72 protein-coding genes (2 of these 72 running past the window's edge) are annotated in these 115,343 nt (G+C 65.8%); 21 read left to right on the top strand and 51 right to left on the bottom strand.

The window, feature by feature from the left end:
- Both eccD and mycP read left to right on the top strand, forming a co-directional pair.
- Window positions 1–884, top strand: the 3' portion of a protein-coding gene (gene eccD / locus JGU72_RS30810) for a type VII secretion integral membrane protein EccD (protein WP_233532838.1). It extends 586 nt beyond the left edge of the window; 884 of the gene's 1,470 nt are visible here — the last part of the coding sequence; its start codon lies beyond the left edge, outside the window; it ends in the stop codon at window positions 882–884.
- A gap of 5 nt (window positions 885–889) precedes the next feature.
- Window positions 890–2,311: a type VII secretion-associated serine protease mycosin gene (mycP, locus tag JGU72_RS30815; RefSeq protein WP_233532892.1), complete on the top strand. Its 1,422-nt coding sequence runs from the start codon at window positions 890–892 to the stop codon at window positions 2,309–2,311.
- Here mycP and eccB read toward each other — a convergent pair.
- Window positions 2,248–3,729: a type VII secretion protein EccB gene (eccB, locus tag JGU72_RS22575; protein ID WP_199686327.1), complete on the bottom strand. Its 1,482-nt coding sequence runs from the start codon at window positions 3,727–3,729 to the stop codon at window positions 2,248–2,250. The two genes, mycP and eccB, sit on opposite strands and share 64 nt — an antisense overlap.
- Window positions 3,730–3,806: 77 nt before the next feature.
- On the opposite strand from eccB, the gene eccE reads away from it, so the two are divergent.
- Window positions 3,807–5,537: a type VII secretion protein EccE gene (eccE, locus tag JGU72_RS22580; RefSeq protein WP_307828564.1), complete on the top strand. Its 1,731-nt coding sequence runs from the start codon at window positions 3,807–3,809 to the stop codon at window positions 5,535–5,537.
- A gap of 4 nt (window positions 5,538–5,541) precedes the next feature.
- On the opposite strand, the gene JGU72_RS22585 is transcribed toward eccE, so the two are convergent.
- Window positions 5,542–6,105 (bottom strand): NADPH-dependent FMN reductase, encoded by a 564-nt coding sequence (locus JGU72_RS22585; RefSeq protein WP_199686328.1) that lies wholly within the window; start codon window positions 6,103–6,105, stop codon window positions 5,542–5,544.
- Window positions 6,106–6,160: 55 nt separating this feature from the next.
- Complete coding sequence (locus JGU72_RS22590) at window positions 6,161–6,766, bottom strand: class I SAM-dependent methyltransferase (RefSeq protein WP_199686329.1); 606 nt, start codon at window positions 6,764–6,766, stop codon at window positions 6,161–6,163.
- A gap of 137 nt (window positions 6,767–6,903) precedes the next feature.
- On the opposite strand from JGU72_RS22590, the gene JGU72_RS22595 reads away from it, so the two are divergent.
- The 4 genes from JGU72_RS22595 (at window position 6,904) to JGU72_RS22610 (ending at window position 11,948) form a co-directional block, all read left to right on the top strand.
- Window positions 6,904–7,629: a response regulator transcription factor gene (locus tag JGU72_RS22595; RefSeq protein WP_199686330.1), complete on the top strand. Its 726-nt coding sequence runs from the start codon at window positions 6,904–6,906 to the stop codon at window positions 7,627–7,629.
- Complete coding sequence (locus JGU72_RS22600; RefSeq protein WP_199686331.1) at window positions 7,619–8,647, top strand: sensor histidine kinase; 1,029 nt, start codon at window positions 7,619–7,621, stop codon at window positions 8,645–8,647. Before JGU72_RS22595 ends, JGU72_RS22600 begins: the two co-directional genes overlap by 11 nt.
- A 170-nt stretch (window positions 8,648–8,817) precedes the next feature.
- A complete protein-coding gene (locus JGU72_RS22605; protein ID WP_199686332.1) occupies window positions 8,818–10,629 on the top strand; it encodes a peroxidase family protein in 1,812 nt (603 codons plus the stop codon).
- A 2-nt stretch (window positions 10,630–10,631) separates the two neighbouring features.
- The gene (locus tag JGU72_RS22610; RefSeq protein ID WP_199686333.1) at window positions 10,632–11,948 is read left to right on the top strand and encodes a cytochrome P450; all 1,317 of its coding nucleotides are present in this window, start codon (window positions 10,632–10,634) and stop codon (window positions 11,946–11,948) included.
- 32 nt (window positions 11,949–11,980) lie between these two features.
- On the opposite strand, the gene JGU72_RS22615 is transcribed toward JGU72_RS22610, so the two are convergent.
- A complete protein-coding gene (locus JGU72_RS22615; RefSeq protein ID WP_199686334.1) occupies window positions 11,981–12,772 on the bottom strand; it encodes an S-methyl-5'-thioadenosine phosphorylase in 792 nt (263 codons plus the stop codon).
- A gap of 21 nt (window positions 12,773–12,793) precedes the next feature.
- Window positions 12,794–13,348 (bottom strand): CGNR zinc finger domain-containing protein, encoded by a 555-nt coding sequence (locus tag JGU72_RS22620; protein ID WP_199686335.1) that lies wholly within the window; start codon window positions 13,346–13,348, stop codon window positions 12,794–12,796.
- A gap of 68 nt (window positions 13,349–13,416) precedes the next feature.
- Between JGU72_RS22620 and JGU72_RS22625 the strand changes: the two genes are divergently transcribed.
- Window positions 13,417–14,430, top strand: coding sequence for an EamA family transporter (locus JGU72_RS22625; RefSeq protein ID WP_199686336.1), 1,014 nt, complete (start codon window positions 13,417–13,419; stop codon window positions 14,428–14,430).
- On the opposite strand, the gene JGU72_RS22630 is transcribed toward JGU72_RS22625, so the two are convergent.
- Complete coding sequence (locus tag JGU72_RS22630; RefSeq protein WP_199686337.1) at window positions 14,339–16,081, bottom strand: SDR family oxidoreductase; 1,743 nt, start codon at window positions 16,079–16,081, stop codon at window positions 14,339–14,341. The genes JGU72_RS22625 and JGU72_RS22630 overlap by 92 nt on opposite strands.
- Window positions 16,082–16,279: 198 nt before the next feature.
- Between JGU72_RS22630 and JGU72_RS22635 the strand changes: the two genes are divergently transcribed.
- The 3 genes from JGU72_RS22635 to JGU72_RS22645 are packed head-to-tail and all read left to right on the top strand — an operon-like array spanning window position 16,280 to window position 18,821.
- Window positions 16,280–16,855 carry a TetR/AcrR family transcriptional regulator gene (locus JGU72_RS22635; protein ID WP_199686338.1) on the top strand — a complete coding sequence of 192 codons (576 nt, stop codon included), beginning with the start codon at window positions 16,280–16,282 and terminating at the stop codon, window positions 16,853–16,855.
- Window positions 16,852–18,015: an NADH:flavin oxidoreductase gene (locus tag JGU72_RS22640; RefSeq protein ID WP_199686339.1), complete on the top strand. Its 1,164-nt coding sequence runs from the start codon at window positions 16,852–16,854 to the stop codon at window positions 18,013–18,015. The genes JGU72_RS22635 and JGU72_RS22640 overlap by 4 nt, the downstream gene beginning before the upstream one ends.
- Window positions 17,994–18,821 carry an SDR family oxidoreductase gene (locus JGU72_RS22645; RefSeq protein ID WP_199686340.1) on the top strand — a complete coding sequence of 276 codons (828 nt, stop codon included), beginning with the start codon at window positions 17,994–17,996 and terminating at the stop codon, window positions 18,819–18,821. Before JGU72_RS22640 ends, JGU72_RS22645 begins: the two co-directional genes overlap by 22 nt.
- Here JGU72_RS22645 and truA read toward each other — a convergent pair.
- From truA to infA, 8 genes are all read right to left on the bottom strand, one after another.
- Window positions 18,818–19,678, bottom strand: coding sequence for a tRNA pseudouridine(38-40) synthase TruA (truA, locus tag JGU72_RS22650; RefSeq protein ID WP_199686414.1), 861 nt, complete (start codon window positions 19,676–19,678; stop codon window positions 18,818–18,820). The two genes, JGU72_RS22645 and truA, sit on opposite strands and share 4 nt — an antisense overlap.
- Window positions 19,679–19,682: 4 nt before the next feature.
- A complete protein-coding gene (rplQ, locus tag JGU72_RS22655) occupies window positions 19,683–20,438 on the bottom strand; it encodes a 50S ribosomal protein L17, sunset domain variant (protein WP_199686341.1) in 756 nt (251 codons plus the stop codon).
- Between the two features lie 30 nt (window positions 20,439–20,468).
- The gene (locus JGU72_RS22660) at window positions 20,469–21,533 is read right to left on the bottom strand and encodes a DNA-directed RNA polymerase subunit alpha (RefSeq protein WP_199686342.1); all 1,065 of its coding nucleotides are present in this window, start codon (window positions 21,531–21,533) and stop codon (window positions 20,469–20,471) included.
- 123 nt (window positions 21,534–21,656) lie between these two features.
- Window positions 21,657–22,262 (bottom strand): 30S ribosomal protein S4, encoded by a 606-nt coding sequence (gene rpsD, locus JGU72_RS22665; protein WP_199686343.1) that lies wholly within the window; start codon window positions 22,260–22,262, stop codon window positions 21,657–21,659.
- An 18-nt stretch (window positions 22,263–22,280) separates the two neighbouring features.
- A complete protein-coding gene (gene rpsK, locus JGU72_RS22670) occupies window positions 22,281–22,694 on the bottom strand; it encodes a 30S ribosomal protein S11 (RefSeq protein WP_199686344.1) in 414 nt (137 codons plus the stop codon).
- Entirely contained in the window at window positions 22,694–23,068 is a 375-nt protein-coding gene (rpsM, locus tag JGU72_RS22675) for a 30S ribosomal protein S13 (RefSeq protein ID WP_199686345.1), read from the bottom strand. The genes rpsK and rpsM overlap by 1 nt, the downstream gene beginning before the upstream one ends.
- 169 nt (window positions 23,069–23,237) lie before the next feature.
- Window positions 23,238–23,351, bottom strand: coding sequence for a 50S ribosomal protein L36 (rpmJ, locus tag JGU72_RS22680; RefSeq protein WP_018163500.1), 114 nt, complete (start codon window positions 23,349–23,351; stop codon window positions 23,238–23,240).
- 77 nt (window positions 23,352–23,428) lie between these two features.
- A complete protein-coding gene (infA, locus tag JGU72_RS22685) occupies window positions 23,429–23,650 on the bottom strand; it encodes a translation initiation factor IF-1 (protein ID WP_003418601.1) in 222 nt (73 codons plus the stop codon).
- Window positions 23,651–24,016: 366 nt separating this feature from the next.
- Between infA and dtd the strand changes: the two genes are divergently transcribed.
- The gene (dtd, locus tag JGU72_RS22690; protein ID WP_199686415.1) at window positions 24,017–24,454 is read left to right on the top strand and encodes a D-aminoacyl-tRNA deacylase; all 438 of its coding nucleotides are present in this window, start codon (window positions 24,017–24,019) and stop codon (window positions 24,452–24,454) included.
- Here the strand turns inward: dtd and map are convergent, their stop codons facing one another.
- From map to rplN, 13 genes are all read right to left on the bottom strand, one after another.
- Complete coding sequence (map, locus tag JGU72_RS22695) at window positions 24,455–25,255, bottom strand: type I methionyl aminopeptidase (protein ID WP_199686346.1); 801 nt, start codon at window positions 25,253–25,255, stop codon at window positions 24,455–24,457.
- A gap of 18 nt (window positions 25,256–25,273) precedes the next feature.
- Complete coding sequence (locus JGU72_RS22700; RefSeq protein ID WP_199686347.1) at window positions 25,274–25,819, bottom strand: adenylate kinase; 546 nt, start codon at window positions 25,817–25,819, stop codon at window positions 25,274–25,276.
- The gene (secY, locus tag JGU72_RS22705) at window positions 25,816–27,123 is read right to left on the bottom strand and encodes a preprotein translocase subunit SecY (protein ID WP_199686348.1); all 1,308 of its coding nucleotides are present in this window, start codon (window positions 27,121–27,123) and stop codon (window positions 25,816–25,818) included. Before secY ends, JGU72_RS22700 begins: the two co-directional genes overlap by 4 nt.
- Before the next feature lie 142 nt (window positions 27,124–27,265).
- Window positions 27,266–27,712 (bottom strand): 50S ribosomal protein L15, encoded by a 447-nt coding sequence (gene rplO / locus JGU72_RS22710; protein WP_199686349.1) that lies wholly within the window; start codon window positions 27,710–27,712, stop codon window positions 27,266–27,268.
- Window positions 27,713–27,714: 2 nt separating this feature from the next.
- Window positions 27,715–27,894 carry a 50S ribosomal protein L30 gene (rpmD, locus tag JGU72_RS22715; protein ID WP_199686350.1) on the bottom strand — a complete coding sequence of 60 codons (180 nt, stop codon included), beginning with the start codon at window positions 27,892–27,894 and terminating at the stop codon, window positions 27,715–27,717.
- Window positions 27,887–28,555, bottom strand: a complete 669-nt coding sequence (gene rpsE, locus JGU72_RS22720) for a 30S ribosomal protein S5 (protein ID WP_199686351.1) — start codon at window positions 28,553–28,555, stop codon at window positions 27,887–27,889. Before rpsE ends, rpmD begins: the two co-directional genes overlap by 8 nt.
- Window positions 28,556–28,601: 46 nt before the next feature.
- Window positions 28,602–29,000 (bottom strand): 50S ribosomal protein L18, encoded by a 399-nt coding sequence (gene rplR, locus JGU72_RS22725; RefSeq protein ID WP_233532841.1) that lies wholly within the window; start codon window positions 28,998–29,000, stop codon window positions 28,602–28,604.
- Between the two features lies 1 nt (window position 29,001).
- Window positions 29,002–29,541: a 50S ribosomal protein L6 gene (rplF, locus tag JGU72_RS22730; RefSeq protein ID WP_199686352.1), complete on the bottom strand. Its 540-nt coding sequence runs from the start codon at window positions 29,539–29,541 to the stop codon at window positions 29,002–29,004.
- A gap of 12 nt (window positions 29,542–29,553) precedes the next feature.
- Window positions 29,554–29,952, bottom strand: coding sequence for a 30S ribosomal protein S8 (gene rpsH, locus JGU72_RS22735; RefSeq protein WP_199686353.1), 399 nt, complete (start codon window positions 29,950–29,952; stop codon window positions 29,554–29,556).
- Window positions 29,953–30,240: 288 nt separating this feature from the next.
- The gene (locus JGU72_RS22740; protein WP_199686354.1) at window positions 30,241–30,426 is read right to left on the bottom strand and encodes a type Z 30S ribosomal protein S14; all 186 of its coding nucleotides are present in this window, start codon (window positions 30,424–30,426) and stop codon (window positions 30,241–30,243) included.
- 2 nt (window positions 30,427–30,428) lie between these two features.
- Entirely contained in the window at window positions 30,429–30,995 is a 567-nt protein-coding gene (gene rplE, locus JGU72_RS22745) for a 50S ribosomal protein L5 (protein ID WP_199686355.1), read from the bottom strand.
- Window position 30,996: 1 nt separating this feature from the next.
- On the bottom strand, window positions 30,997–31,311 hold the full coding sequence (gene rplX / locus JGU72_RS22750; protein WP_199686356.1) for a 50S ribosomal protein L24: 315 nt from the start codon (window positions 31,309–31,311) through the stop codon (window positions 30,997–30,999).
- Window positions 31,311–31,682, bottom strand: a complete 372-nt coding sequence (rplN, locus tag JGU72_RS22755) for a 50S ribosomal protein L14 (RefSeq protein WP_199686357.1) — start codon at window positions 31,680–31,682, stop codon at window positions 31,311–31,313. The genes rplX and rplN overlap by 1 nt, the downstream gene beginning before the upstream one ends.
- Before the next feature lie 302 nt (window positions 31,683–31,984).
- Between rplN and JGU72_RS22760 the strand changes: the two genes are divergently transcribed.
- Window positions 31,985–32,401: a hypothetical protein gene (locus JGU72_RS22760; RefSeq protein WP_199686358.1), complete on the top strand. Its 417-nt coding sequence runs from the start codon at window positions 31,985–31,987 to the stop codon at window positions 32,399–32,401.
- 114 nt (window positions 32,402–32,515) lie between these two features.
- On the opposite strand, the gene rpsQ is transcribed toward JGU72_RS22760, so the two are convergent.
- The 11 genes from rpsQ to rpsJ are packed head-to-tail and all read right to left on the bottom strand — an operon-like array spanning window position 32,516 to window position 37,842.
- Window positions 32,516–32,797: a 30S ribosomal protein S17 gene (gene rpsQ, locus JGU72_RS22765; RefSeq protein ID WP_199686359.1), complete on the bottom strand. Its 282-nt coding sequence runs from the start codon at window positions 32,795–32,797 to the stop codon at window positions 32,516–32,518.
- Window positions 32,794–33,027 (bottom strand): 50S ribosomal protein L29, encoded by a 234-nt coding sequence (gene rpmC / locus JGU72_RS22770; RefSeq protein ID WP_199686360.1) that lies wholly within the window; start codon window positions 33,025–33,027, stop codon window positions 32,794–32,796. The genes rpsQ and rpmC overlap by 4 nt, the downstream gene beginning before the upstream one ends.
- Window positions 33,027–33,443 (bottom strand): 50S ribosomal protein L16, encoded by a 417-nt coding sequence (rplP, locus tag JGU72_RS22775; protein WP_199686361.1) that lies wholly within the window; start codon window positions 33,441–33,443, stop codon window positions 33,027–33,029. The genes rpmC and rplP overlap by 1 nt, the downstream gene beginning before the upstream one ends.
- 2 nt (window positions 33,444–33,445) lie before the next feature.
- Window positions 33,446–34,249, bottom strand: coding sequence for a 30S ribosomal protein S3 (gene rpsC, locus JGU72_RS22780; RefSeq protein ID WP_199686362.1), 804 nt, complete (start codon window positions 34,247–34,249; stop codon window positions 33,446–33,448).
- Window positions 34,249–34,680, bottom strand: coding sequence for a 50S ribosomal protein L22 (gene rplV / locus JGU72_RS22785; RefSeq protein WP_199686363.1), 432 nt, complete (start codon window positions 34,678–34,680; stop codon window positions 34,249–34,251). Before rplV ends, rpsC begins: the two co-directional genes overlap by 1 nt.
- On the bottom strand, window positions 34,680–34,961 hold the full coding sequence (gene rpsS / locus JGU72_RS22790) for a 30S ribosomal protein S19 (RefSeq protein WP_169588057.1): 282 nt from the start codon (window positions 34,959–34,961) through the stop codon (window positions 34,680–34,682). The genes rplV and rpsS overlap by 1 nt, the downstream gene beginning before the upstream one ends.
- Window positions 34,962–34,978: 17 nt before the next feature.
- A complete protein-coding gene (rplB, locus tag JGU72_RS22795; RefSeq protein WP_199686364.1) occupies window positions 34,979–35,818 on the bottom strand; it encodes a 50S ribosomal protein L2 in 840 nt (279 codons plus the stop codon).
- A 32-nt stretch (window positions 35,819–35,850) separates the two neighbouring features.
- Window positions 35,851–36,159, bottom strand: a complete 309-nt coding sequence (rplW, locus tag JGU72_RS22800; RefSeq protein ID WP_199686417.1) for a 50S ribosomal protein L23 — start codon at window positions 36,157–36,159, stop codon at window positions 35,851–35,853.
- An 11-nt stretch (window positions 36,160–36,170) separates the two neighbouring features.
- Window positions 36,171–36,860: a 50S ribosomal protein L4 gene (rplD, locus tag JGU72_RS22805; RefSeq protein WP_199686365.1), complete on the bottom strand. Its 690-nt coding sequence runs from the start codon at window positions 36,858–36,860 to the stop codon at window positions 36,171–36,173.
- Window positions 36,857–37,522: a 50S ribosomal protein L3 gene (rplC, locus tag JGU72_RS22810; RefSeq protein ID WP_199686366.1), complete on the bottom strand. Its 666-nt coding sequence runs from the start codon at window positions 37,520–37,522 to the stop codon at window positions 36,857–36,859. Before rplC ends, rplD begins: the two co-directional genes overlap by 4 nt.
- A 14-nt stretch (window positions 37,523–37,536) precedes the next feature.
- Window positions 37,537–37,842 (bottom strand): 30S ribosomal protein S10, encoded by a 306-nt coding sequence (gene rpsJ / locus JGU72_RS22815; RefSeq protein ID WP_003938093.1) that lies wholly within the window; start codon window positions 37,840–37,842, stop codon window positions 37,537–37,539.
- 459 nt (window positions 37,843–38,301) lie between these two features.
- Between rpsJ and JGU72_RS22820 the strand changes: the two genes are divergently transcribed.
- Together JGU72_RS22820 and JGU72_RS22825 are read left to right on the top strand one after the other, a co-directional pair.
- Entirely contained in the window at window positions 38,302–38,778 is a 477-nt protein-coding gene (locus JGU72_RS22820; protein ID WP_199686367.1) for a hotdog fold domain-containing protein, read from the top strand.
- 10 nt (window positions 38,779–38,788) lie between these two features.
- Window positions 38,789–39,946 (top strand): lycopene cyclase family protein, encoded by a 1,158-nt coding sequence (locus JGU72_RS22825; RefSeq protein ID WP_199686368.1) that lies wholly within the window; start codon window positions 38,789–38,791, stop codon window positions 39,944–39,946.
- Here JGU72_RS22825 and JGU72_RS22830 read toward each other — a convergent pair.
- The 4 genes from JGU72_RS22830 to JGU72_RS22845 all read right to left on the bottom strand — a co-directional run bounded on the left by JGU72_RS22830 (window position 39,943) and on the right by JGU72_RS22845 (window position 44,536).
- Window positions 39,943–40,995 (bottom strand): SDR family oxidoreductase, encoded by a 1,053-nt coding sequence (locus JGU72_RS22830; protein ID WP_199686369.1) that lies wholly within the window; start codon window positions 40,993–40,995, stop codon window positions 39,943–39,945. The genes JGU72_RS22825 and JGU72_RS22830 overlap by 4 nt on opposite strands.
- 168 nt (window positions 40,996–41,163) lie before the next feature.
- Complete coding sequence (gene fadD5, locus JGU72_RS22835; RefSeq protein ID WP_199686370.1) at window positions 41,164–42,726, bottom strand: fatty-acid--CoA ligase FadD5; 1,563 nt, start codon at window positions 42,724–42,726, stop codon at window positions 41,164–41,166.
- A 15-nt stretch (window positions 42,727–42,741) separates the two neighbouring features.
- Window positions 42,742–43,542: an enoyl-CoA hydratase-related protein gene (locus tag JGU72_RS22840; protein WP_199686371.1), complete on the bottom strand. Its 801-nt coding sequence runs from the start codon at window positions 43,540–43,542 to the stop codon at window positions 42,742–42,744.
- A gap of 1 nt (window position 43,543) precedes the next feature.
- On the bottom strand, window positions 43,544–44,536 hold the full coding sequence (locus JGU72_RS22845) for an NAD(P)H-dependent flavin oxidoreductase (RefSeq protein ID WP_199686372.1): 993 nt from the start codon (window positions 44,534–44,536) through the stop codon (window positions 43,544–43,546).
- A 125-nt stretch (window positions 44,537–44,661) separates the two neighbouring features.
- Between JGU72_RS22845 and JGU72_RS22850 the strand changes: the two genes are divergently transcribed.
- Together JGU72_RS22850 and JGU72_RS22855 are read left to right on the top strand one after the other, a co-directional pair.
- Window positions 44,662–45,933, top strand: a complete 1,272-nt coding sequence (locus JGU72_RS22850) for a TetR/AcrR family transcriptional regulator (RefSeq protein ID WP_199686373.1) — start codon at window positions 44,662–44,664, stop codon at window positions 45,931–45,933.
- 8 nt (window positions 45,934–45,941) lie between these two features.
- Window positions 45,942–47,447, top strand: coding sequence for an aldehyde dehydrogenase family protein (locus JGU72_RS22855; RefSeq protein ID WP_199686374.1), 1,506 nt, complete (start codon window positions 45,942–45,944; stop codon window positions 47,445–47,447).
- Window positions 47,448–47,498: 51 nt separating this feature from the next.
- On the opposite strand, the gene JGU72_RS22860 is transcribed toward JGU72_RS22855, so the two are convergent.
- The 5 genes from JGU72_RS22860 to JGU72_RS22880 all read right to left on the bottom strand — a co-directional run bounded on the left by JGU72_RS22860 (window position 47,499) and on the right by JGU72_RS22880 (window position 54,415).
- Window positions 47,499–49,277 carry an AMP-dependent synthetase/ligase gene (locus JGU72_RS22860; RefSeq protein WP_199686375.1) on the bottom strand — a complete coding sequence of 593 codons (1,779 nt, stop codon included), beginning with the start codon at window positions 49,275–49,277 and terminating at the stop codon, window positions 47,499–47,501.
- 104 nt (window positions 49,278–49,381) lie between these two features.
- Window positions 49,382–50,164 (bottom strand): alpha/beta fold hydrolase, encoded by a 783-nt coding sequence (locus JGU72_RS22865; protein ID WP_199686376.1) that lies wholly within the window; start codon window positions 50,162–50,164, stop codon window positions 49,382–49,384.
- 91 nt (window positions 50,165–50,255) lie between these two features.
- A complete protein-coding gene (locus JGU72_RS22870) occupies window positions 50,256–51,767 on the bottom strand; it encodes an aldehyde dehydrogenase family protein (protein WP_199686377.1) in 1,512 nt (503 codons plus the stop codon).
- Between the two features lie 155 nt (window positions 51,768–51,922).
- Window positions 51,923–53,269 carry a hypothetical protein gene (locus JGU72_RS22875; protein ID WP_199686378.1) on the bottom strand — a complete coding sequence of 449 codons (1,347 nt, stop codon included), beginning with the start codon at window positions 53,267–53,269 and terminating at the stop codon, window positions 51,923–51,925.
- A 186-nt stretch (window positions 53,270–53,455) separates the two neighbouring features.
- Window positions 53,456–54,415, bottom strand: coding sequence for a sulfotransferase family protein (locus tag JGU72_RS22880; protein WP_199686379.1), 960 nt, complete (start codon window positions 54,413–54,415; stop codon window positions 53,456–53,458).
- 319 nt (window positions 54,416–54,734) lie between these two features.
- On the opposite strand from JGU72_RS22880, the gene JGU72_RS22885 reads away from it, so the two are divergent.
- From JGU72_RS22885 to JGU72_RS22900, 4 genes are all read left to right on the top strand, one after another.
- A complete protein-coding gene (locus JGU72_RS22885; protein ID WP_199686380.1) occupies window positions 54,735–55,712 on the top strand; it encodes an ATP-binding cassette domain-containing protein in 978 nt (325 codons plus the stop codon).
- Window positions 55,709–56,512, top strand: coding sequence for an ABC transporter permease (locus JGU72_RS22890; protein WP_199686381.1), 804 nt, complete (start codon window positions 55,709–55,711; stop codon window positions 56,510–56,512). The genes JGU72_RS22885 and JGU72_RS22890 overlap by 4 nt, the downstream gene beginning before the upstream one ends.
- Window positions 56,512–57,378, top strand: coding sequence for an ABC transporter permease (locus tag JGU72_RS22895; protein WP_233532842.1), 867 nt, complete (start codon window positions 56,512–56,514; stop codon window positions 57,376–57,378). The genes JGU72_RS22890 and JGU72_RS22895 overlap by 1 nt, the downstream gene beginning before the upstream one ends.
- A gap of 226 nt (window positions 57,379–57,604) precedes the next feature.
- Window positions 57,605–58,537, top strand: coding sequence for an esterase/lipase family protein (locus tag JGU72_RS22900; RefSeq protein WP_199686382.1), 933 nt, complete (start codon window positions 57,605–57,607; stop codon window positions 58,535–58,537).
- 100 nt (window positions 58,538–58,637) lie between these two features.
- Here JGU72_RS22900 and JGU72_RS22905 read toward each other — a convergent pair whose 3' ends face one another.
- The 4 genes from JGU72_RS22905 to JGU72_RS22920 all read right to left on the bottom strand — a co-directional run.
- Window positions 58,638–59,693, bottom strand: a complete 1,056-nt coding sequence (locus tag JGU72_RS22905; RefSeq protein ID WP_374101145.1) for an alpha/beta hydrolase — start codon at window positions 59,691–59,693, stop codon at window positions 58,638–58,640.
- A gap of 135 nt (window positions 59,694–59,828) precedes the next feature.
- Window positions 59,829–73,535 (bottom strand): non-ribosomal peptide synthetase, encoded by a 13,707-nt coding sequence (locus JGU72_RS22910; protein ID WP_233532843.1) that lies wholly within the window; start codon window positions 73,533–73,535, stop codon window positions 59,829–59,831.
- Window positions 73,536–73,590: 55 nt separating this feature from the next.
- Entirely contained in the window at window positions 73,591–90,225 is a 16,635-nt protein-coding gene (locus JGU72_RS22915; RefSeq protein ID WP_199686383.1) for a non-ribosomal peptide synthetase, read from the bottom strand.
- A 157-nt stretch (window positions 90,226–90,382) separates the two neighbouring features.
- Window positions 90,383–115,343: part of a non-ribosomal peptide synthase/polyketide synthase coding region (locus JGU72_RS22920; RefSeq protein ID WP_199686384.1), annotated on the bottom strand (this coding region is incomplete at its 5' end). Its footprint extends 5,103 nt past the window's final position; the window shows 24,961 of its 30,064 annotated nt.

Raw genomic sequence — 115,343 nt, forward strand, 5'->3', positions numbered from 1 at the left:
ACGCCCGGAGCGCACTCGTGCTGACCGGATGCTCGTTGCCGACCGCCTTCGCAGCGGGTGTGCTGTTCGTTCCGGAAGACCTGTCGGCCGCGCACCTGCTGCTCGGTACCGTCCTCGCGGGTGCAACAGCGGTCCTTGCGATGCGCGTGAGCGGTGTCGGCCTGACCTTGTTCACGGGCGCCGCTCTGATCGCAGCGCTCACCGCCCCCGCTGCGCTCGCCGCACTTCTCACCGATCAGCCGGTTCGCTCGATCTGTGCCGTGCTGGCCGCAGCAGGGTTGGTCGTTCTCGCACTGGCACCACGCATCTCGATGATGCTCGCCAAGCTGCCCCTGCCGAATGTTCCCGCGCCCGGGACGTCGGTCGATCCGATGGAGGACGATCCGGCCGACCGCCAGACCATGCCGTCCTTCGTCGAACTGGCCGCGAAATCCGAGCGCGCACGCCAGTACATGACCGGACTCGTTGCCGCCGCGACGGCAGTGACGGTCGGCAGCTCGCTCGCGACTGCCGATACCGCGATGATCGACGGAATCTATTGGCAGGGAACTGCTCTGGCGGTAGTGTGCGCTGCCGTCCTGATGTTTCGCGGCCGGACGTATGCGAGTGCGGAGCAGGCAATCACCCTCATGGGGGGCGGCGCCGCGGTTCTCGTCGCACTGCTCATCGGTGCTGCGTTCACCGCCGGGCAGTCACTCGCCGTGTTCGGACTGACGATGGTGCTTGCCCTCGCCGGCCTCGTGCTCGGAATTCTCGCCCCGCAGCGAACCTTCTCACCGCCGCTGCGGCGCGCGGTCGAACTGCTCGAGTACGCGTTCGTCGCGGCTGTGCTGCCGCTGGTGTGCTGGGTCGCGGACCTGTACACAGTGGTTCGCGGGCTGTGAAATCGCTGTCACGCAAGGCAGTTTCGACGTGCGCGGCGGGCATCGTGCTCGTGTCGAGCGCCGCACTCGGGACCGGACCGGCCCACGCTGACAGGCCACCACCGATCGACGACGGTCGCCGACCTGTGAGTGCACCACCGGCGCCGCCGGAAAAGACCGAACTCAAGCCGCCCTGCAACGAGAGCACGCCGACCGACGCTGGGCCGACGGTCCCTGTCGCACAACGTGATCTCGATTTTCAGGATGCCTGGCAATTCACGCGCGGCCAGGGCCAACTCGTCGCGGTGATCGACACCGGTGTCGCCCGGCACACCCGGCTCCCCGGCCTAATCGCGGGCGGCGATTACGTCGGCACTTCGGACGGTACCGAGGACTGCGATATTCACGGCACCATCGTTGCCGGCATCATCGGCGCCAGTGCCGTTGCCGATCAGGGCTTTTCGGGTGTCGCACCCGACGCCCAAATCATGTCGATCCGGCAGTCCAGCGACAAGTATCAGGTCGCGGGCCGGTCCAGCCAGCAGAAGGAAGGCGAGACCGCAGACGGCTACGGAGACATCAATACCCTTGCGTCGGCAATCGTCTGGGCGGCCGACAGGAATGCGAGCGTGGTCAACATCTCGCTCGTGTCCTGCAAAGCCGGTCCGATCGACGACCGCGGCCTCGGCGCAGCACTTCGCTACGCCGTCGAAGAAAAGAACGTCGTCGTCGTGGCGGCAGCCGGAAACAGCGACCGCTGCGAAGCCGGCAATCCCGACCTGGTCGATCCGCTCCAGCCGGACGCGGATCCGTGGGACCGCGTCACCACCGTCGTTTCGCCGGCCCGCTACGACAGCTTGGTTCTGACAGTCGGTTCGGTGGATCCGAACGGTTCGCCCTCGAAGTTCACCGTCCCAGGCCCGTGGGTCGACGTTGCCGCGCCGGGTGAGGCAATCGTCTCGCTGGACCCGAGCAGCCAGGGGCTCGCGAACCGCCGCCGGACCACCCAGGCGGAAACTCCGTTCGACGGCACAAGCTTTGCGGCACCGTATGTTTCGGGCACGGTCGCCCTCGTCCGCGCACGGTACCCGCAGCTGACCGCTAAGCAGGTCATGGACCGCATCGAGGCGACGGCACACGCTCCTGCCGAGGGCTGGAACCCGTACGTCGGCCACGGGATCATCGATCCCTATGCCGCGGTGACCGCCGACGTTTCACCCAATGGATTCGTCCAGGCGACGCCGCGGGCGACCCCGTTGCCGCTGCCTGCCGAGGCCGCGGCAGCGCAGCACGGACCGCGCAACGTGGCGCTGATCGGCACCGGCATCATCGCGGGACTGCTCGCGCTCGGCGTGCTCGCATCGTTCCCGATCCGGCGCCGCCTTCAGTTCCCGGCCGGAACGACTCCGTCGACCGCTGCCGGAGACTCAGGAATCGCACCGTCGTAGGCGACGAGTGCCTCACGGCGGCCGAGCGGGCTGCCTGGCGCGAGTAGGGACACGATCTGCCACGGCGCCGGTTCGGCAGCGCCCTCGAACCCGAGGGCCTTCGCCGCGTCGGCGTCGACGATGCCGTACCGCACACCGGTGTCCGCGACGAAGAACGAGCTGTCCTTGCGCTGGCTGTCGGGCTGGATCCCGGTTGTCTGCACGTACGCCCCGGTGCCCGGATGCAGGTAGACGGCATCGGCCTTGTCCCCCGACCCGTCGGCCTGCGCGAGCCTGACCTCTTTCGCCGAACCCGAAATGGGCAACGCGCGCCCTGCCGTCACCGTGACGTCCGCGAGGGCAGCCGACCGGTTCGATTCGGCACCGCTCACAGGCTGCCAGGTCAGGCAACTCACCGGATTGTCCCCGGTTTCCAGCGGTGCGGGAACGGTTTCCGGATAGGTCGCCACCGGGAGGGTGTTCACGTGGGGGGCGTCGGCGACGAGATCCGGTGGTACGCGGGCGATTTCGGCAGAGACCGAGTCGTCGAACCGAATCAGTTCCATCGTTGCCGAACTGACGCGCTGGATACCGTCGGTAAGCAGGACGTAATACTCGGCCGATTCGCCGCGTGTCGATTGCACGACCGAGCCGACCAGCTGGCCCTGCATGTCGTAGCTCGGCCGGGTTCGCGCTCCTGCGATGGCGGGTGGCGTGATCGCCGGAGCAGCAGGGATCGCATTCAGCAAGCCCGCGCTGATCGGTCGTGGCGTCCGGCCCTCCAGGGCGAGCGCCGCAACCAGCGCACGATTGTTCGTGTCGATCTGCGCGCGCTTGCCGTCGTAGACCAAATAGGTGGTCCCGTCCCCGCTGCGCACCAAAAGCGCACGACCGGCTCCGAGTTCGGAGATTCCCTCGCCGCGTTCCGGCTCGCCCACGATCACCGACGTGGTGATTGCGAGGCTGCCGTCGATCGCAATGGAATCGCACACGGTCCACGCCCTGCCGCTGCCGGCACTGTCGTACGGGAGCGCGGACGGTGCGCCGGGAATCCCGACGAGCGAACCGCGCGAACGCTTCTCGATCTCCGATTCCTTGACTATTGCGGGCTTGGCCGCGGCACCCGTGATCAGCCGCGCCGATGCGAGGTTCATGACCGGATGCAGGGTGTCGCCGATGACGACGAACATCGCACCGGAGTCCTTGCCGACCACGATCTTGTTGTCGCCGATTTTGTCCTGCGGCCGGATGAGGGCCAAGATCCCGCATGCGGCGAGCGCCAGAATCGCAATGATCGCGCCAACCATCAGCGCACGCGACTGCGACCGCATCGGGTCGTGCAACATGCGGACGTCCCTGCGCACAAGCGCGTGTTCCATCCGCCGAACCAAGAACCGATAGCCGCTCACTTGCCATTTCGTCGTCGGCTGTGCAGGCATAATCCCTCCCCCGAGCCTTGCTCATCTCCCCCGAGCCGCGCTCATCTCCCCCGGTCACAGTACAGTTCGGGCAGCGTGTGCTGCGCAGGCCATGGTTTGCGGGGGACGACAGCTGCGCCGCAACGGAGAAGAACGTACCGATCGGAAAGTACCTCGGGGGAGCAATGTCGGAGCGATCGAAAACTGTGCCGAGCCCATTTCTCGGCAAGGTCTCGCTTGGAAATCTGCTGCTGGCGCAAGGCGTCGGTGCAGTCGTCTGGATCGTCTGCCTCGGGTTCGGCGTCGCTAGGTGGCCTGCACTCGGCGCCGCGATCCTGACCGGTCTCGTCCTGTTGATCCGCATCGCCAAGCAGTCGTCGATCGACTGGCTCGCGACGGCTCGGCGGTACGCGACGGCGCGGGCGTACGACATCGGCCGGACCGTCGATTTTCAGGGACCTTCGGGACGGTCGCTCGGGTTGTACTGGGATGGCACCCGGGTGGTCGCGGTCATCGAAGTACTGCCACCGCGTGGCGGCCTGACCAAGATCACCCGCGAGGCATTCGACTCCTCACATCGCTTGCCGATCACCGCGATAGCCCGCTGTCTCGAGCAGCACGACATCACGCTGAGCGGCATCGACGTGATCAGCCACGGTCATCGCAGCCGGTCCGGTACACCCGCGGGCGGCGTCTACGAACAGCTCATCGGACCACTGCCCGCCGTCGCGGTTCGCAAGGTCTGGCTGGCAGTCGCTCTCGACACCGCGGTCGCGGCAGAAGCTGTGCAGCGCCGCGGCGGCGGCACCGAAGGCGCGTCTCGGGCAGTGACGGTCGCCTCGCAGCGCATCGTCCGGGCGCTCGACGACGCCGGATGCCGGTCGCGAATCCTTACCGCTCCTGAGATCCGGGAGGCGGTTCTGCAGGTCAGTGGCGGTGCCGACCCCCGCGAGCTGAGACACCGCTGGAACCATGCGAACGTTGGCGAGAACGTGAACATCGGAGCGTCGATCCATCCGAACCGGCTCGGCTCGGACTTGCTCGCCAAAATCTGGGTCGCACCGTCGCGGGGTACCACCGTTGCCGTCCGGCTCCGGCCCGGCACGTCGCCGGAAACCGTCGCGGTGGGCGCTGCCTGGCGATTGACGGCCCGCGTACTGCCGGACAGAGTTCGCATCCCCGGCCTCGTCTCGGTGAACGGGCGCCACCGGGAGGCCCTCCTCGCACACCTTCCGGTCGGGGTCGCGGGGTTGGAGGCGAACATTCCCGTCCACGAGTTTCCGATCGAAGACGTCGACCGGCTGCACCTACCCTCATCCGGTTGCGGCCAGCTCATCGGCGCCGATGACCAGAGCCAGGGCATCGCGACTCGCATCGTCGGGTCCGGTATCTCGACGGTGTACATCGCCGGCGAGCTCTACATCGCCCAGCAGGTCGTCTTCCGCGCGCTCGCGGTGGGCGCCCGCGTGCTGATCCGGACCGACCGCCCGCAGGCATGGGAGAACCTGGTTTCGACAATCGCGAGCCCTGACCGCCTGCGAATCGCCGGTGCATCGAACCACTCGAATGCGGGGTTCGACACGACCATGGTCGACGGCCGTGCGGCACCTGCACCGCACGCCGGCGTGACGACGATCTATCTGGCGACCGACCGAAGTCGGCTGCCGGCGGGCACACCCGATGTGGCGCTGTATCAGCCGGGCGCGATCGGTAACAGGGTCACCCTGTCGACCGGTACCGCGACGAGCGAGCTGTCGATCGTGACGATTCCGCGCGAGACCGCATACATCGGCCGACCGCGAGCAGTGCGGCCTGTTCCGGTCGGCTGAGGACTCAGCCCGGGTAGGGATCAGCGGCACGCGCAGACCGCAAAGCCCGCCCCCACCAAGCCAATTGCTGCAACAGACGCGGCGCGGCGTCGATCGTTGCACCGTCGTTGACTTCACCTTGGTCGTCGAAGGCTTTGCGCACCTGATGAAAACTGACCGTCTGGCGAATCGAGACCATGTGCAATTCGGCGACGACCTGACGCAGCTGCTCGGTCGCCCGCAAACCGCCTGACAGACCGCCGTAGGAAACGAAACCTATTGGCTTGGCGCGCCACTCGTGCTTTGCACTGTCGAAGGCATTCTTGAGCGCACCACTGTAACCGTGGTTGTACTCGGGCGTGATCGCGACGAATGCGTCGGCCGCGGCCAGGCGCGAACGAAAGTCGGCGGCATCGGTGTGCAAGGCGAGGTCGAGCGCCAGCGGAGTATCGGCGAGGTCGATGACGCCCGTATCGAACGCAGGGTCGGCTCGCGCGCGGCGCAGGAACCAGTCCGCGACAACCACGCCGATCCGGCCCTCCCGGACACTGCCGATCAACACCTCCAGCCGAAGCGGTACCTGATCCACCGGCTAGGTCCTCCGCGTAACTGTCATGCGGTCGATCATACGATCGGGTTCGTCGTCACTGTGCTGCCAGCCGAACGATATGTCTGCCTGCGACTTCGGATTCGGCGAGAACGCGCAGTCCCGCCGACGCCCCCAGCTCGGCTGCCATCTCGACTCCGGCCTGCGCCCACGGAATCCATGGCCCACGTTCGGTGCCCGTCTCCAACCGGATCGCCATCGTATTGAAACCCGTTCCGCGAACACCGAATTCCACGATGGCAACACCGCCCGGACCCAGCAGGTCACGCGTTCGCGCGAGCATCCGGACAGGATCACCACCGATCCCGAGATTGCCGTCGGCCAAGATGGCGTAGTCCCACCGGCCGGCACCCGGGAGTCGCCCGAACACATCACGCTGGATCGCAGGTGCACCACCGAGCCGGGTCGCAGCGACAGCGACCGGCGACACGTCGACGCCGAGCGCGCACACTCCACGGCGAACCAGTTGGCTCACCAATCGCCCTCGCCCACAAGCGAGGTCGATCGTCGGACCATCGCAGCCGCCGATCAGTTCCTCGTCGCCGCGGCGCTCGTCGACCGTGATGTCGCTTGCGCCGAACCACCGCCGCACCGGAAGCCGTTGTCGCAGACCGTCAGCGCGACGCGCGTAGAGATCAACCACACGCCCTCGCCTCATGGCTTCGACGCTAGTGCGCGAACATGCCACCGGACCGGTCGACCGGTGACGAAACCATGACGTGGTGCCTGCCCGACATCGCGAAGCTGGTCGCCGGGCCGCGCAGTTTGGGACACTGAGCCATGGTCGCGCGAAGGCAGAACATCCTGGTGGCCGACGACGACCCCGTCGTCCGCGAAGTGGTCCGGCGCTATCTCGAACACGACGGTATGACGGTGACCGAAGCCGCGGACGGAAATGTCGCGATGGCAGCGCTGCAGAATCGCGGCGCGGGTATCGACCTCGCAGTACTGGACGTGATGATGCCGCGGCCCGACGGCATCCAGATCTGCCGCACGCTCCGCAGCGAATGGCGCAGCGACATCCCGATCATTCTGCTCACCGCGCTGGCCGAAGAGGACGACCGCGTCCTCGGCCTGGAAGCGGGCGCCGACGACTACGTCACCAAGCCGTTCAGTCCGCGCGAGCTGGCGTTGCGGGTTGCGTCGGTGTTGCGACGATCGGGTGGCAGGTCGGCCGAGGACACGAGCACGCTCCGGGACGGCGTGCTCGAAGTACGGCTGGATTCCCAAGCCGTGTACGTCGACCACGTTCCGCTCGAGCTCACGGCCCGCGAATTCGACCTCCTCGCCTTCTTTCTCGCGCACACGCAGCGCGTCTACTCACGCGAGGAGCTGCTCGAGCAGGTCTGGGGGTGGTCCTTCGGTGACTTGTCGACGGTGACCGTGCACATCAAGCGACTCCGCGCCAAGCTCGGTGACAGGCACCGGATCGAAACGGTGTGGGGTCGCGGATACGCCTGGGGCCGAACCGATTCCCCGAACGAGGTCGCGCAGAATGCCGACTGACATGCCGGACATCGTCGCCTACGCGCTCGGTTTCTCGATTCCGATCGTTCTGCTCGGTGCACTCGTGATGCACTACGCGCGCAAGATGTCGCTGACGACGAGCATGGCGGTTCTCGTGCTGATCCCGACGCTTGCGACGTTCGCGGGGGTCATCGGCGTCTCCGGCCTGATGTTCACCGCTGAACTCGAACGCACGGCGATCGTTCTCATCGTCGTCGCGGCGGTGACCGTTCCCGCGGCGGTCGCTCTCGGGCGTTTCCAGGCGAAGCGGACGGTGTGGGAGAAGGAGATCAGAGACCAGGAGCGGGCGGCGGAGCAGTCTCGGCGCGAACTGGTCGCCTGGGTGAGCCACGACCTCCGCACTCCGCTGGCGGGAATCCGCGCGATGTCGGAGGCTTTGACCGACGGCGTGGTCAGCGACCATGAGGACGTCGTGCGCTATGCGAAACAGATAGTGCAGGAAACGAATCGACTCGGATCGATGGTCGACGACCTGTTCGAGATGTCGAAGATCAACTCCGGTGCACTGAATTTGACTCTGGAACCCCTCGATCTGCATGAGGTGATCGACGAGGTCGTCGCGGCCTCGCAGCCGACGGCGAATCGGTCCAAGGTGACATTGCGCGCCGAGCAGCCCGATGCGCCGATCATGGTGTGCGGCAGCGATCGCGCCCTGGGCCGGGTGCTGGCGAATCTCGTCTCGAACGCCATCGCCCACACGCCGCCCGGTGGTGCGATCGACATCTCCGCGGGCGTCGACGGCAAGCATGCGTGGACCCGCGTCGACGACTCGGGCCCCGGCATCCCGGAGGACGACCTGCCCCGAATCTTCGAGGTCGCCTACCGCGGAACGAGTGCGCGCTCGCCGGTTGCCGACGATGGTCTGCCCGCGGGAAGCGGCATGGGCCTCGCGATCGCGGCGGGTCTCGTCGAGGCACACCACGGCCGGATCAGCGCGGCGAACCGCGACCGCGGGTCCCGTTTCGAAGTTCGACTGCCGCTCGTCGACAATCTCTGACCGATCTGTCCGATTCCCGATCTTGATCCACTCAACTCGGCCCGGGAACGGGTGTGACCTGGATTACACTGTGGGCGGTCTCGCCGCCAACTCAGCCCCCTCAGTCCGCGGTGTGGCGAGTCCGAACAACCGACCGCCGCCGGACGCCCCGCTCGCGGAGGAGCTTGGTGATGTTTGGCCGGCAATGGTACGAATTCCCGTCGCTGACGCTACAACTGGCGAACTTGTCCAAATTGCGCGACGAACTGCGCAACGAAAATCTCTTCGAGGCGCCAGGAATCAGGCCCGAAGCAACGAAGACCGAGCCGCCGCCCGAGGCACTCCGGGCACGCACCGCGGACGGCAGCTGGAACGACCTCGAGAACCCGATGGCGGGCGCGCAGGGCACCGGCTTCGGACGCAACGTCCCACTTTCGCGAACCAAGCCCGATCTGGCGCGTCTGCTCGATCCGAATCCGCGCGATATCAGCCGGAAGCTCATGGCACGCGACACGTTCAAGCCCGCCGGAATCATCAATTCGCTGGCAGCCGCGTGGCTGCAGTTCGAGAACCACAACTGGTTCTTCCACGGCACCGGGGTGCCGGAGGGTTCGATCGAGATTCCGTTGCGCGACGACGACGATTGGCCCGAGAAGACGATGCGGATCCGAAAGACGCCGCTGCTGCCCGGGCAGAACCCGACGAACGGCAACGCGCCGCTCTACATGAACGAAGAGACGCATTGGTGGGACGCGTCGCAGATCTATGGCAGCGGACCGGACCGGCAAGCCGAGATCCGGACCTTCACAGACGGCAAGATCAAGCTCGGCGACGATCTTCGCCTGCCCAAGAGCGACGAACCGGGTATCGACCTGACCGGCATGCGGGAGAACTGGTGGGCCGGTGTCGGGCTGCTGCACACGCTGTTCGCGCGTGAGCACAACGCGATCTGCGACGAGCTGAAGAAGGCATACCCCGAACTCGACGATCAGAGACTCTTCGAGATCGCGTGGCTCGTCAACGCGGCCCTCATCGCGAAGATCCACACCGTCGAGTGGACGACGTGCGTCCTTCGCCATCCGGCGCTGCAAATCGGTATGAACGCGAACTGGTACGGCGCACTGGGCGAGACGTTCAAGGACAAGATCGGCCGGATCGGCGACAGTGAGGTGCTGAGCGGAATCCTCGGTTCGTCCACGGACAGTCATGCGGCGCCGTTCTCGCTCACCGAGGAGTTCACCTCGGTGTACCGGATGCATCCCCTGATCCCCGACGACTGGGACTTCTATTCGCTGGCAAGTGGCGAACTGCGAGAAAGCCTGTACTTCACCGATATTCAAGGTAAGTACACCCGCGATCTCATGGACCGCTACGAGATGAGCGACATGTGGTACTCGTTCGGCATCGCCAGTGCGGGCGCGGTGTGCCTGCACAATTATCCGAATTCGCTGCGTACCCTGACCCGCGTCGACGGCCAGATCACCGACCTCGCAACGCTCGACATCGTCCGGGATCGCGAGCGTGGAGTGCCGCGCTACAACGATTTCCGCGAAGCGCTCCACATGCCGCGGCGCAAGAAGTTCAGCGAACTGACGCCGAACAAGCAGTGGGCAGCCGAGATCGCCGACCTGTACCAGGGTGACATCGATCGCGTAGACGTGCAGGTCGGGATGTATGCCGAGAAGCCGCCCAAGGGATTCGGCTTCTCGGACACCGCATTTCGCATCTTCATCCTGATGGCGTCGCGTCGCCTCAAGAGCGACCGGTTCTTCACCAAGGACTTCCGGCCCGAGATCTACACCCAGGTCGGCTTCGACTGGGTCAACAACACGGGCATGAAAGATGTTCTGCTGCGCCACTATCCCGAGCTCACGCCGGTGATCAAGGACGTGGAACGGGTGTTCGCGCCGTGGCCGAAGCTCGGCGAAGCCGTGCCAGGACAGAAGAACCCGATCAGCCGGCTTGCCGACACGGTCAAGGGCTACATGCCCTTCGGGGACTGACGATGACAGAGTCGACTATCGGTGAGGCCTCGACGCTGGACGGCGTCCGCTTCACCGCTCAGGTTGCGGTGCCCAACGTCGTCCAGGGCCTGTTCCGGCGGCGCAAGACCGTGACGGGCGCGGCCAAGCTGGTCGACGCCGACAAGCAGGCGGTCCGGTTCTACGAGGGGCTGGTCAGAAAGTTCGCGGACGAACCGTTCTTCATCCGCGTGGGCAAGGACAAGTCGGTCCTCGTGCACCGTCCCGAAGATATTCGGGCGGTGCTCGACGCCTCGCCGCACCCGTTCGCGTCCGACCCGGACACGAAACGCAAAGGCATGTCCCATTTTCAGCCCGAGGCACTGACGTTGTCGCGTGGTTCGCTGTGGGAAAGCCGGCGGCGGTTCGCCGAAGCGGTGCTGGAGACGGACAACCCGCTGCACAGCCTGGCACAGAACTTTCTCGGCGTTGCATACGAAGCAGCGGACGGGCTCGCTGTCGGTGAAGTCACCTGGGACGCGATCAATGCGGCCTACCAGCGGCTGACCCGTCGAGTCGTCTTCGGTGACCCAGCCGCCGACGACGACGAGCTCTCGAGCTTGCTGGAGACGTTGATGGACGAGGCCAACAACGCGCCGGGAAAGGAGTCCGACAGCTTCGCACCGTTCATGGCGAAGCTGCGCGGCTACGTCGATTCGGCCGCCCCTGGCAGCTTGTCCGCACTCATCGCCGAAACGCCGCGCGACGACGATGTCGAGCCAGCGGGCCAAGTCATCCATTGGCTGTTCGCAATGGGAGACACATTGCCGGCCAACGTGTTTCGCGCACTTGCCGTACTGGCCAGCGACGCTGCCGCCTTCGCAGCGGCACGCTCGGAACTTGCGGACGCGGACCTCGATACTGCCAAAGGCGTTGCTGGGCTCTCCTACATCGCGGCCTGCCTGCAGGAGGCGATGCGCCTGTGGCCGACCACGCCCTTGTTCGGCCGCGTCACGACGACCGAAACGACGTTGCGCGGCGCGACGATTCCCGAGGGCACGCAGGTTTTCATCTATAACACGGGCAATCACCGCAACCGGGACCGGATTCCGTATGCCGACCGGTTCGCGCCCGAGGAGTGGGTCACCGGCAATGCGGCCGACGACTGGTCGTTCAACTTCTTCAGTCACGGCACCCAAGGCTGCCCCGGCGCAGGCCTGGCCGTCTTCCTCGGTGTGGCGGTCCTCGCCCGACTCGTCGGCACGGGCACACCGCGGATTGTTGCAGGCGCGAACCTGCGCTCCGACGAACCACTCCCCCACACCGTGGACGTATTCGGCGTGCGGATCGCGATCGAGTAGCTGTCGCAGTTGAAAACAGTCGCAGTGATTACCTAGGGCAACACGATCGGCAGTGGGCCGTCGTGCTTCGGGCACGACGGGCAGTCGGCGCTGACCGGTAGGGCCGAGATCGCTTCCCGGACATGCGCCTTGAACTGGGCGATGTTGCGGGAGAACTCTTCGAACACGTCCGCGGCACGCACGCCGTCACCGACCTCGACGCCAGCATCGAGGTCGGTGACGAGTGCAATCGCGGCGTAGCAGAGTTCCAGCTCACGGGCGAGAACCGCCTCGGGATGACCCGTCATATTGACAAGTTGCCAGCCCTGGGCGGCGTACCAGCGACTCTCGGCGCGTGTGGAGAATCGCGGACCTTCGATCACCACCATGGTCGCGCCGTCAACAGCGGCCCCACGGACTGCGGCACTGCGCAATTCAGGGCAGTACGGGTCGGCGAAAGAAACGTGTACGCCGCCGCCGTCGAAGTATGTCTGCGCGCGGCCCGAGGTCCGGTCGACCAACTGGTCGGGCACGACGACCGCACCCGGGCCGTGCGTCGCGGCCAGGCTGCCGACCGCGCACGGGCCGAAAACCTTTCGCACACCAAGGGATCGGAGTGCCCACAGATTGGCCCGGTACGGGACGGTGTGCGGCGCGAACTCATGTTTGCGCCCATGGCGCGGGAGAAAAGCGACGACGTGGTCGCCCACCGTCCCGATCGTGATCGGGCCGCTCGGATCGCCGTACGGTGTCGGCACGACGACCTCGTGCGCATCCGAATCGAAGAAGTCGTAGAACCCACTGCCGCCGATCACGGCGACGGTCGGCTGCGCACTCACTGACATACGACGATTGTGCCTGCTGCGCTATCGGCGCTCGCCCGCAGCCTTGCGTGCCCGATAGGCAGCGACGTTCATACGGTTGCCGCAGTTTCCGGTGTCGCAGAACAGCCGCGACCGGTTTCGGGACAGGTCGATCAACACGGCGTCACAGTCCGGTGCCGCACACCTCTTCAGCCGGTCCAGATCCCCGTTTCTGATCAGGTCGACGAACGCCATCGCGCCTTCGGCGCCCACCCTGTGGCGGACGGAGTCATCGTCGCGGGTGACGTGCAGGTGCCAGTCCCAATCTCCGTGGCGGGTCAGGCGTGGCATCGCGTCGGCTTCCCGCAACAGGGAGTTGACGATGTCGACCGCCGCGAGATCGCCGTCTGCTTCCCACACCGCGCGTAAGCGGGGGCGCAAGGACCGCACGTCGTCGAGTTCGGCGACCGTTCCGTCACGAACCCCCGTGAACTCGAATTCGTCGAGGAAGCCGGCGAGGTCCGCGACGGTCGCCAGCGTGTCCTCGCCATTGCGAAGCGTATTGACCAGCGCAGTCGTCATGCGCAGCGCAAACTCCGTGTCATGGGCAAAATGCATTTGACTCCTGACGGTAGCAAGTTCTACCGTCATGAGTGTAATCAGTTTCGATCCTGACAGGGGGCGACGTGCGCGCCACAGCAGCTGCCTTCGCCACCTCGGGCGTCACCCTCGCACTCCTCAGCGCCATGACCTTCGGACTGTCGGGACCGTTCATCAAATCGCTGCTCGATTCCGGGTGGTCGCCGGGCGGTACGGTTCTCGTGCGAATCTCGGCTGCCGCCGTGGCGATGGTGTTCCTGGCTGTGCTCGCCGAGCGCCGCAGGCCGACCTTCACACGGCACACGCTGCGGGCGGTCGTGCTCTACGGGATCATCGCGGTCGCACTCGTGCAGGCCGCGTTCGTCTTCGCGCTGCAGACCGTTTCGGTCGGCGTCACGCTGATGATCCAATTCCTCGCGCCGATCCTGGTGATCGCCTGGGAATGGCTGGTGCACGGCCGACGGCCGAGCACGCGGACCGTCGTCGGCTCCGGCTTTGCGCTGGTCGGCGCCGCACTCGTCGTCGACCCGTTCAGCGGTGTCCACGTCAGCGCAGGCGGGCTCGGCTGGGCGTTCTTGTCGACGCTGGGACTCGCCGGATTCTTCGTCATTTCCCGCAGCCAGCAGGGCGGCGTGAGCAATCTCGTCTTCGGCGCGGCCGGTATGACGGTCGGCGCGGTGGCCGTCGGGACGGTCGGCGCATTCGGGCTGATGCCGATCGAGCTGACCACCGGCAGCGTGACACTGGGTGGTGCACAGCTCTCGTGGTGGGCACCGCTGATCGCACTCGTCGCCGCGAGCACGGTCTTGCCCTACCTCGCAGGAATCGCGGCCGTGGCACGAGTAGGACCGACGCTCTCGTCACTGGTGCTGCTCAACGAAGTCCTGTTCGGGACCGCTTTCGCCTGGATCCTGCTCGATCAGGCGATATCACCGACCCAGGTGTGCGGCGGACTCTGCATCGTCAGCGGAGTCGCGCTCGCCCACCTCGGCGGTGCCGGCAAATCGGTTAGCGGATCAGCTTCGCACGCGCCGCAACGAACCGAGCCGCACCCGGCAGCAGTCGCGCAAAGTGATACTGCGCATGCGCCTCGGGCGTGACCGGGACGATCGATTTGTTCTTCTGCACGGCCGCCACGATTTCCGCGGCAACCTTTTCCGGGCCGTACCCGCGCTTCTCGTAGAGCTTGTCGTAGCGCTTCTGCTTCGCTGCCTCTTCGTCCGCGCTGACGCCCGAGAATCGAGTCGACGCAACGATATTGGTGTGGACGATGCCCGGGCAGATCGTGCTTACGCCGATACCCGATCCGGACAGCTCCGCACGAAGGCAGTCGGAGAACATGAAGACCGCGGACTTGCTCGTCGCGTAGGCCGTGAAGCCCTGCTGCGGGGAGAACGCCGCCATGCTCGACAGGTTGACGATGTGCCCACCGTCTCCGCGTTCGACCATCTTGCCCAGGAAGGCGCGGCAACCGTTGGCGACGCCGAAGAGATTGACCTCGAGGACCTTCCGGAACTCCTCCTCGGAGGTATCCAGGAAGTCACCGGCCTGGCCGATGCCGGCGTTGTTGATCAGCACATCCGGTACCCCATGCTGGGCGATCACTTCGTCGGCGTGCGCTTGCACAGCCTGCGCGTCCGACACGTCGAGCTGATATGCATGCGCGATGCCGTCTTCGTCGGCAATGAGGTTCGCCGTTTCCTTCGCCGCGGCGATGTTGACGTCCGAGAGAACGATCTCTGCGCCCTTGCGAGCGAACGCCAGCGCGGTCTGCCTACCGATGCCGCTGCCACCGCCGGTGATCACCACAAGCTTGTCTTCGAATTCGCCCGGCTTCGCACCGAGAGTCGCGCGACGCAGGCCTCGTGCAGGTTCGGCGCCACCGACGGTATCGATCAACTCGATCGCCGAGGACGCGACCAGCTCAGGGTGGCTGTACGGCAGCCAGTGGCCGCCCTTGACGACGCGCAACCAGACCTTGTCGACCCACTTGTCCTCGTCGGCATATCCCGACTGCCGAACTGCGGGATCGCGCGTACCGATGAGCACCTGAACGGGCACATCGGTGTGCCGCTCGCGAGGCTTCGAGAACGGCTTGGCAAGGATCGATTTGTAGATCCGCAGTCCGCTCACGATGTCGTGGTCGAAGGTCGGTGCCAGTTCGACGCGGTCGGCGGGAATGCCCTCGGTCACCGACAGGAACGTCTTCCAGCGGTTCGCCTTCATCTGCCCGAACACAGCCGAGCCGACGGGCGACGCGAACGCAACCATGTACGCGAGCGAACCCACCTGACCGAGGGGTAGCGCGATATTGCGCGGGGTCGGGCGCGACAATCGCGAGCGCAGCCAGGTGAAGAGGTGATCGACGCTCGGACCCGACAACGACGTGAACGACTTGATGCGTTCCTCGGCACCGGGCTCGCAGACAACTTCCCAGCTCGCGACGCTGCCCCAGTCGTGGGCGATCAGGTGGACCGGTGCGTCGGGGCTCACCGCGTCGATCACGGCGCGGAAATCCGAAGCCAGTTCCTCGACCGAAATGGTTTGTTCACCCTCGGGGTTGGACGACGCGCCGTGACCACGGCTGTCGACAGTGATGACACGGAATCGGTCGGTGAGATGCGGTACGACGTTCGACCACAGGTGGTGGCTGTCGGGCCAACCGTGGAAGAGGACGACGGTCTCGCCCTCAGGGTTCCCCTGCTCGTAGACAGCGATTTGCAGATCGCCGCTCTGTACGAATCTGGGCATGACTTTGGCATCGACATCGATGTCGGACAAAACATCCACCGCCTTGTGGTTCGCGGACCGTTAATTTGGTACCGGGAGTACCACATACCGCTCTACGACAGTAGAAACCTGGTGCTGCGGTGTCAAGCTGGGCAAAATTCGTCGGCCAATTTTCAATCAGTGATTGAATCAATGTTTCAACTATGGTTCTATCGGCATATGCCCATGAAAACAGCCAAGGACGCCGATACCCGCGCCCGTCTGTTCGCGGCGACGGAGATGCTGCTTCTCGAACGTGGCGACGACGTCTCGATACGTTCGATCTGCGCCGCAGCGGATGCGAACGTCGCCGCCGTCCACTATCACTTCGGCTCGCGCGAAGCGCTGCTGACAGCGCTGCTCGAGGACCGACTCGCCCCCGTGTGGCGGCAACCTCTCACTGGTTTGGCCGAAACCGACGCGCCCGTATCCGCATACGTCGATGCGATCGTCGAGCCGTTCAGCGCGCTGGCGGCGGACCCGATAGGGCGCTGCCACCTCCGCCTGCTGGGCAAGATCGCCCTCGACCGGGACAACATCGAATGGAGCTCGCACTGGTTCCAACTCCACTCGTGGGTCGCGGTGCTGTGCGCGAACCAACCCGATCTCGATGCCAAGGAAGCCGGTCGGCGCTGGATGTTCGCATTCGAGTTGGTACTACTGCATTTCGGCACCGACCGGGTCCCCTCGGCTGCGTCGACAAATTCGCTGAGGACGTTCGTCATCGCTGGTCTCACCGCACCGGTGCAGCCATGACCGACGTCTTCGCCCCCGCTCAGCTAGGCCCGATCACGTTGCGCAACAGGGTGATCAAGGCCGCGACCTTCGAGGGCCGCACACCCGACGCACTCGTCACCGACGATCTGATCGAGTTTCATCGCCGCGTCGCAGCGGGCGGGGTGGGCATGACGACGGTCGCGTATTGCGCGGTCGCACCCGAAGGACGGACGGACCGGCATCAGATCTGGATGCGTCCGGACGCAGTCCCGGGCCTACGCCGACTCACGGCCGCCGTCCACGCCGAAGGTGCCGCCGTCAGCGCCCAGATCGGGCACGCCGGCCCGGTCGCGAATGCGGCATCGAACCGGTTGCCCGCCCTCTCCCCAAGCCGCCTCTTCAGTCCACTGGGGATGCGTCTGACCAAGCGACCCGACGCGTCCGACCTGGATCGAATCGTCGAGGTGCATGCAAACGCCGCGCGGATCGCCGAGCAGTCGGGCTTCGATGCCGTCGAGATCCATTTCGGCCACAACTACCTGGTCAGCTCGTTTCTGAGCCCCCTCCTCAACCGCCGTCGAGACGACTATGGCCGCTCGCTCGAGAACCGGGCACGGCTTGCGCGCCGGATCGCTCGTGCGGTCCACGACGCGGTCGGCGGGCGGCTCGCCGTCACGGCGAAGCTCAATATGGACGACGGGGTTCCCGGCGGGCTGCGCGTCGAAGAATCGCTGCAGGTTGCGCGGTGGCTCGAGGCCGACGGCGGACTCGATGCCCTCGAACTCACCGCGGGGAGCTCACTGCTCAATCCCATGTACCTCTTCACGGGCAACGCGCCGCGACGTGAGTTCGCCAATGCGTTCCCCGCACCGCTGAAATGGGGTCTACGCCTCGGCGGCCGTGCGTTCCTGCGCGAATATCCCTACCGCCCGGCATATCTGCTCGACAGCGCTCGGCACTTCCGGCACGCGCTGTCGATGCCGCTGATCCTGCTCGGCGGAATTGCCGACAAGCCCACCATGGACCTCGCCATGACCGAAGGCTTCGAGTTCGTCGCCATGGGGCGCGCATTACTTGCCGAACCCGAGCTGCTGGAACGTATGCGGGAACCGATAGTTCACCAATCGCTGTGCACGCACTGCAACAAGTGCATGCCGACCATCTACGAAGGAACCCGATGCGTCCTCGTTCGATCGTAATCACCGGTGCCGCTTCAGGAATCGGCGCGGCCACCGCGGCGCAGCTCACCGCGTCCGGCCACAGGGTCGTCGGAATCGACCTACGAAACTCCGACATCACCGCAGATCTATCGACAACCGACGGTCGCAGCGACGCGGTTGCCGCCGCAGCGGATGCGTGCGACGGCGTCGTCGACGGCCTGGTCTGCTGCGCAGGCTTGGGACCCTTGTCAGGTCATTCGGGAGAGCTTCTCGTATCGGTGAACTACTTCGGCGCGACCGCGGTACTCCGCGGTCTTCGGCCTGCACTCGAACGCTCCGAAAGTGCTTCCGCCGTTGCCATTTCGTCCAGCAGCACCACGACACAACCGATGATTCCCGACGACGTCGTCGCGGCGTGCCTCGACGACCGCGAAGAAGACGCGCGCTCGCTCGCGCAGAACGCCGGGGCAATCGCCGCCTATCCGGCCTCCAAACTCGCTCTCGCACACTGGGTGCGGCGAGAAGCGGTCCAGCCGCAGTGGGTGCGCGCGGGCATCAGACTCAACGCTGTCGCGCCGGGCATGATCGACACGCCCATGACAACGGGAGCGGAGGTCGATCCGCAACTCGCACAGGCACTGAGCCACTACCCGATTCCGATGAAGCGGGCGGGCCGAGCGGAGGAGGTTGCGGCGCTGATCGAATTCCTGCTCGGAAGCGGCGCGTCACTGCTCTGCGGCAGCGTGATCTTTGCCGACGGCGGTACCGATGCACAGCTGCGCGGATCGGACTGGCCCGCAGCGTGGGCCCCGACCCCGGAGCGCCTCGCAGAACTCTTCCGCTAACTGCCGCAACAACCTTCGGTCAGCGGTGCGCGCGTATCGCGGGTCGCCCGGTTACGCGCAGCCAAGTCAGCGTCCTCGGGATAGTCCACCCGGACAAGGCTGAGTCCGTGGGCCGGCGCAACGAGTACCGCACTGGATCGCGCACGCTCGTCGAGCAGCGAAGCCACCCAGTCCGGCGTGCGCCGCCCCTCCCCGACCGCCAGCACGGCACCGACGAGACTGCGCACCATCGACCAGCAGAAGGCATCGGCGCTCACGTGCGCGTCGAGCCGATCACCCGAACGTTCCCACTCGAAACGTTGCAGCTCACGAACGGTAGTAGAACCCTCGCGACGCTTGCAGAACGCCGCAAAGTCGTGCAGACCGAGCAATCGATTCGACGCGGTCTGCATAGCGTCGACATCGAGGTCGCGCCGCCAGCCGACCACACTGCGCGCGGCCAACGGGTCCGCACCGTAGTTCGCAGTCGTCAGCCGGTAGCAGTAGTGCCGTCGGATCGCAGAAAAGCGGGCATCGAAATCGTTGTGCGCGAGGGACACTCGCGTGATCCGAACATCCGCGGGCAGAAACTTTGCCATGCGATGCACGAGCTTGTCGAGGTCGTCGGGAGCGCGCGTCGTATCGAAGTGTGCGACCTGACCCTCGGCGTGGACCCCCGCGTCGGTTCTGCCGGCGACTGTCAACTGCACTTCTTCGCGCAACACCTTGCTCAGGCGCTCTTCCAGGACGCCGCACACCGTGCGTAACCCGGGCTGCCGGGCCCAGCCGGAGAAATCCGTCCCGTCATAGGACACGCCCAGACGCAAACGAACAAGCCCGCTGCCCCCGGAGGGGACAGCGGGCTCGTCGAATGCGATCGACTCAGGCGTCGTCGTCAGCCTTCTCGCGCTGCGACGGGGGCAGCTGGTAACCAGCGGCCTCCGCGGCCTCGGCAGTTGCGAACCAGATCTCGGCAACGATCGAGTTGTAGAAGCGAGTGTCAGGCACGTGGTACAGCATCGAGTCGGCGTTGCCCTTGATCGGGAAACCCTCTGGCTGCGAACCGTCTTCGAGCGGTGCGTGGCTGCCTTCGGGCGCGGCAGTCTCGGCGGCAGACAGCGCCGACGATTCGTCCGTGACACCTTCGGCGACGGCGTCCGCGTTGGCGACCTCGGCGTCCGTGGCGGACGCAGCGACCTGTGCAACTACGTTGTCAGGCGTTTCGGTCGTCTTCTTCGACGCAGCAACACGAGTTGCGCGGCTGGCCTCCGAAGAAACGGTCTTCTCCTGGACGAGCTCGATGATCGCCATCGGAGCGTTGTCGCCCTTGCGCGGGATCGTCTTGATGATCCGCGTGTAGCCACCGTTGCGGTCCGCGAAAGACGGGCCGATCTCGGCGAACAACTTATGGACGACATCCTTGTTGCGGATGTCCTTCAGGACCTCGCGACGGTGCGCGAGGGTGCCTGCCTTGGCGTGGGTCACAAGCTTCTCGGCGTACGGGCGCAGCCGCTTCGCCTTCGACTCGGTCGTCGTGATCCGGTCGTGCTCGAACAGCGCGGTGGCCAGGTTGGCGAGGATCGCCTTCTGGTGCGACGCCGACCCGCCGAGACGGCGACCCTTTGTGGGCTTGGGCATTTGTCTTTTCTCCCTATTAGGGCTGTATCCCTACAGCTGTTCTGTCTCGGCGTAGTCCTGGTCGCTGCTGTCGGTGTCGTGGAACGAGCCCGAATCGGCGTCGTTCCAAGTACCGGTCGCGGCGTCGTATCCGGCGACACTTGCCGGATCGAAGGACGCTGGGCTGTCCTTGAGCGAGAGACCGAGCGAGTGCAGCTTGACCTTGACCTCGTCGATGGACTTCTGCCCGAAGTTGCGGATGTCGAGCAGATCGGACTCGGTGCGGGCGACGAGCTCACCCACGGTGTGCACGCCTTCACGCTTGAGGCAGTTGTACGAGCGGACCGTGAGGTCCAGGTCCTCGATCGGCAGGCCGAAGGAAGCGATGTGATCGGCCTCGGCGGGCGAGGGTCCGATCTCGATGCCTTCCGCCTCGACATTGAGCTCGCGTGCGAGACCGAACAGCTCGACCAGCGTCTTGCCCGCAGAAGCGAGGGCATCACGCGCGGTGATCGAGTTCTTGGTTTCGACGTCGAGGATCAGCTTGTCGAAGTCGGTGCGCTGCTCGACACGGGTTGCCTCGACCTTGTAGGTCACCTTCAGCACGGGCGAGTAGATCGAGTCGACCGGAATGCGGCCGATCTCGGCGCCCGACGCCTTGTTCTGGACGGCCGGGACGTAGCCGCGGCCACGCTCGACGACGAGCTCGATCTCGAGCTTGCCCTTGTCGTTCAGGGTCGCGATGTGCATGTCCGGGTTGTGCACGGTCACACCGGCCGGGGGCACGATGTCGCCTGCGGTCACAGTGCCGGGGCCCTGCTTGCGGACGTACATGGTCACGGGCTCGTCTTCTTCCGAGCTCACGACCAGCGACTTGAGGTTCAGGATGACGTCGGTGACGTCTTCCTTCACGCCGGGAACAGTGGTGAATTCGTGCAGGACACCGTCGATGCGGATGCTGGTGACAGCGGCTCCGGGGATCGACGAAAGCAGGGTGCGGCGAAGCGAGTTGCCGAGGGTGTACCCGAAGCCAGGCTCGAGCGGCTCGATCGTGAACTTCGAGCGGTTGTCAGCGATGACCTCTTCGGTCAGTGTGGGGCGCTGAGAAATGAGCATGTGTGATTCCTTCTGTTGCGGACGTCCGCTATTTGACGCCCAACGATTAGGCGCCTCCGGCGCCCGTGCGCGGTTGGAGAGTCCAGGGACTCGCTAACCGCGCACAGGGCCGTAGGCCTTTTCTTACTTCGAGTAGTACTCGACGATCAGCTGTTCCTGCAGCGGCACATCGATCTGGGCACGCTCCGGCTCCTGGTGAACCAGGATCCGCAGCCGGCCCGGGATGACCTGCAACCAGCCGGGAACCGGGCGGTCGCCGACGGTCTCACGCGCAATCTGGAACGGCAGCGTCGCAAGCGACTTCTCGCGAACGTCGACGATGTCGTACTGCGAGACGCGGTAGGACGGAACGTCTACCTTCACATTGTTGACGGTGAAGTGGCCGTGGCTGACGAGCTGACGCGCCTGACGACGCGTGCGGGCCAGACCGGCCCGGTACACGACGTTGTCGAGACGGGTCTCGAGCAGACGAAGAAGGTTCTCGCCCGTCTTGCCCTTCTGCCGGTTCGCCTCTTTGTAGTACAGGGAGAACTGCTTCTCCATGACGCCGTAGGTGAAGCGTGCCTTCTGCTTCTCCTGCAGCTGGAGCAGGTATTCGCTCTCCTTGATCCGCGCGCGGCCGTGCTGGCCGGGCGGGTAGGGACGCCGCTCGAATGCTTGGTCGCCTCCAACGAGGTCGACACGCAAACGACGCGACTTGCGGGTCATGGGTCCGGTATAACGAGCCATTGTTTAGTTTCCTTCCCGCTAGACGCGACGGCGCTTGGGCGGACGGCAGCCGTTGTGCGGCTGCGGAGTGACATCGGAAATCGTGCCGACTTCGAGTCCGGCAGCCTGCAGCGACCGGATCGCGGTCTCACGGCCGGAGCCGGGACCCTTGACGAAGACGTCGACCTTCTTGACGCCATGCTCCTGCGCCTTGCGGGCAGCGTTCTCGGCAGCGAGCTGCGCGGCGAACGGGGTCGACTTGCGCGAACCCTTGAAGCCGACGTGACCCGACGACGCCCACGAGATGACGTTGCCAGCCGGATCGGTGATCGAAACGATCGTGTTGTTGAAGGTGCTCTTGATGTGAGCGTTGCCGTGCGGGATGTTCTTCTTGTCCCTGCGGCGAGCCTTCTGGGTCTTCTTGGGACCGGATGCGCGTGACTTGGGTGGCATTACTTCGCCTTCTTCTTGCCGGCAATGGTGCGCTTCGGGCCCTTACGGGTGCGCGCGTTCGTCTTGGTGCGCTGTCCACGTACGGGCAGCCCACGACGGTGGCGAAGTCCCTGGTAGCAGCCGATCTCGATCTTGCGACGGATGTCCGCCTGAACCTCGCGGCGGAGGTCACCCTCGACCTTGAGCGATTCTTCGATGTACTCGCGGAGCTTCGCGAGGTCCTCATCGGACAGGTCCTTGGCGCGGACGTCCGCGCTGACACCTGTCGCGGTGAGAATTTCCTTGGAGCGGGTACGGCCGATGCCGTAGATGTAGGTCAGTGCGATTTCCAACCGCTTTTCGCGGGGGAGATCGACACCAGCAAGACGTGCCATTAGGTTGCTGTGTCTCTCTTGTAGCGGAGGTCTGCTCCCAGCCCGTCCCCTCTTCTTGTGGGGCCCCGGCCTCCGGTCCGGGGGTAGTCCGCACACCTGCATGCGGATGGTGCTGGGAGGTCTTCTTTGGTGCCAAACCCGATCAAACGATCGATGCTCGTGCTCTAGGTCAGCCCTGACGCTGCTTATGGCGCAGGTTGTCGCAGATCACCATGACCCGCCCTTTACGGCGGATCACCTTGCACTTCTCGCAGATGGGCTTGACGCTCGGGTTGACCTTCACGTCGTTCCAATCTGTGTCGACGTCCACCCCTGCGGATGGACATGTTTCTCCCAGGCCGATGACCTGAGAAGCATTGGTTACTTGTAGCGGTAAACGATGCGTCCACGCGAAAGGTCGTAGGGCGAAAGCTCAACGACCACCCGATCCTCGGGAAGGATGCGAATGTAGTGCTGCCGCATCTTTCCGCTGATGTGTGCGAGAACCTTGTGGCCGTTCTCCAACTCAATGCGGAACATCGCATTGGGCAGGGGTTCGACAACCCGACCCTCGACCTCGATGGCCCCGTCTTTCTTCGCCATATCCTCCGCGATCCTGGCCCGAAAGCCCTGGTTGGTTGCACCGTATGCCGATACTGTGGTGCGCACACGAAGCCGCACCAGTTGTAAAAATTCGATCGCCCTGAGCTGGGCACACGAACAACCGGCACGCACAGCGCACCGCCGACCTACTTTACCGGCATTTTCTCACCAGGCCAAATGGCCATGCTGCACGCTCGACGAGCGGTCGCCGGCGTGTCGTCGTTTCGTCGCAACGGCCTCGCCGAAAGGGCGGATATCGAGGCGCGGTCTCGGGCGATGCTCGGCCAACAGCCCGCTCGGCCCAGTGACGCCGCGCAGCTCGACGCACCCGATCGCGTTCATGCCCGCCGTGCGACGATTCCAGCCGTGCGAGTTCTGGTTCAGCGTGTGAGTGCGGCGTCCGTCACGGTCGACGGCGAGACAGTCGGCCGCATCGATCCGGCGCCCGGCGAGCAAGGTTTGGTCGCGTTGGTCGGCGTCACGCACACCGACACCCGGGAGACGGCCGCCAAGATCGCCGGCAAGCTCTGGACATTGCGGATCCTCGACGACGCCCGATCGGCCGCCGATACCGGGGCACCGATACTCGTCGTCAGTCAGTTCACGCTGTACGCCGATACGGCAAAGGGTCGCCGACCGTCGTGGTCGGCCGCCGCACCCGGTCCGATCGCGGAACCGCTGGTCGCGCACTTCGCAGAGACACTCCGCGAACTCGGAGCGCAGGTGGAGACCGGGATCTTCGGCGCACACATGCAGGTCGGTCTGGTCAACGACGGACCGGTCACGGTGCTACTGGAAAGTTGATCAGTCCGTGGGGCGAACGGTCAGGATGCGCGGACCGTTCTCGGTGACGGCTACGGTGTGCTCCCAATGCGCGGCACGCGTGCCGTCGGTGGTCACCACGGTCCAGTCGTCGTCGAGCACCTTGGTCTGCGTGGTCCCGAGGGTGAGCATCGGCTCGATCGCGAGCACCGATCCGACCACCAACTCCGGGCCCTTGCCCGCTGCGCCTTCGTTCGCGAGGAACGGTTCCATGTGCATTTCGCGGCCGATGCCGTGGCCGCCGTAACCGTCGACGATCCCGTACGTGCGGCCGTGCGCGGCCTCGGCTGCCCGAGTCCCCAGCTCGATCGCGTGCGAGACGTCGGTCAGCCGGTTGCCGGGCACCATCGCGGCCACACCGGCATCCATCGACAGCCGAGTTGCCTCGCTGAGCAACCGGTCCGCCTCGATGATCGAACCGACACCGTAGGTCCAGGCCGAGTCGCCGTGCCAGCCGTCGAGGATCGCACCGCAGTCGATCGACACCAGGTCGCCCTCGACAAGAACGTCGTCGGCCGACGGAATGCCATGAACCACTCGATCGTTCACCGACGAGCAGATCGAGCCGGTGAAGCCGTGGTAGCCCTTGAACGAGGGCACGGCACCGGCATCGCGGATGACCTGCTCGGCGATCGCGTCGAGTTCGAGGGTGGAAACTCCGGGACGGGTCGCATCGCGGACCGCAACGAGAGCGGCTCCCACGATCGCTCCGGCAGCGGCCATCGCGTCGAGCTCACCAGGTGTCCGGAACGGGACAACCTTGCGTTTGCGACCCAATCCCATAGTCGAATACTTGCGCTGTCAGTGGCCGAGAGCGGCCAACGCGCGAGCGTTGACTTCCTCGACCTCACCGATGCCGTCGACCGTGACGACGAGGCCGTCGTAGTGCTTGATCAGCGGTGCGGTCTCCTCGCTGTACACCCGGAGCCGGTTGCGGATCACGTCTTCGCTGTCGTCGGCGCGGCCACGGGCGAGCATGCGCTCGACCACGACATCTTCGTCGACAACCAGCGACAGCACCGCGTCGAGCTTGGTTCCGATGTTCTGCAAGATTCCTTCGAGCGCTTCGGCCTGACCGACCGTGCGCGGGAAGCCGTCGAGAACGAAGCCGTTCTCCGCATCCGGCTCGGCAACGCGGGCCTCGACCATACGGTTCGTGATCTCGCTCGGCACGAGGTCGCCCGCGTCGAGGAACTTCTTGGCTTCGAGGCCGACCGGCGTTTCCTGGCTGATGTTGGCCCGGAAAAGGTCACCTGTGGAAATGTGCGGAACACCGAGCCGCTCGGAAATCAGGACGGCCTGCGTCCCCTTACCGGCACCGGGAGGTCCGAGCAGTACGAGTCTCACTTGAGGAACCCTTCATAATTGCGCTGCATAAGCTGGCTTTCGATCTGTTTGACGGTGTCGAGCGAAACGCTAACGAGAATCAGCACCGCGGCACCGCCGAACGTGCTGCTGACAGACGCGGAACCGGACATGAAGAAGTTCGGTAGTACCGCGACCAGCCCCAGGTAAATCGAGCCCGGCAGAGTAATTCGGCTCAACACGTAGCTCAAGTAATCGGCGGTCGGCCGACCTGGTCGGATTCCTGGGATGAACCCACCGAACTTCTTCATCTCGTCGGCACGTTCCTCGGGATTGAACGTGATCGCCACGTAGAAGTACGTGAAGAAGACGATCAAGCCGAAGTAGATGGCGATGTACACAGGGTTGCCCGGATTGACGAGGTACTGCTGGATCGCCTTCTGCCACCAACTCGGGTCAGCGGTGTTCGATGACGTGAGCTGCGCGATGAGGTTCGGCAGGTACAGCAACGAGGACGCGAAGATCACTGGGATGACGCCCGCCTGGTTGACCTTCAACGGCAGGTACGTCGACGACCCGCCGTACATCTTCCGGCCGACCATGCGCTTCGCATACTGGACCGGAATTCGGCGCTGGCCCTGCTCGACGAACACGACGCCGGTGATGACCAGCAATGCCGCGACGCAGACAACCGCGAAGATGAGCGCACCCTGGCCGTCGAGGATCGACTTGCCTTCGGTCGGCACACGGGAAGCGATACCCGCGAAGATCAGCAACGACATACCGTTGCCGACGCCCTTCTCCGTGATCTGCTCACCGAACCACATGACGAGTGCGGCACCAGCCGTCATCACGAGAACGATCGTGACCAGCCCGAAGATGCTGGTGTCGTTGATGATGTTGTCGCAGCCCTGGAGCAATTGACCGCGGGACGCGAGCGCAACGAGACCGGTCGCCTGCAGTACCGCGAGGGCGATCGACAGGTAGCGGGTGTACTGCGTCATCTTCGCCTGGCCGGACTGACCCTCCTTGCGGAGTTCCTCGAACCGCGGAATGACCACGGTGAGCAGCTGGACGATGATGCTCGCGGTGATGTACGGCATGATGCCGATCGCGAATACCGACAGCTGAAGCAGAGCGCCACCGGAGAACAGGTTGATCAACTGGTAGATGCCAGCGGAATCACCGCCGAGGTTATCGGAGATGCACTGTTTGACAGTGCCGTAATCGACACCTGGTGACGGCAGTGAAGCACCGAATCGGTACAAAGCCACAAGACCCAGCGTGAAGAGGATCTTCCGCCTCAAGTCCGGTGTCCTGAAGGCCGACGCGAAGGCGGAAAGCACTAATCCTCCTGGCGGGCGACGCGGCTAGCTGGTTGGCCGCGTCTTGACAGACAACTCTTGAACTCTAACAGTGGCTCTGGTCTTACTTGCCGAATGGCCGTGCTGCAGCAACTGCTGCGGCACGGCCATTCGCGGGTACTACCTACTTGCCCAGTTCAGTGGCCGTGCCACCGGCTGCGGCGATCTTTTCCTTCGCCGCACCCGAGAACTTGTCGGCGCTCACCTGGACTGCAACGGTGATTTCGCCCTCGCCCAGAACCTTCACGAGCTGGTTCTTACGAACCGCACCCGCTGCGACCAGTTCCGCGACGCCGATCGTTCCGCCCTTGGGGAACAGCGTCGCGATGTCGCCGACGTTGACGACCTGGTACTCGGTCCGGAACGGGTTCGTGAAGCCCTTGAGCTTCGGCAACCGCATGTGCAACGGCATCTGACCACCCTCGAAGGCGGCCGACACGTTCTTGCGAGCCTTGGTGCCCTTGGTACCACGGCCGGCGGTCTTACCCTTGGATCCTTCACCGCGACCGACGCGAGTCTTCTCGGTCTTGGCACCCGGCGCAGGCCGGAGATGATGCAACTTGATGGTCATTTTCAGACCTCCTCAACGGTTACGAGGTGGCGCACCGCGTTGATCAGGCCACGGTTCTGCGCATTGTCCTCGCGCGTAACCGTCTGCCGGATGCCCCGCAGCCCGAGGGTGCGAAGACTGTCGCGCTGATTCTGCTTTGCGCCGATCTTGCTTTTGACCTGGGTGATCTTGAGGTCAGCCATGACTTGCAGCTCCTGCCTTCGCACGCGAGCGCAGCATGCCAGCCGGAGCGACGTCCTCGATCGGCAGACCGCGACGCGCGGCAACCTCTTCGGGACGCTGCAACTGCTTGAGAGCCGCAACGGTTGCGTGCACAACGTTGATCGCGTTGTCGCTTCCGAGGGACTTGGCGAGGATGTCGTGGATCCCCGCGCACTCCAGCACGGCACGAGCCGCACCACCGGCGATGACACCGGTACCCGGGCTGGCCGGACGGAGCATGACGACGCCGGCAGCGGCCTCGCCCTGAACAGGGTGCACGATGGTGCTGCCGATCATCGGGACGCGGAAGAAGCTCTTGCGAGCCTCCTCGACACCCTTCTGAATCGCCGCGGGAACTTCCTTCGCCTTGCCGTAGCCGACACCGACGAGGCCGTTGCCGTCACCGACGATCACGAGGGCGGTGAAGCTGAAGCGACGACCACCCTTCACGACCTTCGACACACGGTTGATCGCGACAACGCGCTCGAGGTGGTTGCTCTTCTCGGCCTGACCACCGCGCTGGTCGCGACCGTCACGGCCACCACGGCCACCACGGCCGTCGCGGCCGCCGTCGCCGCCTGCACTTGGTCCGTTTGCTCCGGCGGGTCCGCTTCCGCCGTCACGCCTTTGACGTCCCGGCATCAGACTGCCCTTCCGTTCGTGAACTGGATCTTGTTTGCGTAGGTCATCAGAACTTCAACCCGCCTTCGCGAGCCGCGTCCGCGAGCGCCGCGATCCGGCCGTGGTAGCCGTGGCCGCCGTGGTCGAAAACCACGGTGTCGACGCCGGCAGCCTTCGCACGCTCGGCGATCAGCTGACCGACCTTCGCGCTGAGTGCTTTCTTGTCGCCCTCTGCTGCGCGGAGATCGGCTTCGATCGTCGACGCTGCGGCCAGCGTGCGGCCGGCGACGTCGTCGACCAACTGCACGTGGATGTGGCGCGACGAGCGGTGCACAACGAGACGCGGGCGTTCCGGGGTGCCGCTGATCTTCTTGCGCAGGCGGAAGTGCCGACGGGCCTTCGACAGCCGACGCGACGTGGACGCGTCCTTGCCGAGTGGGATGCGCTTCTTCTCTGTGGTGGTCATATCACTTACCCGTCTTTCCGACCTTGCGACGGACAACTTCACCCTCGTAGCGAATGCCCTTGCCCTTGTACGGGTCCGGCTTCCGCAAGCGGTGGATGTTGGCCGCGAGCTGGCCGACCTTCTGCTTGTCGATTCCCGAGATCGAGAAGCGGGTGGGCGTCTCGACAGTGAACGTGATGCCTTCGGGCGCCTCGATCGGAACCGGATGGCTGTAACCGAGCGCGAACTCGAGGTTGCTGCCCTTGAGCGCGACGCGGTAACCGACGCCGTGAATCTCCATCTTGCGCGTGTAACCCTGGGTCACACCGATGATGAGGTTCTGCACGAGCGTGCGCGTCAAGCCGTGCAGCGCGCGGCTGCGACGCTCATCGTTCGGCCGAGTGACGGCCAGTTCGCCGTTCTCCGCTTTGGCGATGACGATGGGCTCGGCGACAGTGAGGCTGAGCGTGCCCTTGGGGCCCTTGACCGAGACGTTCTGCCCGTCGATGTTGACGTCAACGCCCGCCGGGACAGCGATGGGGAGCTTTCCAATACGCGACATAGTGGTGGCCCCCTACCAGACGTAGGCGAGGACTTCCCCGCCCACCTTTTGATTGGCCGCTTGGCGGTCGGTGAGCAGGCCGGTCGACGTGGAGATGATCGCCACGCCGAGGCCACCCAGGACCTTGGGCAGATTGGTGGATTTTGCGTACACACGGAGACCGGGCTTGCTCACGCGGCGCACACCGGCGAGCGAGCGCTCACGGCTCGGGCCGTACTTGAGATCGACGATGAGGGTCTTGCCGACCTCGGCATCTTCGGTGCGGTAGTCCGCGATGTAACCCTCACGCTTCAGGATCTCGGCGATGTTCGCCTTGATCTTGCTGTGCGGGAGCTTTACCTCGTCGTGGTACGCCGAGTTGGCGTTGCGCAGACGTGTCAGAAAGTCTGCGATCGGATCTGTCATGGTCATGGTTCGACCTCGACACCTTTCTCGCTGCGGTTCCCATGCAACACCGGCACGCCGGTCGTGGGCCTTCAGCAATTCGGCTGGGCCGCTCGACTGATGTCGAACGGCATGAGTTCGCGTCGCCAGCGGGCACAGCTGTGCCCGGGCAACCGCTCAAGTGTAGGCAACTGGCCGGTCAAGGCCAAATCGAGCGCAGTAGCGCCGCCGATTCGGTTGGGCGACAGTAGGTTTGCGAAAGCACGAAAGGGCGCGGACTCCACTCGGAGTCCGCGCCCTATCGGAACTGCTCGGTTACCAGCTGCTCTTGTGCACGCCGGGCAGCTCGCCGCGGTGCGCCATTTCGCGCACGCAGATGCGGCAGAGCCCGAACTTGCGGAAGACAGCGTGCGGGCGACCGCAGCGCTGGCAACGCGTGTACGCACGCACTGCGAACTTCGGCTTCTTGTTGGCCTTGTTGACCAGGGCTTTCTTCGCCATGCTCAGTTCTCCTTGAACGGGAAGCCGAGGTGCTTGAGCAGGGCACGGCCTTCTTCGTTGTTGGTCGCGGTGGTCACAACGGTGATGTCCATGCCGCGTGGCCGATCGATCTTGTCGACGTCGATCTCGTGGAACATCGACTGCTCGTTGAGGCCGAACGTGTAGTTGCCGTTGCCGTCGAACTGCTTCGGCGAGAGCCCACGGAAGTCCCTGATGCGGGGCAGCGCGACCGAAACGAGCCGGTCGAGGAACTCCCACATCCGGTCGCCGCGCAGCGTGACGCGCGCACCGATCGGCATGCCTTCGCGCAGCTTGAACTGTGCGATGGACTTGCGCGCCTTGCGGATCTCGGGCTTCTGGCCGGTGATCAGGGCCAGGTCGTTGACCGCGCCGTTGATCAGCTTCGCGTCACGGGCGGCGTCACCGACACCCATGTTGACGACGACCTTGACCACGCCGGGGATCTGCATGACGTTGTCGAAGTTGAATTCTTTGTTCAGCGCGTCTTTGATCTCAGCGCGGTAGCGGAGCTTGAGCCGCGGTGCGACCTTGTTCTCGGTGGTAGTCATCTCAGATGTCCTTCCCGCTCTTACGGGAGATGCGGACCCGCTTGCCGGCTTCGTCGGTGCGGTAGCCCACGCGAGTCGCGTTGCCGTCGGAGTCGACGATCGCAACGTTGGAGGCGTCGATCGGAGCCTCCTGCGTCACGATTCCACCCGACTGCGCGCCACGCTGGTTCGCAGAAACCGCGGTGTGCTTCTTGATCCGGTTCACGCCTTCGACGAGGACCTTGCCGGTCGCCGGGTAGGCCTGAATGACCTTGCCCTTTGCGCCCTTGTCCTTGCCCGAGATGACGAGAACGGTGTCACCCTTGTGCACCTTCATCACACGACCTCCGGTGCCAGCGAAACGATCTTCATGAACTTCTTGTCACGCAGCTCACGACCGACCGGTCCGAAGATGCGTGTGCCACGCGGGTCGTTGTCGTTGGCCTTGATGATGACCGCAGCGTTCTCGTCGAAACGGATGTAGCTGCCGTCCGGACGGCGGCGCTCCTTGACAGTGCGCACGATGACCGCCTTGACGACGTCACCCTTCTTGATGTTTGCGCCGGGGATGGCGTCCTTAACGGTGGCGACGATGATGTCGCCGATCCCCGCATAGCGACGCGACGAACCACCGAGAACGCGGATGCAGAGAATCTCCTTGGCACCCGTGTTGTCGGCGACACGCAGTCGCGACTCCTGCTGAATCACTTGTGACTCCTGGACCTGGATGGTGTTGCACGCCGGATTACCGACCCGACGGGCATGGTCATGCTGCCATCAGAACGCGCGCCTGCCTGCGGTTTTGTACACCACAGGGGGTTCGCGGCCGGATTGCGGGCATGGAACACCCGCGGGCAACCGCTCAAGTCTAGGTGAAAGCGCAGGTAGAAACCAAATCAAGCCTGCGGGGGCACCGTTGGGGGCAATACCCCGAATGTGGAAGTAACGCCAGGCTTCATGATCAGATATGCTCAGTTAGGTTTACCTATCCAAACTGACTAGGAGTGTCCATGATTCGCCGTCTCATCGCAGCACCGATGGCAGCTGCAGCGATTTTCGTAACGGCAGGGTCTGTAGCCGTCATCGCGGCGTCACCCGCCATCGCCGCTCCTGCCACCCCGAGTCCGGGCGAGTTGCAGGGCAAGCTGCAGTCCGCGCTGGCCGGCAATTCGGCCGAGCTGGAGTCGGGCAATGCGAGTTCCCTCGGTGTCGTCAACCAGCGCATCGCAGCGATTCCGGGCTACTCGTGGGATATCTCGGGCCCGGTCAACAACGACGGCAGCACGCTTTCTGCGACGCTGCACAGCCGGCTCGGTTCCTACGACTACCCGGTGCTCCTGACCTGGGTCGACTCGGACGGCATGTGGAAGCTCTCGCAGGCGAGCGAGAACGAGATCCTCGCTATCGCAAATCTGCAGTGGAACTGACACACCGGTAGACACACGAACGCCGCTCCCCCCCGGGAGCGGCGTTCTCCATTTCTACGCACGAACGACAACAGGCCCGCCCCCGAAGGGACGGGCCTGTCGACGTAGTGCTGCTTACTTCGCGCGCTCGAGCACCTCGACCAGACGCCAGCGCTTGGTGGCCGACATCGGGCGGGTCTCCATCAGCTGGACGCGGTCGCCGATACCGGCGGTGCCAGCCTCGTCGTGCGCCTTCACCTTGGTGGTGCGACGGATGATCTTGCCGTAGAGCGGGTGCTTGACCCGGTCCTCGAGCTCGACCACGATGGTCTTTTCCATCTTGTCCGAGACCACGTAGCCGGTGCGAACCTTCCGGCGATTGCGCTCTGCTGTGCTCACTGCTTTGTCCTCACTCATGCGGCATCACCCGCGGGTCCGGTGGCCAAGCCGAGCTCACGCTCACGCATAACCGTGTAGATCCGTGCGATTTCGTGCCGGACGGTGCGCAGCCGACGGTTGTTGTCGAGCTGACCCGTTGCCATCTGGAAGCGCAGATTGAACAGCTCTTCCTTGGACTCACGGAGACGTTCGACAAGCTCCTCTTCGGTGAGCTCGCGGAGCTCTGCGGCCGGTGTTCCAGTAGCCATCAGAACTGCTCCTCTCTCGTCACGATCCTGCACTTGCACGGGAGCTTGTGCATCGCGCGGCGCAGAGCCTCACGAGCGGTCTCCTCGTTGGGGTATGTCATTTCGAACATCACGCGACCGGGCTTGACGTTCGCGACCCACCACTCCGGCGAACCCTTACCGGAACCCATGCGGGTCTCGGCAGGCTTCTTGGTGAGCGGGCGATCCGGGTAGATGTTGATCCAGATCTTGCCGCCACGCTTGATGTGGCGCGTCATGGCGATACGAGCGGACTCGATCTGCCGGTTGGTGATGTAGGCCGGCTCGAGTGCCTGGATGCCGAAGTCACCGAACGTCACCTGCGTGCCGCCCTTGGCCGCTCCCGAGCGGCTGGGGTGGTGCTGCTTGCGATGCTTGACTCTGCGAGGCATCAACATGGCTAGCCCTCCTGTGTTTCTGTCGAGGGAGCCGCAGTGCTGTCGCCAGAGGCAGCGCGACCGGCCTCGGTGCTGGTTGCCGTGGTGCCCGAGGCACCCGAACGACGCGGACGTGCCGGACGCTCACGACGGGGGCGATCGCCTGCAGGAGCCGCAACGGCAGCCTGCTCGCGCTTGCCACCGACGATGTCGCCCTTGTAGATCCACACCTTCACGCCGATGCGACCGAACGTCGTCTTGGCCTCGTACAGGCCGTAGTCGATGTCGGCACGCAGCGTGTGCAGCGGAACCCGGCCTTCGCGGTAGAACTCCGAACGGCTCATCTCGGCACCACCGAGACGACCGGAGCACTGCACGCGGATGCCCTTGACGTTGGGCTGACGCATCGCCGACTGGATCGCCTTACGCATCGCGCGACGGAACGCCACGCGGTTGCTGAGCTGCTCGGCGACACCCTGCGCAACGAGCTGCGCTTCGGCTTCGGCGTTCTTCACCTCGAGGATGTTGAGCTGCACCTGCTTCTTGGTGAGCGCCTCGAGCGATGCCCGGATCTTGTCCGCTTCCGCACCACGACGACCGATGACGATGCCCGGACGCGCCGTGTGGATGTCCACGCGGACCCGATCGCGGGTGCGCTCGATCTCGACCTTTGCGATACCCGCGCGCTCCATGCCCGTGGCAAGAAGCTTGCGGATCGCAACGTCTTCCTTCACGTACTCCGCGTACTGCTTGTCTGCGTACCAGCGAGACTTCCAGTCGGTGGTGATACCAAGGCGGAAGCCGTGCGGGTTGATTTTCTGGCCCACTACTGAGCCCCTCCCTTAGATGCTGCGGTGGAGCGGCGGCGACGGTTGCTCTCGCCACCTGCCTTGGGAACGCTCTGGACCTCGATCGTGATGTGGCTCGTGCGCTTGCGGATCCGGAATGCCCGGCCCTGTGCACGCGGCTGGAACCGCTTCATCGTTGCGCCCTCGTCGACGTACGCGGTCGAGATGACCAGCGTCGACGGGTCGAGGTTCAGGTTGTTCTCGGCGTTGGCCGCTGCGCTGGCAACGACCTTGGCCACCGGCTCGCTTGCGGCTTGCGGTGCGAACTTGAGGATCGCCAGTGCGTCCTGCACCGAACGGCCGCGGACCAGGTCGACGACCCGGCGTGCCTTCATCGGAGTAACCCGAACGTGCTTCGCGGTTGCGCGAGCTGTCGAAAGAGCGAGAGTCGGCTGTGCTGAATTACTCATTACCTGCGCTTCGCTTTCCGGTCGTCCTTGATGTGACCCTTGAACGTGCGGGTCGGTGCAAACTCACCGAGCTTGTGGCCGACCATCGAGTCCGAGACGAACACCGGGACGTGCTTGCGGCCGTCGTGCACCGCAAACGTGTGTCCGATGAAATCCGGAATGATGGTCGAGCGGCGGGACCAGGTCTTGATGACCTGCTTGGTCCCCTTGTCGTTCTGAACGTCCACCTTCGCAAGGAGGTGGTCGTCGACGAACGGGCCCTTCTTCAGGCTGCGTGGCATCCTTCACTCCCTCCTTGTTATCGCTTGTTCTTGCCAGTGCGGCGGCGGCGGACGATGAGCTTGTCGCTCGGACGGTTCGGCTTGCGGGTACGGCCTTCCGGCTGTCCCCACGGGCTGACCGGGTGGCGACCACCGGAGGTCTTGCCCTCACCACCACCGTGTGGGTGGTCGACCGGGTTCATGACGACACCACGGACGGTCGGGCGCTTGCCCTTCCAGCGCATGCGGCCGGCCTTGCCCCAGTTGATGTTCGACTGTTCGGCGTTGCCGACCTCGCCGACGGTTGCGCGGCAGCGCACGTCGACGCGACGGATTTCGCCGGAGGGCATACGCAGGGTGGCGTAGGTGCCTTCCTTACCGAGCAGCTGCACACCGACGCCCGCCGAGCGGGCCATCTTCGCGCCACCGCCCGGACGCAGTTCCACAGCGTGAATCGTGGTACCGGTCGGGATGTTGCGCAGCGGCAGGTTGTTACCCGGCTTGATGTCGGCGGTGGGGCCGGCCTCGATCGGGGAACCCTGCGCGATGCCCTTCGGCGCGATGATGTAGCGCTTCTCACCGTCGGCGAAGTGCAGCAGCGCGATGTTCGCTGTGCGGTTGGGGTCGTATTCGATGTGCGCAACCTTGGCCGGAATGCCGTCCTTGTCGTTGCGACGGAAATCGATCAAGCGGTATGCGCGCTTGTGGCCGCCACCCTTGTGCCGGGTGGTGATACGACCGTGTGCGTTACGTCCACCACGTCCGTGCAGCGGGCGGATGAGCGACTTCTCGGGCGTCGACCGAGTGATCTCGGCGAAGTCCGAAACGCTCGCGCCACGACGGCCCGGGGTAGTCGGCTTGTACTTACGGATAGCCATGAGTTCTCTTCTACTTTCTGGAGTCCGGGCGCCTAGGCGACCGGCCCCCCGAAGATCTCGATGGGCTTGCTGTCGGCCGAGATGGTCACGAGCGCGCGCTTGGTGGCCTTACGCGTGCCGTAGCCGAAGCGGGTCCGCTTGCGCTTGCCCTGACGGTTGGCGGTGTTGACGCTGGTCACGGTCACGCCGAAGATCTTCTCGACGGCGATCTTGATCTGCGTCTTGTTCGATTCCGGGTGCACCAGGAAGGTGTAGGTGCCTTCTTCGATCAGTCCGTAGGACTTCTCGGAGATGACCGGAGCGAGCAGGATGTCGCGGGGATCGGTCTTTACGTTTGCGATGGTCACCGCGGTCACTCCTTTTCTTCCTGTGCGGCCTCGGACGGACCGTGAACGAAGGCGTTGAGCGCTTCGACGCTGAACACGATGTCGTCGCTGTTGAGGACGTCGTACGTGTTGAGCTGATCGGGAGCGATCGGCAGCACGTTCTCGAGGTTCGCAACGCTCTTCCAAGCAGCGATGTCCTCGCGGCCGACGACGATGAGCAGCTTCTTACGGTCGCTCAGTTCGGCGAGGAACGACTTCGCCGACTTCGTGGACGGCGTCTGGCCGGCAACGAGTTCGGTGATGACGTGGATGCGCTCGTTGCGCGCCCGGTCCGAGAGGGCACCGCGCAGGGCGGCTGCCTTCATCTTCTTGGGGGTGCGCTGGCTGTAGTCACGCGGCTGCGGGCCGTGCACGACGCCACCACCGGTGAACTGCGGGGCGCGGGTCGAGCCCTGACGGGCGCGGCCGGTTCCCTTCTGGCGGTACGGCTTGCGACCGCCACCGCTGACCTGTGCGCGCGTCTTCGTCGCGTGCGTGCCCTGGCGTGCGGCAGCGAGCTGCGCGACGACGACCTGGTGCATCAACGCGATGTTCGCGGTCACGTCGAAGATCTCGGCGGGGAGATCCACCGTGCCGTTCGTCTTGCCGCCCGGAGCCTTGACGTCAAGCGTCAGATTCGGCGACTTCGCGGTGCTGGATTTCTCCAAGCTGGTCATGCCCGTGCACCACCCTTCACTGCACTCTTGACGATCACGAGGCCGCCCTTGCGGCCGGGGATCGCACCCTTGATCAGCAGGAGACCGTTCTCGGCGTCCACCTTGTGGACCGAGAGGTTCTGCGTGGTGACGCGGTCGTTGCCCATCCGGCCGGACATGCGCGTGCCCTTGAACACGCGGCCCGGGGTAGCGCAGCCACCGATGGAACCGGGACGACGGTGCACAGCCTGCGCGCCGTGGCTGGCGCCCTGGCCCGCGAAGCCGTGCCGCTTCATGGTTCCGGCGAAGCCCTTGCCCTTGCTGGTGCCGGTGACGTCGACGTATGCGCCGTCCTCGAACACCTCGGCGGTGAGCTCCTGGCCGACCTCGAACGCGGAGGTGTCGGCGACGCGAAGCTCGACGACGTGGCGGCGAGGCGTGACGCCTGCCTTTTCGAACTGCCCGGTGACGGGCTTGTTCACCTTGCGCGGGTCGATGGCACCGAACGCGAGCTGCACGGCGTTGTAGCCGTCGCGCTCTTCGGTACGGATCTGGGTGACGACGTTCGGCCCAGCCTTGATCACGGTGACCGGGACGACCCGGTTCTTGTCATCGAAGACCTGAGTCATGCCGAGCTTGGTGCCCAGAATGCCTTTTGCTGGTCTGTTCTTGTTGTCAGTCATATGCGTTCCCGAACTCACTGGATATTCACGTCGACACTGGCCGGCAGATCGATGCGCATGAGCGCGTCGACCGTCTTCGGCGTCGGGTCGAGGATGTCGATGAGTCGCTTGTGTGTCCGCATCTCGAAGTGCTCGCGCGAATCCTTGTACTTGTGCGGCGAGCGAATGACGCAGTACACGTTCTTCTCGGTGGGCAACGGCACCGGGCCGACAACACGGGCGCCCGTACGGGTCACCGTCTCGACGATCTTGCGCGCTGACGCATCGATCGCCTCGTGGTCGTAGGCCTTGAGCCTGATGCGGATCTTTTGTCCCGCCACGCTATTTGTCCTCTTCTCGACGCTGCATTCTTGCTTCTCGTCTTCTCTGTCCCAAGCAATGCACCCGAACACACAACAGAACAAACGCATGGCGATCGGTTCGACCGATCCGCTGCCGCTGTTCATCTGTCAAAGGTTGTCCGGTCCACGCGGTCGGGCGTGTCGCCTTTCCGCACATTCTGCTGCCTCGGACTTTTCAGCCTCGGCCGTAGAAACGCATCCCGGACGCACCCGAAAACGAGTGCTGGGGTTACTGCTTGCTCTGCTTTTTGCTGCCTGTCCCCGGACCGGGCATTTTCAGCCTCCGCCGTACGACACGTGCCCTACCCGATCGAGGCCGCAACATAGCGCGTCCCGGTCAAGGCAACCTGAACAGTATGCCGCACACGGGTCGCGAGTTCAAATCTGCCCATCGCACCCTCTATCTCACGTAACTTACTTTGAAGTAAGGTAGCGGCCATGAGCAACGACACCGCAGTTCTACGCAGTTGGAAGAAGCTTCCCGACAACCGGATCGGCCATGCGCTGTTCTCGCTGGGAGTCGTGGCAAAAGCGCCGTACTTCGGCACCGTCGTGCCGACGATTGTCGCCCTCGAACCGGGATACTGCGAGGTCAAGGCGCCGAAGTGGTTCGGAATTCACAACCACATCGGCACTTTTCACGCCATCGCGGCATGCAACCTCGCCGAGGTGGCAATGGGCGTTCTCTCCGAAGCGACGGTTCCGGGCACGCACCGCTGGATCCCGAAATCGATGAACGTTCAGTATTTGGCGAAGGCGAACTCCGGACTGCGCGCTGTCGCGAAGCTGGCCGAGCTGCCCGACTTCACAGCCATCACCGAGGGCACCGACCTCATAATTCCGGTCGCGATCTACGACAACAACGGAACCGAGGTCGTCCACGCGGATATCACCACCTGGGTGACCCCGAAGTAGAGTCGGTTTTGTGAGTAATTCCCGCTACGACGTCTGCGTCGTCGGCCTCGGACCGACCGGCCGCGCACTCGCGTCTCGTTGCGCGAGCGCCGGCCTGAACGTCGCGGTCGTCGATCCGCGCCCCGACCGGCTGTGGGTTCCCACCTACTCGGCCTGGGTCGACGAACTTCCCGCGTGGTTGCCGAATTCCGTTATCGCATCGCGGATCGAGGCCCCCACGGTCTGGACCAGCGTCGAGCGGCGCATCGAGCGTCCCTACGCCGTGCTCTCGAAAACCGAACTGTGGAAAGCCATGCCGCTCGACGGTGTGCACATCGAGGCCCAGCGCGCGACCGGTCTTACCGCACGCCGCGTCGACCTCGCCGACGGCGGCACTGTCGACGCCGATGTCGTCATCGATGCCCGCGGGCTTCCACCGGTTGCCCAGCGGCCTGCCGCGAGTGCCCACGGAATCTTCGTCGACGCGGAGATCGCCGCGAAATTCGTGCCACCCGGTGAGGCTCTCCTGCTCGATTGGCGACCCGAGAACGGCGCCACGAACGACGAGCCGCCGTCCTTCCTCTATTCCGTGCCGATCGGCGACGGCACGGTGATCTTCGAGGAAACGACGCTGGCGGTGCCCGGTGGCCTCACGCAGAAGGAACTGCGCAAGCGCTGTGTGACCCGCCTGGCCGCGCACGGGATCACGGTCACCGGCGACGAACCGTTCGAGGGCTGTCACTACCCACTCGACCAGCCACCGCCGCGCCGTCGCCGCGCCGACGAGCCGATCCCGTTCGGCTCGCGCGGCGGCATGATGCATCCCTGCACCGGTTACAGCGTCGCGGACTCCCTGTTCCTGGCCGACACCGCCGTCGGGGCGCTGAAGTCCGGCACCGACCCGATCAAAGCGCTGTGGCCCGTAAAAGCCAGGCTTGTGTACTGGATGAGGATGCGCGGCGTCGCGGGCATGGGCAGACTGACGACCGAGCAGCTTTCGGCGATGTTCGACTCCTTCTTCACCGCATCCGATCGCGGCCAGCGCGCACTGCTTTCCGAGCATGCCGACGCAGTCGGACTCGGGACGGTCCTGGTCAACACGGTTGCCCACACCTGGCCGTTCCGGTGGCGATACGACCTCGTCGGGTGGACCAACCGCAACCGCTGGGCCGACTTCAAGGAAAGCTAGTCCGCGAGGTTTTCGACCCAGTACCGCCACAACACCGGGGCGTATTCGTCGAGCGGCGGCACACTGATGCCCGACCCCGCCAGCGCCGACTGCGTATGTGCCGAATCGAAATGGCACGTGAACTCGGTGTGCTCCATCGCCTCCGCCGGCACGCCGACGCCGGGGAGCACGCGACTCTGCAGCCCTGGGATCTTCATCGCCGCGCTCATCGCCTGCTTGGGCAGAGCTTGCTTGAGCCGCGGCGCTCCGGCTTGCCGCGCGAACGTTTCGAGCACGTCGACAGAGTTCTGCGACGTCGGATTCACGAGGTGGAACGCCGTGTTGTCGACACCCGGAACGTGCGCGATGTGATCCATCGCGGCTGCGACGAAATCGACCGGCACCAGGTTGGTCTCGCCCAGGTTGGGCACCAGCAGCGGGACCCGCCCAGGCAACCGGCCGGCCATCCGCAACAGGCGGAAGAAGTAATAGGGTCCGTCGATCTTGTCCATCTCGCCGGTCTGCGAGCTGCCGACCACGATCGACGGACGGTAGACCCGCCATGGTCGGACGCATTCGTCGCGGACGATCTTCTCCGATTCGAACTTGGTCCTGTGATACGGGGACGGCAGTTCCTGGCCCTCGTCGAACATGTCCTCGGTGAACGTGCCTTCGTAGAGTCCAGCGGCGGCGACCGACGAGGTGTGGTGAAAACCCTGTACGCCCAACGAATTCGCGACTTCCACGGCGTGCGTCGTACCGCCGTTGTTGAGCAACTCGTTGACCTCGTCCGACGCCGTGATGTCATAGATCGCGGCGAGGTGGAACATGTGGTCGATCTCGCCGCGATGCTCGTCGATCCACTGTGGGTCGATGCCAAGCGCAGGTTTCGACAGATCGCCCGCGACGGGCTTGACCCGATCACCCGCACCCCAGGTCGCTGCCCGTTTGGCGAGCTTGCCTTCGGAGCCTGCGCGAACGAGAACATGCACATCGCCTTCGCGCCGGAGCAGCTCCGGCACCAGAAACCGCCCGATGAATCCCGTAGCCCCCGTCACGAAATACGCCATCGGCAAAGCGTAACGACCGCCGCGGGTTGCCGTCGCGGGTTCAACGAGCCGCGCAAGATCGTTATCGACGCAACCCTGAAAAGTGATGCGAACTCCCCCGCATCGGCAGCCACCGGGCCGCGCGGCAGCGAAAATCCTTGCAGCAGGACAAATTACGGAGACATAGACCTACTGAGAGCCCTGCAGCTCCTTACGCAGCACGTGTTTGAGTACCTTGCCGCTGGCGTTGCGGGGCAGCTCGGTTACCACCACGAGGCTCTTCGGGTGCTTGTACCGGGCGAGGCTTTCGTTCAGGAACGGTTCGAGATCGCCGAGGGTCAGGTTGTCTGCTGCCAGCGCAACAACGGCGACAGGGACTTCGCCCCACTTGTCGTCGGGCCTGCCGATGACCGCGGCCTCGCGGATCTTCGGATGCGCGAACAGGACATTCTCGACCTCGGCGCAGTAGATGTTCTCGCCGCCCGAAATGATCATGTCCTTCTTACGATCGACGACGTACACGAAGCCCTCGGCGTCCTGCCGGACCAGGTCGCCGGAGTGGAACCAGCCACCTTCGAAGGCCTCGGCGGTAGCTTCCGGCTTGTTCCAGTAGCCCTGCATCATGGTCGGGCCGCGGTAGACGATCTCGCCGATCTCGCCTTGGGCGACGTCGTCGCCGTTGTCGTCGACGATCCTGGTCATGATCGTCGGGATCGGCTTGCCGACCGAACCGATCTTCCGGACCGCATCTTTACCTTCGAGCACACACGTGATGGGTGACATCTCCGTCTGTCCGAACACCGCAACGTTGAGCGCGTCTGGGAACGTGTCCGCCATCGCCTGCAGGACAGTATCGGAGGCGGGAGCAGCACCCCAACTGATGACACGCAGTGCCAGATTCCGCTGCGAAACAGTCGGATCGGCACAAATGACCTGCCACTGCGCGGGCACGAGGAATACCGACGTGGCGCGCTCGGCCTCCCACGCGTCGAGCGTTTCCGTCGCGTTGAACGCACCGAGCGGATGAATGACGGTCTTCGTGCCGATCTGGATGTTGGGCGCGATGCTGCCGAGCCCGGCAATGTGGAAGAGCGGTGCCGCGCAGAAGTAGATGCTGTCCGGTTCGGTCTGCAGAGCCCGAATACATGTGAAAGCCTGCGCCTGCATGTTTGCGTGCGACAGGATCGCGCCCTTCGGGCTTCCGGTCGTTCCCGAGGTGTACATGATCAGCGCCGGGGTGTCCTCCGGAATGTCCAGGGGCGCATGGGCACTGCCCGCCTCCGCAATCAGTGCCTCGTAGGCGAGCGCGGCACCGATCTGCTCGTCGCCGAGGACGATTGTCAACGCCAGCGCCGGAACCTGACCGGCAACTGCCGCCATGAGCGGCGCGAGCGGCTGATCGGTGATCACGACCTTCGCGGCGCTGTCGGTGACGATGTAACCGAGTTCCGGCGGGGTGAGGCGGAAGTTCACTGGAACTGCGATAGCACCGAGTGCATTGATCGCGAGCACGGACTCGATGTACTCGGTGTGATTGAGCATGACGATCAGCACGCGGTCGCCGTGGCCGACCCCGCGCCGTGCCAATGCGTCTGCCAGCGCTTCGGAACGATCGTTGAGTTGCTGCCAGGTTGTGTCCTTGCCGCTGTAGCGGAAGGCCACCTCATCGGGCCGCATCATGGCGTGCACCGCAACCTGGTTGTTCCAGTGATTGCGGCGCGAGCGCAGCGGTTGGGCGAGTGAGTCGGTCACGACGGTCTCCCTGCGTTATTCGGCGAATACGGCTTTGCGCTTGGTCAGCATCGCCATGGCACCCTCGGCGAAGTCGGGCGATTGCAGCAACTCGATCTGCCCGACCTTCTCGGCGGCCAGCGAACCATCGAGCTGCGTCAGCGTTGCGCTGTTCAGCGCGGCCTTGGTGAGTTCGAGCGCGCGCCGCGGACCGTTGGCGATCTTTTCCGCCGCAGCCTCGACCTTGGCGTCGAGATCCTCGTCCGACAACACGTCGTTGATGAGGTTCGCGTCTTTCGCGGCCTGCGCCGACAGCCGTTCGCCGAGCAGCGCCATCTCGTTTGCCAGCGGGCGTCCTGCCGCGGCCGCAATCATCGCGGCAGCACCGCCGTCCGGCATCAGCCCGATGTTGATGAAGGCCAGCAGCAGGTAGGCATCCGCACTGGCGTAGACGAGGTCCGCAGCGAGAGCAAGGCCCACGCCCACGCCGGCCGCAGCGCCCTTGACGCGCGCAATGACCGGAACCGGGCAGTCGACGATCGCCTTGACCACGCGGTTAGCCGCGTCCATGGTCATTTCCGGCGTCACGCCCCTGGCAGCCGCTTCGGCCGACGCGGCGAGGTCGGCGCCGGTGCAGAAGGCTTTCCCTTCACCGGTCAACACCACTGCGCGAACCGACGGATCGTTCGCGACTGCGAGAAAGGTGTCGCCGAGGCCGACCATGGTGTCGTAGTCGAGCGCGTTCATCCGCTTCGGCTTGGTGATCGTGATGCGTAGGACGCGACCGTCATGGACGGCGGTGAAGCCTTGTGCAACAGCGGTTTCGGTGTTCGTCATGTCAGCTCCTCGCTGCGACCGGCTCGGCGACGAGCTCGGAGAGCCTGCCGGTGATGATCTGCTCGGCCTCGCTCACCATCCTGCTCACCAGTTCTGCGACGGTCGGGATGTCGTGGATCAGCCCTTGAGATTGGCCGGTGGTCCAGATTCCGGCATCGAGTTCGCCGTTTTCGAAGACCTTGCGGCCGCGCTGCCCGGAGACGAGATCGCGAATGTCCTCGAAGCTGCCGCCGGCCTTCTCGATCTCGACAACCTTGCGGCTGACCTCGTTGTCCGCGACGCGCGCGGTGTTGCGCAGCGTCCGGAAGATCAGCTGGGTGTCGAGTTCGCTGTTGGCAACGATCTGTTCTTTGACCTTCTGGTCGACACAGGACTCCTGCGTACACATGAATCGGGTGCCCATGTTCACGCCGTCGGCACCGAGCGCCAGCGCCGCAACGAGGCCCTCTGCGTTCGCGATGCCACCCGACGCCAGCATCGGGACGGTGATCTGCTCGGCAGCGGCGGGAATCAGGATGAGCCCAGGAATATCGTTCTCGCCCGGGTGGCCCGCGCACTCGAAGCCGTCGATGCTGACCGCGTCGACGCCGACGGACTGCGCTTTCAGCGCGTGCCGGACGCTGGTGCATTTGTGGATCACCTTGATGCCGTGTGGCTTCAGGTGTTCGAGGTGTGTTGCGGGGTTGCTGCCGGCGATCTCGACGATCTTCACACCGCTGTCGATGATCGCCTGACGGTACTCGTCGTACGGTGGCGGTTTGATCGACGGCAGAATGGTCAGGTTCACGCCGAACGGCTTGTCGGTGAGTTCCCGGCAGCGCTCGATCTCGAGTCGCAGGTCGTCCGGAGTCGGCTGGGTCAGGGCGGTGATGAAGCCGAGCGCACCTGCGTTCGCGACGGCAGCCACGAGCTCGGCCCGGCCGACCCACATCATGCCGCCTTGCACGATCGGGTGCTCGATCCCGAACTCCTCGGTGAATCGGGTACGCAGCATGCTTTCCTACTCCCTTGTCGCGGGCAGCATTGCCCGAACGGCTTGGTCTCAACGCGAATCATGGTTAACTTATGGAAGACATTGGCCAACTGTCAACTGTGCCGGTCACGATCGAGGAGGCGACGATGACAGCCGAACGCAACGGGCGCGAGGGCGACGCGGGCGCGACCCCGGTACGCCGGCGTCCCCGCGACCGCAAAGCCCAGATCGTCAAGATCGCCGCCGCCGCCTTCGGGGAACGCGGCTACTACTCTGTCGGGGTCGACGAGATCGCCGCCGAGGTCGGTATCTCGGGTCCCGCGCTGTACCGCCATTTCCCGAACAAATATGCGCTCCTCGTTGCAGTGGCCGACAACGTCGTCAACGCCCTGCTCGATGCGACCGCCGCGGCCGCAGAACTGCCGGCGCCGAGCGACCAGCTGTACGAAACACTGCGGACGATCACCAGCGTGACCATCGAGAATCGCCGCGGTGGCGGGATCTACCGCTGGGAAGGCCACTACCTCGACCCCGCCGACCGAGCGCGGATTCGCGAGCTGTGGGACGAAGTAAATCTGCGGGTCGCGCGCCCGCTACGGGCACTTCGGCCGCAGCTCGACGATGCCTCGATCGCAACGCTCGCAGCCGCGGCACTGAGTGTCATAGCCAGCATCACCGCACATCGGCTCGCACTCGGCACGCGCCGAACCGAGGTGCTGATCTGCGATATGGCGACTGCCGTCCTCGGCGCCGACCTCCCGCCTGTGGGCACGGGCAGTGCCGACGAACAGAAACCGGACCGCGGTTTGGCGGTTCTCGCGAAGCGCGAAGTGCTCATCGCGACCGCGCTCGAGTTCATCCACACTCGCGGGTACCACGAAGCGAGTATCGAGGACATCGGCGCCGCGGCCGGGATGAACGCATCCAGCGTCTACCGGCACTTTTCGAGCAAGGCCGAACTGCTCGCAGCGGTGTTCTACCGCGCGTCCGAGCGCGTTGCCGTCGTGATTGCCGACGCGCTCGCCGAGTCGGACAGCCCGGTGGACGCGCTGCAGAATCTCGCCCGGCGGTACGTCGCCACGGCGTTCAGCCACCCGTCGCTGATGTCCGTCTACTACGTCGAGTTCGGCAACCTGCCGCCACACGAGCGCAAGAACTTGCGTTTACTTCAGCGCCAGCACGTCGACCAGTGGGCGCATCTGGTGACGAGCGAGATTCCAGAGTTGTCCCAGCTCGAAGCTCGCTTCCGGGTGCATGCCGCCCTCGGCCTCGTGCTGGACATCGGCCGGCTGGTCAGATTCGACACGAACCCCGAGATCCTCGAGCGGGTCTCGCACCTGATGCTCACCGTTCTCCTCGCTGCCGACCGGTCGGCTGTAGCCATCGACACCCAGCTCGTTCCCAACGACAACAAGTAAGGATCGCTATGACAGCCTCAACGACTGCGGTTGCTACCGCGCAGACACTGACCTCCGTAAACCCCGCGACAGGAGCGGAGATCGCGGAATGGCCCGTCCATGACGAGGTCGCGGTCGCCGACATCGTCGCGCGCGCCCGCGTCGCGGCAAGCGTATGGCGCGACCTCGGTATCGACGGTCGCCGAAAGGCTTTGCTGCGCTGGAACTCCTACCTCGTCAACCATGCCGACGAACTGTGCGAGTTGATCCATATCGAGAACGGCAAGACAACCGAGGACGCCTTTCTCGAGCTCGTCCTGGCCGTCGAGCACACCGACTGGGCGGCGAAGAACGCCAAGAAGGCGCTCGCGCCGGAGAAGGTATCCCCCGGCATGCTGATGGCCAACTTCGAAGCGATCATCGAGCAGCGCCCGCTCGGCGTCGTCGGCGTCATCGGTCCGTGGAACTATCCGATCTACACCCCGAACGGTTCGATCGCGTACGCACTTGCCGCCGGCAACGCCGTCGTGTTCAAGCCGAGCGAACACACCACCTCGGTCGGCAACTACTTCGCCGACGCATTCGCGAAGGCCAACCCAGACCTGCCGCTGGGGATTTTCACGACGGTGAACGGGTTCGGCGCGACCGGCGGCGCCCTCGTCAAGTCGGGCGTAGACAAGATCGCATTCACGGGGTCGACCGCGACGGGCAAGCGGATCGCTGCCGTCGCAGCGGAAACATTGACTCCGGTCGTGCTCGAGTGCGGCGGTAAGGACGCGGCGATCGTCGCCGAAGACGCCAACATCGCGGCCGCGGCAGATGCGATCGCGTGGTCGTCGATGGCCAACAGTGGCCAGACCTGCGTGGGAACCGAGCGGGTGTACGTCGTCGATACCGTCGCCGACGAATTCATCGCGGCGCTGAAGGCCAAGCTCTCGACCGTCAAGCCTGGCTCCGACGCCAAGGCCACCTACGGACCGATGACCATGCCCAGCCAGATCGACGTGGTCCGTAGCCACATCGCCGACGCGCTCGAGAAGGGTGGCCGCGCTGTCCTCGGTGGCCTGGAATCGATCAAGGCGCCGTTCATCGAGCCGGTCATTCTGGTCGATGTCCCCGAAGACTCGCTCGCGGTCGCCGAAGAGACGTTCGGCCCGACGGTTACCGTTCGGTCCGTCAAGAGTGTCGACGAAGCCGTCGAACTGGCGAATGCGTCGAAGTACGCCCTTGCGTCCTCGGTCTTCTCCAAAGGCCAGGGTATGGAGATCGCCCGGCAACTGCGGGCGGGCGCGACGTCGGTGAACTCGGTGCTGGCATTCGCAGCGATTTCGGGGTTGCCCTTCGGCGGGGTCGGCGATTCCGGAGTCGGCCGGATCCATGGCAAGTACGGCATCCGGGAATTCACGCGCGCGCACTCGATTGCACGGCAGCGCTTCGCAATTCCCGGAATGGAACTGCTCTCGTTCAGCCGTAAGGCATCGACGGTTGCCATCATCCGCCGCGTGATCGGCTTGCGGCACGGCCGGCACAAGTAGAACCGTGTGCGCGGTTGGAGAGTCCATGGACTCTTCAACCGCGCACGGGCTTTATGCGTACAGCGCTTCGATCTGCTCTGAGTAGCGCTCGTTGATGGGCTTGCGGCGCAGCTTCATCGTCGGCGTCAACACGTCACTGCCGGGTTCCCAGAAGTCCGGCACGATCTTGTACTTCTTGATCTGCTCGACCTGCGAGAGCTTGGCATTCGCCTGCTCGACGGCATTGTCGACGATTGCGAGCAGCTCCGGATGTGCGGCGAGGACGGCCGCGTCTTCGGAAACGCCGAGCTTCTCGGCGAACACCTTCGCATTGTCCGGGTCGAGCGCGATGAGGGCGACGTTGTACTTGCGGTTGTCGCCGATCGCGACTGCCTGGCCGATCAGCGGCGAGAAGGCCTTCACCCAGTTCTCGATGTTCGACGGCGACATGTTCTTACCGCCGGCGTTGATGATGAGTTCCTTCTTGCGATCGACGATCTTCAAGAAGCCCTCGGAGTCGAGTTCTCCGACGTCACCGGTGTGCAGCCAGCCGTCCGAGTCGATCGCTTCGGCGGTCTGCTCGGGCTTGTTCAGGTAGCCCTTCATGAGGATCGGCCCACGGACCAGGACCTCGCCGTCGTCTTCGGCAATCTTGATCTCGACGCCTGGAACCGGCGCGCCGACCGTTCCCACCCGGATCTTGCCGGGCGGGCTGATCGTCACAAGACCCGACAGCTCCGACATTCCCCACGCGTCGCTGACCGGAATTCCGACGCCGTTGAAGAACCGCACGACGTCTGCCGAGATCGGTGCTGCGCCCGAGAGTGCCAGTTTCGCGACATCCAGACCGAGCGCGGCACGCAGCTTGGAGAGCACGAGCTTGTCCGCGAGACCCGCCTGCACATTCAGTGCGAACCCGACCGGCTTGCCGTCCAACTTGGCGTCGGACGCCTCACGGCCGACTGCGACCGCCCACCCTGCGAGCTTCGCCTTCACACCCGTAGCCTCGGCGAGCTTGACGTCGATACCGGCCTTGACCTTCTGCCAAACCTGCGGAACAGCACCGAAGATGGTGGGCCTGACCTCGACAACGGTCGCGAGGAAGTCCTTGCGATCCGCGACCGTAGTGACCTGCGTGCCGACGACCTCCTGGGTGTACAGGCCCGCCCAGCGGTCCGCGATATGGGCGGCGGGCAGAAACGAGATCAAGCGGTCGTCCGGGGTTGCCTGCATGAGCAACTCGGTGCCGTTCACCATCGCGAGCATGTTCTTGTGGGTGAGCTGGACACCCTTCGGGCTGCCGGTTGTGCCCGAGGTGTAGATCAGCGTCAGCACGTCATCGGGCTCTACCGCCCGCCAGGCTGCGTCGAAGTCGAAGTCCGCAGCGCCCGAAGCGGCAACCGAATCGAGGGTGACGGTCCCTTCGGGGTTTCCGTCGATGCACACGACGTGCTCGACAGCAGTGCCCTCCTTGCCTTTCAGAATCTTCTCGACGAACTGCGCTTCGGCAATGACGACAGTGTTGCCGGAGTCGCCGAAGTAGTAGTTCATCTGCTCGGGAGCGGACGTGTTGTAGATCGAGAACGGCGTCGCACCGAGATGCTGGAGGGCAACATCGATGACGAAGAACTCGGGCCGGTTGACCATCATCAACGCGACCTTGTCGCCTCGGTTCACCCCGAGGGCAGCGAAGCCGGCCGCGAGTGTGCGAACCTGGGCGTCCCACTGCGCGAAGGTGATCGAGACGGCATCGCCGGCGGTCCGCACGGCGATCTGGTTCGGACGGCGCTTGACGGTCGCTTGAAATGCCGCGCACATGGTCGATGACGCTGAGGCAAAAGTTTCGGGCATGTACTGACTCCACGGATTGGGCAGCTTGATTGTGCTGCGACAAATCGGACATTAACACCATGGTGTGACGGTGCCAACACCATCGAAAACGGTCGAGCCGGTGGCTACTCGCGCAGGAGGATACGCGCGCAGATGTCCGGTTCGTCGGAAAACGGCAGATGCCCGGCACCTGGGATCGTCACGTGGTCGGCGTGCGGCAACGCACGCTTGGCACGCGCGGACTGCGTTCGGTGAATGAGCAGGACATCTCTGCTCCCCCAGGCGATCACGACTGGAACCTTGGCCAATTCCTCGCCGGCGGAGAAGTTGTACGTCGAGAAACTTCGCAGCACGTCCTCGAAATCGGTTGCGGCAACGAGCCCTTCGACATCCCCGCGGCGCTGCGCGATGGTTACGCGACTCGGATGACCGTAGAAGCCGGCCAGCGCCGAACGGACAACGGTGGTATCGGCGTACTTGATCATCTGCTCGCCGAGGCGTCGAACGGCCTGCCGAACGGTGATCAGCATCCCCTGGGCCAACAGCCGCTCCGGCGTATTCCAGAAACCGATAGGCGAGAAGGCGACGGCGCGACCGGCGACGCCACGTCGCGCGAGTTCGAGTGCGATCCCGCCGCCCATCGAACTTCCACCGACATCCGGCCGATCGAGCCCGAGTTCCTTGATCAGATTCTCGACGCGATCGATCAACGGCTCGACGCCCGACGCACCCATCGACGGGCTGGCACCGAAACCCGGGAGGTCGACCGCAATGACGTCGCGCTGTGCGGCGAGCCGGTCGACGATCGGGTCCCATACCTCTTTGCGGCTACCGATTCCGTGCACGAGAACGAGCGGCTTGCCCGACCCGGTCCGCGAGTAGACCGTTCCGTCAGCTGTCTCCGGCATGGATTGTCCTTCGTCCGGGGCTGCACATCGTTATGCAGCACCGCGTCAGATTATTCGGCTCGAAGCCGCTATTGGCAAGTCGCCAACACTTCTACCGCGCGTGCCTGATCTTGAATACCGATTTGGCGATCCGAATACGTCGGGGCTTGCGGTCGAGCGTGTACAGATTCAACCAACCGCGCCGCTTCTGCCGGGTGACAGCCTTCGACCGCGAGAACTCCCGCAACCCGTCGGCACCGTTGACACGGCCGAAGCCCGAATCACCGACGCCGCCGAACGGGAGAGCCGGGACCGCCGCGAACCCGCCGACCGAGTTGATCGTCACGACGCCGGCCCGCAAGCGCTCGGCTGCCCAGGTCGCTGTTCGGGTGTCCCTGGTGAAGATCGACGATCCCAACCCGTAGGACGTACCGTTCGCATGCGTAATCGCTTCGTCCAGATCGCGCACCTTGTTGACGGCCACGACCGGACCGAAAGTCTCCTCGATCATCAGCCGGCAGTCGTCGGGAACGTCGGCAAGAACGATCGGCGCGATATACGGCTCCCGTATCGAATCCAGTCCGCCCACAACCGCTTTCGCTCCACGAGCGAGCGCGTCTCGAACATGCTCGCGGACGATCTCGATCTGCGCATCCTGGGTCATCGGTCCGTACGACGCGCCACGGTCTGCGCCCGATCGCAATGAGCGAGCCTTGTCGGCGACGAGCGAAAGGAACTCGTCGTAGACCGATTCCGCGACGTAGATCCGCTCGATACCGATACAGGTCTGACCGGCGTTGCCCATGGCGCCGAAGATCGCAGCGTCCGCCGCGTCGTCCAGTTTGGCGTCGACGTGCACAAGCATCGCGTCGTTGCCACCGCTTTCGATGACGAGCGGCGTCAGCGACTCAGCGCACACCGCCATGACTTTCCTGGCGGTGGACGGCGTTCCGGTGAACGAAATCTTGTCCACCCGCGACCGGCACAGTGCGGCACCGGTCGACTCGTCGCCGGTGACGACTTGCAATACAGGCTGGTTGGGCGCGAGCGTCCGCCAACTCTCCGCGAGCCACATCCCGACAGCGGGTGTGAGGTCACTCGGCTTGAAAACGACCGCGTTTCCGGCCGCCATCGCGTGCGCAATCGTCGTCACCGGCGAAAATACGGGGTAGTTCCATGGGCCGATGACACCCACGACACCGAGCGGCTCGTAACCGAGCGAGCACGCCTGATTCCAGCCGAACAGCCCGGACTTCACCTTGTGCCGATCGAGGACCTTGCCCGCATGTCGCGCAGCCCAGTCGAGTTGCTCGACTGCCAGCATCGCTTCGACCAGCGCATCGTCGTGGGGCTTGCCCGTCTCCTGCACGACGATGTCAACGAGATCACCGATCCGGCGAGCGAGGTGCTTCTTCCAATCGAGCAGCCAGCGCTTCCGACCACTGGTTCCAAGCCCCGCCCACCACTTCTGCGCCGACCGCGCCTCCCGCAGCGTCCGAGTCAGCTCGTCGGCGCCGAAGATTGCGAAATCACCGGCCACTTCGCCGGTTCGTGGATCGAAGGAGGTCAGTACTCGCGGCCGAGCACGCAGCCGCGGCAAAGAGTTCTGCGCCGCTTCCGTCATGGGCTCCCTCCCGGTGATGACGGGTCCACAGTAGTTGTGCTTCGCGGCTGCCGACAAGCGCGCTGCCACAGCGGCGAAAACAGCAACCGAAAGGTATATCGGTCTTCCGCGCCAACCGTTTCCGCGATCTTGCGCACAGTGATGCGCCGCGCAAGCTACCAGAATTTCGCTGTCAGTCCGTAGCGGTCGAGAACCGCTTTCAGGTCCGCCGCGAGCTCGTCGCGGGTCCGCGGATTCGGTGGATGGAAGGCCGCGACCCGAAGCGACACGGTGTCACCGACCTCCATGATCGCCATCGTGAGAGTGCCGCCGGTCGTGCCGACACGGGGCGGTGTCTCGAGCGGCCGATTGATCAATCCGATCGTCATGGCCGCAGGACTACCCCCGTCGAGCCGTGCGATCGCCGAGTCGAATTCACCGCAGATCGCGCATGCCGCGCTCAGGTAGTCGATATTCGTGAACCGCGCAACCATTCTGGCGAAACGCCGCCTCGGCGTGACCATGTTGACGGCGAGCATCCGGGCCTCGCTGGTCGGGCGCCCGGCCAGCTCCTTCAAGGTCGTCCGCAGCAGTGCGCGCACCGGGCGAAGATCAGCCGTTCGATCGAGCGCGGGATCGAGGTCGAGCGCGATGCCGGTGACGGCGTTGGCCCGCAGGTCCGTCTCGTCGCCCCTGATGCTTACCGGAACCCGAACCCGAGTGAGGCCGGTCTTGGTGGTGCGGCCGAGCACAGCCGCGAGATCGGCGAGGACTGCGACAGCCAGCACGGACGACGTTCCACCTCGCGACTCAGCGGCGGCCGTCCAGGCGCCGCGCGCGATAATTGCTGAGGTTCGTGGGAGCACGAAGGAGTCCGGCACCGTGACGGTGCGCTCCGCCAAGGGTTCGTCCGCAGTCGCCGGGCCGATCGGTGCGGGTACCGGTGCCTGGTCGGAGCGTGCCTGAGCAATCCGCATCCGCGCGACGCGGCCGAGTTGCCGAACCGACCACACGACCTCGTCGGCGAACCGAAGCGGCTTCCCGCCCTTGTCGAACGCCGGAAACTCGACGCCGCGACCCGCGGCGGCATCGGATAGTGCACGGCTCAGGAATTGCGCGTCCGCGATTGCATGCGAGGTCAGGAGCGAGACAGCAGTGCCGCCGTCGTCCAGGCGAGTCACCGCCAGCCGCATCGCCGGACCGCCGTACACCTCGATCGGGTCTGCCGCGCGCGCTGCAATCCAATCTTCCAGGTCGGCACGCGGGAGGACCTCTGTTGCGACCGAAAGCGGCGCGAAGTGTCCGTTGGCAGTCCACCGATCGCCCGCGGCGCCGAGCACCGGCCGAACGGCGACACGGCCGAGAACGCCGCGACGGAGGGCCTCGTCGAACTCCCGAAGTCGATCGATGTCGACGGCCCGATCGAAGAGCCAGTTCGTGTGGATCGCGCTGACCCCGACCGCGACCTGCGAGCGCGCCATCAGCGAGTCGATCTCCGCCAGGCGGCGCTCCGGCCTATCCATCGGCTGTCGTGTCTACGTAATCGCTTCCGCCGCAACCATATTCACGTCCACGCCGGTCGCGGATTCGACGCACCGTATGCCACCTCTGTTCGACGCCTTCGACAGGCGGGCGCTAGCGCCGCCCAGCCCAGGTTCCGGTCGCCACAGTAGTTGCGATCAGGGAAAGACGCCAAGAAGGTAGTGCGGTCAGCGATCCCAGCCGAGATCTCGGCCGAGGACGTCGTACAACTTCTCGTTCCACGGCTTGTAGAACTCGTAGAGCCGCGCGCGCGATGCGTCGTCGGCCGGCGGGAACTCCAGCGGATTCTTGTTCAGCACGCCGTGTGGATCCGGCTCCACGGGCGGGACGCCCAGGAACTCGTGAATCCCGCGGACGGTCTTGCCGATGTCGTCGAAGAAATCCTCGGCCTTGACGACGAGGACGTTCTCGCGGCCGAATTTGTCCAGCCAGCGCTTGGTCGAATTGACGTAGATACCGGTCGCCAGCATGGGGACCGTCGGCAGGGAGGTCGGCGGCGTCGGCGAAGGGAACATTTCCAGTGCGAGGTCGACGTATTGCTCGAACGACTGCATGTACGGGCTGAACCACCCGTATTTTCCGCCGAGGAACATGTCCCACTTGTAATGCGAGTAGGCCCGCTTGACCGGGTCGCGCAACATCAGCACGATCTTCGCGTCCGGGCGTGCCGCGTGGTAGTTGTCGATCAGGTCCAGGTTGTGGATGAGCGGATCGAAATGCCCGCTCAAGGCGTAACCGGTCTTCCTCCGGACCAGGTCCATCTCTTTCACCGTGGGGTAGTAGATCTTCCACGCTTCGGTGTTCGAGTGACCGATCTCCTTGGTCAACGGTGCCAAAATGCTGGGGTGTTGCATGAGGTAGCTGGCCAGGTCTGTGGTTCCGCTCTTGAGAGCGCCGATACAGGCGAAGTCGGGCAGCGTTCGCGGCCCACCGAACGCCCGCAGCTTCTGCCGGATCGGCGGAACCGCGCCGAAGTAGTGCGGCAGCGTCAGATAACGAATGCCGAGCGGGATGCTGCGAATCTTGTGAGCCAGGCCGGACCTGTGGTGAAAGCGAGCGAGCTGCCACTCCTCGAATACCTCGTACCCGGCGGTGTACCTTCGCACGTCGTTCGCCTTGGGTGCCATACGGGGCCCACCATCCGTTTCACGGGTTGTCTGGTTGCTCGTCCGAATCGAAGTCCGTCGATGTGGTGATCGACTCTGCGCCGACCTACTGGTTCATCTGGCGAGGGGCTGCCCCGCGATGCACTGGGACACCTTACAGTAAGAGACGCTCCGCCGCCCTGTTCGATTTCCCACTCCGCCACGCCGTCAAACCCCGATTCCGGCACATCGAGTGGCAGCTCGAGCGGCTGGAAATCCGCTCGGCGTGACCCGCCGGGTAACATCGATCCGTCGGGGCGAGATCAACTTCGGGGAATCCGCACACAACGTTGGAGAGTTGATGCCAAGTACGCAAGCCGCCACCAGCGACGACCCGGCGGTTTACGTAGAGGACGTGCACAAATCTTTCGGTGACGTCCATGCCCTCCGCGGCATCAGCTTCGCTGCTGCGCGCGGGACCGTGCTCGGAGTGCTCGGTCCGAACGGCGCCGGCAAGACGACGACCGTCAAGGTGCTCTCGACGCTGCTGCGACCCGACAGCGGGCGCGCGGTTGTCGCCGGCTACGACGTCGCGACGGAAGCTCCGCAGGTACGCCGGTCGATCATGATGACCGGCCAGAACGCCGCGCTCGACCAGAACCTTTCCGGTCGCGCCAATCTCGAGCTCTTCGCACGGCTGATGGGCATGGACCGCAAGTCTGCTCGTCAGCGCGCCGACGAACTGCTCGAACTCTTCGACCTCACCGGCCCGGGTCGCCGACCGGTCGGCAGCTATTCGGGCGGAATGCGGCGCCGCGTCGACCTCGCCTGCGGACTGGTCGTCCGCCCGGAGGTCGTGTTTCTCGACGAGCCGACGACCGGACTCGACCCGCGCAGCCGCCAAGGCGTGTGGCGCCTCATCGCGGCACTCAAGGACCAGGGCATCACGGTTCTGCTGACCACCCAGTATCTCGAGGAAGCCGACATCCTCAGCGACAAGATCATCGTCGTCGACAAGGGAACCGTCGTTGCCGAGGGCACTGCCGACCAGTTGAAAGCGCGGACCGGCGGCAGCTACTGCGAGGTCGTGCCGATGGATCCCGCACAGATCGGCGCCGTCGCGACGGCGCTGGGCGACCTCGTTCCCGCCGTCGTCCTTGCCGAAGCTACCGAGCACGACCGCTTGTCCATTCCCGCGACGCAGGGATCCGCGACGCTGACCGAGGCCCTGCGCCGACTCGATGCAGCGGGCATCGAGCTGGCGGATATCGGGCTGCGGCGACCGTCGCTCGATGACGTCTTCCTCGTGCTCACCGGCCACTCGGGTTCACATTCATGACGTCCGCCGTATTCGGGCCGAGCACAGCGGGCGGCCGCAGGGTGGAACCGTCCAGCTTCAGTCAGTGGACGGTTCTCACGAAGCGCGTGATGTGGAACCTGATCAATACCGGTCAGATGTTCGTCGCGATCGTCACTCCGATCATCTTCACCGCAGGTTTCTATCTGCCGCTGAAATACGTCATGGGATTTCGCGGCATCGACTACGCACAGTTCGTGATGCCGATCATTGCGTTGCAGACGATGGGCTTCACGATGATGTCCAACGCGCAGATAGCCGCGTTCGAAACCCTCAACGGCCTCAACAGCAGGCTGCAGACGATGCCCATCTCGAGGCTGGTCCCGCTCGCGGCCCGGATCGCCGGCGGCATGATTCGATCTGCGGTGTCGCTCAGTGTCGCGATCTTGTTCGGGTTCCTCATCGGTTTCCGTTTCGAGGCCGGTCTCGCGCAGGGCGTGCTGTTCATCGTCTTCACCTTCGCAGTGGGCACAGCACTTTCGCTCGGTGCGGATGCGCTCGGCGTGCTGACCAAGAGCCCTGAGTCGCTCAGTCAGGCGCTCGCGCTGCCGACGCTGATTTTCGGCATGCTTTCGACGGGTTTCGTGCCGGAAACCGGATTTCCGGAATGGGTGCGCCCGTTCGTCCGGAATCAGCCGATCTCCCAGTTCGCCGTTTCCATGCAGGACATGACGACCGACGGAGTGACCTTCGCGGTGTTCTGGCCGGCTCTCGCGTGGCTGTGCGGCCTCTTGGTCGCGTTCGTGCCGCTTGCGATCTGGGCAAGCGGAAGGCGCGAGTGATGGCGATCCCGATGAAGCCGGAGTCAGAAGAACAGGTCTATGCCGGTCAGGACCTGCGACTGCCCGCAGTCGATCACACGAACCACGAAGGGTCGCTTGCGGCACTCGTTCGAGACAGCACGATTCAGGCCGAACGGGTGCTCCGGCTGTGGCTCAACGATTCCGCAACCACCATTCAGGCGATCCTGTACCCCGCCCTGACACTGCTTATGTTGTGGATCACCCTGGGCAACTCCATTACCGGCGCGACCGGAATGCCCAGCGTCTACGGGACCGTGCCGATGATCACGCTCATCGCGGCGATGTCCGGCTCGATCGTCAGCGCACTCGGCCTCAACCAGGAAATCCGCTCGGGCTTGGTCGGGCGCTTCTGGACGATGCCGATCAACAGGGCCGCAGGGTTGATCGGCCGCATGTTCGCCGAGGCGATCCGCATCACAATCACCACCGGCGCGATCATCCTCGTCGGTTTGGCTATCGACTTCCGTTTCGAGCAGGGAGCGATGGCCGCGATCGCGCTTTTCGGGCTGCCGGTGATCTTCGGGATGGGCTTCGCGGTTGCCGTGACCGCACTGGCGACGATTTCCGACGGAGCCGTTCTGGTCAGCCTCGTAGGCCTGGTCACGAGCCTGCTGATGTTCTTCAACACCGGCTTCGTGCCGATTTTCGCCTACCCGTCGTGGCTGCAGGACGTGGTCGCAAACCAGCCGATGTCGTGTGCGATCGACGCGATGCGCGGGCTGTCCCTGGGCGGTCCAGTTGCTGAGCCCCTGCTCAAAACTGTCGCGTGGTCATTCGGAATGGTTGCCGCTTTCATATACCCTGCAGTACGGGGCTATCGACGGGCCGCGGAAAATTCCGGCTGATTGAGCCCCGCACGGTGTGGGTAGTCTCGCCGACGCGGCGAATTGCTCACCCGACTCGAGCGGCACCGAAAGCCGCGCCAGTCGATTGCGACCGGAACGTTATGGTATCGTTTTGGCCACTTTTCGCAACACTGGTACCGTGGGACCCATGGGCCACACATTTCGGCGGCCATACGCTGGGCGTCGCGAGTAATTCAGGGCACGCGACCTGGCGAGGAGGGCAAGGATGAGGACAGCTCGTGTGACAGCGGCGGCCGGCATGGCCGCCATTCTCATGTTGGGCGCTGGATCCCAGGCAGCAAACGCGGACGACTCGGACGAGCCCGTACCCGGGTACAACCTCATGGGACCGCCCCCGCCGGGCGTCAACGACTGGAACTGCAAGCCGAGCGCCGCACATCCACGGCCTGTGGTTCTGGTGCACGGCACCGGCTCCAGCATGCAGTCGGCCTTCTCGCTGCTCGGGCCGCAACTCGCGGAAGCCGGATACTGCGCGTTCGCGCCCAACTACGGCGGACTACCACCGTGGTGGGACGCGGCGCAGGTCGTGTGGGGCGTGGCAGACATCCGCGAATCGGCCGCGCAGTTGGCCACATTCGTCGACGCAGTTCTCGCGCACACGGGCGCAAGCCAGGTCGATATCGTCGGCCACTCCCAGGGCGGCACGATGTCGCGGCAGTACCTGAAGTTCAACGGCGGTGCCGATGCCGGCGACCCGGCACGGAACAAGGTCCGGTCTCTCATTGCGCTGGGACCGACCAACCACGGGACCACGTTCAACGGCATGCAGCAGCTCTTCCGGTTCTTCATCCAGATGGGCATGCCTGCCGACCTCACCTCCCGCGTCGTGTTCGGCATCGCGGGCCGGCAGCAGCTGGTCGGTTCGAAGCTGATCAGCGATCTCAACTCGACCGGTGAAACCTTGCCCGGCGTCGACTACACCGTGATCGCAACGAAGTTCGACGAGGTCGTCACTCCGCCGCAGAACGCGTTCCTGTCGCCCGACGGACCCGGCGAGGTCCACAACGTCTGGGTGCAGGACGGCTGCGAGACCAACCGGGTCCCGCACGAGAACCTCCTGGGTGACGATCGGTCCCGTTACCTCGTCATGGTGTCGCTGGACCCGGCCTACGCGGACGCGCATCCCGCACCCTGCTAGACCAAACCCGCTCGAACAAACCCGGCTCGAACAAACCCGCTGGCTAGACGAAAAAAAACTCCGGAGCACCAGGTGCTCCGGAGTTTTTTGTCGCTATCGGCTAGATGCCGAGGCCACCGGCGAGTACCGGCCACGACGCCTTGAAGTCGTCCTGCCAGTAGCCCCACGAGTGGGTGCCGGCCGGGCGGAAGTTGTACGTCGCGGGGATCCCCAGCTGGTTCAGGCGGTTCTGCAGGTTGCGCGTGCAGAAGTTCGTACCTGCCTCGATCACGCCACCGATGACGATCTGGTTCGCCAGACCCGTCGGGCCGGGCAGCGCGTACGGGTTGTCCAGCACGTCGTACTGGCCGGGCAGACCGTTGCCGGTCGAGATGTAGAGAGCCAGACCACGCAGCTTGTCGGCGTGCACGTAGGGATCGTTCTCGACCCACGCCGGGTCGTTGGGCGCGCCGTACATGTTCTCCACGTCACCGCCACCCCAGGTCTCGACGGTCAGCGTGATGAACTGCTGCCCGATCGGGTCGCTGGTCTGCGCGCAACCGCTGTATGACGCGACGGCTTTGTAGAGGCCCTGGGCCGACTCTGCGAGCTGCAGTACGGAGGTGCCCGACGACGAAAGTCCGGCAATCGCGTTCACGCCGTTGGTGCCGAGTCCGGCATCGATGATGGGCGGCAGTTCCTGCGTCAGGAAGGTCTTCCATTTGTTGAGTCCCAGAACCGGGTCTGCCCGCTTCCAGTCCGTGTAGTAACTCCACGGTCCACCGACCGGCGAAACGACGTTGACCGGCTTGTCGGACAGGAACTGCAATGCGTCGGTCTTCAGCCGCCACTGTGCGTTGTCGACGCCACCGCCCGCACCGTTGAGCAGGTACAGGGTCGGCTGCGGAACACTCGTGTTCGCCGGGCGCTGGACCTGAACCGGGATCGGTCGCATCATCGATGCCGAGTAGACGTAGATGACAAGGGTGCGGTCGTTGACGATCTCGACCGAATCGACGTATGAACCGTTCGGCGAAGTTGCGTTCTGCAGCAGCGCACCCGACGAGATGATCGGATCGGCGGCCGCAGTTCCCGACCCAGCAACTGCAACGACGAGGGCCACGCTCAGAGCGACGAAACCTCGCAGCAGGGTCGGCATTCGGGACGATCGGCGCATAAGTGCTCCATATCTAGTTCTAGACGATTCGATGCACGGATACCGCTGCGCATCCTATCTTCCGGGCGGCGAGCCGGCCCGGCACCGCAACACGGGGTGATCAGAAAGTGACCCCGCATCATGATCGACAGCAAGTTACCTGACGTTACCCTCCGCGGCCAAGATCGGTCCGATCAGGGACAGGGCGTCCGGGCCCAGCAGTTCGCTGTGCCGAGCGGGGACAGGATGGTTGACGACCGCGCCGCTCACATATGGCTGCCAGGTCAGCGCAGCGTCCTCCGCGCTCGGATGCTCGACCTCCGCACTGACGAAAACCAGGTCACCGGCGAAGGTCTCCGGCCGGTAGGTCGTCGACAACCGCGCGGACCGCACCGCCGTCGCGAACAACCGCTGGACCTGGCCGATCGTCACCGACGCGTCCGCGCCGAGCGAGTCGAGCAGTCGGCGCGCTTGATCGTCGGTCAGTTCGGTCAGCGTGGCGGCGCTCGCCTCGGTGATGCCCGCCGCGAGCAGGGTGTCCGCCAGTTCGCTGCTGAAGACGTCGAGGTCGATGGCGTGGACGCTGTCGAGCATGACGAGCGACGAAACCTCGGCGCCGAGCGCCTGCAGTCGCACAGCCATGGCGTGAGCAATGACACCACCGAGCGACCAGCCGAGCAGCCGGTACGGACCACTCGGCCGGACCGCGCGAATCTCGTCCACATAGCGCTCGGCAATCGCGTCGATCGATTCGGGCGACCACTCTGCGTCGACCAGCGCCGGTGACTGGACGCCGTAGACGGCGAGGCCGTCGGGAACGAACTGCGCAATCGACGTGTACATCCAGGCCAAGCCCATCAGCGGATGAATACAGAACACCGCGTCGTCCGCGTCCGGAGTACGGATCGGCAGCACGACGCCGAGGCCTCCCGCCGCCGCAGCCGGGCTCGGTGCGGTCAGCTGCTGCGCGACATCGGCGACGGTGCGATACGCGAACAGCCACTGCAGTTGGAACTCCGCGGGTCGACCGTCCGGCAGGGTCAGGTCGCGCAGCCGGGCCGCAACTCGCGCAGCCGACAGCGAGTTTCCGCCGAGCGCGAAGAAATCGTCGTCGAGTCCGATCCGCTCGATGTCCAGGACATCCGCGATGACTGCCGCAACGGCCTGTTCGACGTCGGTTTCCGGCTCCCGGAAAGGCCGGTCGCTGACGAACTCCGGCGCGGGCAGGCCCTTTCGGTCCAGCTTGCCGTTCGGCGTCAACGGCAGTTCGTCGAGCGTGACGATCGCGTCGGGGACCATATAGCCGGTGAGGAACTCGCCGACCGCGGTCCGGACTTCGGCCGGATCGACACTCGCGCCGGACTGCGGAACCACATAGCCGACGAGCCGATCCTCCACACCCGCATCGGAGCGCACGACTGCGACCGCATGCGCCACACCGGCGCACCCAGCGAGGGCAGCCTCGATCTCACCGAGTTCGATGCGGAACCCGCGCAGCTGCACCTGCAGGTCACTGCGGCCCGCGTACTCGAGCTGGCCGTCTGCGTTCCAGCGTGCGAGATCGCCTGTGCGATACATCCGGTCGCCGCCGCCGAACGGGTTCGCGACGAACCGAACAGCCGCGAGGTCCGGGCGGCCGAGATACCCCCGCGACAGTTGCCGACCGGTCACGTAGACCTCGCCGGGCACGCCGACCGGCACCGGGCGCAGCCGCGAATCGAGCACGTACACACTCAACCCGGGCAGCCCGCGGCCGATGATGCTCGCCGCGTCGTTCGCCAGCTCGGCGTTCAGACCGAGGAAGGAGACGTGGACCGTCGTCTCGGTGATGCCGTACATGTTGACCAGGCGCGGTGTTGCCGGTCTGCGCTCGTACCAGTCACGCAACCGCCGCAGATCCAGTGCCTCGCCGCCGAAAACGACGTGTCGCAAAGCCAATTCGGCTTGCTGGCTACGCGCCCGGTCTGCTTCGGCCAGCTGGTAGAACGCCGCGGGCGTCTGGTTGAGGAACGTCACCTGTTCGCGGACGAGGAGTTCCAGGAAGTCCTGCGGTGTCCGCGTCGTGAAGTAGTCGACGATCACGAGCCTGCCGCCGTAGGCAAGCGCGCCCCAGAGCTCCCACACCGAGAAGTCGAAGGCATAGCTGTGAAAGAGCGTCCATACGTCGGAGTCGTCGAAGCCGAACAGTGGCTGGCTGTTTCGAAGCAGTTCGACGACGTTGCGATGGGTGACGCCGACGCCCTTCGGCCGACCCGTCGAACCCGACGTGTAGATGATGTAGGCGAGGTTGTCCGGACGCAGCGGCGCGGTCCGGTCCGAGTCGGCCACCGGCTCGCCCGACGCGGTGTCGCTGTCGTCATCGATTCGGAGCACCGGCAATGTCGTGGCAGGGAAGTCGCCGAGATCGTCAGAGGTCGACACCACGCACACGGGCGCCGAGTCCGCGAGAATGAATTCCAGTCGGCTTGCGGGATGGGTGATGTCGAGTGGAACGTATGCCGCGCCAGCCTGCAGGACGCCGAGCACGCCGACGACGAGGTCGGCAGATCTGCCGAGCGCAAGGGCAACCCGGTCATCCGGCCCGACACCGGCGCGAATCAGTCTGCGCGCCAGCCTGTTCGCACGCTCGCTCAGTTCGCCGTAGCTGATCCGATCGGCACCGTCCACCAGCGCGACCGCGCCGGGGCTTGCCGAAACCCACGATCGGAAAAGGTCGAGCAACGTCGCTTCGGTCTGCTCGCTGCCCGGGTTCTGCCACTCCTGTAGCAGTAACGTCCGTTCCGCGGATTCGACGACGTCGATATCACCGACCGGCGCCTCGGGCCGGGCAATCATCTGCGCCAACACGTTTCGATACCGGCGTGCCAACAGCTCGATCGCCTGCCCGTCGAAAAGCTCGGTCAGGTAGGTCATGCGCAGCTTGAGTGTGGAGTCGAGCTGAGCAATCACCGTTACCGGGTAATGCGTCGCATCCGCGGATTCGACACTGGCGAGACTCATTCCGTCGATCGAGCTCGCGCCTGCAGCAATTCCCTCGGCGTCGATCGGGTAGGACTCGAACACGAAGAGAGTGTCGAACTGTGCACCCGCACCGGCGACTGCGTTGATGTCTGCCAGCCGGACCAAGTGGTGCCCGAGCAGCGAGGCCTGGCTCGCCTGCAACTCTTCGAGCACGGTCGCGACGGAATCGGCTGCGCTACAACGTACCCGAACGGGCAGCGTGTTGATGAAGAGTCCAACCATGTCTTCGACGCCCGGCAGTTCCGGTGGGCGGCCGGACACTGTGGTGCCGAAGACGACGTCTTCGTCGCCGGTCAGCTTGCCGAGGAGCACACCCCACGCAGCCTGGACGACGTTGTTGACCGTCACCCCGGTCTGCGCGGCGAAGCGCGACAGCTCCGCGGTCTCGGCCTCGTCGAGTCCGAACCTGTATTCACCGGAGATCGAGGTGATCTGCCGGGCACGGTCGGCGGGCGCCAGCAATGTCGGCTCGTCCACGCCCGCAAGGGCTTTGCGCCACGCGGCCATCGACTCGTCGGCGTCCTGACGCGACACCCACTCGAGGAAGTTCCGGTACGAACGCGGCGCGGGCAATACCGACGCGTCGCCGCGCGTTGCGTAGAGCACCAACAGGTCCTTCATCAGCAACGGCATCGACCAGCCGTCCAGTAGGACGTGATGGTTCGTGATGATCAGCCGGAACCGGCCGGGGGCAAGCGTCACGAATCGGAAGCGCAGCAGCGGCGGGGCGGTGAGGTCGAAACGCCGCGACCGCTCCGTCTCCGCAAGCCGTTGCACGGCCGCATCCGAATCCGACGAACTGGTCAGATCCGTTTCCGCCCAGTCGATGTCGACGTGGTCGAGTACGACCTGAACCGGCTCACCTGCATAGTTGGTCAGGAACGCGGTCCGCAGGTTCGGGTAGCGATCGAGCACGGCCTGTGCTGCCGCGCGCAGCCGCAACGTGTCGACAGTGCCGTCGAGTCCGACCGTAACCTGCGCGGTGTAGACGTCCACCGACGTCGCCGCGAGCATGGCGTGGAAGTACATGCCGGCCTGCAGCGGAGACAGCGGCCAGACGTCCGTCATGGCGGGGTAGTGCGCCTCCCATGCGTCGACGTCGCGCTGAGTCGAGGACACGAGCGGAAGATCCGACGGTGTCAGACCACCGGCACCCGGCTGTGCAACGTGGTCGACCAACGCGCGCAATGCCGCGATCCAGTGCTCCGCCAGTTCGTTGACGTCGGCACGTTCGAGCAGGGTCGTCGGGAAGCCGAAGTTCGCGCTCAATTGGCCGCCGACCACGATCGCATTGATGTCGAGTGCCGTCATCGCGGGCATGTCGGGGTCAGGCGTGCCGCTGAGGTCGCCCAGGTCACCTGCCGGGATCCACCCGATGTCGGCGAAGCCCGCCGGCACGTCGTCGGCAGAAATTCGGCCGAGGTAGTTGAATGTGATCTGCCCACCTGCCATTGCACCGAGTTCGGTTGCGGTGTCGGGGTTCAGATAACGCAGCAACCCGTAGCCGACGCCACGCTCGGGCACTGCTGCCAACTGCTCCTTGACCGCCTTCACTGCCGCACCGGCGGCGGGCCCCGACGCAAAGGCGTCGTCTAGGTCGATCCCCGCGAGGTCGAGCCGGACCGGGAAGATGCTCGTGAACCAGCCGACGGTCCGCGCGAGGTCAGCGCCTGGAACCAGACCCTCTTCCCTGCCGTGCCCTTCGAGACTGAGCAGCGTCGACGACTCGGCTATCCCCCGATCGCGGCGCCAGCGCGAAACCGCAAGTGCGAGTGCGGCAAGCAGACCGTCGTTGACGCCGCCGTGGAACAACTTCGGCACCGTCGTGAGCAACTGCTCTGTGACGTCCGCGGGGATGCTGACCGCGATCTTCTCGACCGCTATCGCGAGATCGATTGCGGGATCGAACGGCCGGTCACCCAGTGCCGGGTCGGCGCCCGCGAGCGTGGCTCGCCAGAACGGCAGTTGCGCAACGAGATCGGGTGCGACCGCGCGCTCCACGAGGGCGTGGGCCCAGCGGCGCATCGAGGTGCCGACCGCCGGAAGCGCGACGTTCTGCCCGTGCGAAAGCTGCCCCCACGCGGCAATGAAGTCGGGTATCAGGATCCGCCACGAGACCCCGTCGACCACCAAGTGGTGGGCAACGACGACAAGCCGGCCGGACCGCGTCGGAGACCCGACGGGATCGAGCCAGACGAACTGCAGCACAACACCGTTTGCAGGATCGAGCCGCCCGAGGGCGGCATCCTGCGCGCTGACAGCAAGGGCGGCGACGGCGGCAGTGTCCAGGGCTGCGTCGAACTCGAGACGGGTGACCAACGCGTCGACGTCGACACTGCCGGCCGGCTCGGTCACAAGCAACCAATCGTCCTCGACGCGTGTGAGTTTCGCTCGCAGCACGTCGTGGCGGTCGATTACGGCGGCGACGGTCTGTACCAGCAGGGAGCGCTCGATGCCGATCGGCAATTCCAGCGCGACCGACTGATTGTAGCGGTCGAACCCGCCGCCGCGACCGACCATGAACGAGACGATCGGCGGCAGCGGCATCGGCCCTACGCCGCCACCTTCGAGCTCGACCAATTCCACAGGTGCAGCGCCGGATTCGGCGTGCAGCTGTGCGGCCTCGGCGAGCCCGGCAACAGTCTTGCGTTCGAAGACGTCCCGGGGCGTGAACACGACGCCGCGCGACTTCGCCCGCGACACAAGCTGAATCGACACGATGCTGTCGCCACCGAGTGCGAAGAACGAGTCGTCGGCCCCTACCGTCTCCAGGCCGAGAACCTCGGCGAACACGCTTGCAATCGACTTTTCCAGCTCGGTTTCCGGTGCCCGGGATGCCAGCGAACCCACGAAGCTGGGCGCGGGCAGGGCACGTCGATCCAGCTTGCCGTTTGCGGTCAGCGGCAGTTCGGCGAGCACGACCAATACGTCCGGAACCATGTAGTCGGTCAGGAAGCCGGACACGAAGTCCGACACCGCAGTGGTGTCGACGGCGCCCCCGGAACGTGGCACGACGTAGCCGACCAACCGCTCGCCGGTGCGCTCGTCGCTACGGACGATCGCAACGGCATCCGCGACCGACTCGTGCCGCAGCAACGCCGCCTCGATTTCGCCCAGTTCGATTCGGAAGCCGCGCAATTGCACCTGGGAGTCGCTGCGGCCGGCGTATTCGAGCTGACCGTCGGAGTTCCAGCGGCCGATGTCGCCGGTGCGGTACATCAGCGCGCCCGGTGCGCCATACGGGTCGGCGACGAACCGGCCCGCCGACAGCCCAGGACGACGCAGATAGCCGCGCGCCAACTGACCGCCGACCACGTACATCTCCCCCGCGACGCCGATCGGAACCGGATGCAACCGCTGATCGAGCACGTACACGCCCAGACCCGGAATTGCACGGCCGATGACGCTCGCGGCACCGCTTGCCGCCGCCGCGGAATCCAGCGCCGAATGGCTGACATGGACGGTGGTTTCGGTGATGCCGTACATGTTGACCAGCTGCGGGGTGTCGTCCGCGTGCCGTTCGTACCAGCTCTGCAGACGCCGAAGTTCGAGCGCTTCACCACCGAATACGACGTACCGCAGTGCGAGTTCCCCGGCGGTCTCCGGTTCGTCGGTCAGGGCGACGCGATCTGCCTCGGCGAGCTGATAGAACGCCGACGGTGTCTGGTTGAGTACGGTTACCCGTTCTCGCACAAGCAGTTCCCGGAACTCATCGGGCGACCGCGTCGTGAAGTAATCGACGACGACCAGTGCGCCGCCGTGCAGCAGCGGACCCCACAGCTCCCACACCGAGAAATCGAAGGCGTAGGAGTGGAACAGCGTCCAGACGTCCGATTCGCCGAAGCCGAACTTGCTCTCGGTATGCGCGAACAGGCGCACCACGTTTCGGTGCGGGATCAGCACCCCCTTGGGGCGACCGGTCGAGCCCGAGGTGTAGATCACGTACGCAGCGTTTTCGGGCCGCAGCTTGCCGTTGCGATCGGCATCTGTGACGGGTGCATCGTCGAACGTCTCGGTGTCGCCGACATCGACCACCGGCAGCTCCGCACCCAGACCCGCAGCAGCATCGCCCTGGGTCATCAGGCAGACCGGTCGGGCGTCGGAGAGCATGAACTCCAGCCGTTCCCGCGGATAGGTCACGTCGATCGGCAGGTAGGCGCCGCCCGCCTTCAACACTGCGAGCAGTGCCACGACCAACTCGACCGATCGCGGCAACGCGACGGCGACCAGCGCCTCGGGACCGACGCCCTGCGCAATCAGCTTGCGCGCCAGCCGGTTCGCGCGCGCATCGAGCTCACCGTAGTTGATCCGGAGCTCGCCGTGCACGAGTGCATCCGACGTAGCGGATCGCCTGACCCGCTCGTCGAACAGTTGCACCAGAGTCGCGTCGGCAGCGGTGAGCACCGGATCGTTCCATTCGAACAGCACCTGCGCGCGGTCCGCGTCGCCGAGCAACGCGATGTCGCCGGTCGGCACGGCCGCGTCGCGCACGGCCGCGGCAAGGATCGCCTGGAATCTGTCCACGAATTCGGCGACCGTCGATTCGTCGAACAGTTCGGTCGCATAGGTGACCACGCCGAGCAGACCGGCCGGCGCACCGTCTTCGGATGTGTTCTCCGACAACGTGAACTGCAGATCGAACTTGGCCAGATCGATGTCGAATTCGACGCTCGACACCGTCAGCCCCGGCAGTTCGAGTGCGGCGCGCGCCATGTTCTGGAACGTGAGCATGACCTGGAACAAGGGGTGCCGCGCTTGCGAGCGTTCGGGATCGAGGATCTCGACGAGGCGCTCGAAAGGCAGGTCGGCGTTGCCGAACGCACCGATGTCGGTTGCCCGTGCGCGCGTGAGCAATTCGGCGAACGACTCATGCGGATTGACGTCGGTGCGCAACACGAGTGTGTTGACGAACATCCCGATCAGGCTGTCCAACTGTTCTTCGCCACGCCCGGCGACGGGTGTTCCGATCGCAACGTCGGTGGTGTTCGCGGTCCGGGCGAGCAGCACCGCGAGCGCGGCGTGCACAGCCATGAACAGCGTCGAATTGTGTTCGCGGGCAAGCTCGGCAAGCCCGCCGTGGACCTCCGCTGCGACGGTGAACGAGAAGTTGCCACCGCGATTTCCTGCGATCTGCGGGCGTGGCCGGTCGGTGGGCAGTTCCAGTTCCTGCGGGAGGCCGGACAGCGTCGTGCGCCAGTAGTCGATCTGCTTCGCGATCAGGGAATTCGCGTCCTGCTCGGAACCGAGTGCTTCGCGTTGCCAGAGTGCGAAATCGGCGTACTGCACGGCAAGCGGCGGCCAGTTCGGCTCCGCGCCGTGGCGCTGCGCCTCGTAGGCGACGACCAGGTCCCTGGTCAGCGGGCCCATCGAGAAGCCGTCACCGCTGATGTGGTGGACCACCACGGTGAGCACATGCTCGTGCGGCGACACCTCGAACAACCGGACGCGAACCGGGATCTCCGACGTGACGTCGAAGCCACGGAAAGCGAAGTCGCTCACCGCAGCTACAACGGCGTCGGCCGGCACGACGACGGGTGTCAGGTCGGGAACCACGTCCGCGCCCGTACGGATCTGCTGATACGGCTTGCCGTCTTGCTCGGGGAACACGGTGCGCAGGGATTCGTGCCGCCAGATCACGTCGCCGACGGCAGCTTGCAGTGCAGCGACGTTCAGGTCACCGGTCAGCCGGATCGCAACCGGCAGGTTGTTGACTGCCGAGTCGGGGTCGAGGCGGTTGAGGAACCACATGCGCTGCTGTGCCAACGACAGTGGGATCTGCGCGGGCCGGACACGCGGCGCCAGCAACGTCCCGGGTCCGGCATCGGAATGCGCCTCGACGCGTGCGGCGAGTGTCTGCACGGTCGATGCTTCGAACAGCGTGCGTACGGGGATGCGGGTACCGAGCGCCGCCCCCAGTCGCGCTACCGCCTGCGTCGCGACGAGCGAGTTTCCGCCCAGTGCGAAGAAGTCGTCGTCGAGACCGACCCGCGCCCCGCCGAGCAGATCTGCGAAGACTCCGGCAACGATCTCTTCGACAGGCGTTGTCGGAGCACGGAATTCGCGCTGCTCGAAGGTCGGCTCCGGCAGCGCCTTGCGGTCGAGTTTGCCGGACGAGTTCAGAGGAAACTCGTCGAGCACCACGACCGCAGCGGGGACCATATACGTCGGTAGGCGGCCGTCGAGCCAGGACACCAGTTCGTCCCCTGCCACAGTCGCACCCGGACCAGGTACGACATAGGAAACCAACTGGTCGCCGGTGACGGTCTGCTGCACGACCGCGACTGCCTGCTGCACCGCGGTGTGCCCGAGCAGCGCGGTCTCGATCTCGCCGAGTTCGATCCGCTGGCCGCGGAACTTCACCTGGAAGTCGGTGCGCCCGATGTACTCCAAGATGCCGTCCCGGCTCCACCGGACCAGGTCACCGGTGCGATACATCCGATCGCCGGAGCCACTGTAGGGATTCGCGACGAACCGGTCGGCGGACAGGTCCGGCCGCGTGACATAGCCGCGAGCAAGTTGCACGCCCGCGAGATACAGCTCACCGGGTACGCCGTCGGGAACGGGCTGCAGACGACTGTCGAGCACGTATACCGCGCTGTTCCATTCGGGGCGGCCGATGGCGACGATCGGTTCGCGAGTCTGCCGCTCCCCCACACGCGCGGGCCAATAGGTGATCGAGACCGCAGCCTCGGTCGGACCGTAAAGATTGTGCAGGCCCGCGGAACTCACGGCCGCGAACGCGGAAACAGTCTCCGGTGGCAGCGCCTCACCGATGACGAAAACGTGGCGCAGCGACCGCAATTGTGCCGCGTCGACCTGTCCCGCAAAGACGGCCAGCATCGAGGGTACGAAATCGGTGATCGTAACGTGTTGTGCGGCAATGGTGTCGGCGAGGTAGAGCGGATCACGGTGGCCGTCGGGTGTGGCGACAACCAGGGTGGCGCCGACGCGCAGGGGCATGAAGTAACCCCACAGTGACACGTCGAAGGTCGTGGCGGTCTTCTGCAGATAGACGTCCGACGCGTCCAACCGGTACTCGGACTGCATCCAGGCGACCTGGTTCGCGATCGCACTGTGCGGAACCGCAACGCCTTTCGGGCGACCGGTCGAGCCGGACGTGAAGATCGCGTACGCGGGATGATCACCGCGAAGAACGGCCCGCCGCTCGTCGGCTCGGAGCGCGGCAGCAGAGTACGGAGACAGGTCGACGGCATCGATCTCGATGACCGCTCCCGATTCGGCGGCAAAGCCGTCCCGGGTCGTGCTCAATATGCATGCCGGCTGTGCGGTGTCGAGGACGTGCGCGATGCGCTCGGCCGGGTGATCGGGATCGATCGGCACGTACGCGCCGCCTGCACGCACGACCGCGTACATCCCGACCACGAGGTCGATCGATCGTCGCATGGCGAGGGCCACAAGCGATTCCGGTCCGACACCGTTCGATATCAGCAGCCGGGCAACCTGATTGACGCGCGCATCGAACTCGCCATAGGTCAGCTGGTCACCCTCGAATACGACCGCAGGCGCATCGGGTGTCCGCAAGACTTGCGCGTCGAATCCGGCGAGGAGGTACTCGTCGGAGACGTCGAAGTCGGTGGCATTGCGTTCGATCAGGAGTTCGCGACGTTCACTCGCATCGAGCAGGTCGATGTCACCGACCGGACGGTCCGAGTTGGCCGCGACGGCCGAGAGCAGCTGCAACAACCGACCGGCGAGCAACCGTATGGAAGAGTCGTCGAAAAGATCTGTGGCATAGGTGAACAACGCGCCGAGACTGCCTGGCGAATCGTGCTCCGGGACCGAAATCGTCAGCTGCAGATCGAACTTCGCGAGTACGCCGTCGAACTCGACGGCTTCCACGCGCAGTCCCGGCAGTTCGAGCTCGGCAGTGCCCATGTTCTGGAAGAACAGCGCCACCTGGAACAACGGGTGATGGGCGGTGGAGCGGACCGGGTCGAGCACCTCCACGAGTCGCTCGAAAGGCATGTCCGCATGCGTGAAGGCGGCGAGGTCGTCGTCGCGAACCGCTACCAGGAGGTCGGTGAACGACAGCCCCGGATCGACATCGGTCCGCAGTACGAGGGTGTTGACGAACATGCCGACGAGGTCGTCGAGTGCTTCCTCGCCACGACCCGCGATCGGCGTACCGATCGTGACATCCGTTGTGGCAGAAACTCGTCCGAGTACGGCAGCGAAGGCCGCGTGGACCACCATGAACAACGACGCCTCGTGATTGCGGCCGAGTTCCTCGAGCGCTTTGCGCAGCGTGTCGTCGATGACGAATTCGTAGGTCGCACCCGCGTTGGACCCGACCACCGGGCGGGGCCGGTCCAGCGGGAGGTCGATCCGGTCGGGCAGGCCGTCGAGCCGCTGTCGCCAGTAGGTCAGCTGCTGCGCCGCAAGCGAATTCGGGTTGCTCTCCGCACCGAGCAGGGTGCGTTGCCACAGTGTGTAATCCGCGTATTGCACCGGCAGTGCCGGCAGGTCCGGTTTGCTACCGCCGAGCCGTGCCAGATAGCTGCCGACCAGGTCGCGCACCATCGGCACCAGTGACGCACCGTCGGCGGCAATGTGGTGGACAACGATTGCCAGCACGTGTTCTGCCGGACCGACCGCGAGCAGGGCGATCCGCAGCGGGACAGCCGCGGTGACGTCGAAGCCGCGCATCGCGAAGTCCGTTATCCAGCCGATCAACTCGCTCTCGGCGACCGGCACCGCCGCCAACTCGCTGACGACGTCCGCGGTCGGGAGTACGACCTGGTGACCGATGCCGCCGTCTTCGGGGTACACGGTTCGCAGCGACTCGTGCCGCTCGATGACATCGCGGACCGCGGCACCGAGGACCGCGGGATCCAGTTCAGAGACCAGCCGAATCGCGAAGGGGATGTTGTTCAGTGCCGATGCCGTGTCGAAGCGGTTGAGGAACCACATTCGTTGCTGCGCCAGCGACAACGGAATGTTCTCCGGTCGCGTCTGCGGTGTGAGGCGTGGCCGACCGCCTTCGCCACGCAATACTTCGACGGCCGTAGCAAGAGCCGACACCGTGCTGGACTCGAATACAAAGCGAGCAGGGACGCGCGCATCCAGCTCGGCACCGAGTCGCGCGGCGACTTTCGTTGCGATCAGCGAGTTTCCGCCGAGATCGAAGAAGTCGTCGTCGCGTCCGACCCGCTCGACGGACAGCACCTGCGAGAAGACGCGGGCAACCAACTCTTCGGCGGCGTTCGCGGGCGGACTGTATTCGCGAACCTCGAAGACAGGTTCCGGCAACGCATCCCGATCGAGCTTGCCGACCGGGGTCAACGGGATCTTGTCGAGCACCATGAGAACCGTGGGCACCATGTGGACGGGCAACATCCTGCCCACGAACTCGAGCACCTCGTCGGTGTCGAGGACACGATTCTCGTCGGGCAGCACGTAGGCGACGAGAGCGGTGGTACCGGAAGACGTTTCGCGTCCGATCGTCACGGCAAAGGCAATGTCGGGATGCGCTGTCAACGCGGCGTCGATCTCGCCGGGCTCGATGCGGAACCCGCGAATCTTCAACTGCGAGTCGTTGCGTCCGACGAACTCCACTTCGCCGGAATCCCGTAGCCGCACAATGTCTCCGGTGCGGTACATGCGCTCGCCGGGCTCTGCGGCGTACGGATTCGCGACGAAACGCTGGGTCGTCAACGCGCGCCGCTCGTGGTAACCGCGCGCAAGTTGCAGACCTGACAGATACAGCTCCCCGGCCACTCCGACCGGCACCCGCTGCAGGCGGGCGTCGAGGACGAGTGCGGTCATGTTCCGGATCGCCGGACCGATCGTGATCGCCTCGCCGGGCTGCAGCGGATCACTGATGTTGGTCATGATGGTCGTCTCGGTCGGCCCGTAGCCGTTGAAGAACTCCCGGCCGTGCGCCCAGCGGTTGACCAGTTCAGGCGGGCAGGCTTCGCCACCGACGCAGACCACACGGAACTCGTCGAGACCCGCTGGATCCACCGACGCCAACGCCGCAGGTGTCACGAAGCCATGGGTGACACGCTGGGCAGCCACGATCGACGCCAGCTCGGCGCCGCCGTAGATTCCCGGCGGCACGATAACCATCGTCGAGCCGGCGGCAACCGCGAGCAGGAGTTCGAGGACAGACGCATCGAAACTCGGCGACGCGAAATGCAGCGTCCGTGCCTCTGCCGTCAGGCGATAGCGCTCGCGCTGTTCGGTGCAAAAGTTCGAGAGACCGGATTGCGTCACGACGACACCCTTGGGCAGGCCCGTCGAACCGGACGTGTAGATCACGTACGCGACGTTCTCGGCGCGCAGCGGCCGGACGCGGTCTGCGTACGAAACGGGTTCGGACGACACGTCCGCCAATTCACTCTCGATCCCCGCGCCGTCGATGACCAGCCATTCGACGTCGTTCGCCGACACCCGTTCGAGCGCAGCGGCAATGGTCACGCCGATCACGACGCGGGAGTCGCCGACCATGTGCGCGATGCGATCGGGCGGGTAGTTCGGGTCGACCGGCACGAAGCCCGCACCGGTCTTCGCGACCGCCCAGACAGCGAGGACGGATTCGATCGATCGCGGAATACCGACCGCGACAAGATCTTCGGGGCCGAGGCCACGGCCGATGAGCACGCGGGCGAGCCGCGACGACTGCGCATCCAGCTCGGCGTAACTGATCTCGCGACCGTCGAACGAGATGGCGATGCCGGTGGGGTTCATCTCGACTGCGGCGTTCAGCAGGCTCGGCAGCGGCGCGAACGGGTTGCGCCGCTTACGTTCTGCACCGCGGGCACTCGCGCGCCGTGGCCGCACCGGGCGCGCCGTTTCGTTCGGCTCGTCCCTATCGGTCATCGAGCGACCACTCCCTCAGCGTGAGCTACTGCCACGATCTTGTCCGCACAAAGCATCAGCCATCCTCCGCGTCCGGGGGCGCCGCGGCCTGCATCGAGTCGAGCGTCGCGACCACACGGTCGTCGAACCAGGCCTCCCCGGCTGGAAGCGGACCGTCGACGACAACAGCCGCGACCAGCTCGAGAGCCTCGGGATCGAGCGCGGCGAGCGATTCGGAGGCGGCAACGAGCATCGTGACCTCTGCCTGATCGAGTGCATCGGCGTCCGCGTCCCGTCCGACGAGCACAGCGGTTGCCCCGGACGTGCCTGCTAGGACCAGTTCGACCAGTCCGGCGAGCCCACCTGGTTCGCCCACGAATGCCGTACGCGATTCGTAGTCGACGAAGGTCCGTTCCCGGACCTCGTCGACTAGCCGCGAAAGCTCGACAACCGTCAGCATCGTCCCGGCCGGCGAGACGTAAGCCGGGTCGGTCAGTTGTAGCGCGCGCACGCGGTCGGCGTAGGTGACCGGCCGGGCCGAGAGCGCAGCGATGCCGGCCGCGGCCTCGGGGTCGTCGAGCACCAGCCACTGCACTGCACCGAGCCCCGGTGCTGCGGCCAGGCCGGCGACGTCAGCTGCCGTTGTGATACCGATTCGCGGGACTTCGGCCGTGAAGGCGGCAGGATTTCGCGGATCGACCGGGACAACGGCAGCGCCGGCCTTCAGCACTGCCCAGAAGGCGATCGATGCCTCGACCGTGTGCGCGAGCGCGACGAGCACCCCGTCGCCGGGACCCGCACCGAGGTCGATGACCGCGCGACCGACCTGCGAGGAGCGCGCATCGAGCACCCTGTACGCGGTCTCGTCGTCGTCGACACTCAAAGCCGGTGCCTCGGGGTCGCCCTCGACGGCAGCGGTGAGTTGCTGCACGAGCGCCGCCGCCCCGACCGATTCGCTGCGCACCGTTGCCGCAGGTTGCTGCGCCACCTCCATGCGCTGGCGTTCGGCCTCGTCGAGCACGTCGATGTCACCGACCACGACTGCCGAATCGGCAGCAACTGCTTCGAGAATCCTGCCGAAGCGCCGCGCGAAACCTTGGACCGTCGACTCGTCGAAAAGATCTGTGGCGTAGGTGAACACACCCGCAAAGCCGGCAGGCGCGCCGTCGGCTGCGTGGCGTGCTTCCAGGGTCAACTGCAGATCGAACTTCGCAACCGCCTCGCCCGCGTCGAGTGCCTGCACTGTCAACCCTGGCAACTCGATGCGCGCGGGCTCCAGGTTCTGGAATGTCAGCGCAACCTGGAACAGTGGGTTGCGTGACCGTGAGCGTGCCGGTTGCACGGCATCGACCACAGACTCGAACGGGATGTCCGCGTTGGCGAACGCCGAGAGGTCGACCTCGCGGGTGCGCTGCACCAGGTCGGCGAACGCCGCTTCCGGCGCCACGTCGGTGCGCAGCACCAAGGTGTTGACGAACATGCCGACCAAATCGTCGAGTGCGCGCTCGCCACGGCCCGCGATCGGCGAGCCGATGGCGATGTCGGAGCTTCCGGACAGACGCGACAGTAGTACGGCGAGCGCGGCGTGGACGACCATGAACAGCGACGCATTGTGCTCGCGGGCAATACGATCCAGCCCCGTGTGCGCGGCAGCCGAGACGTCGAACTGCAGCATCGCTCCGCGCATCGACTGCACTGCCGGCCTCGGCCGGTCCGCGGGCAGATCGAGTTGTTCGGGCACACCGGACAGGGCCTTGGTCCAGAATTCCAACTGGCGGGCCGCGAGCGAATCCGGATCGTCGACCGTGCCGACTGTGTCACGTTGCCACAGCGTGTAATCCGCGTACTGGATCTCCAGCGGCGACCACGCCGGTGCGCCACCGCCGGCACGGGCGGCGTACGCGATCATCATGTCCCGCACGAGCGGAGCCATCGATGCACCGTCGGAAGCGATGTGATGGACGACGAGCGTCAGCACCAGATCGTTCTCGCCCAGCGCGAAGAGCCCGACCCGCAGCGGCGGCTCCTCGGTGACGTCGAAGCCCCGCGAAACCAGGCCGACGACCTGCTCCATCAGCTCCGCTTCGGCGACGGCCACCGGCGTGAGGTCGAGGTCGACCTGTGCGGCAGGCAAAATCTCCTGATGCGGGGTGTCGCCTGCGACCGGGTACCTGGTTCGCAGCGCCTCGTGCCGCTCGACGACGTCGCCGAATGCCAGCCGCAGCGCGTCGGTGTCCATCGCACCGGTGAGGCGGATGGCAAACGGAATGTTGTAGGTCGCGGCCTCGGGATCGGCCTGATTGATCACCCACATGCGTTGCTGCGCAAGCGAAAGCGGTATGAGCGCCGGGCGCTCCGCCGGTATCAGGGCAGCGCGGCGCGGACCGCCGGTCGCGGCGCCCACCCGTGCGGCAAGCGCGGAGACCGTCGATGCCTCGAAGATTTCGCGGACACCGATCGACGCGTCGAGCGCATCGTTCAAGCGGGCGACCGCACGCGTAGCGATCAGCGAGTTGCCGCCGAGGGCAAAGAAGTCGTCGTCGAGTCCGACCTGCGCAACGCCGAGCAACTCGGCGAACACGTCGGCGACGGCCTGCTCGATCGGCGTGCCGGGCTCACGGAACGCGGCACTGCTCGTGTACTCCGGCGCGGGAAGTGCCTTGCGATCCAGCTTGCCGTTGGGAGTCAACGGCAGCTCGTCCAGCCGCATGACGGCGTCCGGAAGCATGTAGGCCACAAGGAAGTCCGCGGCGAACGTGCGAACCTCGGCTGCCTCGACAGTCGAGCCGGACTCGGCCACGACGTAGCCGACGAGGCGGTCGCCGAACTGATCGTCGCTGCGCACGGATGCGACAGCTTGCGCGACACCGGGATAGCGCAGTAGCGCGGCTTCGATCTCGCCGAGTTCGATTCGGAAACCGCGCAACTGGACCTGCTGGTCGCTGCGGCCCGCGTACTCGAGTTGACCGTCGCGGTTCCAGCGCGCCACGTCGCCGGTGCGGTACATCCGCGCACCGGGCGCACCGAACGGGTCGGCGACGAAGCGTGCAGAGGCGAGGTCGGGGCGCCCGACATAGCCCCGCGAGAGCTGCTTGCCACTGACGTAGACCTCGCCGGGCACACCCACCGGTACCGGCCGCAGGCGCGAATCCAGCACATAGGTCGCGAGACCCGGCAGACCACGACCGATGACGCTGCCCGCCGCACTCTCGGCGAGCGCACTGTCGAGCGCGAGATAGGACACGTGCACCGTGGTCTCGGTGATGCCGTACATGTTGACGAGCTGCGGCTGCTGCGGATGCCGCTCGTACCAGCGTCGCAACTGCCGCAAGTCGAGTGCCTCACCGCCGAAGATCACGTACCGCAACGCAAGCCGCTCCGCAGTTCCGGAAGCGCGGTCCGCCTCGGCAAGCTGATAGAACGCCGACGGCGTCTGGTTGAGGACCGTAACCTGCTCGCGGACAAGCAGTTCGAGGAATTGCTCCGGAGATCGCGACGTAAGGTAGTCGACGATCACGACCGTGCCGCCGTGGACGAGCGCGCCCCACGTCTCCCACACGGAGAAATCGAAGGCGAACGAGTGGAACATGGTCCACACGTCGTTTTCGTCGAAGCCGAAGTGGCCCTGCGTGTTTGCCAAAAGCTCGACCGCGTTGCGGTGTGTGACAGCAACACCCTTGGGCCGTCCGGTCGAGCCGGACGTGTAGATCACGTAGGCGATGTTGTCCGCACGTAGCGCCGCATGGGACACCGCTGAATCGTCGAGTTCTGCCACATCGGCGCCGTCGAGAACCACGACCGGAATATCACCGACAGGCAGCAGTTCACATTCGGCCGCGGTCGTCAGCACGCAGATCGGTGCGGCATCGCCGAGGATGTAGGTCAACCGATCTGCCGGGTACGTCACGTCCAGCGGCACGTACCCACCGCCGGCCTTCTGCGTCGCCAGCATCGCAACGATCTGGTCGGGTCCACGTTCGGTCCCGATCGCGACCAGAGACTCCGGCCCGACACCCACGGCGATCAGCTTGCGGGCGAGCTTGTTCGCGCGCGCATCGAGTTCGCCGTAGCTGAGCTCGGCGGTGCCGAAACGCAGCGCTACCGAGTCGCCCCGCCGACCGGCCTGAGCTTCGAAGAGACCGATCAAGGTGCCGTCGCCGACGTCGGCTCCTGGCGTGTTCCACGCCGTGAGCAGCAACGCCCGTTCGGCCGGCGTCGTGAAGTCCAGGTCGCCGACCGCGCGGGTCGCGTCTGTTGCGGCGGCGTCGAGAATGCGCACGAGTCGCTCCGCGAACCCGGCGACGGTCGCCTCGTCGAAAAGGTCTGTGGCGTAGGTGAAGAACGCGGCAAGCCCGTCGGTCGTCGAGGGATCGTCGGCGACAGTGAGCTGGAGGTCGAACTTCGCCAACGGCACATCGAAATCGACTGCGCTGACGGCTAGTTCGGGCAGTTCCAGCCGCTGCTGGGTCATGTTCTGGAACGTCAGCGCCACCTGGAACAACGGCGTGCGAGCCGTCGACCGCACCGGATTCAGCACCTCGACGAGGCGCTCGAACGGCAGGTCGGCGTGCCCGAACGCCGCAACATCGATATCGCGCACGTCGCCGAGCAGGTCCACGAAGGAGCGATCGGGTTCTATCTCGGTGCGCAATACGAGTGTGTTGACGAACATGCCGATCAGGTCGTCGAGCGCGGCCTCACCGCGCCCCGCGATCGGGGTACCGACTGCGATGTCCGTCGTGTTCGAAAGCCTGGACAGCAGGACCGCCAGTGCCGAGTGCACGACCATGAACAACGTGACGTTGTGCCGGGCCGCCAAGTCCTGCAGACGCTTTCGCAGCGCGGCATCGATCGCGAAGACGACGTTCGCACCGCGGTTCGACGCGACTGCGGGACGCGCGTGATCGGTCGGCAGGTCGAGCTGGTCCGGCAACCCGCGCAGGGTCTCGCGCCAGAACGACTCCTGCTGGGACAGCAGTGATTCCGGGTCGTCGGCCGAGCCGAAGACCGTGCGCTGCCACAGCGTGTAGTCCGCGTATTGCACAGCAAGCGGCGACCAGTCCGGTCGCTCACCGCGCGCACGCTCGATGTAGGCCGCCATCATGTCGCGCGTCAGCGGTCCCATGGAGAAGCCGTCCGCGCTGATGTGGTGCACCACGAAGGCAAGTACGTACTCGTCGGCGGTGAGCTGGAAAAGCTTGACTCGTAACGGCGGAGCGGCGGCGACATCGAATCCACCCGCTACGAACGCACCGAGAAGAGCCGGAAGCTGCTCGGCCGAGCAAGGTTCCACGTCCACGGCGGGGATCGCATCCGGACCGGACACGACGACCTGCCAGCCCTCGCCATCGATCTCCGGGTAGCGGGTGCGCAGGATCTCGTGCCGCTCGACGAGGTCGGTGACCGCCGCACGCAGAGCATCCAGGTCGATTCGTCCGGTCAGCTTGACCGCGACTGGGATGTTGTAAAGCGGCGACTCCGGTGCAAAGCGGTTGAGGAACCACATCCGCTGCTGCGCCATCGAGAGGGGAACGCGGTCCGGGCGACGCTGTGGGACCAGGGCAGCCCGGCCGCGGGCACCGACGTGGGATTCCAGCCGGGCCGCGAGCCCGGCCACTGTGGGCGCCTCGAACACCAAGCGGACCGGAACCTGCGCGTCGGTCGCCGCTCCGAGTCGTGCGGTTACCTGAGTGGCAGAGATCGACGTGCCGCCGAGTTCGAAGAAGTTGTCGTCCAAGCCGACTCGTTCGACGTCGAGTACCGCGGCGAAGGTCTCCGCGACCATTTCCTCGATCGGCGTGCTGGGCGGACGATAGGTCTTCGCCTCGAACACCGGTTGTGGCAGCGCTTTTCGATCCAGTTTGCCACTCGGGTTCAACGGCATCGCGTCGATGACGAGGACAGTCGACGGCACCATGTACGACGGCAACTTCTGTGCCGCACCGGCAATCACGGCAGCGGCTTCGACCGACTCCCCCGAACCGGGAACGACGTATCCGACGAGTTGGTCGCCCGTGCGATCGCCGCGGTGCACGACGGCGACCGCTGCGGTGACACCCGGGTACGACGCAAGGACCGTCTCGATCTCTCCGAGCTCGATACGCTGCCCGCGTAGCTTGACCTGGAAGTCGGTGCGGCCCAAGTACTCCAGCGCACCACGTTCGTTCCAGCGCACTAGGTCGCCGGTACGGTACATGCGGTCGCCCGCGTTGCCGTACGGGTTCGCGACGAACCGTTCCGCAGACAGACCCGATTGGGCGTCGTAGCCACGCGCCAACTGCGCGCCGGCCATGTAGAGCTCACCTGCAAGGCCCACGGGCACCGGCCGCAACCGCTCGTCGAGCACCAACGCCGCGGAGTTCCAGACCGGTCCGCCGATGGGCACCGGTCCTGCGCTGTCCGGGTCGACCGGCGTCGCGGTCGCGTGCACCGTGTATTCGGTCGGGCCGTACAAGTTGAACAGTTCCGCCGAACTGACCCGGTGGAATGCGGCAACGGTGGGACCGGTCAGCGCCTCGCCTGCGACGAGCAGCGCGCGCAGCGAATCGACGGCGCCCGGCCGGATACCACCGGCGAACACCGACAGCATCGACGGCACGAACGACGTGATCGTCACCCGTTCGGCCGCAATGACGTCGGCGAGGTACGCCGGGTCCCGGTGCCCGTCGGGCGTCGCGATGACCAGGCGGGCGCCCGCGACGAGGGTGCCGAACAGTTCCCACACCGAGACGTCGAACGTTGCGGGGGTCTTCAGCAACACAGCATCGTCCGGGCCCAGCCCGTATTCGGCTACGAGCCAGCGGACTTGGTTGACAACTGCGCTGTGCCGCACGACGACGCCCTTGGGACGACCCGTCGACCCCGACGTGAACAACACGTACGCGGCGTTTTCGGGACGAAGCGGCGCAAGGCGTTCGGCGTCCGACACCGGGGTCGCCTGGAAGTCGGAAAGGTCCAGCTCGTCGACGAGTTCGACCGAGTCGGCAGCGAAACCGTCCCCCCGCGTGGACAGGACGACGAGCGGCGCCGCCATCTCCAGCACGTACTCGGTGCGCTCCGCCGGGTGATCCGGATCGACAGCGACGTACGCGCCGCCTGCCTCGAGCACTGCATACATCGAGACGAGGAGGTCCAGGGAGCGGCGCATCGCAAGGCCGACCCGGACCTCCGGTCCGACGCCCTGCGCGATCAGCCAGTGCGCCAACCGGTGTACCCGCTCACCGAACTCGCGATAGCTCAGCTGCACTCCGACGCCGGGCACGGTCACAGCAACGGCATGCGGTGTACGCGTCAGGCTTTCGGCGAGCACGCCTGTCAAGGTCTGCGGTCCCTCGATGACGGCTGCGGTCGCGTTCCAGTCGTGCAGGACCCGTTGCCGCTCGGCGTCGTCGAGCAGGTCGATATCGGCGACCGGCAACTCGGGATCGGCGACGACAGTCGAGATGACCCGAGTCAGTTTGCCTGCCAGATCGGCAATTTCGGCCTCGTCGAAGATCTCTCGCAGGAACTGCAGGGTTATCTCGACCCGCGCGGCCACCACGGCAAGCACGGTCAGCGGATAGTGCGTCACCGTCGTGAGGTCGACACCGGTGATCTGCATGCCTTCGATGACGCTCGCCGCCGCGATACCAGCGGTGTCGACCGGGTAGGACTCGTACACGAACAGCGTGTCGAATTCCGCGCCCGGACCCGCGTCGGCAACGATGTCGGCGAGACCGAGGTAGTGATGCCCGAGCAGGGTCGCCTGTTCGGACTGCACGCGCGACAACAGTTGCGAGACAGAATCTCCCGCATCGACGCGCACCCGCACCGGGACCGTGTTGATGAAGAGGCCGACCATGGACTCGACGCCGGTCAGCTCCGGTGGGCGGCCCGACACGGTGGCGCCGAAAACGACGTCGTCGCGGCCGACAAGTCGTCCGAGCAGAATCGCCCACGCGCACTGCAGGACGGTGTTGACGGTGACGCCGGTCGCGACTGCGAACTGCTTGAGCGCTGCGGTGAGTGCCTCGTCGAGTTCGAACGTGTGCTCGCCGGACAGCGCCGTGATGACGCGGCTCGAATCGCGCTGAGCCAGCAGCGTCGGCTCGCTGACACCTGCCAGCGATTCCCGCCACGCGAGCCGGCCCTGCGCCTCGTCTTGTTCCGAAAGCCATTCCAGGTAGCGGCGATACGGGCGAACAGGCTCGAGCACACTGCGATCGCCGCCGGTCGCGTACAGCACCAGTAGGTCTTTCATGAGCAACGGCATCGACCAGCCGTCGAGCAGGATGTGGTGGTTGGTGACCACCAGTCGGTAGCGGCTACCGCCGAGCGCAGCCAGGATGAACCGCATGAGCGGTGGCTGCGCCATGTCGAATCGGTTGCGCCGGTCCGCTTCCAGCAACGCGTCGAAGGCGGCGTCCGGATCCGGTTCGCCGCTCAGATCGACGTCGGTCCACGGGATCTCGACGGATTCGAGCACGACCTGAACTGCCGCACCGGCAGCGTCGGTGACGAACGCGGTGCGCAAATTCGCGTACCGGTCGAGTACCGCCTGGCCTGCGCCGCGTAGTCGGTCAGCGTCGATGGAACCTTCGACCGCGAGCACGACCTGGGAGGTGTAGACGTCGAGCGATGTGCTCGCCAGTAACGAGTGGAAGAAGAACCCGGACTGCAGCGGGGACAGCGACCACACATCGGAGAGGGCCGGGAAGTGCGCTTCCCAGGCGTCGATATCGGGCTGCCCGACGTCGACCAACGGCAGGTCGGACGGCGTCCGGCCGCCACCGTCAGCGGAACGGGCGTGCTGGACAACAGCGTCCAGCACCGACACCCACAGGTCGGCGAGCTCTTGCACATCGTCGCGCTCGAGGAGGCCACGCGGAAACGCGAACGTCGCGGACAATTCGCGGTCGGTGAAGATCGTGTTGATATCGACGACGGCGAGCGCGGGCATGTCGGCGTCGGCGCGCGCGGGAAGATCACCGAGATCGCCCGCGGGCGTCCACCCGAGATCGCGGACCCCTTCCGGCAACTCTCCAGCGGAGATCCTGCCGAGGTAGTTGAAACCGACCTGCGGAATCGGCAGTGCCGAAAGCTCGCCCGCAGTCTCTTCGTTGGCGTAGCGCAGAAGTCCGTACCCGATGCCCTTGTCCGGCACCGCACGCAGCTGTTCCTTGACGGCCTTGACCGCAACACCCGTGGACCGGCCACCCGACAGCGCGTCGTCGAGCGCGATGCCCGACACATCGAGCCGCACGGGGAACATGCTGGTGAACCAGCCGATGGTGCGCGAGAGGTCGGCGCCGGGCGCGACCTGTTCTTCGCGCCCGTGGCCTTCCATCCGAACCAGCACGGACGACTCGTCGACACCGCGCCGACGCCGCCACTCGCGCACGGCAAGCGCGAGGGCTGCCAGCAGACCGTCCGCAACCTCGCCGTGGAAAGCTTCGGGCACCGCAGACGAAATGCCCTCGCTCACTTCGGGACTCAGGCGCACGCTCACCGCGTCCAGCGTCTCGGCGACGTCGATTGCTGGGTCGAAGGCTCGCGACCCGAGTAGCGGATCCGGTCCGTCGAGCACCTTGCGCCAGTACGGCAGCTCAGCGACACGGTCCGCGGACTGTGCGGCGTCCACCAACGCATGTGCCCACCGGCGCATGGAAGTACCGACCGGCTGCAGCTGCGGCGCCGCACCGTTGGCGAGCTGCGCCCACGCAGTGACCAGGTCCGAGATGAGGATGCGCCAGGACACGCCGTCGACAACGAGGTGGTGCGCAGCAACGATCAGCCGGCCGCCTTCCGGTGCGTCGAGCCAGACAAACTGCAGCACAACACCGTTGGCGGGGTCGAACCTAGCGAGAGCAGCATCCAGTTCGGTGGCCGCGAGCTCGCTTCGTGCAGACTCCTCGGCCGGCATGGGGAATCGGTGCACGAGGCTGTCGACATCGACTGCAGAGACCGGCAACGCCTCGAGCGTCCAGGAGCCGTCGGCGTCGATCGCCAAACGCGAGCGCAGCATGTCGTGCAACCCGACGACGGCGCCGATCGTGGCAACGACCTGGCCGCGTTCGATTCCGGTCGGCAGCGCCAAGCTGACAGTCTGGTTGAACCGATCGAAATGGCCACCGCGCTCGACCATGTACCGGACCACGGGAGTCAACGGCATCGTGCCGACGCCGCGGCCTGGCAGCTCCGCCAGCTCGATGGCGGTTCCCGCTCCGGCAGCGGCCTTTTCGGCAAGCCGTGCAACGGTGCGCTGCTCGAAGACGTCGCGCGGTGTGAAGACCAGACCGCGCGACTTGGCGCGGGACACCAGCTGGATCGAGACGATGCTGTCGCCACCGAGGGCAAAGAAGTCGGCGTCGATACCGACGCTATCCGCGCCCGGCAGGCCGAGGACCTCGGCGAACGCTTCGGCGAGCAAGCGCTCGGTATCGCTTCCGGCCGAGCGGAACTCGGCGTCGACGGCCAGCTCCGGTTCGGGCAGCGCATTCCGGTCGAGCTTGCCGGAACTGGTCAACGGAAGCTCGGCGAGAACGACGAAGGAGGTCGGGACCATGTACTCGGGCAGCTCGGCCGCGAGGAACGCGCGCAGGTCATCGGTCTCGATCGAGGCAGCTCCCGCGGGCACGACGTAGCAGACCAATTGATCCGCGCGGCCCGGCACGGTTCGCACCAGTGCCACCGCATGCGCAACGGAATCACGCTGGAGCGCAAGCGCTTCGATTTCGCCGAGTTCGATTCGCAGGCCGCGCAGCTTCACCTGGAAGTCGGTGCGGCCGAGGTATTCCAGCATGCCGTCGGGATGACGGCGCACCAGGTCGCCCGTGCGGTAGAGCCGCTCGCCGGTGGCGAACGGGCTCGCCACGAACCGCTCGGCACTCAATTCGGGACGACCGTGGTAGCCGCGCGCAACCTGCACGCCGCCCATGTAGAGCTCGCCGGCAAGGCCGACCGGAACAGGCCGCAGTCGCGCGTCGAGCACGTAGGCCTGCGCATTCCAGACCGGTCCACCGATCGGCACGGCACCCGAAACCTGTTCGGGTACCGGACTGTGCGTCGCGTGCACGGTGAACTCGGTCGGTCCGTACAGGTTGAAGGTGCCCGCCGAGCTAATTCGCCGGAACGCGGTGATCGTGTGCGCGGACAGTGCCTCACCGGCGATCAGGACGGTCCGCAGGGAATCCACCGCACCTCGCTCGGTGCTTTCGGCGAACACGCTCAGCATCGACGGAACGAAGGACGTCATCGTGACGCCTTCGCGGTCGATGACGTCCACGAGGTAGGCCGGGTCGCGATGTCCGTCCGGCGTCGCGATCACCATGCGCGCGCCGACGATCAGGGTGCCGAAGAGTTCCCACACGGACACGTCGAACGTCACCGGCGTCTTCTGCAGAACGACGTCGGCCGCCGAGATGCCGTATTCCGCTGTGATCCAGCGAATCTGGTTCACGACCGAGCCGTGTGCGACGGACACGCCCTTGGGACGGCCGGTCGATCCGGACGTGAACAAGACGTACGCGGTGTTGTCCGGGCGCAGGGCACCGCGGCGCTCTGCTGCCTCGATCGCCCGGTCCGGCAGCGCTTCCAGATCGAGCTCGTCGAGCACGACCGTAGAACGGCCACCGGGTGTGACGAACGCGTCGGCCGCAGTCGTCAGAAGGCACAGCGGCTGTGCGGTATCGAGCACGTGCTCGATGCGATCGGCGGGATGGTCCGGGTCGAGCGGGACGTAACCGCCGCCCGCCGCGAGCACTGCATACATCGCGGTGACGAGGTCCAGCGAACGCCGCATACCCAGCGCGACAAGCACTTCCGGACCGACGCCCAGCTCGATCAGGTGCCGGGCCAATCGACGCACGCGTGCCGCGAACTCGGCGTAGGTCAACGTCTCGTCGCCGAACGTCACCGCGGCAGCATCCGGTGTCGCATTGACCTGCGCATCGAAGACCTCGACCAGCGTCGCAGGCTCGAGGGCCCGCGCGGTGCTGTTGAATCCTTCGACGACGAGGGCACGCTCGGCCTCGTCGAGCAGGTCGATGTCACCGACAGGCGTGCTCGAGTCGGCGGCGATCGCGGAAAGAATCCGCTGCATCTTCGCGCCGAAGGACGCGATCGTCTCCGCATCGAAGACACCGTGCAGGTATTGCAGGGTGAACTCGAGCCTGTCGGTCAGCGTGGCGAAAACCGTGAGCGGGTAATGCGTGTCGTTCGTCATCGTTACGTTGGCGACGCTCATGCCGTCGATCGAGTTCGCCGCGGCGATCCCCGCTGTATCGATCGGGTACGACTCGAATACCAGCAGCGTGTCGAACTCCGCGCCCGCACCGGCGCCGGCGTGAATGTCGGCCAGGCCGACGTAATGATGCGCGAGCAGATCGGCCTGCTCGCCCTGAACACGCGAAAGCAGTGTGGCGACAGGATCACTCGCGGCGAACTCCACGCGGACGGGCACGGTATTGATGAAGAGTCCGACCATCGACTCGACCCCGGCGAGCTCCGGCGGACGGCCCGACACTGTCGTGCCGAAGACGATGTCTTCGCGACCGAGCAAGCGGCCGAGCAAAATTCCCCAGACGACCTGGCAGACGGTGTTGACGGTGACGCCGAGGTCCGCGGCGATCGCAGTGAGTGCGGCGGTCCGGTCGGCGTCCAGGCCGAACTTGTAATTGTCTGCAAGCGTGGTGATTTCGCGACCGGTGTCGACGGGTGCCAGCACGGTCGGCTCGGCAACACCGGCCAGCGCGCTGTGCCAGGCCGCGCGCGAGGCAACCGGGTCCTGCGATACCAGCCACGACACGTAGTTCCGATACGACGGCGGCACAGGCAGCACGGACGCATCGCCGGAAGTGGCGTAGAGGACCAGTAGATCCTTGAGCACCAACGGCATCGACCAGCCGTCGAGCAGGATGTGGTGGTTTGTCACCACGAGCCGATGACGCCCGTCGCCGAGCGACACCAGCATGAAGCGAATCAGCGGCGGCTCTGCAAGGTCGAACCGGACTCGCATGTCTGCGTCGAGCACCTGCTGGAACGCCGAATCGACGTCGGGCTCGCCGGCCAGGTCGACCGCAGACCACGGCAACTGCACCGAATCCCGGACGACCTGCAGGGGATCGCCCGCCGCGTCCACGACAAACGCGGTTCGCAGGTTCGGGTAGCGGTCCAGAACGCCTTGGCCCGCCTTGCGCAGCCGTTCGCCCTCGACGCTGCCCTCGAGTTCGAGGACTACCTGCACGGTGTAGACGTCGACAGACGTTGTCGCCATCATGGCGTGGAACATCAGGCCGGACTGCAACGGTGCGAGCGGCCACACGTCGACGAAACCTGGGTACCGGGTGTCCCATTCGACGACGTCGGCCTGGGTCAGCGCCGCGTTGCCGCGCGCGGCGAGGCGGAAGTCCGACGGCGTGCGGCCACCGGCGCCCGGCCTGCGCGCGTGGGTAGCGATGGCGTGCAGGCCATCTCGCCACAGCTCGGCCAGTTCTTGGACGTCGGCCTCGGCGAGCAGAGTGTCCGGGAACGCGAACGTCGCCGAGAGCTGGCCGCCGGCCGCGATGGCGTTGATGTCGAGGGCGGCCATCGCGGGCATGTCCGCGTCGGGTCCCGCGGTAAGCGGTCCGACGTCGTCGGCGGGGATCCAGCCCATGTCGCCGATCTCGTCGGGCAGGTCCGCGGCCGAAATCCGGCCCAGGTAGTTGAAGCTGATCTGCGCCGGCGCCGATTGCGGCAGCCGACCTGCGGTCTCGTCGTTCAGGTAGCGCAGCAGCCCGTAGCCGATGCCGTTGTCCGGCACGTTCCGCAGCTGTTCCTTGACGAGTTGCACGGCGATGCCCGCTGCGGCCTCGCCGGCCAGCGCTGCGTCGACATCGACGCCGGTGGTATCGAGGCGAACGGGATACATGCTGGTGAACCAGCCGACCGTACGGGAGATATCGGCGCCGGGCGCGGCCGATTCCTCACGCCCGTGACCCTCGAGCCGGACGAGCGCAGACGGCTCGACGATGCCGCGAGCTCGGCGCCATTTCGCCAGCGCCAGCGCGAGCGCAGCAAGCAGCGCGTCGTTCGCACCGCCGTGAAAGAGGTCGGGAACAGTCGTCAGCAACGTGTCGGTGTCGGCGACGTCCAGCTGCACCCGCACCGACCGCACCGCACCGGCGACGTCGACCGCGGGATCGAACGCGCGCGTACCGAGCAGCGGGTCGGGACCCGACAGAATGTCTTCCCAGCGTGCGAGTTCCGCAACCCGGCCAGGTGCCTGCGCCGATTCGACGAGCGCGTGCGACCACGCGCGCATCGACGTCGCGACCTCGGGCAGCTGCGGTATTGCACCGCTCGCGACCTGCGCCCACGAACCGATGAGATCGGGTATGACGATCCGCCAGGACACGCCGTCCACGACGAGGTGGTGTGCAACGAAGATCAGTCGGCCGGCGCGCGCGCTGTCTGCGGGATCGAGCCAGACGAACTGCAGCACAACACCTTCGGACGGCGCCAGGCGGTTCAGCGCGGCATCGTATTCGGCGTCGGCCGCGGCCGTCGTTTCTGCCGAATCCATCGGACCCGTGACCTCGACCCGATGCACCAGAGCGTCGATGTCGACGCCGCCGGGCGCCACAGTTTCGATAGCGCGGACGCTGCCGTCGGCACCCGGCACCAACCGGGCACGCAGCATGTCGTGCCGATCGACCACCGCGGCAAGTGTTTTCACGATTCCGGCCCGGTCGATGCCGGTCGGCAATTCGAGCACCATTGTTTGGTTGAACCGGTCGTAGCGGCCCGGCCGTTCCACCATGAATCGCACGACCGGGGTGAGTGGCATTTCGCCGACACCACCACCGGCCAACTCGGTCGGCCCTACCGGCGCGGCAGCCGCGTCGACCGCTTCGGCGACCGCGGCGATGCCCGCGACGGTCCTGTGCTCGAACACATCTCGCGGCGTGAACAACACACCGCGGGCCTTCGCGCGGGATACGACCTGAATCGACACGATGCTGTCGCCACCCAGGCCGAAGAACGAATCGTGTACGCCGACCCGCTCGAGACCGAGCACGTCGCCGAACACGTCGGCGATGACCTGCTCGACCTGTGTGCGCGGCGCCTCGAATTCGGCCTCACCCACAAAAACCGGCTCCGGCAGTGCCTTTCGGTCCAACTTGCCGACCGGAGTGAGCGGCACCTTGTCGATGACCATGATCACCGACGGCACCATGTACGCGGGCACACGCTGCCCGACGAAGTCCGACAGCTCGTCGGTGTCGAGCGAAATACCTGGTGGTGCAACGACATACGAGATCAGCGAGACAGCGCCTGCGGCACTGGTGTGCCCCATCGTGACAGCGAACTCGACGTGCTCGTGCGCTGAGAGCGCGGAGTCGATCTCACCGAGCTCGATCCGGAAGCCACGAATCTTCACCTGGAAGTCGTTGCGGCCGACGTACTCGATCTCGCGTACGCCCGCTGCCTCCGACGTCCACCGCACGATGTCGCCCGTGCGGTACAAACGGTCGCCGGGCTCGCCGAACGGGTTCGCGACGAAACGTTCCGCGGTCAGACCGGGCCGCCGGTGATAGCCCTGCGCCAGTTGCGCGCCCGCCAGATACAACTCGCCCGGTGCGCCCTGCGGGACCGGCCGAAGTCGATGGTCGAGTACGAGCGCGCCGACACCTGCAATCGGCGAGCCGATGGTGATCGCGCCGCCCGGCTCGAGCGGCTGGCTGCTCGCGGCGAGAATCGTCGCCTCGGTAGGTCCGTAGCCGTTGTAGAAACGGCGGCCCGGCGCCCAGCGCGCGACGAGCTCGGGCGCGAACGAGTCGCCCGCGACGACAACGACCTGCAGGTCCGGCAATCCGGACGGGTCGACCGTCGACAGCGCACCCGGCGTGATGAGTACGTGCGTCACGTGCTCGCGGGCCAGCAGCCCGGCAAGTTCCTCGCCGCCGAACGCCGACGGCGGCGCGACGACGAGCGTCGCGCCCGAGGTGAACGCCAGCAACAGTTCCAGGACGGACACGTCGAAGCTCGGCGAACACACGTGCAGCATGCGCGATTCTGCTGTGACGCTGTAGTGGTCGCGCTCGGCGGCAACCACGCCCGGCAAACCGGAGTGGGTGACGACAACACCCTTCGGACGACCCGTCGATCCCGACGTGTAGATGATGTAGGCCGTATCGGCCACGTCAGGTTGCCTGATCCGGTCGCGATGCGAGATCGGGTGACCGGCCGCCGCGTCGATTCGCGCCAGTTCCCGAGCATCGTCGAGGACGAGCCACGAGACGGAATCGGGCAGCTTGTCGCGGTGCTCGGCGACGGTGATGCCGAGAGCCACCCCCGAGTCCTCGATCATGTACTCGATGCGCTCGCCGGGGTAATTGGGGTCGACTGGAACGAACGCGGCTCCCGTCTTCGCCACCGCCCAGAACGCCAGGACCGATTCGAGCGAGCGGGTCAAACCCAGAGCCACAATGTGCCCGGGCCCGGCGCCGTTCTCGATGAGGACACGTGCGAGCCGCGACGAGCGCTCGTCCAGCTCCCGGTAGGTCGTCGAGACGCCGTCGAAGATCACCGCGGCGCGATCACCGGATGTCTCGACCGCCGCTGTCAGCAGCTGTGGGAGCAGTTCCGATCCGGAACGCCGACGCCGTGTACCGCCGCGCTCCCGCCTAGCGGGCCGGGTGCCAGTTCGAGAGATCCGGGCTCCGTCGGAACCGTCGACCGTTCGCGACATAGGAGTTGAATCATCCTCTCATCGGTTTTCAGCCACTCGGACCCGGCCACATCATAAGTCACAGCACTACAGCGCCGCCGTCGAGCGGATTTATCCCCCCGGACAATTGACGCTTCAATCGTATCGACTTGTGACCGGCGTTCGTTTCGGCAAAAGCTCAATCGGTGGCGTTGCGCACACCGTCCCTGCCCGGAGCGATGACGAGCCCATCGGTGAAGACCTGCGGTCCGGACGACAACCGTTCGACCGCTGAGGCGTCCGGTTCACCGTCGACGACGACGATCGCGGCGAGGTCGTCGAGACCGTCGGCATCGAGGTCCGCGAGCTGACCGGCACTGACGAACGCGTGCGTCACCCAGGCGTCCGCGAGCACGTCGGCGATCACCTCGCCGACGTCTGCGGACCCGATCACGACCGCCGCACCCGTGGTCGCGACCAGCAGGAATTCGAGCAACTCGGCCTGTGCATCCGCACCGGCGGCGACATAGGTGCGCGACTCGAAATCCAGGTCGTACTGGTTGCGCAGCGCGGTTGCGAGCGTGACAGCTTCGGCCTGGCTGACGACCCGACTCGTCGAGCCCGCGTACGTGACCAGCGCGGGATGGCTGTCGAGCAGCGGACCGGTCCGGTCGGCGTACGAGACCGGATGCGACGGCGCAGCCTCGACGCGCTCGACCACAGCGGGTTCGTCGAGCACGAGCCAGTCCACACCATCGGGAAGCGCGTCGGCGTGTGCCTGCTCGGTCACACCGTGCGCGATCCCGAACTCGGCGATCGCTTCCGCGGACACGTCTGGCTGCGTACGGATCACACCCGCACCGGCCTTGGCGATTGCCCACATCGCAACCACCGACTCGACCGACCGTGGCAGTCCGACCGCGACGACCGCTTCGGGCCCGACGCCGCGCTCGATCAGCACTCGCGCGAGGCGCGAAGACCGCTCGTCGAGTTCGTCGTAGCTGATCTCTTCGTCGCCGATCGCAAGTGCGGGCGCTTCCGGATCGTCTTCGACGACGTTGGCGAGCAGCTGCGGCAATGTCTGCCCGCTGATCCGATCCTCGGCCGGTTCGGGTGCACCGGCACCCGAGTCGGCAAGAATCTGCTCGCGTTCGGCCCGGTCGAGGATCTCGATGTCGCGCACCAGCACCGTCGGGTCCGCGACCAGTTCGTCGAGCACCATCCGCATGCGTGCGGCCAGCGTCTCGACCTCGGCACGGGTGAACTGCGACAACAGGAACTTCATCGTCAGCTCGACCGTCTCCGCGACAGTGACCAGCAGCGTCATCGGGTAATGCGTGGCGTCGTTGACGCCGACACCGGTGACTCGCATGCCGTCCACCGCGCTCGCCTCGGCCAGAGCGGCCCTGTCGATCGGGTACGACTCGAACACCAGCAGGGTGTCGAACATCGTCGGCACGCCCGCGGCCTTCTGAATCTCCGTCAGCCCCACGTAGTGGTGGTCGAGGAGATCGGCCTGCTGGCCCTGCAGACGCTCCAGCAATTCGGCGACGGTCGCCCCGTTGTCCAACCGCACGCGCACGGGCAGCGTGTTGATGAACAGACCGACCATCGCTTCGACACCGGTCAACTCCGGCGGCCGACCGGACACTGTCGCACCGAACACAACGTCCTCGTGTCCGGTCATCCGGCCGAGCACGATCGCCCACGCCGACTGGATCAGTGTGTTGACCGTGACGCCGACGGACGCGCAGAACTCGACGATCCGGCGGGTGTCGGCCGCGTCGATGTGCGTGATCAGCTTGTCGATCTCGTACGTCTCGGCACCGGGCTGCGCAGAGGTGGCGAGCAACGTCGGCTCGCTGAAACCGGCCAGGGCGTTGGACCATGCAGTCAACGACTCCTGGCGATCACGCTTGGACAGCCACTGCAGGAAGTTGCGGTACGGCGTGACTCGTTCGAGAACAGAGTGGTCACCGCGCACGGCGTAGAGCACCAGGAGGTCGCGCATCAGCAACGGCATCGACCAGCCGTCCAGCAGGATGTGGTGGCTGGTGATCGCGAGATGCAACTGATCGGCAGCAGTACGGACCACGGTGAACCTGATCAGCGGCGCGGCTGCCATGTCGAAGTGCTCGGCCTGGTCCTGCGCGAGCACGCGGCGTAACTGCGCCACCCGGTCGTCCTCGGGAAGGTCGGTCAGATCGACTTCGCGCCACGGCACGTCCACCCGGTCCAGCACCACCTGGACCGCGCCACCGTCGGAGTCGATCACGAACGCGCTGCGCAGATTCGCGTACCGGTCGATGATGCCCTGCGCCGCGTTGCGGAGCCGTTCGGTGTCGACGGTGCCGGTCAGGTCGAGCACGGCCTGCATCGTGTACACGTCGACGGTCGTCGCCGTCATCATGGCGTGGAAGAGCAGGCCGGACTGCAGCGGCGACAGCGGCCAGGCGTCCGAAAGGCCGGGATACTGCCGCTCCCACAGCTCGATCTCCTGCTGCGGAACGCGGATCAACGGAAGATCCGACGGCGTGAAACCGCCGGCACCCGGCTGCTCGGCATGGCGGGCGAGCGCTCCGAGCGCGTCCTGCCACAACGCCACCAGCTGCTCGACCTCACCGCGCGACAGCACGCCGGACGGGAAGGCGAACGCAGCGCCCAGCTGCGGACCGTCGTCGCCGTCTGTGACGATCGCATTGATGTCCACGACGCCGTTGGCGGGCATGTCGAGGTCCATCTCGGCGCTCAATTCGCCCAGGTCCCCGGTCGGGACCCAGCCGAGTTCACGCAGCGCTGCGGGCACCTCGCCGGCCGAGATCCGGCCGAGGTAGTTGAAGCTGATCTGTGCGTCGACCGCGTCGTCCAGCTCGGCACCGGTCTCGGCATCGAGGTAGCGGAGCAAGCCGTAACCGATTCCTCTGTCCGGCACCGCGAGCAGCTGTTCCTTGACGGCCTTGATCGCGGACCCCGCCGCTGCCCCCGCCGCGAAGGCGTCGGCGATATCGATGCCGCCGAGATCCAGCCTGACCGGGTAGGAACTCGTGAACCAGCCGACCGTCCGGGACAGATCGGCGCCGGCAACGACGCCTTCCTCGCGGCCGTGACCCTCCAGCCTGACAAGCGTCGCAGGCGCCTGCACACCACGTCCGCTGCGCCACTTCGCAATTGCGAGCGCGAGGGCAGCGAGCAAGCCGTCGTTGACACCGCCGCGATACAACCGCGGAATCGTCGTCAGCAGTGCGTTGGTCACGTCGGCGGACAGCCGCACCTCGACTCGCTCGACCGTTGCGAACGTATCGACAGCCGGGTCGAACGCGCGCTTGCCCAGCGCTGGATCGGCCGTAGCGGTGATCTCGCGCCACACCGGCAGTTCGGCGCGCCGCTGCGTGCTGTGCGCCTCTTCGACGAGTGCGTGCGCCCAGCGCCGCATCGATGTGCCGTTGGCGGGCAACGAAACCGGCTGACCGGCATTGCGCTGCGACCATGCGACCGCGAAGTCGGGGATCAGAATCCGCCAGGAAACGCCGTCCACGACGAAGTGGTGACCGACGACGAGCAGTATCCCTGCCCGATCGTCCGCGAAGTCGAACCAGACGAACTGCACCATCGCAGCTGCAGCGGGATCGAGTCGGCCCATAGCCGAATCCAGTTCCGCGGAAGCCAATTCGGCCAGCTCCGCACCCGCCGTGTCGGCAGGCACCGCGACGCGGTGCACGAGGGCGGCGACATCGACCGACCCACGTTCCAGGGCTTCGAATTCCCAGCCGGTCTCGGTGTGGGTCAAGCGCGACCGCAGCACGTCGTGATGGTCGAAGACCGCTTCGATCGTGCCGACCAGCATGTCCTGGTCGATATCGGCGGGCAACCTCAGGCTCATCGTCTGCGAGAACCGGTCGTGGGAACCGCCGGCGCCGAGCACGGCGGCCATGATCGGGGTCAGCGGGATCGTGCCGACTCCGCCACCCGGCAGCTCGGCAAGCACCGCGGGACCGGCAGATTCGCCGATCGTGGCAACCTCGGCCAGCGAGGCGACACTGCGACGCTCGAAGACGTCGCGTGGCGAGAACACGATGCCACGCGCCTTCGCACGCGAGACCAACTGGATCGACAGGATGCTGTCGCCGCCCATCGCGAAGAACGAGTCGTCGAGGCCGACCTGTTCGACACCGAGCACGTCGGCGAAGACCGCGGCGATGATCGCCTCGGCTTCGGTCGTCGGCGCACGGAATTCTCGAGCCTCCAGCACCGGTTCGGGCAGGGCCCTACGGTCCAGCTTGCCGACCGGAGTCAGCGGAATCTCGTCGAGGACCACGACGGCCGACGGCACCATGTGCGGCGGCAGAGACCGGCCCGCGTACTCGATGAGCGCTGCACTATCGACGCTCGCACCCGGGGTGCCGAGGACGTAGGACACCAGAATCGTTGCGCCCGCCGCGGTTTCGCGACCAACGGTGATCGCGTATTCGACGTCCGGGTGACCGGCGAGGACCGCGTCGATCTCACCGAGTTCGATGCGGAAGCCGCGGACCTTCACCTGGAAGTCCGAGCGGCCGACGTAGTCGAGCTCGAGCTCCGACGCACGACCCGATGCCTTACCGATGTCGTACCAGCGCACCACGTCACCTGTGCGGTACATCCGGGCACCGGGCTCGCCCCACGGATTCGGAACGAAGCGGTCCGCGGTCAGGCCGGCCCTGTTGTGGTAGCCACGCGCCAGCGCGCCGCCTGCGAGGTAGAGCTCGCCCGCGACGCCCACCGGTACGGGGTTCAACCGCTGGTCGAGCACCATCGCCGACATGCCGTGAATCGGCTTGCCGATCGTGATGTGCTGGCCAGGGCGCAGGCTCGCGAACGACGAGATGATCGTCGTCTCGGTGGGGCCGTAGCCGTTGAAGTACTTGCGGCCCGGCTGCCACTTCGCGAGCAGTTCCGGCGTGGTCACGTCGCCGCCGACCGAAACAACCTCGAGGTCGGTGATCCCGCGCGGATCCACCGTGCCGAGCACTGCGGGCGTGACGATCGTGTGGGTCACCTTCTCGGTGCGCAGCAGTTCGCCCAGATCGGGGCCGCCGATGATGTTCGACGGGACGATCACGAGCGTCGCACCGTTGTAGAACGCAGCCGTCCACTCCAGCACGGAGGGATCGAACGACGGCGAGCAGATGTGCAGGAACCGGTGGTGCGATTGCAGGTGGTACAGATCGGTCGCCGCATCCACCAGGCCACCCATGCCGGAGTGCGTGACGGTGACGCCCTTCGGCATGCCGGTCGAGCCCGAGGTGTAGATGACATACGCCGGATGGAAGAGACGCAGCGGCGCCAACCGGTCCTCGTCGGTGACGGGTGCAGGCGACTCAGCAGCACACAGCGCGGCCGTTTCGGGATCGTCGATGACGAGCCATTCGACGTCATCGGGCAGTTGCCCGACGAACTCACGGGACGTGATACCGACGACCGCGCCCGAATCGGTCAGCATGTGCCGGACGCGATCCTCCGGGTAGGTCGGGTCGACGGGGACGTGCGCGCCACCCGACTTGGTGACCGCCCAGACCGCGGCGACCATGTCGTAGGAGCGCGGGAAGGCCAGTGCGACAAGCTTTTCCGGTCCCACGCCGCGACCGATCAGCACCCGCGCGAGGCGTGACGAGGTCTCGTCGAGCTCGCGATAGGTGATCGACCGGCCGAGGTATCGCACCGCAGGCTTGTCCGGGTCGAGCTGCGCACCACGACTGAGCTCGTCGGGCAGCAGCCCACCGGTCATCACGTCGTCGCCGTGAACGTGGGTCAGCGCCTCGTACTCGATCTCCGACAGCAGCGCCAGATCACCGACCGCTGTTTCCGGCGACGCCGTCACCTCGGTGAGCAGCCGGACGAACCGCTCCGCGAACAGCGCCACGGTATCTTCATCGAAAAGGTCACGGGCAAAGGAGAACTCGGCGTAAATACCGCCCTCCGGATCGACCGCCGAGTTCGCCTCACGAAGCGTCAGCGACAGGTCGAACTTCGCGATCTCGGCATCGAGGTCCACCGCACCGACATGCAGGCCGGGCAACTCGAAGCCGGACTCGGGCAGGTTCTCGAACGACAACGCGACCTGGAACAGCGGATGCCGAGCAGTCGAGCGCTCCGGATTGAGCACCTCCACGAGTCGCTCGAACGGAATGTCGGCGTGCGCGAATGCCTGCAGATCCGCGTCCTTGGTGCGGGTCAGCAGTTCGCCGAACGTCAAGTGCGGCTGCACGTGTGAGCGCAACACCAGCGTGTTGACGAACATACCGATGACGTCGTCGAGTTCGGACTCGCCGCGGCCCGCGATCGGCGTACCGATCGCGATGTCGTCGGTACCGGACAGGCGCGCGAGGAACACTGCCAGCGCCGTGTGCAGCACCATGAACAGCGTCGACCCCTGGGCCCGGCCGATCTTCTGCAGCTCACCCTGCAGCTGCGCATCGATCCGGAAGTTCACGCGCCCACCGGCGAACGACTGTGTTGTGGGGCGCGGCCGGTCGGTCGGCAGGTTCAGCTCGTCGGGCACGCCCGCGAGAGCGTGCTTCCAGTAGTCCGCTTGCGCGGAGATCAGGCTCGCCGGATCGGACTCGGCGCCAAGCACATCGCGCTGCCACAGGCTGAAGTCCGCGTACTGCACCGGCAACGGTGCCCACGACGGCGCTTCGTCACGCGTACGCGCGGCGTAGGCAACCATGACGTCGCGCGTCAGCGGCCCCATCGACCAGCCGTCTGCGCTGATGTGATGGGCGACGAACACGAGGACGTACTCCTGCACGCTCGCCGCACTGTCCTGGACCACCCGGAAAAGGTTGGCGCGCAACGGTACTTCGGTCGTCACGTCGAAGCCTGCGGAAGCCACCTCGACGATCCGGTCGCGCAGGTCGTTCGCGCCGACGTCGACAGGCGTGAGGTCCGGCACGACTCCCGCTGCGGGCAGGATCACCTGGTAGGCGTTTCCGTCGTCGGACGGGTAGACCGTGCGGAGGGTTTCGTGCCGCTCCACGAGGTCCGCGACGGCCCGCTGCAGTGCGGCGACGTCGAGGTCGCCGGTCAACCGCACCGCCACCGGAATGTTGTTCACTGCAGACGCGGTGTCGAACTGGTTGAGGAACCACATGCGCTGCTGCGCGAGCGACAGCTGGATCCGTTCCGGCCGCGGACCTGCGGTCAGGGCCCGGCGGCCGCCGACACCCGCGTGCTGTTCGGCGCGCGCAGCCAAGGCCTGAACCGTCGGCGCCTCGAACAGCGTCCGGACCGGAACCCGTGCGTCGAGAGCGGCACCGATGCGTGCCGTGACCTGTGTCGCCAGCAACGAGTTGCCGCCGAGCGCGAAGAAGTCGTCGTCGACACCGACCCGCTCGAGCCCGAGGACCTCGGCGAAGATTCCGGCGACGATCTCCTCGATCGGCGTCGACGGCGCACGGAATTCCCGAGCCTCGAACGCGGGTTCCGGTAGCGCCTTGCGATCGAGTTTGCCGTTCACGTTGAGCGGCAACGCATCCAGGACGACGAACGCGGCAGGCACCATGTACGACGGCAATTCGGCAGCGAGCGTGTGTGCAAGATCCAAGGTGTCGATCACCGCCGCCGCGGCGGGAACCACGTATCCGACGAGTTGTGTGCCGAGGTGCGGATCGGTGCGGTCGACAACCGCGGCCGACGCGATCTCGGGACGGGCGAGCAGGGCCGCCTCGATCTCGCCGAGTTCGATGCGGAAACCGCGCACCTTCACCTGGAAGTCGGAGCGTCCGCGGTAGTTCAGCTCACCGTCGGCATTCCAGGCCGCAAGGTCACCCGTGCGGTACATCCGGGCGCCGGAAGCGAAAGGCGCTGCGACGAACCGCTCGGCCGACAGATCCGCCCGCCCGTAGTAACCGCGCGCGAGTTGCGCACCCGCGAGATAGACCTCACCCGTCACCCCGGCCGGCACCGGGCGCAGCCTGCTGTCGAGGACGTATACCTGCGTGTTCCATTCGGGCGAACCGATCGAGACCGAGACGGTGTCGCGGCCGGTCACGAGATGCTCGGTCACCGAGACCGCAGCTTCGGTCGGCCCGTAGAGGTTCACAAGCCGCACATCGGGATTCGCCTTGCGGAAGCGCTGCGCCACCGTCGCGGGCAGCGCCTCGCCGATTGCCAGCACCCGCCGCAGCCCGGATCCGAGTCGGCCACCGGACTCGATGAGCAGGGCGTCGAGCATCGAGGGCACCACGTGGAGCGTCGTCACCGACTCGTCACGGATCAGCGCATTCACGTACGCCGGGTCGCGATGGCCGTCGGCCGACGCGATCACGAGCGCGGCGCCGGACGTGAGCGCGGACCAGAACTCCCATACCGAGAGGTCGAAGGTCGCCGCCGTCTTGAGCAGCACCGCGTCGCCGAGGTCGAGTGCGTATTCGGCACGCTTCCACGCCAATTGATTGACGATCGCGCCGTGGCTGATCGCAACACCCTTCGGCCTGCCGGTCGAACCGGAGGTGAAGATGACGTAGGCCGAGTTCGTCGGGCGCAGGGGTGCAGTTCGCTCCTGCGGCCGTACCGGTGCGGCGTCGATGGCGGCGAGGCTCAGCGTGTCCAGTTCGACGACGCGTGTGCCGGTTACGTCGAGACCGGTGCCGGACGTGGTGAGTACCAACGACACTCGTGCGGTATCAAGGACGTAGGCCGTGCGGTCGGCCGGGTGGTCAGGATCGATCGGCACGTAGCCGCCACCGGCCTTCGCGACGGCGTACATCGCAACGACGAGTTCCAGCGAACGCCGCATACCCAGGGCGACAAGCGATTCGGGACCGACACCCTGGCCGATCAGCCAGCGGGCAAGCCTGTTCACGCGCTCGTCGAACTCTGCGTAGGTGAGACGCTGATCGCCGAAGATCACGGCGTCTGCGTCGGCACATCGCGCGACCTGCTCGTCGAACAGCGAGACCAGGGTCATCGATTCGTCGACGGCGTGCGCGGTGTCGTTCCAGCCGTCGAGCAGTTGTGCGCGCTCGGCCGGCGCGAGCAACTCGATGTCACCGACTCGCGTCTGCGGATCGGTGATGACGGCGCCGAGCAGGCGTACGAACCGATCGGCAAAGCTCTGCACGGTCGCTTCGTCGAAAAGGTCGGCGGCGTAGGTGAAGAAGCCGGTGATACCGGTCGCCGCACCCGCATCGTCGTAGCGGTCCGTCACGATCAGGTGCAGGTCGAACTGCGACAGCTCGACGTCCAGATCCAGCCCCGAGACCTCGAGGCCGGGCAGTTGCAGGCTGGACTGACCCAGGTTCTGGAACGAGAGTCCGACCTGGAACAGCGGATGGCGCGCAGTGGACCGGGACGGGTTGAGCACCTCGACGAGTCGCTCGAACGGGATGTCGGCGTTGGCGAAGGCATGCAGGTCGGTCTCGCGCTGGCGAGCGAGCAACTGGGCGAACGGTTCACCGAGGTCGATCGTGCTGCGGAACACCAATTGGTTGACGAACATGCCGATCAGGTCTTCGACCGCACGCTCGCCACGACCGGCGACCGGCGTGCCGATCGCGATGTCGTCAGCGCCTGACAGTCGTGACAGCAGCGCCGCGAGCGCGGTATGCACGACCATGAACAGGGTTGCACCTTGGGCTCGCGCCATGTCGACCAGACCGCGATGCACGTCCGCGTCGATGGCCAGTTCGACGGTGCCACCGGCGAACGTCTGCACCGCGGGCCGCGGGCGGTCCGTGGGGAGATCCAGCTGGTCCGGCAGCCCGGCCAGCGACTCGCGCCAGTACGCAACCTGCTGGGCCGCAACCGAATCCGGGTCTCGTTCGTCGCCGAGCACAGCGCGCTGCCAGAGGGCGTAATCCGCGTACTGCACCGGCAGCGGTGGCCAACCCGGCGCTTCGCCGGCGGCACGAGCGGCGTACGCGACCATCACGTCGCGGGTCAGCGGACCGACCGACGACCCGTCACCGGAGATGTGGTGGACGACGAGCGCGAGCACGTGTTCCTCCGGTGCGAGCCTGAACAGGCCGACCCGCAACGGCACCTGGACCGTGACGTCGAATGCCGTCGATGTGAAGGCCGCTGCGGCAGTGCTGATCTCGTCGGCGCTCACCTCGACGATGCGCAGCTCCGGCGTCGCCTGTGTGGGCGACAGAATGACCTGGACCGGTCCGTCGGCGGTCTCCGGGTAGATCGTGCGCAGGACCTCGTGCCGTGCCGTGACATCGGCGATCGCCGACTGCAGCGCGGAGATGTCCAACTTGCCGGTGAGCCGCACCGCCATCGGGACGTTGTAGGCCGCCGATTCGGTGTCGAAGCGGTTGAGGAACCACATCCGCTGCTGTGCCAGCGACAGCGGGATGTGCGCGGGCCGGTGCTGAGCGACGAGCGCCTGCCTGCCACCTGCACCGGCGTTCTGTTCGACCTTGGCGGCCAGCGCGCCGACCGTCGGTGCCTCGAACAACGTCCGAACGGCGACCCGGGTGTCGAGTGCTGCACCGATTCGGGTGGCAACCTGCGTGGCCAGCAGCGAGTTGCCGCCGAGTGCGAAGAAGTCGTCGTCCATGCCGACCCGGGTCGAGCCGAGGCCCAGCACTTCGGCGAACACGCCCGCCACGATCTCTTCGACCGGCGTGGTGGCCGCGCGGAACGCTTGCTTGTCGAATACCGGCTGCGGCAGAGCCTTTCGGTCGAGCTTGCCGTTCACGTTCAGCGGCAGCGCGTCGAGAATCATGATCGCGTTCGGCACCATGTACGACGGCAACCGCTCCCCCAGCGCCGAACGGATGGCGGCGGGATCCCCGGTAGCGCCCGCGGTGGGCACGACGTAGGCAACCAGTTGATCGCCCAACCGCGCATCGGAGCGCACGATGACCGCAACCTGGGCCACGGATTCCTGCTCCGTCAGCGCGGTCTCGATCTCGCCGAGCTCGATCCGGAAACCACGGAGCTTCACCTGGAAGTCGGTGCGGCCCACGTAGTTCAAACGGCCGTCGGTGGACCAGCTGACGAGGTCACCGGTCCGGTACATCCTGGAACCGACCGGACCGAACGGGTTCGCGACGAAGCGGTCGGCAGTCAGGTCGGCGCGCCCGTAGTAACCGCGGGCGAGCTGATCGCCGGCGAGATACAACTCGCCCGCAACGCCGTCCGGCACCGGGTGCAACCGCGAATCCAGCACGTACACCTGGCTGTTCCACTCCGGGCGACCGATCGGGACCGATCCGGCAGACACCTCGGCAACCTCGCCGAACGTCACCGACACAGCCGCCTCGGTGGGCCCGTACAGGTTGAACAGGGCCGGACCGTCCGCTCGTTCGAGCATGCGCCGCGCGGTCGCTGCCGGAAGCGCCTCACCGATGGCGAGCACGCGACGCAACGTCGCGGGTAGTGCATTGTTCGATTCGGTGAGGAGCGCGTCCAGCATCGACGGCACGACGTGCAGCGTGGTGACAGCCTCTGCGGCGAGCAACCGGGTCAGGTAACCGGGATCGCGGTGGCCGTCGGCCGACGCGAGCACGATCCGGCCACCGGATACCAGCGCCGACCAGAACTCCCACACCGAGAGGTCGAAGGTCGCGGCAGTTTTCAGCAGTACCGAATCGTCATTACCGAGACCGAATTCGGCCTTCTTCCAGAGCAATTGGTTGACGATCGCACTGTGCGTGACAGCAACACCCTTCGGCCTACCGGTCGAGCCGGAGGTGAAGATCACGTACGCAGTGTTGCCGGGGCGCAACGGCGCCAGCCGTTCCGTGGCTGCGATCGGCGAGTCCGCCACGTCGGCGGTCTCGTCGTCCACGAGCACCGTCGGGATACCGGACCATTCGAATGCGTCGCCCGCGGACGTGAGGACACAGACCGGTGCCGCAGTGTCGAGGACGTACCCCGTGCGCTCCGCCGGCAGGTCCGGGTCGATCGGCACGTAGGCGCCACCCGCCTTCACGACCGCGTACATACCGACGACGAGCTCGACGGATCGCCGCATACCCAGCGCAACAAGCGATTCCGCGCCGACACCGGACGCGATGAGGCGACGCGCAAGGCGGTTCACCCGCGAGTCGAATTCGCGGTAGGTCAGCTGCTCACCGTCCGACACGAGTGCGACGGCATCCGGGGTCGCCGCGACCTGCGCATCGAAGAGATCCACCAGCGTCGCAGCCGGGACATCGTGCGCGGTGTCGTTGCGCGCGACGAGAGTGGTGCGCTGCTCGTCGTCGTCGAGCAGGCCGATATCGCCGACCGCACGAGTCCGATCCGCGACGACGGACTCGACGATGCGCAGGAACCGGTTCACGAAACCGGCCACCGTCGATTCGTCGAACAGATCTGTGGCGTAGGTGAATTCGCCGAGGATCTGCGCTGGCTCACCGTCTTCGTGGCGATCGGCAAGGGTCAGCTGCAGATCGGTCTTGGCGAGCTGCACATCGAGTTCGACGCTGCCGACGCGCAGGCCGGGCAGCTCGAAGCTGGTATCGGCCAGGTTCTGGAACGACAGGCCGATCTGGAACAGCGGATTCCGGGCCGTCGACCGAACCGGGTTCAGCACCTCGACGATCCGCTCGAACGGAACGTCCGCGTTGGCGAAGGCTTCGAGGTCGGTCTCGCGAACGCGAGCCACGAGCTGCGCGAACGATTCCGAAGCGTCGATCTCGGTGCGGAACACCAGTGTGTTCACGAACATGCCGATCAGATCGTCCAGCTCGGCTTCGCCGCGACCGGCGATCGGCGTACCGACCGAGATGTCGTCGGAGCCGGAAAGCCGGGCGAGCAGCACGGCGAGCGCGGCATGGACGACCATGAACAACGAGGCGTTCTGCTCGCGGGCCAGCGCGAGCAACTCACGGTGCATGTGCGGATCGATGGTGAACCGCAACGACTTTCCACGGAACGACTGCACTGCGGGCCGTGGCCGATCGGCAGGTAGCTCGAGCTGGTCGGGCGCGCCCGCGAGGGCACGCTGCCAGTACGCGACCTGGCGTGCCGCCAACGATTCCGGGTCGGCCTCGTCACCGAGCAATTCGCGCTGCCAGAGCGCATAGTCCGCATACTGCACCGGCAACGGTGCCCAATCCGGGTAGTCACCCTGCGACCGTGCGAAGTACGCCGACATCAGATCCCGGGTCAGCGGGCCCATGGACGAACCGTCCGCCGACACGTGGTGCGCAACCATCGCAAGTGCGTAATCGGTCGGCGAGAGCTCGAACAGCGCAACCTTCAGCGGCACCTGCACAGTCACGTCGAACGCCGTCATTGCGAGGGCAAACACCTTCGCGGGCAGCTCGTCTTCGGTGACCTGCTCCGGTTCGAGCGGCCGCACAACCTCTGCAGCCGGCAAGATCAGCTGCCGTGGGCCATCCGCGGAATCGGGGTAGACGGTGCGCAGCGACTCGTGCCGCGCGATCAGGTCGCCGATTGCCGACTCCAGCGCGGCCACGTTGAGCCGTCCGGTCAGGCGTACCGCCACCGGGATGTTGTCCACTGCGGATGTGGTGTCGAACTGGTTCAGGAACCAGTAGCGCTGCTGGGCAGCCGACAGCGGGAGACGCTGCGGGCGTTCACCTGCCGTGAGTCGTGGCCGGGTCCGCCCGCCGCTCTGCAGTTGACCGAGCCGAACCGCGAGAGCGGCTACCGTCGGCGCCTCGAACAGCTCGCGCACTCCTACGGTGGCGTCCAGTGCCGCACCGATGCGCGCGGCGACCTGAGTCGCGATCAGCGAGTTGCCGCCGAGTTCGAAGAAGTCGTCGTCCAGACCGACCCGGTCGATACCGAGCACGTCGGCGTAGGTATTGGCGACGATTTCCTCGATCGGCGTGGTCGGGGCGCGGAATACCTTCGCCTCGAACACGGGCGCAGGCAACGCCTTTCGGTCCAGCTTGCCCGACGCGTTGAGCGGCAGCTCGTCGAGCACGACGAACGCGGACGGCACCATGTACCCGGGCAGGGTCAGGGCCAGCTCGGTGCGCACCGCAGCTGGGTCGAGGATCGCCCGCGGGTCGGCGACCAGATACGCGACGAGCTGATCGCCGGTGTTCGCGTCGTTGCGCACGAGGACCACTGCTTGCGCGACAGCATCGAGGCCAATCAGAGCAGTTTCGATTTCGCCGAGCTCGATGCGCAGACCACGCAGCTTCACCTGGAAGTCGGTACGGCCCAGGTAGTCGATCTCACCGCCGGAGTTCCAGACGACGAGGTCACCGGTGCGGTACATCCGCTCTCCAGCAGCCCCGAACGGATTGGCCACGAACCGATCTGCCGACAGGTCGGGCCGCGCAACGTAGCCGCGAGCCAACTGCACACCCGCGAGATAGAGCTCACCCGCGACACCGACCGGCACTGGGCGCAGCCGCGAATCCAGGACGAACACCTGCGTGTTGAACACCGGTGCACCGATCGATACGCCGCTCACGTCGGCATCTGTCACCTCGTGGAAGGTGACGTCGACCGCTGCCTCGGTCGGGCCGTAGAGGTTGTGCAGCGCGGCGCCGGTGAACTGCCGGAACCGTTGCGCCACAGCACCTGGTAGGGCCTCGCCCGACGCGAACACATGCCGCAACGAACGCGCACGCTGCGCACCCGACTCCGCAAGATGCGCCACGAACACTGCCAGCATCGACGGCACGAAGTGGGCCGTCGACACTCGCTGACTCTCGATCACATCGACCAGGTACGCCGGATCCCGATGCCCATCCGGCCGCGCCACCACCAACCGCGCACCAACCTGCAACGGCCAGAAGAACTCCCACACACTCACATCGAACGTCGCCGGCGTCTTCTGCAGCACAACGTCATCGGCATCCAACCCGTACGCCGACTGCATCCACACCAACCGGTTCACGATCGCCCCGTGGGAAACCGCAACACCCTTCGGCCGTCCCGTCGACCCCGACGTGAAGATCACATACGCCGCATTCTCGGCACGCAACGGCGCCAACCGCTCCGCATCCGTGACCGGCTCCGCCGACAATCCAGCCAGATCCAACTCGTCGATCAGGATCGCGTCTGTGGCGACGAAATCGTCACTGCGAGTACTGAGTACACACACCGGCCGCGCGGTGTCGAGAATGTAATCGATACGTTCGGCAGGGTGGTCCGGATCCACCGGCACATAGGCACCACCGGCGACGACCACCGCGTACATCCCGATAACGAGGTCGAACGAGCGGCGCATCCCCAGCGCAACCATCGAGTCCGGGCCCACGCCCTGCGTAATCAACCACCGCGCAAGTCGATTCACCCGAACAGCCAATTCGCCGTACGTCAGCTCGGAACCCTCGAACACCAACGCCACCGCATCCGGCGACGCCTCGACCTGCGACTCCCACAACGACACCAGTGTTGCCGCCGAATCGACGGCGTGCGCGGTGTCGTTCCACCCGACGAGAAGCTGCCGCCGCTCGGCAGGATCCAGCAATTCCACTGCGCCGACGGGCAATTCGGGATCGTTGCCGACCACGTCGAGAACCCGGCTGAACCGCCGAGCTATCGCGGCGACCGTCGATTCGTCGAAGAGATCTGTGGCGTACAGGATTTCGACCGCCAGACCGGCGGGCACACCGTCACCGTCGTAGCGCTCGGTGACCACGAACTGCAGATCGAACTTCGCGATCGCTGCTTCGAAGTCGTATCCATCGGCGCGGAGGCCCGGTAGCTCGAGCGTTACGTCAGCCGTGTTCTGGAAGGAGAGCATGACCTGGAACAGCGGATGCCTGGCCTGCGAGCGAGCCGGGTTGAGGACGTCGACCAACCGCTCGAAGGGCAGGTCGGCGTTGCCGAATGCCGCGAGGTCGGTTTCTCGAACCTGCGCAAGCAGTTGCGCGAACGACACATCCGGATCTACCCGGCTACGCAGCACGAGCGTGTTCACAAACATGCCGATCAAGTCGTCCAGAGCCGCTTCGCCGCGGCCCGCGACCGGTGTGCCGATGACGATGTCGTCGGTTCCCGACAGCCGGGCGAGCAGAATCGCCAGCGCAGACTGCGTGGCCATGAACATGGTGACGCCACGCTGGCGAGCCAGTTCGCCGAGTCGGCGGTGCACGTCGGCGCCGATCTCGTGGGCATACACGGCGCCACTGTTCGACGCGACCGCCGGACGTGGCCGGTCCGCGGACAGGTCGAGCTGGTCCGGAATGCCGGCCAGCGCTTCGGTCCAGTACCGAACCTGTTCGGCGATCAGCGAACTCGGATCGTCTTCGCTGCCGAGGACCTGCTGTTGCCACAATGCGAAGTCCGCGTACTGGACGGTGAGGGGAGCCCAGGTGGGCTCCTCGTCACGCGACCGGGCGGCGTAGGCGACCATGATGTCGCGAGCGAGCGGACCCATCGACCAGCCGTCGGAGGCGATGTGGTGCGCAACCAGAATCAGCACGTGCAGTTCGTCCGCGACCTGCAACAACTTCGCACGGAACGGGACGCTGGCGGTGACGTCGAAGCCGGCGCCGATCTCGCCGACAACCGCTGCTGCCACATCGGCCGGTGCAACCGGAATCGACTGCAGTCCGGGAGCGGTCCGCCCGGCGGGCAGGATCTGCTGGTAGGCGTAGCCGTCACTGTCCGGGTAGATCGTGCGCAGCGTCTCGTGTCGCTCGACGACGTCGGCAACCGCCGCCTGCAACGCGCCGACATCGAGAGCTCCGGTCAGCTGCACAACGGCGGGAATGTTGTTCACCGCAGAATCGGAATCGAAACGGTTCAGGAACCACATGCGCTGCTGCGCCAGCGAGAGCGGGATCCGGTCCGGCCGTTCCTGCGGCACGAGCGGGGCGCGGCCGTGTCCGGCATGCGACTCCGCACGCGCTGCGAGCGCGCCGACCGACGGCGCTTCGAACAGCATTCTGACCGGCACGACAAGACCGAGAGCCGCACCGATTCGTGCAGCCACCTGCGTTGCGATCAGTGAGTTACCACCGAGATCGAAGAAGTTGTCGTCCAAGCCGACGCGGCCGGCACCGAGGCCGAGCACTGCCGCGAAGGTATTCGCAACGATCTCCTCGATCGGGGTCGACGGTGCACGGAAGGCGCGCTGCTGGAACGTCGGCGCCGGTAGCGCACGCCGGTCGAGCTTGCCGTTGGCGCTGAGCGGCATCGCGTCGAGGGCAACGATTGCCGACGGCACCATGTAGGAGGGCAGAGTTGCCGCAACGGCGGCCGACAGTGCGGTCGGATCAACCGACCGGCCCTCGGCTGCAACGACATACGCAACCAGTTGGTCACCGAGGTGCGGATCGGAGAGGACCAGAGCAACCGACTGCGCGACCGAGTCTTCGCTCGACAGCGCCGCTTCGATCTCGCCGAGTTCGATGCGCAGACCACGCAGCTTCACCTGGAAGTCGGTGCGGCCGAGGTATTCGAGCTCCGGCCGGGAATCGGCGGGCGCCTGCCAGCGCACGAGGTCGCCAGTGCGATAGAGCCTGGAACCGTTGGCCCCGAACGGATTCGGCACGAACCGGTCTGCGGTCAGGTCGGGGCGACCGAAGTAACCTCGTGCCAGCTGATCGCCCGCGAGATACAGCTCACCCGCAACGCCGTCCGGCACCGGGTGCAGGCGCGAGTCGAGCACGTACGCCTGCGCATTCCACACCGGGAAGCCGATCGGCACCGGTCCGCGTACTGCCCGCGAGACGGGCGTGTGGGTTGCGTGGACGGTGAACTCGGTGGGGCCGTAGAGGTTGTAGACCTCGGCACTGCAGACGCGGCGGATCGCAGCGACCGTGTCCGCGGTCAGAGCTTCACCTGCGACCAGCAGTGCACGCAGCGAATCTGCCTCCCCCGCAGCGATTCCCGCGGCAAAGACAGCAAGCATCGAGGGCACGAACGACGTCATCGTGACGGCATGGTCCGCGATGACGCGGGCAAGGTACTGCGGATCCCGGTGTCCGTCTGCGGTCGCGACCACGAGCCGCGCTCCCGACGCCGTGGCCGCGAACAGCTCCCACACGGAGACGTCGAAGGTCGCCGGGGTCTTCAGCAGAACGACGTCGTCGACACCGATTTCGTACTGCGTTGCGATCCAGCGCAGCTGGTTCACGACCGAACGGTGTGACACCGCGACGCCCTTGGGGCGGCCGGTCGAACCGGACGTGAAGATCACGTACGCGGCGTTGTCGGTCCGCAGCGGTGCGCGTCGGTCGGCGTCTGCCAAGGGCTCGGCCGACAGGCCGTCCAGCTCCAGATCGTCGAGTACGACAACCTCGCGCTCGGACGCGAACCCGTCGCGTTTCGTCGTCAGCACGACGACCGGTGCTGCTGTCTCGAGGACGTAGTCGACGCGTTCGACGGGCTGATCGAGGTCCAGCGGGACATAGCCGCCACCGGCCTCGAGCACCGCGTAGATCGCCGTCACCAGATCGATGGAACGCCGCATCGCAAGCGCAACAAGCGTTTCGGGACCGACTCCGGCCGCGACGAGATGGCGCGCCAGGCGATGCACGCGGGCGGCGAGCTCGCCGTAGGTCAGCCGGTCGTCCGGGCCGACCAGTGCGACCACGTCGGGCGTGCGGGCTACCTGCTCGTGGAAGCGATCGAGCACCAGGCCGCCGGCACCGAGGGGGACCTCGGTCAGGTTGCGTGCGTGGACGACCTCTTCGATCTCTACCCGGTCCAGCAGTTCGAGATCGCCGATGGCACCGGCGCCGTCTGCGACCACGGCGTCGAGAATCCGGACGAAGCGCTCACCGAATGCTTCGATGGTCGCCGCGTCGTAGAGGTCGGTCGCGTAGTTCAGCTCGGCCGACAGACCTGCGGCAGTGCCGTCGGTATCGACACGTTCGGTGAGCGTCAGCTGCATGTCGAACTTTGCGAGAGCGACATCGAGATCCACGCCGCTCACACTGAGACCGGGCAGTTCCAGGGCGGTCTGGCCTGCGTTCTGGAACGACAGCATCACCTGGAAGAGCGGGTGCCGGGCTTGCGACCGGGCCGGGTTCAGCACCTCGACGAGCCGCTCGAACGGCACGTCCGCGCGGCCGAACGCGTCGAGGTCGACCTGGCGCACGCGGGTCACCAAGTCGTCGAACGACGCGTCGGTGTCGACCTGGGTACGCAGGACGAGCGTGTTGACGAACATGCCGATCAGGTCGTCGAGGGCGCGCTCGCCGCGACCTGCGACCGGGGTGCCGATGACGATGTCGTCGGTGCCGGACAGCCGCGAAAGAAGCACGGCCAGTGCGGAATGCGCGACCATGAACAACGTCGCACCGTTGGTGCGTGCCAACTCGCCGAGCCCGTGGTGGGTCGCCGGCGGGATCTCGAACGCGTGCGTGGCGCCGCGGCCGGATGCAACAGGCGGTCGCGGCCGGTCGGCGGGCAGGTCGATCTGATCGGGTATGCCGTTCAGAGCCGTTGCCCAGAAGTCGATCTGACGTGCGAGTAGCGAGTTCGGATCGTTCTCCGAGCCGAGCACCGCACGCTGCCAGATGGCGTAATCGGCGTACTGCACCGGCAACGGCGTCCACGCGGGTTCGCCGCCGTCGACACGCGCCGAGTACGCCGTCATCACGTCGACGGTCAGTGGGCCCATCGAGAACCCGTCGGCCGAAATGTGGTGCACCACAAGGGCGAGCACATGTTCGGTCGGAGATATCTCGAACAGTCGCGCCCGGAAGGGCACCTCGGCCGTGACGTCGAAGCCCGACAGCACGAGTGCCGCGATCTCCGCGCGCAACTCGCTTTCGGTGACCTCGATCGGCGAAAGGTCGGGGATCACGCGTGCCGTCGAGACGATCTTCTGGTACGCCGAGCCGTCCACCTCGGGGTAGACGGTGCGCAGCGATTCGTGCCTGGCGATGACGTCCGCGACCGCGACCTGCAGCGCCTGCCGGTCCAGCAGTCCCGAAAGCCGAACAGCGACCGGGATGTTGTTGACTGCGGCGGCAGTGAGCGCAGCAGCCTGCTCTGCCCGGCCGTTGCCCTCGACCGGGGTACCGACCGACTCGTCGACGGCACCCATGTCGAAACGGTTCAGGAACCACATCCGTTGCTGCGCAAGCGACAGCGGGATATGGGCGGGCCGCGGCTGCGGCACGAGCGCCGCGCGCGCTCCTGCACCTGCGTGCGATTCGACGCGTGCGGCCAATCCGCCGACGGTGGGGCTCTCGAACAGCTCGCGTACACCGACGGTCGTGTCGAGTGCGGCGCCGAGTCGCGCCACGAGCTGAGTCGCGACGAGCGAGTTGCCACCGAGGGCGAAGAAGTCGTCGTCGAGTCCGATGCGGGCGGATTCGCCCGCCAGCCCGAGGACCTCCGCGAAGACCTGCGTCACGATCTCCTCGGTCGGCGTGGTCGGTGCCCGGAAGGCCTTGGCCTCGAACACGGGCGCCGGCAACGCCTTTCGATCCAGCTTGCCCGACGCATTCAACGGGAACTCGTCGAGAACCACGAAAGCTGACGGCACCATGTAGCCCGGCAAGACCGCGCCGAGTTGCGCACGCAACTCTTCGACGTCGACGACGCTGCCCGACGCCGGGACGACATAGGCCACCAGTTGCTCACCGAGGCGCTCGTCGGAACGGACCAGAACCACCGAACCAGATACCGAATCCAATTGCGACAGTGCGGTTTCGATCTCCCCCAGTTCGATTCGCAGGCCGCGCAGCTTCACCTGGAAGTCGGTGCGGCCCAGATACTCGACCTCGCCGGTCGCGTTCCACACGACCAGGTCGCCCGTGCGGTACATCCGCGCACCCGGGCCGCCGAAGGGATTGGGCACGAATCGATCTGCGGTCAGATCGGTGCGGCTCAGGTAACCGCGCGCAAGTTGGTCACCGGCCAGATAGAGCTCGCCGGGTACGCCGACCGCGACCGGCGACAACCGGCCGTCGAGTACGTATAGCTGCGTGTTCCACACCGGCCGGCCGATCGGCACGGCAGCCACATCGGCGTCGGTCACCTCGTGGTAGGTGACGTCGACCGCGGCTTCGGTCGGACCGTAGAGGTTGTGCAGTGCAGCGCCTGTCAGCGTGCGCAACCGCTGCGCGACACCACCCGGCAACGCCTCACCCGATGCGAACACGTGCCGCAGCGAGATGGAGCCCTGCCCTGCTTTGTCGTCGGCCAGGTGCCCGACGAAGACCGCCAGCATCGACGGCACGAAGTGCGCCGTCGTTACGGCCTCGGCACGAATAGTGGCGACCAGATAGGCCGGGTCGCGATGCCCGTCCGGCCGTGCGACCACGAGTCGCGCGCCGTTCTGCAACGGCCAGAAGAACTCCCACACCGATACGTCGAAGGTTGCCGGCGTCTTCTGCAGGACGACGTCGTTCTCGTCCAGGGCGTATTCCGCCTGCATCCAGAGCAACCGGTTGACGATCGCGGCGTGCTCGACTGCGACGCCCTTCGGGCGGCCCGTGGAACCGGAGGTGAAGATGACGTACGCGGTGTGCTGCGGACTCAGCGGCGCGAGACGCTCGGTGACTGGTCCATCGTCGAACGTCGACAGATCGAGTGTGTCGACCTCCACGAGCGCCACGTCGCCGGCCGTGAACTCGTCGCGACGCGTGGTCAGCACGCAGACCGGTGCCGCGGTTTCGAGCACGTACTCGATGCGTTCTTCAGGCTGGTCCGGATCGAGCGGAACGTAGCCGCCGCCCGCCTTGAGCACGGCGTACATCGCGACGACCAGCTCGGTGGAACGGCGAATAGCCAAGCCGACCAGCGCTTCCGGGCCGACACCGGCGCCGATCAGATAACGCGCCAACCGGTTGGCGCTCGCATCGAGTTCGCGGTAGGTCAGCTCGGCACCTTCGAAACGAAGCGCAACCGCGTCAGGTGTCCGCGCAACCTGGTCTTCGAACAACGACACGAGTGTCGCGGCAGGAACCTCGTGGCCGGTCGAGTTCCACTGGGAGAGCACCAGAGCGCGCTCGTCGGCGGCCAGCAGCTCGATGTCACCCAGCGGCGTCTCGGGATCCACGACGACGGTCTCGAGGACGCGCAGGAACCGCTCGGCGAAGGTACCGACCGACGGCTGATCGAACAGATCGGTCGCGTAGTCGATGAAGACCGCGATACCCGCTGGGCTCGCGTCGCCGTCGAAGGTCTCCGTCGCCGTCAGATGCAGGTCGAACTTTGCCGTCACTGCGTCTGCCTCGACACCGTCGATCGACAGCTCCGGCAGCTCGAAGTGGAGGCGGCCGGTGTTCTGCAACGTCAGCATCACCTGAAACAGCGGGTGGCGGGCCTGCGAGCGTGCCGGATTGAGAACCTCGACGAGGCGCTCGAACGGCACATCCGCGTGCCCGAAGGCGCCGAGGTCGACTTCCCTTGTGTGCGCGAGGAAGTCGGTGAATCCGGCGGCGGCATCGAACTGGGTACGCAGGACGAGCGTGTTGACGAACATGCCGATCAGGTCGTCGAGCTCGGCCTCGCCGCGTCCGGCGATCGCCGTACCGACTGCAATGTCCGACGTGCCCGAAAGCCGCGCCAGGGTCGCGGCGAACGCCGCATGCAGCACCATGAACAGCGACGCACCACGGCCACGCGCCAATTCGGCAATCTCAGCATGCAGCTGCTGCGGAATTGTGAAGTGCAGGCGCGCACCGCGATTGGTCGCAACTGCGGGGCGGCTGCGGTCGCTCGGCAGGTCGAGCTGTTCCGGCAGGTCGGCAAGTGCGCTCGTCCAGTAGTCGAGCTGCGAACGCAACAGCGAACCCGGGTCGTCCTCGGCACCCAGCACGTCGCGCTGCCACATGGCGTAGTCGGCGTACTGCACGGGCAGTGGCGACCAGGCCGGCTGCGCGCCCTCCGCGCGTGCGGCATAGGCGATCATGACGTCGCGAGTGAGCGGCCCCATCGAGAAGCCGTCCGACGAAATATGGTGCACGACAACGACAAGAACATGCTCGTTCGGTGCGACCCGGAACAGGCGAACGCGCAGCGGTACCTCGCGCGTGACGTCGAATCCGGTCAGCACGACCGCGCCGATCTCCTGCTCGAGGCGAGCGGCGGGCACCGGAATCGGGCGCACGTCCGGCAACGCGTCGGCCACCGGCAGGACCAACTGATACGGGCGGCCACCGACCTCCGGGTAGACGGTGCGCAGCGGTTCGTGCCGGCCGATCACGTCGACCACGGCGCTGCGGAGCGCTTCGGTGTTCAGCGCACCGGTCAGCCGCACGGCAACCGGGATGTTGTTGACGGCAGATGCCGGGTCGAAGCGGTTGAGGAACCACATCCGTTGCTGGGCAAGCGAAAGCGGCGGATGTTCGGGCCGCTCTCGAACGGTCAACGCGGGTCGCCCGCCGGAACCGGCATGCACCTCGGCGCGTGCGGCGAGGGCGGCAACCGTCGGCGCTTCGAAAACGGTCCGGACGGGCACCTTGGTGTCGAGCGCCTTGCCCAATCGCGCGGCGAGTTGCGTTGCGACGAGGGAGTTACCGCCGAGTGCGAAGAAGTCGTCGTCGAGACCGACCCGATCGGTCTCCGCGGTAAGCCCGAGCACGTCGCCGAACAGCTGCGCGACGATCGCCTCGACGGGCGTCGTCGGCGCACGGAACTCTCGGGCCTCGAACACCGGCTCCGGCAGCGCCTTGCGGTCCAGCTTTCCGTTTGCGTTGCGCGGCAATGCTTCCAGCACGACGAAGGCCGCCGGAACCATGTAGGACGGAAGCTCTGCGGCGAGCGTCTCGCGCAACGCCGCACTATCGACGGCGCCGGCGGCGGCAGGCGTCACGTACGCAACAAGTTGCGGACCGGCGTGCGGGTCCCGGTGCACGACGACCGCACATGAGCCGACCGAATCCTGCGCGTCGAGAACGGTTTCGATCTCGCCGAGTTCTACTCGGAAGCCGCGAATCTTGACCTGGAAGTCAGCGCGGTCCACATAGGTGAGCGCACCGTCGGACCGCCACTTCACAAGGTCGCCGGTCCGGTACATCCGGCCGCCGGTCGCCACGCCGAACGGGCTCGCGACAAAGCGGTCGGCAGTCAGGTCGGCGCGTCCGTAGTAACCGCGCGCCAGCTGATCGCCCGCGAGATAGAGCTCACCCTGCACGCCGACCGGAACCGGCTGCAGGCGATTGTCGAGGACGTAGACCTGCGTATTCCATTCGGGCGCACCGATGGACACCGAGGTGCCTTCGATCTCGGTGACCAGGCCGGACGTGACCGAGACGGCTGCCTCGGTCGGTCCGTACAGGTTGTAGAGCTGTGCCGTGTTCTCGTCGACGAACCGCCGGGCGGTCGCGGCGGGCAGTGCCTCACCGATCGCAAGCACACGTCGCAGGCTGCGCGGCAGCGGTCCGGCTGCGGCCGCAGAAAGCATCGAGACCATCGAGGGCACCGCGTGCAGCGTCGTCACGGCCTCGGCGCGCATCCGGTCGAGCAGGTAGTCGGGATCCTGCTGGCCCCCCGCCCGCGCGATCACGAGGCGGGCTCCGGAGACCAAGGCGGACCAGAACTCCCACACCGAGAGGTCGAAGGTCGCCGCGGTCTTGAGCAGCACCGAGTCCTCGGTCCCGAGGTCGAATGCGGCTTGCTTCCAGCGCAATTGGTTGACGATCGCACCGTGCGCGACGGCGACACCCTTGGGCCGGCCGGTCGAACCGGACGTGAAGATCACGTAGGCCGTATTCGCCGCGTGCAGCGGCGCATGCCGGTCCGCGTCGGCGACGGGTTGCGCCGAGTAGGCCGCAAGGTCGAGGCCGTCGATTTCGACGACGGAATGTTGCCCACCGTGCGCAAAGTTCTCGTTCGCGGTCGACAGAATGCAGACCGGTGCCGCTGTGTCGAGTACGTATGCGATGCGGTCGGCGGGATGTTCCGGATCGACCGGGACGTAGGCGCCGCCGGCTTTGGTCACCGCATACATCGCGACGACCAGCTCGACCGACCGTCGCATCGCCAGCACCACAAGGGATTCCGGACGCACACCGTGCTCGATCAGCCAGCGCGCGAGACGGTTCACGCGCGCATCGAACTCTGCGTATGTCAACTGCTCGTCATCAGTCACCAGTGCGACCGCATGAGGCGTCGCCGCCACCTGCGCGTCGAACAGTTCGGCCAGGGTCGCGCCGGTAGGCAGCCGGTGCGCGGTCGCGTTCCAGTCCACGAGGACCCTGCGCCGCTCGTCGGGAGCGAGCAGGTCCACATTTCCGACGGCAACAGAGGGATCGGTGCTCACCTCGGCGAGGAGGCGCTGGAAACGGTCGGCGAAACCTGTGACGGTCTCGGTGTCGAACAGGTCG

The organism is Antrihabitans auranticaus, assembly GCF_016481275.1.
Lineage (GTDB): Bacteria > Actinomycetota > Actinomycetes > Mycobacteriales > Mycobacteriaceae > Antrihabitans.

Coding starts and splice junctions, on each gene's coding strand:
- rpsS (WP_169588057.1), bottom strand. CDS start 34,961: ATGCCACGCAGCCTGAAGAAGGGCCCGTTCGTCGACGACCACCTCCTT.
- eccB (WP_199686327.1), bottom strand. CDS start 3,729: ATGCCTGCACAGCCGACGACGAAATGGCAAGTGAGCGGCTATCGGTTC.
- JGU72_RS22870 (WP_199686377.1), bottom strand. CDS start 51,767: ATGACGGAAGCGGCGCAGAACTCTTTGCCGCGGCTGCGTGCTCGGCCG.
- JGU72_RS22600 (WP_199686331.1), top strand. CDS start 7,619: ATGCCGACTGACATGCCGGACATCGTCGCCTACGCGCTCGGTTTCTCG.
- JGU72_RS22645 (WP_199686340.1), top strand. CDS start 17,994: ATGCGTCCTCGTTCGATCGTAATCACCGGTGCCGCTTCAGGAATCGGC.
- rpsK (WP_199686344.1), bottom strand. CDS start 22,694: ATGCCACCCAAGTCACGCGCATCCGGTCCCAAGAAGACCCAGAAGGCT.
- rplE (WP_199686355.1), bottom strand. CDS start 30,995: ATGACTACCACCGAGAACAAGGTCGCACCGCGGCTCAAGCTCCGCTAC.
- JGU72_RS22615 (WP_199686334.1), bottom strand. CDS start 12,772: ATGTCAGTGAGTGCGCAGCCGACCGTCGCCGTGATCGGCGGCAGTGGG.
- JGU72_RS22830 (WP_199686369.1), bottom strand. CDS start 40,995: ATGGCGTATTTCGTGACGGGGGCTACGGGATTCATCGGGCGGTTTCTG.
- rplR (WP_233532841.1), bottom strand. CDS start 29,000: ATGACCACCACAGAGAAGAAGCGCATCCCACTCGGCAAGGACGCGTCC.
- JGU72_RS22860 (WP_199686375.1), bottom strand. CDS start 49,277: ATGCCCGAAACTTTTGCCTCAGCGTCATCGACCATGTGCGCGGCATTT.
- rpmD (WP_199686350.1), bottom strand. CDS start 27,894: ATGGCTGACCTCAAGATCACCCAGGTCAAAAGCAAGATCGGCGCAAAG.
- rplQ (WP_199686341.1), bottom strand. CDS start 20,438: ATGCCCAAGCCCACAAAGGGTCGCCGTCTCGGCGGGTCGGCGTCGCAC.
- JGU72_RS22610 (WP_199686333.1), top strand. CDS start 10,632: ATGACAGAGTCGACTATCGGTGAGGCCTCGACGCTGGACGGCGTCCGC.
- JGU72_RS22640 (WP_199686339.1), top strand. CDS start 16,852: ATGACCGACGTCTTCGCCCCCGCTCAGCTAGGCCCGATCACGTTGCGC.
- map (WP_199686346.1), bottom strand. CDS start 25,255: ATGGGATTGGGTCGCAAACGCAAGGTTGTCCCGTTCCGGACACCTGGT.
- JGU72_RS22740 (WP_199686354.1), bottom strand. CDS start 30,426: ATGGCGAAGAAAGCCCTGGTCAACAAGGCCAACAAGAAGCCGAAGTTC.
- rplF (WP_199686352.1), bottom strand. CDS start 29,541: ATGTCGCGTATTGGAAAGCTCCCCATCGCTGTCCCGGCGGGCGTTGAC.
- rpsH (WP_199686353.1), bottom strand. CDS start 29,952: ATGACCATGACAGATCCGATCGCAGACTTTCTGACACGTCTGCGCAAC.
- JGU72_RS22885 (WP_199686380.1), top strand. CDS start 54,735: ATGCCAAGTACGCAAGCCGCCACCAGCGACGACCCGGCGGTTTACGTA.
- rpmC (WP_199686360.1), bottom strand. CDS start 33,027: ATGGCTACTGGAACACCGGCCGCAGAGCTCCGCGAGCTCACCGAAGAG.
- JGU72_RS22855 (WP_199686374.1), top strand. CDS start 45,942: ATGACAGCCTCAACGACTGCGGTTGCTACCGCGCAGACACTGACCTCC.
- JGU72_RS22620 (WP_199686335.1), bottom strand. CDS start 13,348: ATGCATTTTGCCCATGACACGGAGTTTGCGCTGCGCATGACGACTGCG.
- JGU72_RS22850 (WP_199686373.1), top strand. CDS start 44,662: ATGACAGCCGAACGCAACGGGCGCGAGGGCGACGCGGGCGCGACCCCG.
- JGU72_RS22660 (WP_199686342.1), bottom strand. CDS start 21,533: ATGCTCATTTCTCAGCGCCCCACACTGACCGAAGAGGTCATCGCTGAC.
- rpsM (WP_199686345.1), bottom strand. CDS start 23,068: ATGGCACGTCTTGCTGGTGTCGATCTCCCCCGCGAAAAGCGGTTGGAA.
- rplP (WP_199686361.1), bottom strand. CDS start 33,443: ATGTTGATGCCTCGCAGAGTCAAGCATCGCAAGCAGCACCACCCCAGC.
- JGU72_RS22605 (WP_199686332.1), top strand. CDS start 8,818: ATGTTTGGCCGGCAATGGTACGAATTCCCGTCGCTGACGCTACAACTG.
- JGU72_RS22820 (WP_199686367.1), top strand. CDS start 38,302: ATGAGCAACGACACCGCAGTTCTACGCAGTTGGAAGAAGCTTCCCGAC.
- infA (WP_003418601.1), bottom strand. CDS start 23,650: ATGGCGAAGAAAGACGGGGCCATCGAGGTCGAGGGTCGGGTTGTCGAA.
- JGU72_RS22880 (WP_199686379.1), bottom strand. CDS start 54,415: ATGGCACCCAAGGCGAACGACGTGCGAAGGTACACCGCCGGGTACGAG.
- JGU72_RS22915 (WP_199686383.1), bottom strand. CDS start 90,225: ATGTCGCGAACGGTCGACGGTTCCGACGGAGCCCGGATCTCTCGAACT.
- JGU72_RS22875 (WP_199686378.1), bottom strand. CDS start 53,269: ATGGATAGGCCGGAGCGCCGCCTGGCGGAGATCGACTCGCTGATGGCG.
- rplC (WP_199686366.1), bottom strand. CDS start 37,522: ATGACTGACAACAAGAACAGACCAGCAAAAGGCATTCTGGGCACCAAG.
- rpsD (WP_199686343.1), bottom strand. CDS start 22,262: ATGGCTCGTTATACCGGACCCATGACCCGCAAGTCGCGTCGTTTGCGT.
- JGU72_RS22905 (WP_374101145.1), bottom strand. CDS start 59,693: ATGCGCCGATCGTCCCGAATGCCGACCCTGCTGCGAGGTTTCGTCGCT.
- JGU72_RS22635 (WP_199686338.1), top strand. CDS start 16,280: ATGCCCATGAAAACAGCCAAGGACGCCGATACCCGCGCCCGTCTGTTC.
- JGU72_RS22630 (WP_199686337.1), bottom strand. CDS start 16,081: ATGCCCAGATTCGTACAGAGCGGCGATCTGCAAATCGCTGTCTACGAG.
- JGU72_RS22760 (WP_199686358.1), top strand. CDS start 31,985: ATGATTCGCCGTCTCATCGCAGCACCGATGGCAGCTGCAGCGATTTTC.
- JGU72_RS22845 (WP_199686372.1), bottom strand. CDS start 44,536: ATGCTGCGTACCCGATTCACCGAGGAGTTCGGGATCGAGCACCCGATC.
- rplB (WP_199686364.1), bottom strand. CDS start 35,818: ATGGCTATCCGTAAGTACAAGCCGACTACCCCGGGCCGTCGTGGCGCG.
- rpsQ (WP_199686359.1), bottom strand. CDS start 32,797: ATGAGTGAGGACAAAGCAGTGAGCACAGCAGAGCGCAATCGCCGGAAG.
- rpsE (WP_199686351.1), bottom strand. CDS start 28,555: ATGCCGGGACGTCAAAGGCGTGACGGCGGAAGCGGACCCGCCGGAGCA.
- JGU72_RS22900 (WP_199686382.1), top strand. CDS start 57,605: ATGAGGACAGCTCGTGTGACAGCGGCGGCCGGCATGGCCGCCATTCTC.
- JGU72_RS22910 (WP_233532843.1), bottom strand. CDS start 73,535: ATGACCGATAGGGACGAGCCGAACGAAACGGCGCGCCCGGTGCGGCCA.
- JGU72_RS22895 (WP_233532842.1), top strand. CDS start 56,512: ATGGCGATCCCGATGAAGCCGGAGTCAGAAGAACAGGTCTATGCCGGT.
- JGU72_RS22840 (WP_199686371.1), bottom strand. CDS start 43,542: ATGACGAACACCGAAACCGCTGTTGCACAAGGCTTCACCGCCGTCCAT.
- rplD (WP_199686365.1), bottom strand. CDS start 36,860: ATGACCAGCTTGGAGAAATCCAGCACCGCGAAGTCGCCGAATCTGACG.
- rplX (WP_199686356.1), bottom strand. CDS start 31,311: ATGAAGGTGCACAAGGGTGACACCGTTCTCGTCATCTCGGGCAAGGAC.
- rplV (WP_199686363.1), bottom strand. CDS start 34,680: ATGAGTAATTCAGCACAGCCGACTCTCGCTCTTTCGACAGCTCGCGCA.
- JGU72_RS22595 (WP_199686330.1), top strand. CDS start 6,904: ATGGTCGCGCGAAGGCAGAACATCCTGGTGGCCGACGACGACCCCGTC.
- rplO (WP_199686349.1), bottom strand. CDS start 27,712: ATGACCATCAAGTTGCATCATCTCCGGCCTGCGCCGGGTGCCAAGACC.
- JGU72_RS22890 (WP_199686381.1), top strand. CDS start 55,709: ATGACGTCCGCCGTATTCGGGCCGAGCACAGCGGGCGGCCGCAGGGTG.
- JGU72_RS22865 (WP_199686376.1), bottom strand. CDS start 50,164: ATGCCGGAGACAGCTGACGGAACGGTCTACTCGCGGACCGGGTCGGGC.